The 115,343-nt window shown below is 43.8% G+C and carries 100 protein-coding genes, 8 tRNA genes, 1 pseudogene and 1 riboswitch (2 of these 110 only partly in view); of the genes and pseudogenes, 13 read left to right on the top strand and 96 right to left on the bottom strand.

Annotated elements, in window-relative coordinates:
• The 5 genes from ACZ449_RS06980 to ACZ449_RS06960 form a co-directional block, all read right to left on the bottom strand.
• On the bottom strand, window positions 1-909 hold the 5' portion of the coding sequence (locus tag ACZ449_RS06980; protein ID WP_464260318.1) for an HD family phosphohydrolase. The gene continues 1,272 nt to the left of window position 1, outside the view; 909 of the gene's 2,181 nt are visible here — the first part of the coding sequence; it begins with the start codon at window positions 907-909; its stop codon lies off the left edge, out of view.
• Between the two features lie 56 nt (window positions 910-965).
• Window positions 966-1,928 (bottom strand): PhoH family protein, encoded by a 963-nt coding sequence (locus tag ACZ449_RS06975; protein ID WP_464261829.1) that lies wholly within the window; start codon window positions 1,926-1,928, stop codon window positions 966-968.
• Between the two features lie 18 nt (window positions 1,929-1,946).
• Window positions 1,947-3,161: a sporulation protein YqfD gene (gene yqfD, locus ACZ449_RS06970; protein WP_464260317.1), complete on the bottom strand. Its 1,215-nt coding sequence runs from the start codon at window positions 3,159-3,161 to the stop codon at window positions 1,947-1,949.
• A complete protein-coding gene (yqfC, locus tag ACZ449_RS06965) occupies window positions 3,151-3,426 on the bottom strand; it encodes a sporulation protein YqfC (RefSeq protein ID WP_464260316.1) in 276 nt (91 codons plus the stop codon). The genes yqfD and yqfC overlap by 11 nt, the downstream gene beginning before the upstream one ends.
• An 84-nt stretch (window positions 3,427-3,510) precedes the next feature.
• Complete coding sequence (locus tag ACZ449_RS06960; protein WP_464260315.1) at window positions 3,511-5,082, bottom strand: ATP-binding protein; 1,572 nt, start codon at window positions 5,080-5,082, stop codon at window positions 3,511-3,513.
• 1,062 nt (window positions 5,083-6,144) lie between these two features.
• Here ACZ449_RS06960 and ACZ449_RS06955 point away from each other — a divergent pair.
• The 3 genes from ACZ449_RS06955 (at window position 6,145) to ACZ449_RS06945 (ending at window position 9,541) form a co-directional block, all read left to right on the top strand.
• Window positions 6,145-7,623: a right-handed parallel beta-helix repeat-containing protein gene (locus ACZ449_RS06955; RefSeq protein ID WP_464260314.1), complete on the top strand. Its 1,479-nt coding sequence runs from the start codon at window positions 6,145-6,147 to the stop codon at window positions 7,621-7,623.
• An 878-nt stretch (window positions 7,624-8,501) separates the two neighbouring features.
• Window positions 8,502-9,206: a FadR/GntR family transcriptional regulator gene (locus tag ACZ449_RS06950; RefSeq protein ID WP_464260313.1), complete on the top strand. Its 705-nt coding sequence runs from the start codon at window positions 8,502-8,504 to the stop codon at window positions 9,204-9,206.
• A gap of 137 nt (window positions 9,207-9,343) precedes the next feature.
• Entirely contained in the window at window positions 9,344-9,541 is a 198-nt protein-coding gene (locus ACZ449_RS06945) for a TSUP family transporter (RefSeq protein WP_464260312.1), read from the top strand.
• Window positions 9,542-9,703: 162 nt separating this feature from the next.
• On the opposite strand, the gene ACZ449_RS06940 is transcribed toward ACZ449_RS06945, so the two are convergent.
• Window positions 9,704-9,934 (bottom strand): group II intron maturase-specific domain-containing protein, encoded by a 231-nt coding sequence (locus ACZ449_RS06940; protein ID WP_464260311.1) that lies wholly within the window; start codon window positions 9,932-9,934, stop codon window positions 9,704-9,706.
• A 107-nt stretch (window positions 9,935-10,041) separates the two neighbouring features.
• Window positions 10,042-10,617 (bottom strand): reverse transcriptase domain-containing protein, encoded by a 576-nt coding sequence (locus tag ACZ449_RS06935; protein ID WP_464260310.1) that lies wholly within the window; start codon window positions 10,615-10,617, stop codon window positions 10,042-10,044.
• Window positions 10,618-11,363: 746 nt separating this feature from the next.
• On the opposite strand from ACZ449_RS06935, the gene ACZ449_RS06930 reads away from it, so the two are divergent.
• Window positions 11,364-11,687, top strand: coding sequence for a hypothetical protein (locus tag ACZ449_RS06930; RefSeq protein WP_464260309.1), 324 nt, complete (start codon window positions 11,364-11,366; stop codon window positions 11,685-11,687).
• Window positions 11,688-12,282: 595 nt separating this feature from the next.
• On the opposite strand, the gene ACZ449_RS06925 is transcribed toward ACZ449_RS06930, so the two are convergent.
• From ACZ449_RS06925 to gpr, 21 genes are all read right to left on the bottom strand, one after another.
• Window positions 12,283-12,525: a hypothetical protein gene (locus ACZ449_RS06925; protein WP_464260308.1), complete on the bottom strand. Its 243-nt coding sequence runs from the start codon at window positions 12,523-12,525 to the stop codon at window positions 12,283-12,285.
• A 435-nt stretch (window positions 12,526-12,960) separates the two neighbouring features.
• Window positions 12,961-13,554: a hypothetical protein gene (locus ACZ449_RS06920; protein WP_464260307.1), complete on the bottom strand. Its 594-nt coding sequence runs from the start codon at window positions 13,552-13,554 to the stop codon at window positions 12,961-12,963.
• A gap of 681 nt (window positions 13,555-14,235) precedes the next feature.
• Window positions 14,236-14,622, bottom strand: a complete 387-nt coding sequence (locus ACZ449_RS06915; RefSeq protein WP_464260306.1) for a hypothetical protein — start codon at window positions 14,620-14,622, stop codon at window positions 14,236-14,238.
• A gap of 8 nt (window positions 14,623-14,630) precedes the next feature.
• Window positions 14,631-15,647, bottom strand: coding sequence for a flotillin-like protein FloA (gene floA / locus ACZ449_RS06910; protein WP_464261828.1), 1,017 nt, complete (start codon window positions 15,645-15,647; stop codon window positions 14,631-14,633).
• 14 nt (window positions 15,648-15,661) lie between these two features.
• On the bottom strand, window positions 15,662-16,969 hold the full coding sequence (locus tag ACZ449_RS06905; RefSeq protein ID WP_464260305.1) for an NfeD family protein: 1,308 nt from the start codon (window positions 16,967-16,969) through the stop codon (window positions 15,662-15,664).
• A gap of 690 nt (window positions 16,970-17,659) precedes the next feature.
• The gene (locus ACZ449_RS06900; protein WP_464260304.1) at window positions 17,660-18,109 is read right to left on the bottom strand and encodes a GatB/YqeY domain-containing protein; all 450 of its coding nucleotides are present in this window, start codon (window positions 18,107-18,109) and stop codon (window positions 17,660-17,662) included.
• A gap of 19 nt (window positions 18,110-18,128) precedes the next feature.
• A complete protein-coding gene (gene rpsU / locus ACZ449_RS06895) occupies window positions 18,129-18,305 on the bottom strand; it encodes a 30S ribosomal protein S21 (protein ID WP_021167731.1) in 177 nt (58 codons plus the stop codon).
• Window positions 18,306-18,401: 96 nt separating this feature from the next.
• Entirely contained in the window at window positions 18,402-18,749 is a 348-nt protein-coding gene (locus ACZ449_RS06890; protein WP_464260303.1) for a histidine triad nucleotide-binding protein, read from the bottom strand.
• An 89-nt stretch (window positions 18,750-18,838) separates the two neighbouring features.
• Entirely contained in the window at window positions 18,839-20,170 is a 1,332-nt protein-coding gene (mtaB, locus tag ACZ449_RS06885) for a tRNA (N(6)-L-threonylcarbamoyladenosine(37)-C(2))-methylthiotransferase MtaB (RefSeq protein ID WP_464260302.1), read from the bottom strand.
• 2 nt (window positions 20,171-20,172) lie between these two features.
• A complete protein-coding gene (locus ACZ449_RS06880; RefSeq protein ID WP_464260301.1) occupies window positions 20,173-20,910 on the bottom strand; it encodes a 16S rRNA (uracil(1498)-N(3))-methyltransferase in 738 nt (245 codons plus the stop codon).
• Between the two features lie 7 nt (window positions 20,911-20,917).
• Window positions 20,918-21,856 (bottom strand): 50S ribosomal protein L11 methyltransferase, encoded by a 939-nt coding sequence (gene prmA, locus ACZ449_RS06875; protein WP_464260300.1) that lies wholly within the window; start codon window positions 21,854-21,856, stop codon window positions 20,918-20,920.
• 35 nt (window positions 21,857-21,891) lie between these two features.
• Complete coding sequence (dnaJ, locus tag ACZ449_RS06870) at window positions 21,892-23,040, bottom strand: molecular chaperone DnaJ (RefSeq protein WP_464260299.1); 1,149 nt, start codon at window positions 23,038-23,040, stop codon at window positions 21,892-21,894.
• A gap of 20 nt (window positions 23,041-23,060) precedes the next feature.
• On the bottom strand, window positions 23,061-24,905 hold the full coding sequence (gene dnaK, locus ACZ449_RS06865; protein WP_464260298.1) for a molecular chaperone DnaK: 1,845 nt from the start codon (window positions 24,903-24,905) through the stop codon (window positions 23,061-23,063).
• A 35-nt stretch (window positions 24,906-24,940) separates the two neighbouring features.
• Window positions 24,941-25,507 carry a nucleotide exchange factor GrpE gene (gene grpE, locus ACZ449_RS06860; RefSeq protein ID WP_464260297.1) on the bottom strand — a complete coding sequence of 189 codons (567 nt, stop codon included), beginning with the start codon at window positions 25,505-25,507 and terminating at the stop codon, window positions 24,941-24,943.
• Window positions 25,508-25,524: 17 nt separating this feature from the next.
• Window positions 25,525-27,108, bottom strand: coding sequence for a TCP-1/cpn60 chaperonin family protein (locus ACZ449_RS06855; RefSeq protein ID WP_464260296.1), 1,584 nt, complete (start codon window positions 27,106-27,108; stop codon window positions 25,525-25,527).
• Between the two features lie 14 nt (window positions 27,109-27,122).
• Window positions 27,123-28,157, bottom strand: coding sequence for a heat-inducible transcriptional repressor HrcA (gene hrcA / locus ACZ449_RS06850; protein WP_464261827.1), 1,035 nt, complete (start codon window positions 28,155-28,157; stop codon window positions 27,123-27,125).
• Window positions 28,158-28,258: 101 nt separating this feature from the next.
• Window positions 28,259-29,398, bottom strand: a complete 1,140-nt coding sequence (gene hemW, locus ACZ449_RS06845; protein ID WP_464260295.1) for a radical SAM family heme chaperone HemW — start codon at window positions 29,396-29,398, stop codon at window positions 28,259-28,261.
• 13 nt (window positions 29,399-29,411) lie between these two features.
• On the bottom strand, window positions 29,412-31,208 hold the full coding sequence (gene lepA, locus ACZ449_RS06840; RefSeq protein WP_464260294.1) for a translation elongation factor 4: 1,797 nt from the start codon (window positions 31,206-31,208) through the stop codon (window positions 29,412-29,414).
• Between the two features lie 85 nt (window positions 31,209-31,293).
• A complete protein-coding gene (locus tag ACZ449_RS06835; RefSeq protein ID WP_464260293.1) occupies window positions 31,294-31,749 on the bottom strand; it encodes a hypothetical protein in 456 nt (151 codons plus the stop codon).
• Window positions 31,703-32,815 (bottom strand): stage II sporulation protein P, encoded by a 1,113-nt coding sequence (gene spoIIP, locus ACZ449_RS06830; protein WP_464260292.1) that lies wholly within the window; start codon window positions 32,813-32,815, stop codon window positions 31,703-31,705. Before spoIIP ends, ACZ449_RS06835 begins: the two co-directional genes overlap by 47 nt.
• Window positions 32,816-32,914: 99 nt before the next feature.
• A complete protein-coding gene (gpr, locus tag ACZ449_RS06825) occupies window positions 32,915-33,886 on the bottom strand; it encodes a GPR endopeptidase (protein ID WP_464260291.1) in 972 nt (323 codons plus the stop codon).
• A gap of 154 nt (window positions 33,887-34,040) precedes the next feature.
• Here gpr and rpsT point away from each other — a divergent pair, with 154 nt between their 5' ends.
• A complete protein-coding gene (rpsT, locus tag ACZ449_RS06820; RefSeq protein ID WP_464260290.1) occupies window positions 34,041-34,310 on the top strand; it encodes a 30S ribosomal protein S20 in 270 nt (89 codons plus the stop codon).
• Window positions 34,311-34,387: 77 nt separating this feature from the next.
• On the opposite strand, the gene holA is transcribed toward rpsT, so the two are convergent.
• The 3 genes from holA to ACZ449_RS06805 are packed head-to-tail and all read right to left on the bottom strand — an operon-like array spanning window position 34,388 to window position 38,437.
• Entirely contained in the window at window positions 34,388-35,428 is a 1,041-nt protein-coding gene (gene holA, locus ACZ449_RS06815; RefSeq protein WP_464260289.1) for a DNA polymerase III subunit delta, read from the bottom strand.
• Between the two features lie 19 nt (window positions 35,429-35,447).
• Window positions 35,448-37,829, bottom strand: a complete 2,382-nt coding sequence (locus ACZ449_RS06810) for a DNA internalization-related competence protein ComEC/Rec2 (protein ID WP_464260288.1) — start codon at window positions 37,827-37,829, stop codon at window positions 35,448-35,450.
• A gap of 2 nt (window positions 37,830-37,831) precedes the next feature.
• Window positions 37,832-38,437: a helix-hairpin-helix domain-containing protein gene (locus ACZ449_RS06805; protein ID WP_464260287.1), complete on the bottom strand. Its 606-nt coding sequence runs from the start codon at window positions 38,435-38,437 to the stop codon at window positions 37,832-37,834.
• Between the two features lie 259 nt (window positions 38,438-38,696).
• On the opposite strand from ACZ449_RS06805, the gene ACZ449_RS06800 reads away from it, so the two are divergent.
• Both ACZ449_RS06800 and ACZ449_RS06795 read left to right on the top strand, forming a co-directional pair.
• On the top strand, window positions 38,697-40,112 hold the full coding sequence (locus tag ACZ449_RS06800) for a sodium:solute symporter family protein (protein ID WP_464260286.1): 1,416 nt from the start codon (window positions 38,697-38,699) through the stop codon (window positions 40,110-40,112).
• A gap of 14 nt (window positions 40,113-40,126) precedes the next feature.
• Window positions 40,127-40,552 carry a HutP family protein gene (locus ACZ449_RS06795; RefSeq protein WP_464260285.1) on the top strand — a complete coding sequence of 142 codons (426 nt, stop codon included), beginning with the start codon at window positions 40,127-40,129 and terminating at the stop codon, window positions 40,550-40,552.
• A gap of 58 nt (window positions 40,553-40,610) precedes the next feature.
• Here the strand turns inward: ACZ449_RS06795 and ACZ449_RS06790 are convergent, their stop codons facing one another.
• The 38 genes from ACZ449_RS06790 to ACZ449_RS06605 all read right to left on the bottom strand — a co-directional run bounded on the left by ACZ449_RS06790 (window position 40,611) and on the right by ACZ449_RS06605 (window position 81,707).
• On the bottom strand, window positions 40,611-41,843 hold the full coding sequence (locus ACZ449_RS06790) for a phenylacetate--CoA ligase family protein (RefSeq protein ID WP_464260284.1): 1,233 nt from the start codon (window positions 41,841-41,843) through the stop codon (window positions 40,611-40,613).
• 21 nt (window positions 41,844-41,864) lie between these two features.
• Entirely contained in the window at window positions 41,865-42,455 is a 591-nt protein-coding gene (locus tag ACZ449_RS06785) for an indolepyruvate oxidoreductase subunit beta (RefSeq protein ID WP_464260283.1), read from the bottom strand.
• A complete protein-coding gene (iorA, locus tag ACZ449_RS06780) occupies window positions 42,455-44,248 on the bottom strand; it encodes an indolepyruvate ferredoxin oxidoreductase subunit alpha (protein ID WP_464260282.1) in 1,794 nt (597 codons plus the stop codon). The genes ACZ449_RS06785 and iorA overlap by 1 nt, the downstream gene beginning before the upstream one ends.
• Before the next feature lie 408 nt (window positions 44,249-44,656).
• Complete coding sequence (locus ACZ449_RS06775; protein ID WP_464260281.1) at window positions 44,657-45,121, bottom strand: nuclear transport factor 2 family protein; 465 nt, start codon at window positions 45,119-45,121, stop codon at window positions 44,657-44,659.
• A 155-nt stretch (window positions 45,122-45,276) separates the two neighbouring features.
• On the bottom strand, window positions 45,277-46,137 hold the full coding sequence (locus tag ACZ449_RS06770; RefSeq protein WP_464260280.1) for a methylenetetrahydrofolate reductase: 861 nt from the start codon (window positions 46,135-46,137) through the stop codon (window positions 45,277-45,279).
• Window positions 46,138-46,391: 254 nt separating this feature from the next.
• Window positions 46,392-47,450, bottom strand: coding sequence for a hypothetical protein (locus tag ACZ449_RS06765; protein ID WP_464260279.1), 1,059 nt, complete (start codon window positions 47,448-47,450; stop codon window positions 46,392-46,394).
• A 141-nt stretch (window positions 47,451-47,591) separates the two neighbouring features.
• Entirely contained in the window at window positions 47,592-48,230 is a 639-nt protein-coding gene (cobC, locus tag ACZ449_RS06760; protein ID WP_464260278.1) for an alpha-ribazole phosphatase, read from the bottom strand.
• Entirely contained in the window at window positions 48,231-49,568 is a 1,338-nt protein-coding gene (locus ACZ449_RS06755) for a DVU_1553 family AMP-dependent CoA ligase (RefSeq protein ID WP_464260277.1), read from the bottom strand.
• Window positions 49,565-51,004 (bottom strand): radical SAM (seleno)protein TrsS, encoded by a 1,440-nt coding sequence (trsS, locus tag ACZ449_RS06750; RefSeq protein ID WP_464260276.1) that lies wholly within the window; start codon window positions 51,002-51,004, stop codon window positions 49,565-49,567. The genes ACZ449_RS06755 and trsS overlap by 4 nt, the downstream gene beginning before the upstream one ends.
• Window positions 50,970-51,287, bottom strand: a complete 318-nt coding sequence (locus ACZ449_RS06745; protein WP_464260275.1) for a hypothetical protein — start codon at window positions 51,285-51,287, stop codon at window positions 50,970-50,972. The genes trsS and ACZ449_RS06745 overlap by 35 nt, the downstream gene beginning before the upstream one ends.
• A complete protein-coding gene (locus tag ACZ449_RS06740; RefSeq protein WP_464260274.1) occupies window positions 51,274-52,407 on the bottom strand; it encodes an aminotransferase class V-fold PLP-dependent enzyme in 1,134 nt (377 codons plus the stop codon). The genes ACZ449_RS06745 and ACZ449_RS06740 overlap by 14 nt, the downstream gene beginning before the upstream one ends.
• Before the next feature lie 11 nt (window positions 52,408-52,418).
• Complete coding sequence (locus ACZ449_RS06735; RefSeq protein ID WP_464260273.1) at window positions 52,419-53,540, bottom strand: DVU_1551 family NTP transferase; 1,122 nt, start codon at window positions 53,538-53,540, stop codon at window positions 52,419-52,421.
• Window positions 53,522-54,580, bottom strand: a complete 1,059-nt coding sequence (locus ACZ449_RS06730) for an XdhC family aldehyde oxidoreductase maturation factor (RefSeq protein WP_464260272.1) — start codon at window positions 54,578-54,580, stop codon at window positions 53,522-53,524. Before ACZ449_RS06730 ends, ACZ449_RS06735 begins: the two co-directional genes overlap by 19 nt.
• A gap of 133 nt (window positions 54,581-54,713) precedes the next feature.
• On the bottom strand, window positions 54,714-55,163 hold the full coding sequence (locus ACZ449_RS06725) for a DVU_1555 family C-GCAxxG-C-C protein (RefSeq protein ID WP_464260271.1): 450 nt from the start codon (window positions 55,161-55,163) through the stop codon (window positions 54,714-54,716).
• Window positions 55,164-55,238: 75 nt separating this feature from the next.
• Window positions 55,239-55,550, bottom strand: coding sequence for an XdhC family protein (locus tag ACZ449_RS06720; RefSeq protein WP_464260270.1), 312 nt, complete (start codon window positions 55,548-55,550; stop codon window positions 55,239-55,241).
• Entirely contained in the window at window positions 55,550-56,314 is a 765-nt protein-coding gene (locus tag ACZ449_RS06715) for an XdhC family protein (protein ID WP_464260269.1), read from the bottom strand. The genes ACZ449_RS06720 and ACZ449_RS06715 overlap by 1 nt, the downstream gene beginning before the upstream one ends.
• Window positions 56,314-56,580 (bottom strand): hypothetical protein, encoded by a 267-nt coding sequence (locus ACZ449_RS06710; protein ID WP_464260268.1) that lies wholly within the window; start codon window positions 56,578-56,580, stop codon window positions 56,314-56,316. Before ACZ449_RS06710 ends, ACZ449_RS06715 begins: the two co-directional genes overlap by 1 nt.
• Before the next feature lie 201 nt (window positions 56,581-56,781).
• Window positions 56,782-57,396 carry a DVU_1556 family methyltransferase gene (gene trsM / locus ACZ449_RS06705; protein ID WP_464260267.1) on the bottom strand — a complete coding sequence of 205 codons (615 nt, stop codon included), beginning with the start codon at window positions 57,394-57,396 and terminating at the stop codon, window positions 56,782-56,784.
• Window positions 57,393-57,602, bottom strand: coding sequence for a DVU_1557 family redox protein (locus tag ACZ449_RS06700; RefSeq protein ID WP_464260266.1), 210 nt, complete (start codon window positions 57,600-57,602; stop codon window positions 57,393-57,395). The genes trsM and ACZ449_RS06700 overlap by 4 nt, the downstream gene beginning before the upstream one ends.
• 10 nt (window positions 57,603-57,612) lie before the next feature.
• Window positions 57,613-59,934 (bottom strand): pyridine nucleotide-disulfide oxidoreductase/dicluster-binding protein, encoded by a 2,322-nt coding sequence (locus tag ACZ449_RS06695; protein ID WP_464260265.1) that lies wholly within the window; start codon window positions 59,932-59,934, stop codon window positions 57,613-57,615.
• Window positions 59,935-60,044: 110 nt separating this feature from the next.
• Complete coding sequence (locus ACZ449_RS06690) at window positions 60,045-62,786, bottom strand: molybdopterin-dependent aldehyde oxidoreductase (protein WP_464260264.1); 2,742 nt, start codon at window positions 62,784-62,786, stop codon at window positions 60,045-60,047.
• Window positions 62,787-62,870: 84 nt separating this feature from the next.
• Window positions 62,871-63,896: a molybdopterin-binding protein gene (locus ACZ449_RS06685; RefSeq protein WP_464260263.1), complete on the bottom strand. Its 1,026-nt coding sequence runs from the start codon at window positions 63,894-63,896 to the stop codon at window positions 62,871-62,873.
• A gap of 317 nt (window positions 63,897-64,213) precedes the next feature.
• Window positions 64,214-66,253 (bottom strand): sigma-54-dependent Fis family transcriptional regulator, encoded by a 2,040-nt coding sequence (locus ACZ449_RS06680; protein ID WP_464260262.1) that lies wholly within the window; start codon window positions 66,251-66,253, stop codon window positions 64,214-64,216.
• A gap of 90 nt (window positions 66,254-66,343) precedes the next feature.
• Window positions 66,344-66,458: riboswitch (molybdenum cofactor riboswitch) on the bottom strand.
• Window positions 66,459-66,579: 121 nt separating this feature from the next.
• On the bottom strand, window positions 66,580-67,149 hold the full coding sequence (locus ACZ449_RS06675; RefSeq protein ID WP_464260261.1) for a beta-class carbonic anhydrase: 570 nt from the start codon (window positions 67,147-67,149) through the stop codon (window positions 66,580-66,582).
• 40 nt (window positions 67,150-67,189) lie between these two features.
• Window positions 67,190-68,269, bottom strand: a complete 1,080-nt coding sequence (rsgA, locus tag ACZ449_RS06670; protein ID WP_464260260.1) for a ribosome small subunit-dependent GTPase A — start codon at window positions 68,267-68,269, stop codon at window positions 67,190-67,192.
• Window positions 68,270-68,494: 225 nt separating this feature from the next.
• Window positions 68,495-69,280, bottom strand: a complete 786-nt coding sequence (locus ACZ449_RS06665; protein WP_464260259.1) for an aspartate dehydrogenase domain-containing protein — start codon at window positions 69,278-69,280, stop codon at window positions 68,495-68,497.
• A 50-nt stretch (window positions 69,281-69,330) separates the two neighbouring features.
• On the bottom strand, window positions 69,331-70,428 hold the full coding sequence (locus ACZ449_RS06660; RefSeq protein ID WP_464260258.1) for a GGDEF domain-containing protein: 1,098 nt from the start codon (window positions 70,426-70,428) through the stop codon (window positions 69,331-69,333).
• Between the two features lie 234 nt (window positions 70,429-70,662).
• Window positions 70,663-72,021 carry a branched-chain amino acid transport system II carrier protein gene (brnQ, locus tag ACZ449_RS06655; protein WP_464260257.1) on the bottom strand — a complete coding sequence of 453 codons (1,359 nt, stop codon included), beginning with the start codon at window positions 72,019-72,021 and terminating at the stop codon, window positions 70,663-70,665.
• 72 nt (window positions 72,022-72,093) lie between these two features.
• Window positions 72,094-72,903 carry a QueT transporter family protein gene (locus ACZ449_RS06650; protein ID WP_464260256.1) on the bottom strand — a complete coding sequence of 270 codons (810 nt, stop codon included), beginning with the start codon at window positions 72,901-72,903 and terminating at the stop codon, window positions 72,094-72,096.
• A 39-nt stretch (window positions 72,904-72,942) separates the two neighbouring features.
• Entirely contained in the window at window positions 72,943-73,701 is a 759-nt protein-coding gene (locus tag ACZ449_RS06645) for an energy-coupling factor transporter transmembrane component T family protein (RefSeq protein ID WP_464260255.1), read from the bottom strand.
• A 3-nt stretch (window positions 73,702-73,704) separates the two neighbouring features.
• On the bottom strand, window positions 73,705-75,444 hold the full coding sequence (locus tag ACZ449_RS06640) for an ABC transporter ATP-binding protein (RefSeq protein WP_464260254.1): 1,740 nt from the start codon (window positions 75,442-75,444) through the stop codon (window positions 73,705-73,707).
• Window positions 75,445-75,725: 281 nt separating this feature from the next.
• On the bottom strand, window positions 75,726-76,187 hold the full coding sequence (locus ACZ449_RS06635) for a GyrI-like domain-containing protein (protein WP_464260253.1): 462 nt from the start codon (window positions 76,185-76,187) through the stop codon (window positions 75,726-75,728).
• Window positions 76,188-76,223: 36 nt separating this feature from the next.
• Window positions 76,224-76,511 carry a hypothetical protein gene (locus ACZ449_RS06630; protein WP_464260252.1) on the bottom strand — a complete coding sequence of 96 codons (288 nt, stop codon included), beginning with the start codon at window positions 76,509-76,511 and terminating at the stop codon, window positions 76,224-76,226.
• 58 nt (window positions 76,512-76,569) lie between these two features.
• Complete coding sequence (locus tag ACZ449_RS06625) at window positions 76,570-77,481, bottom strand: helix-turn-helix transcriptional regulator (protein WP_464260251.1); 912 nt, start codon at window positions 77,479-77,481, stop codon at window positions 76,570-76,572.
• 297 nt (window positions 77,482-77,778) lie between these two features.
• Window positions 77,779-78,726, bottom strand: a complete 948-nt coding sequence (locus ACZ449_RS06620) for a bifunctional metallophosphatase/5'-nucleotidase (protein WP_464260250.1) — start codon at window positions 78,724-78,726, stop codon at window positions 77,779-77,781.
• 23 nt (window positions 78,727-78,749) lie between these two features.
• Window positions 78,750-80,312, bottom strand: a complete 1,563-nt coding sequence (locus tag ACZ449_RS06615) for a choice-of-anchor I family protein (RefSeq protein ID WP_464260249.1) — start codon at window positions 80,310-80,312, stop codon at window positions 78,750-78,752.
• Between the two features lie 261 nt (window positions 80,313-80,573).
• Window positions 80,574-81,242 (bottom strand): DJ-1/PfpI family protein, encoded by a 669-nt coding sequence (locus tag ACZ449_RS06610; RefSeq protein ID WP_464260248.1) that lies wholly within the window; start codon window positions 81,240-81,242, stop codon window positions 80,574-80,576.
• A gap of 42 nt (window positions 81,243-81,284) precedes the next feature.
• Entirely contained in the window at window positions 81,285-81,707 is a 423-nt protein-coding gene (locus tag ACZ449_RS06605; RefSeq protein ID WP_464260247.1) for a DUF3795 domain-containing protein, read from the bottom strand.
• A 732-nt stretch (window positions 81,708-82,439) separates the two neighbouring features.
• Here ACZ449_RS06605 and ACZ449_RS06600 point away from each other — a divergent pair.
• Window positions 82,440-84,260 carry a serine hydrolase domain-containing protein gene (locus ACZ449_RS06600; RefSeq protein WP_464260246.1) on the top strand — a complete coding sequence of 607 codons (1,821 nt, stop codon included), beginning with the start codon at window positions 82,440-82,442 and terminating at the stop codon, window positions 84,258-84,260.
• 644 nt (window positions 84,261-84,904) lie between these two features.
• Here ACZ449_RS06600 and ACZ449_RS06595 read toward each other — a convergent pair.
• Window positions 84,905-85,055, bottom strand: a pseudogene (locus ACZ449_RS06595) (Tn3 family transposase); the annotation flags it as partial.
• A 138-nt stretch (window positions 85,056-85,193) separates the two neighbouring features.
• Between ACZ449_RS06595 and ACZ449_RS06590 the strand changes: the two are divergent.
• Window positions 85,194-85,829 (top strand): hypothetical protein, encoded by a 636-nt coding sequence (locus ACZ449_RS06590; protein WP_464260245.1) that lies wholly within the window; start codon window positions 85,194-85,196, stop codon window positions 85,827-85,829.
• A 411-nt stretch (window positions 85,830-86,240) separates the two neighbouring features.
• Here ACZ449_RS06590 and ACZ449_RS06585 read toward each other — a convergent pair whose 3' ends face one another.
• From ACZ449_RS06585 to ACZ449_RS06515, 15 genes are all read right to left on the bottom strand, one after another.
• A complete protein-coding gene (locus tag ACZ449_RS06585) occupies window positions 86,241-86,621 on the bottom strand; it encodes a type II toxin-antitoxin system death-on-curing family toxin (protein ID WP_464260244.1) in 381 nt (126 codons plus the stop codon).
• Window positions 86,618-86,791: a DUF2281 domain-containing protein gene (locus ACZ449_RS06580; protein WP_464260243.1), complete on the bottom strand. Its 174-nt coding sequence runs from the start codon at window positions 86,789-86,791 to the stop codon at window positions 86,618-86,620. Before ACZ449_RS06580 ends, ACZ449_RS06585 begins: the two co-directional genes overlap by 4 nt.
• Before the next feature lie 292 nt (window positions 86,792-87,083).
• Window positions 87,084-87,266 (bottom strand): hypothetical protein, encoded by a 183-nt coding sequence (locus ACZ449_RS06575; RefSeq protein ID WP_464260242.1) that lies wholly within the window; start codon window positions 87,264-87,266, stop codon window positions 87,084-87,086.
• Between the two features lie 35 nt (window positions 87,267-87,301).
• On the bottom strand, window positions 87,302-87,472 hold the full coding sequence (locus tag ACZ449_RS06570) for a hypothetical protein (RefSeq protein WP_464260241.1): 171 nt from the start codon (window positions 87,470-87,472) through the stop codon (window positions 87,302-87,304).
• An 825-nt stretch (window positions 87,473-88,297) separates the two neighbouring features.
• Window positions 88,298-89,749, bottom strand: coding sequence for an ATP-binding protein (locus ACZ449_RS06565; protein ID WP_464260240.1), 1,452 nt, complete (start codon window positions 89,747-89,749; stop codon window positions 88,298-88,300).
• Window positions 89,750-89,953: 204 nt separating this feature from the next.
• The gene (locus tag ACZ449_RS06560) at window positions 89,954-92,812 is read right to left on the bottom strand and encodes an ATP-binding protein (protein ID WP_464260239.1); all 2,859 of its coding nucleotides are present in this window, start codon (window positions 92,810-92,812) and stop codon (window positions 89,954-89,956) included.
• 11 nt (window positions 92,813-92,823) lie between these two features.
• Window positions 92,824-95,703, bottom strand: coding sequence for a DUF1156 domain-containing protein (locus ACZ449_RS06555; protein ID WP_464260238.1), 2,880 nt, complete (start codon window positions 95,701-95,703; stop codon window positions 92,824-92,826).
• Between the two features lie 12 nt (window positions 95,704-95,715).
• Window positions 95,716-99,231, bottom strand: coding sequence for a helicase-related protein (locus ACZ449_RS06550; protein ID WP_464260237.1), 3,516 nt, complete (start codon window positions 99,229-99,231; stop codon window positions 95,716-95,718).
• Window positions 99,232-99,968: 737 nt separating this feature from the next.
• Window positions 99,969-100,057 (bottom strand) — tRNA-Leu (locus ACZ449_RS06545).
• Between the two features lie 46 nt (window positions 100,058-100,103).
• Window positions 100,104-100,178 (bottom strand) — tRNA-Cys (locus ACZ449_RS06540).
• A 7-nt stretch (window positions 100,179-100,185) separates the two neighbouring features.
• Window positions 100,186-100,260 (bottom strand) — tRNA-Gly (locus tag ACZ449_RS06535).
• A gap of 5 nt (window positions 100,261-100,265) precedes the next feature.
• Window positions 100,266-100,341 (bottom strand) — tRNA-Phe (locus tag ACZ449_RS06530).
• Window positions 100,342-100,483: 142 nt separating this feature from the next.
• Window positions 100,484-100,560, bottom strand: a tRNA-Asp gene (locus ACZ449_RS06525).
• Between the two features lie 141 nt (window positions 100,561-100,701).
• Window positions 100,702-101,073, bottom strand: a complete 372-nt coding sequence (locus ACZ449_RS06520; protein WP_464260236.1) for a response regulator — start codon at window positions 101,071-101,073, stop codon at window positions 100,702-100,704.
• Between the two features lie 33 nt (window positions 101,074-101,106).
• Window positions 101,107-101,766, bottom strand: coding sequence for a hypothetical protein (locus ACZ449_RS06515; RefSeq protein ID WP_464260235.1), 660 nt, complete (start codon window positions 101,764-101,766; stop codon window positions 101,107-101,109).
• 143 nt (window positions 101,767-101,909) lie between these two features.
• Between ACZ449_RS06515 and ACZ449_RS06510 the strand changes: the two genes are divergently transcribed.
• The 3 genes from ACZ449_RS06510 to ACZ449_RS06500 are packed head-to-tail and all read left to right on the top strand — an operon-like array spanning window position 101,910 to window position 104,589.
• A complete protein-coding gene (locus tag ACZ449_RS06510; RefSeq protein WP_464260234.1) occupies window positions 101,910-102,986 on the top strand; it encodes an ABC transporter substrate-binding protein in 1,077 nt (358 codons plus the stop codon).
• A 31-nt stretch (window positions 102,987-103,017) separates the two neighbouring features.
• Entirely contained in the window at window positions 103,018-103,764 is a 747-nt protein-coding gene (locus ACZ449_RS06505; RefSeq protein ID WP_464260233.1) for an ABC transporter permease, read from the top strand.
• Window positions 103,765-103,788: 24 nt separating this feature from the next.
• Complete coding sequence (locus ACZ449_RS06500; protein ID WP_464260232.1) at window positions 103,789-104,589, top strand: ABC transporter ATP-binding protein; 801 nt, start codon at window positions 103,789-103,791, stop codon at window positions 104,587-104,589.
• A gap of 82 nt (window positions 104,590-104,671) precedes the next feature.
• On the opposite strand, the gene ACZ449_RS06495 is transcribed toward ACZ449_RS06500, so the two are convergent.
• From ACZ449_RS06495 to ACZ449_RS06470, 6 genes are all read right to left on the bottom strand, one after another.
• On the bottom strand, window positions 104,672-104,836 hold the full coding sequence (locus ACZ449_RS06495) for a Spo0E family sporulation regulatory protein-aspartic acid phosphatase (RefSeq protein WP_464260231.1): 165 nt from the start codon (window positions 104,834-104,836) through the stop codon (window positions 104,672-104,674).
• Between the two features lie 240 nt (window positions 104,837-105,076).
• Window positions 105,077-105,152, bottom strand: a tRNA-Trp gene (locus ACZ449_RS06490).
• Between the two features lie 3 nt (window positions 105,153-105,155).
• A tRNA-Gly gene (locus ACZ449_RS06485) sits at window positions 105,156-105,230 on the bottom strand.
• A gap of 79 nt (window positions 105,231-105,309) precedes the next feature.
• Window positions 105,310-105,385, bottom strand: a tRNA-Asp gene (locus ACZ449_RS06480).
• A gap of 192 nt (window positions 105,386-105,577) precedes the next feature.
• On the bottom strand, window positions 105,578-107,479 hold the full coding sequence (locus tag ACZ449_RS06475; RefSeq protein WP_464260230.1) for a sigma 54-interacting transcriptional regulator: 1,902 nt from the start codon (window positions 107,477-107,479) through the stop codon (window positions 105,578-105,580).
• A 275-nt stretch (window positions 107,480-107,754) separates the two neighbouring features.
• Window positions 107,755-108,810, bottom strand: coding sequence for a 2,3-butanediol dehydrogenase (locus ACZ449_RS06470; protein ID WP_464260229.1), 1,056 nt, complete (start codon window positions 108,808-108,810; stop codon window positions 107,755-107,757).
• A 523-nt stretch (window positions 108,811-109,333) separates the two neighbouring features.
• On the opposite strand from ACZ449_RS06470, the gene ACZ449_RS06465 reads away from it, so the two are divergent.
• Window positions 109,334-110,428, top strand: a complete 1,095-nt coding sequence (locus ACZ449_RS06465; RefSeq protein WP_464260228.1) for a hypothetical protein — start codon at window positions 109,334-109,336, stop codon at window positions 110,426-110,428.
• Between the two features lie 153 nt (window positions 110,429-110,581).
• On the opposite strand, the gene ACZ449_RS06460 is transcribed toward ACZ449_RS06465, so the two are convergent.
• The 5 genes in view from ACZ449_RS06460 to ACZ449_RS06440 are tightly spaced (at most 46 nt apart) and all read right to left on the bottom strand, a layout consistent with a single transcriptional unit that may run on beyond the window.
• Window positions 110,582-111,142 carry a DUF116 domain-containing protein gene (locus ACZ449_RS06460; protein ID WP_464261826.1) on the bottom strand — a complete coding sequence of 187 codons (561 nt, stop codon included), beginning with the start codon at window positions 111,140-111,142 and terminating at the stop codon, window positions 110,582-110,584.
• A 46-nt stretch (window positions 111,143-111,188) separates the two neighbouring features.
• Window positions 111,189-112,076, bottom strand: a complete 888-nt coding sequence (locus tag ACZ449_RS06455; protein WP_464260227.1) for a radical SAM protein — start codon at window positions 112,074-112,076, stop codon at window positions 111,189-111,191.
• The gene (locus tag ACZ449_RS06450) at window positions 112,069-113,142 is read right to left on the bottom strand and encodes a radical SAM protein (RefSeq protein WP_464260226.1); all 1,074 of its coding nucleotides are present in this window, start codon (window positions 113,140-113,142) and stop codon (window positions 112,069-112,071) included. Before ACZ449_RS06450 ends, ACZ449_RS06455 begins: the two co-directional genes overlap by 8 nt.
• 42 nt (window positions 113,143-113,184) lie before the next feature.
• A complete protein-coding gene (locus ACZ449_RS06445) occupies window positions 113,185-114,261 on the bottom strand; it encodes a geranylgeranyl reductase family protein (RefSeq protein ID WP_464260225.1) in 1,077 nt (358 codons plus the stop codon).
• Window positions 114,236-115,343, bottom strand: the 3' portion of a protein-coding gene (locus tag ACZ449_RS06440; protein WP_464260224.1) for a lipoate--protein ligase. It continues 23 nt past the right edge of the window; the window shows 1,108 of its 1,131 coding nt (coding positions 24-1,131); the start codon falls outside the window, past its right edge — the gene reads right to left on this strand; the stop codon is at window positions 114,236-114,238. The genes ACZ449_RS06445 and ACZ449_RS06440 overlap by 26 nt, the downstream gene beginning before the upstream one ends.

The following is a 115,343-nucleotide window of genomic DNA, read 5'->3' as shown; positions in this document are numbered from 1 at the left end:
ATTATTATAAATAGGGTAGGCAAACCTATATAAATAGCCTAAGGAAAGCCCCATTAATAACAGCACAAACAAAGTAAGACCGAGCATCCTTACTTCATTGAAATTTCCAGCATATAATCCTAATTCTTCCATAACATGAATCTGTTCAGTAGTTACAATGTCACCACGTCGTACCAATATCTGCCCTTTTTTTACAGTTTCACGTACAGATTCAATATTAGCCAGTGCCGATTGCTTGCGTTTGTCTGTTTCACGAACATTAAGAATAAAATTAGGTCTAATAAGTGTTTGGGCAATACCAGCGACAACGGCTTCTGTATTCTTCCCAAGACCTAATTCTTCTGCTTCAAGCACTACCTGCTTTCTGGCAATATCAAAGTCATCTTCTCTGATGCCGCGTTGTAAATATTTACGTAATATTGATTTAGTATAATCCTCTGTTTTTAATGAGCCAGCCTCATCCAAATTCAGCAACTCGTCCACAACAGTACTAGACAATGTAACCGGTAACTCACGGCTAAGTTTTTCTTTTTTTTGTTCATTTGTCAGTGTTTTGTCTAACTGAAGGGTTTGTGCTGTGCGGAAAATCGTTTTTACATCTTCCTCAGCTTTTGCCATAACAGCAATATCCATATCATAGACATTAGCCACACTGGCCATTACTTCCATCTCAAGCTTCTTGGTTTTAACATTGTCAATATACGATACTGTTCTCGGTGCAATTACATCCCGATCACTAACCTGGCCAATCTGCAGCGATATTTTTTCTGGAATAAAATCAGCTGATAAACAAAGCATATATAAGGCAAAGAAAACAAAAAATACTACAGTTCGACGTACCAATGAGTGGGCTTGTAGATTGGCGGGCTGCGTAAATAAATCTCGCAACTTGCTATTAACCGATATCATCTTTTCTTTCACCTCATACCACTACTCAACGTTTAGCAAAACTACCACAGCTAACGTTATTGCGTTTGATCATATTGTGCATAAGCCTTGATGATACGGCTGACGATTTCATGTCGTACTACATCACTTTCGTTTAAAGTAAGTAGCGCAATACCAGGTACTTCTGCCAGCACAGTTTGGGCCTGCTTAAGTCCTGATTTAACGCCTTTTGGCAAATCAATTTGTGTTATGTCGCCGGTTATTACCATCTTTGAACCAAAGCCGATTCTTGTTAGAAACATCTTCATCTGTTCGGCTGTCGTGTTTTGGGCTTCATCCAAGATGATAAATGAATCCTCAAGTGTTCGTCCCCGCATATAAGCTAATGGTGCTACTTCAATAATATTTTTGGACATATACTTTTGTACCGTGTCTGTACCCATAATATCATACATAGCATCATACAAAGGCCGTAAATAAGGATCAACCTTCTCCTGCAAATCACCGGGTAAAAAACCAAGTTTCTCACCGGCTTCCACTGCCGGACGGGTCAAAATGATTTTTTCTACTTGTTTATTTTTTAAGGAAAATGCTGCCATAGCAACCGCAAGATAAGTTTTCCCTGTTCCTGCCGGTCCTATTCCAAAGGTAATATGATTGCGGCGAATGGCCTCCAAATATTGGCTTTGCCCAAGGGTTTTAGGCTTAATATGACGGCCTTTGGCTGTAACCAAAACAGTGTCGGCAAACATTTGATGGAGAAACTCTGCCTGACCGTCACGAATCATCTGAATGCTATACCGGACATCATGGCTTGTTACCGGATTGCCTTCCCGGTACAAATAACTAAGCTCATTAAACAAACGAGTAAGCTGCTCAACTTCACCGGTTTCCCCATCTAACATCAATTCTGTTCCTCGTGCTGTCATTCTACTAGAAAAATGCTGACTAATTAGTCCTAAATGTTCGTCATTTTTTCCTAAAACAGCGATAGCTTCCTTAGTGTCTCCAAAGTTAATTCGGTTCTCCAAATAAACAATGCCCCCTACTACAATAATTCATTGGGAAATATTTATAGTTTGCCCAATATCTTCAATTGTTTCCACATTCACTTTTACCCTAACTATGTTCTCTGCCGGAGTTTTTACTACTTCATAATTATGTACTACTATTTGGGCTGTTTCAGGGATATTACTTTGCACTGCCTGGAGGGCTTTGTTATAAGCCTCATTGCGTGCTTGCTCAATTGATTTTTCTATATGGGTAGAGTTAATTTCACGGTATATTGTAATAGTTGATTCGACAGCAAGCTGTCTATTCCTCCATAGCGGCCATTGTTTATAGATAATCTCAGTTTCAAATTCTTCATAGGACTGCTCTGGTATCTCATTAAACGCTACCTCATGGCTACCAAGTTTCATAATTACCGCCATTTGCTGATTACCGGTACGGGTAATTGTCGTTTGCTTCAACTCGGTTTCAGCATAGCCTTCATACCACACCCGAGCTTTGATTATGCCTTGGGCACGGATGGGTTCTGGCGGTATGTTATTTATTAGTGGCTGACCTTCAACGCCAATCTGCACAGGTTCTAGAGCAAACCCTTTTATAAGCAAATCACCTTTTTTCACGGTGTTACCATTTTTTACTGCCGCCTGACCAGCTAGAACAATAATTTCAGAAATTACACCATCTTTGCAGGCGACAAGATGCGCCGGAGCTTTATCCTCTTGCTTCGGCATGGTTTTTTCGACAACTTCGATAACGGCCCTTGTTCCGGTAAAGTTAATTCCTACCCAAGCTACTTCCGGAATTTGTAATGCTATTTCCCGTTCGATCGCTTTGCTATTAATACCATTTTTTATGCTGCCTGGTCGCAAACCATATTGCTCGGCAACATAGCGTATTCCTTGGTCAGGCACATTTTTAAGACCGGTAATTTCAACAAACCAAATGTAAGAAGATAGGGTATAGAGCAAAGCAAAAAATAAAATAACGCCAACCATTAGCGTCTTGCGCCGTTTAGCGCGTTTAACAACAAACGGCAGCCCACGCTGAGCTAATACTTTTACTTTGGTATGACTAGCTATAACCAATGGACGAATTCGAAAAAAATCATCTAACCTAATCCAGGCAATCAAATCTTCATCAATTTTAGTGATACCCCATAGTAATATTTGTTCAATAATGCAAAGATTAATAAAACGTTCAGGCATAGAACCGCTAATGCGGATTTTCACTGCACCGCGCAGGTACTTCGCATTATATATCATAATTAACCTTTTGCACCACACCTTCAACCAGAATTTGCTCAGCTTGGAGATTTCCCAGGGTTAATTTTTCACCATAAATAAACAATTCTCCCTGGCTGAGTTTTATCCGAACAAGCGAAGGGGTGTATTCAATAATTCCTTTGTGGTTTTCAACTAATAGCTGCTTATTGCCTAACATCGTTATGCGTGGTAAATCCATAACTATATCTTGTGGTATTTCCAAAAAACCAGCCAATGATTGTAATTTCCCTTTTCTGCGTAGCATGCAAAATCCCCCCTCATATACTAATGTATGCCTCGTAATAGGCTAATTAGTACGTGAAAAGGGGATTTTCAGTAAATCATCCTTTCAAATTGCCAATATTGGCTGCGTGAAAGTACTAGCTGCAAATGAATTAGGAGTAATACCATAGCTGCGAGTTAAATACTCCTCAAATTTGTGAACTTTTACCGGAGCAGCAAAGCGCATATAATTTGTTGCTATAATCATTTCGCCGCAATCCAGATTCTTAATTTCATTGCGCTGCTGTAATATATCTTTGCGACACATAGACTCTAGTTTACCCCGATCTGCTTTGGAAGCCAACCCCAATATAAATAAGGTATTCAGCTGGGACAACACTTTATCTGCTAGTAAACGGGGTTGTTGGTCTACAACACATAACCCAATATTAAATTTTCTAGCTTCGCTGACTAATCTAGCAAATACATTTTGGGTGCTTTGCTCTTTTTTACCTAGGAAGCGATGGGCTTCTTCAAGCACAATTAAGATCGGCTTAGCTTTCAAACGAGCAACTTCCGATTTATTGGCATAATGCAGCAGCAGTTTTTTGGACAACAAAGTTGACAACGCCTGTTCACCGATAGGTGAGATATTTTTAAGTTCAATCAATACCACCTTACCCTGCTCCAAATCCTGCAGCATTTGCCCAATAGCAGTAATTGCTCCAACATCATTTGCTTCTTCACTAATATTCAACTCTTGCTCTAGGTTCCAGCAAACACTTTTAATCTTACTTATGGTACGAGATTGAAATTTTTGACCAGTACAACCGGCTATCTCTTCAATAATATCTTCGGCATCATATTTCAAAATATAATCCATCCAGCGATCCTGCCAAACAGAAGACAGCTTATAGATGGCATCAAGCTGAGGCTCACTAAATGTTGCACAAGCGGTAATGTCCTCTGGATCAATCTCATTATAGTTTAGCATAAGCTTATGCACATTTTTTCGTTCAGGTTCAGGGTTAGTATTATAAACCACCAATCGCTCGTTGACTTTAGGATGAAGTGACAAATCACGGTAATACTCGTTGTGAACATCAAAAATAAGCAAACCATAGTTGTTGCTGTCAATAATTGAACTAGAAAGTACCTTTACCAGATTACTTTTTCCTGAGCCTGTTGTACCAAAAATACCAATATGCTCGGTAATGGCTTTGGAACCAAATATACCAACAGGTAACTTAAGCACTTCCCGGCCACTTTTTAAATAACCAATTTCAAGATCACCCTTCATTTCATTAAGCAACGCAGTGTCATCGGCAGCTAAACCGCGAACCTCACAAAAGAAATCAGGACAAGTTTTGGGGTTAAATATCTGTCCCTCAGCATCAACATAACAAAGCTGTTCAGCAATACCAATTTTTACAGTATGGTTACCGCCCAAGTAAAAATCAAGCTCTTCTTGGTTAGCCACCTGACCATTTTCATCAAGTTTGCTCATTAAATAGCTAACACCATTCATACCTGACCAGCGTGATTTAATCTTAAAGTCATAGGCCCGAATATAAAACCGGTCATGGTTTTTACCTTCAACAACCAATATATTGCCAAAATCAACATCTTGGTTAGGAGCAACGACAAATTCCATATAGGTGCCTTTTGCATAAGTAAGGCGGCCTTTATACTCTGACATATTGTTTTGCCCCCTTAATCTATTATAATTTGCTTGCAATTTTAGTGTGTACGAAAAGCAAAAAATAAAACAGGGGATTATTTCACATAATATTATTTACCAGAAGTTGTGATTTTTGACAAAAACAGCAACGATTTTATATCTCTTACTTGTTTTTAGGTATAGAAAAGAGGCTTCGTGAGTGTTCACGAAGCTTTGTTATTACTGGGGTGAAATAATGGGCGGAGCGACACGATTTGAACATGCGGCCTTTACCACCCCAAGGTAGCTACTCAGCTTTTTTACCAATTTTTGCGGCTTAGACGATCCTTAATCAAGATAGCGTATAACCTAGATTATATGGGTTTCAACAGAAGAAACAGGGGACAGGACTTTGTTTCGCAAAACACGTTCCCTGTCCCCCTGTTTCTGAATATTGCGAAAAACAAAAGGAGCATCGGAAGAACGAAATCGCTCACGCGATGGTTTATTTACAGTTCATCTCAGATAAGATACTATTATAATAAACATAAATAAATTACCGAAATATCATGTCGAAATAAATCGAAATAGAACGAAAAAGATTGATTTTCCATAGCTGGGCAGCCCGCGACTTCATTCTTCTGAGGCAATCAAAAATTTTGCGCGTAGATAGTTTTGTGGCTTAACTGGCAGCTGGGAGCTTTTAGTTGAGCCTTTTTGCGCGCAAAACTTCCGATTGAGCCCTTCGAGAACCGTCCCGGTGCTGCGATGCAAGTTAAACTTTATGACATTGGTCTGCCATCCCTTCGTCTAACCCAAGAATAACGAGCAAGCGTACTTTTAAGCCCTTGAGCCTTCCAAGAGGAGGTGTCAAGGGCATTGTTCATATTCCGGGAAATTGGTCCCCATTGGGTGCACCTTATTCGTTGCCAACTACCACTCCGTTTCTAGGGGAATAAGTTAACTTGTGGAATATGAGGTACATTTTCTAGTTATCTGAATATCATATAGTAAAGAACTTATGTTGTTTACCGGGTGAGACGTGGTGAGGTAAACATGTTACGCATTGTCAGATAAAGTATATGTATGAGGAGGAACCTTATGTCAGACACTCACGATATTTCTAACAGGCTAGGCATCAAAGATGCATTGAAAAAAATAGCAAAGGATAATCTGACCTATGACAAAGACGGCAGGGCATGTCATCCGCATGATCCATATGATCTATGCATACTCTGTCCTCCAGGACCAGAGGGACCAGAGGGACCAGAGGGACCACAAGGACCTCGAGGTCGAGAAGGCCCTCGAGGTCCTCGAGGTCGGCAAGGACCCCAGGGACTGCAGGGAATTCCAGGACCTATGGGACCTCCGGGGCCTTCGGGAACGATGGTTTTATCAGGCGTGGGAGCGCCAACATGCGCTATAGGTCAAACAGGAGACCTCTATGTCGATGTGGCTAGCGGACAACTATATTTTAAAACTACTCAACCCGTTCCCCCGCTTGTCAGACCAATCCCGCTGCCAACAGGCACTACTAGGCTTGTAGGTGCTGGTCAACCCGCTCCCTATGATACAATTCAAGGCGCTATTAGCGCCGGAACTACAGTAAATGGTGATAGACTATTACTTGTTGATCCAACTTATACAATAACTACAACTATCAATGTAACCAAATCACTGACTATAGAAGGCCAAGGTATGGCGGCTACTACAGTGATAACTACCTCAATAGCACCCTCGCCATTTTATATGTTCAACGTTACAGTATCTGATGTTATTTTTAGAAATATGAAGATTGTTCAAGACTATGTTCGATCCGTCGGTCAGACAGATACGGCAATTGTATTTAATAATTTGGCGGCTACAGGCATCTATATCGACAGTTGTGAAATCTCAACAAATGAATTTGGCCTAGGTCTTAAAGTCACCGAGTTTCAGATAACCAACTGTAACTTCACCTACGCCCCGAATGCTTCAGCTGGTAACAACTATGTTTGCATACTAATACAATCCACATCCGGCAACAGCATAATATCCAACAATACCTTTGTGCCTGGTTCAGGGAATTCAAATTGTTTTTTTATACGAATTACAAATATTTCATCACCCCCACCCGGCACTCTTCAGGGCAAATTGTTAGTAAACAACAATACTCAATTGGCCTCTCTATTTACCGTGCGGCACTTGTTAGCCATTGAAGAATTCATTGGTTCAAATTTTGAACTATATATCAACAACAATACGACAATTAGTGAGGGAAATGTCCCTGTACTGCTATTCCCCGGCACTAATTTCGCGTTAAATATATTCAAATTTATCGAAGTCATTGGCAACAGCGTGCAAAACACGGCAGGAAAAGGTCTGATCGGAATCGACCATTTTCCGCCTCCACCAACAGTAGCTGCCGGTACCACAGATATTTTCAGTTCCGGTAATACGGTTGTCAACCCGTCCTTTACTGCACCAGGATGGGCAAGTGCAACCGATCCCGCCAGCATTATTGTAGGCTATAATACGGCAACAGTAGCACCGGCGCCGCAACTGCCATTGGCGAGTTGTTATTGGCTGCCATTAGTGTGACATCAGGGGCTACGGTCTGTTAAATCGAGTAGGAGGTAGATAATTAATTTATCTACCTCCCTCTCACACCACCGAAAGGTGCCACGGAGACGGGGTTGCCGACAACATATTCATACTTTTCAAACAACATTCCTATTAATAGTCGTAGTCTTTTTAGTCATCAAATTGATTTTAGTTGGATGTGTAACGAAAAACGATAGGCATGAATGTGCCTGTCCTTGAAAGCTTTAGCTAGCTGTTGTCAATAACCCCGTCCCCTGACACCCTTTCAAATCAATAACAGTTCCATAACGGAAAGCACGGTATTCCGATTATTCGAACTAATGCGTATTTGTTGCTGCTTGACAGCTCTGTTTATTTTTTGTGCAATGCTATGATATATCATATAATGATTAGAGGTGGTAAATTTCTGTTAAATCCATCTCCGAGGTGCCACGGGGAGAGGTGCCACGGGGACGAGAGGTGCCACGGGGACGGGGTTGCCGACAACATATTCATACTTTTCAAACAACATTCCTATTAATAGTCGTAGTCTTTTTAGTCATCAAATTGATTTTAGTTGGATGTGTAACGGAAAACGATAGGCATGAATGTGCCTGTCCTTGAAAGCTTTAGCTAGCTGTTGTCAATAACCCCGTCCCCTGACACCCCATCCCCTGACACCCCATATAGCCAAATCTAAGTTCCAACGTTCTTCCAAGATATTCTCACCCCAAGTAGAATTTTCCTGGTAGCTTATTATTGTAAAACCATGATCTTTATAAATGTGTCTGGCTGTTTTAAGGGAACTGATTGTTTCAAGAAAAACGTGTTTATAGCTTTTTTCTTGACAGGTATTAAAATAAAAGAATATTATTAAACCAGTTAGGAGGGATTAAATGAAACAGGAAACAGGGTTACGTACAATTAAACGAAGGCAGTTGGTTGATGAAGTTATTAACCAGCTTGAAGAGCTAATCGCTTTTGGTGATTATAAAATTGGCACCAAAATTCCTACGGAGCCTGAGCTTATGGCCAAGTTAGGCGTCAGCCGCACTACTATACGTGAGGCCGTTCGTGTATTGTCTAATACGGGACTCCTCGAAGTTCGGCAAGGTGATGGGACATACGTCCGGGCGTATTCAACGGAAGTAGAACCTTTTGAACGGCGTCTTCGGCGTGCTAATATTTTGGAAGTATACGAAGCCAGGCAACTGTTAGAAGCCGAGCTTGCTAAACTAGCGGCTATACGGAGGACAGAGGAAGATTTAATTGTCATGAAAGAGAGTCTTAAGAAGCGAATTGCGGCACAAGAGTCTCTGAATATGGAAGACTACGTAGAAAGTGACATAGCATTCCATAAGGCAATTGCAGTTGCCAGTAAAAATAGTGTTCTGGCTGATTTATATTTAGGTTTTTCTAATGTAGTCCGAGGTGGGGTAAATAGCTTTGCACAAGCTATGACCCCTTCAGGTTGTGAAAGGATATTGGATAGTCACCAAAGACTTTTACAAGCTATAGAGGATCAGAATATTGAAGAAGCCAGAAAGTGGGCTGTTGAAACCCTGGACAAAATTATAAACCAGCTAAAGGTAACACAATAAAATTGGTATAATGGTCTCCTTTTAATAATAGAAGGAGATTAAATTACCCATTAAAACATCGTATGATATTATGAATATTATACGATGGAAAATATTATTTAGACATTTTTAAGGATTATTTTGGAGGAGGTATGTTTATGCAAATTGGAGTAAAAGCAATACTTATTGGGTTAACCGGGGGAGTAACTGGCGGCTTGGTAGATATTGACGGAGAAATAATTATGGTTTCTTGCATGGTTTATTTTTTGAAGTTTAAACAGCATGCCGCCCATGCTACCTCATTAGCAGCGATGATGCCATTGGCAATAATAAGCGCAGCGGTATACAATTCATAGGGGGAAAACAAGGGGGTAAGTAACCCGGAGGAGTTCCACCCCCCGGCTCTCTCAGAACCGTACTTGAACCTCTCGACTCATACGGCTCCCATCATCTAATCGTTGGAGTAATTCCCATTTGCCGATGAATAAAGAGTCTAGGTTCACACTGCACTATTTTTGCTAACCAGTTTGTGCTTGCTTTTGGCGACCATTAACTCGTTTGTATTTCTTGGCGACCCATCTGATTAAGTACTGGTTTAATTTCCGCAGTATTGGATGCATGGCAGACTTGTAAAAACTACCATAGTAGTTTACCCAGCCTCTAATTACCGGATTTACTACTTTGGCTATATCTGCAAGCTCTTCATCTGTTTTCCGGTGAAGTTTCCACCCTCGCATCGTCTGATGCATTGCTTTGCTTGCTTTCCTGCTGACTGCTGGTAAAAAGTTTAGAAACCGCTCTCCCTCTCTTGTTTGAGCACTTCTTGGCCGAAAGCTGTATCCTAGAAAGTCGAATGTTATTTCCTGATGATTTCCTGTACGTTTATTGTCTTTGCAGTAAATAATCTTCGTCTTATCTGGATGAAGTTCAAGTCCACATTCTCTGAACCGCAATCCGTATGCTTCTTTACAGCACGCATGAGCAGTTCATGGTCTATCGTATCAAATAGTGCTTTGATATCATATTCCAACACCCAATCGTATTTCCAGCATCTTTGTCTGGTTATAGCTATTGCATCTAAGGCCGATTTTTCTGGCTTGTAGCCATACGAATCTTGACAAAAGTATGGTTCTACCATGGGTTCAAAATATATTTTTACGACCATTTGGACTATTCTATCGGTTACGGTTGGTATCCCTAGCATTCTTGTCCCGCCACTCTTTTTCGGTATTTCTACCGCTTTGACTGGCGGCGGAAAGTAACTTCCCGAGGACATCCTGTTCCAGAGTTTGTACAGGTTATCTTTCAGCTTTTCTTCAAATACTTCGATAGTTTGACCATCGATGCCAGCCGACCCATTATTCGTCTTTACCTTTTCATATGCCAGTTTTACTACTTCTTGGGGAATTCCAAATGATTTTGTTTTGTCCATTAGTTCCTCCCTCTTTTGGTTGACCAATTTAGGGGTGCCACGGGGACGGGGTTACCGACAACCTATTCATACTTTTCAAACAACATTCCTATTAATAGTCGTAGTCTTTTAGTCATCCAATTGATTTTAGTTGGATGTGTAACGAAAAAGGATAGGCATAAATGTGCCTATCCTTGAAAGCTTTAGCTAGCTGTTGTCAATAACCCGTCGTCTGACACCCCTTTTCAAGAACTGTCCGTTCGTTTACACTTCTGCTATTGCCTAATTTCTTGAAAAAGGCTATAATCTGAATTAGGTGGAAATTAAAAAGTCGCCGTGACCTGAAAGTGTTCCAGCACTTCCAGGCACGCGCAAAGGTGAACAGCACCTACACGTAACAGTCAGACTGTCCACGACGACATGTCTATTATACAATGGGGTTCCTCTGAAAACAAGCAGCGGAGCCCGTGTAATGGATGTTGCCGAATGGATGCGGACTGTGTGTGCGACTTAACGCAGCAAATGATCTATCTATCCTCAATACAAAATTGTCAGCGGAAGGGTAAGTATTTGATTACATAGTTGATCGCCTTTCTGTTGCATGCCGGATATATCCCGGCTTATTATTGGCATTGGGGATTTTAACAAACGATGAAGCAAAGCGCATGTGTAGGATAAAAACCTCGCATGCGCTTTTTAATTTCCCCCTGTAAAAAGCTGACGGCAGCACGGGTAGCGTCTATGCCGCAGCCTGAGGGGGTATAGATATGTTAAAAAGGAGTTTAAACCAGGCGTTTGATCAGTACGTTACTGACCGAGTGGATACGATCCTCAGCATAGCCGGAATCACTGACGGAAAATACAGCAAAACCGCGAAAGAAGCTCAGACTGTCCTAGAACAGCTGCTGAAAATGGCGAAAGGACTGGAAGCACAACACCCGGAGCTGCTTCGTATGGTCATGGATTTTGAGGCCGCCACTGCCGTTGAAGCCGGGTTTGCAGCAGAAATTACCTACAAGGAGGGGTTGCGGGATATCTCCTATATCCGTCAAGAGTTTATGTCTTTTCTTCAAAAATCTCCCTGTCAATAACAAACGTGACAGACTGCCAAAATGTGAACTCCGTACATCTAGTTACAGGCAATATTACTGAATGAATGCTTCCTTTTGGAGGGTGCCACGGGGACGGGGTTGCCGACAACCTATTCAGGAGGGTGCCACGGGGACGGGGTTGCCGACAACCTATTCATACTTTTCAAACAACATTTCTATTAATAGTCGTAGTCTTTTTAGTCATCAAATTGATTTTAGTTGGATATGTAACGAAAAACGATAGGCATAAATGTGCCTGTCCTGGAAAGCTTTAGCTAACTGTTGTCAATAACCCCGTCCCCTGACACCCCCTGCGCCCTTTTTTCTTGCACATAGGAGATGTTTTCATAGTAAAGTAACAAAAGGTCTAGGCCCCAAGCCTCCAAAAGCTGAAAAGCCAGGCGATATTCCTAAAATCCGTAAACTCGCTACGCTCAGACAGTACGGATTTTTTTACGGAATACCGCCCGGCTTTTCTCCTGCGGAACGCTTTTTCCGGCAAAGGCCGGGGGGACGGGAGTTACGAAGGGTGACGGCCGCCTGGAAGACAGTTGGGAACGTTCCCTTTTTGTCACAGGGAGAACGGAAAATAGTTTTAAGTTTTTCTCTCTACATTAAGGAAAACGTAAGTGCCAATCATATCACTATCATCATTAAACTTCGGTTCGGTAGTAGCTTCTACTATTGTGTATTCTTTATTAGCAATTGAAATAGTAGAACCCTTAAGTGCTTGAATTTCGTCATGGTCAGGTAAAGCTAGCGACATATCCACCTCATTAAGTAGCGTTACTCCAGTATCATTATCAATAACAATGGTAGACGTAGGTATAGATTCCATATAAGAGCATCTCCCTTGCAAATTTTTCGGAGGCTACTCTGTTATTGTGCGGCTATAACAATGTCTATATGTAATCGAAAGATTTCCAGTAAACAACCCCTCTCACCTGTCGTGATAATTTTTGTTTAATGAGTAAAGCAAACAATTCTTGCATGAACGCGAATGAAGACCCTAAAGCGTGCTTCTTGGTTTTAGTTTCAATCTTCCGCTGGAAATACTCATAAATTACCGAGTTAATATGGAAGCCTTTAAATTCCTTCCGAACAGACGTAGTGACGGCAATATAGAGCGCATGCCGAACAAGACACGGGAAATCAGAGAACGGTGGTCTGTCTTGCAAACTTTTCACAGTCTCATTATTTACAGACACAACCACCGTCCCTTCGTCTACCAGCATCCGTGTCACCAAGTGCAAACTAGGTCATTATAGTAAAATTACCGCTTGCGGCTTAAAAACCGGTACATCGCCTTTAGATTATAATATCCCTTTCCCTCGCTTTTACTTAAACGCAACGCAAACTGCTTTAGATCTCGTATTCTTTGCCTGACACACTGTATTATATCTTTAGCATACTGGTAGGCGCGCATTTGTCTAAGTTTGTTAACTACCCAGTTTTTTATTGCAACTACTTTTCCGTACCCTGCGGCAAACCAACTCAGAGTCAATAAAGCAGGTAATGCTACCTTAGCATACCATACCGTAAAGGCCGCCCCACATAACTCTCCGGTAACAAGCAAAGGGCCACCATATATACGTCCTTGGCTAATCCAATACAGCGAAAGAAATTTAATGCTTGAAAATAAGACTAATTTTACGGAATAAATAGCAAACAACATATAAGGATTGCGCTTATGCAGAAACCCCTCTACTCTCTGCAAAACTTTCCAATTAGAAATATGTTCTACAATTGGTTTAACTACATTTTCAAAAAATTCTTCTAGCAAAATATATATAGCCACGAAAAAAATAATTGGTGATGTAATTAAAGACCTTATCCGGCGTTTAAGTCCATTCTCTTTGAAGTTCATTTCATACATTCCCCTTAAAATAGTAACCCACTAAATAGACATATTCATAAAAAAAGGTAAAACTCCTGCCAAATCGTCTGTTTAATGAAAGAACAACAAAGGACTTTTCTTTTCCGTCAACTTTCTTGATAAAAAAAGTCCCTGTTGACTTCACCAATATTATTTACCAGTAGGTGAATTTTGATAAAAAACTACTCGACTGACTCTCTCCATTATGCACCAATACAGTATTTCTTACCCTACCCGCTAGCGGCTTGCATATTACCTATCTAATTCATTAAAAAAAGAGCCCGAAGGCTCAATTAGAGATGACATTTTTTGCGGGAACGAGAACGTTTCTTGTTTTGCGGGTTCGAGCAAAGCTCGATGATCATTTTGTATATTCCTAAAATAGATGCAACTATGGTTATTATGTCTTTAAAAATGATAAATCCCACAATACTCACCCCCCTTATTAATATGAGTCCATAGGGTGACTATGAGGCAACCATACTTTACTTAATTACAGTTTACTATTTTTACCAGTAAATGTAAATATATTCTTATCATCTTATTCTTACATTTACTGATAAAAAAGCCTCCCTGTTATAAGGTTTATTGTAAACCCAAAAAAGTAAAAGCCTATAACCTAGTAATTCCAATCGGTTATAGGCTTTAATTTAGTCTACTTTTACCAGCAGGTTATTTGGGGCGCTGCCAAATAGGACGGTAGGCACGCGGCGGCTGAAGTATTTCCGAAAAAATCAAGCCATTTTCCACCATCTGTGGTGAAAGCTTGCCTTGCCATGGTGAAACTGCCTCTGTTATGTGTGGTACATGTACTGGGGCAGGCATCGCCATCGCTGGTTTCGGAGAAGTATGCCAGCTTTTCGGAGCTTCCATGCTAACATTCGTTATTGGTGTAGATGCAGGCTTACTAATTATATCCACGGGCTGCCTACCCGGCGGTTGGGGCACTTTATCTGGTACATCAGGATATTCATACTCTTTGGGATTTTTTCGCCGTTTTAATAACTCAGGTACAAGATACAATACCAGTAGTAACAGCAACGGAATTAAGTTTTCCATAGCTTCACCTACCTATTTTTAGGTTCATCTGTCTTTGACTCGGCCGTGGTTTCTATCGGGCCAGCTTTCGAGATGGTTTCACGCATTTGCGTATCTGCCAGCACATTGTTCATATTATAGTAGTCCATCACGCCAAGGCGTCCCTCTTTTAGGGCTATAGCAAGCGCTTTCGGTACATCGGCTTGCGCCTCTACTACTTTAGCCTGCATTTCCTGCGTAAAGGCCCGCATTTCCTGTTCCTGGGCTACTGCCATAGCGCGGCGTTCTTCAGCTTTCGCTTGCGCAATCCGCTTTTCGGCTTCCGCCTGGTCGGTCATAAGTTCTGCGCCAATATTACGGCCAACATCAACGTCAGCAATATCAATCGAGAGAATTTCAAACGCAGTGCCGGAATCCAACCCTTTGCTCAGTACAGTACGCGAAATATAATCAGGGTTAGCCAATACATCTCGATGGTCGTCAGTCGAGCCAACGGTAGTAATAATACCTTCACCAACACGGGCTATAATTGTAGCTTCGCCCGCGCCACCAACCAAACGGTCAAGGTTCGCCCTTACAGTAACCCGTGCTTTTACTTTGAGCTCAATACCATTTTTCGCAACCGCTGACACAAGCGGAGTTTCAATAACTTTGGGGTTAACACTCATTTGAACAGCCTCAAGCACGTTACGTCCAGCTAAGTCAATGGCTGCGGAACGTGCAAACGGCAACGGAATTTCAGCACGATGAGCGGCAATTAGAGCATCGATTACCTTATCAACATCACCGCCTGCCAAATAATGGGCTTCAAGCTGATTAACGTTTACATCAAGACCAGCTTTGTTAGCCTTAATCAGAGGAAGCACAATTGAACTTGGCGGCACTCGTCTGAGCCGCATACCGACAAGAGTAAAAATACCTACATTGACTCCGGCCGCTAAAGCCGAGATCCACAAACCGAGGGGTACAAAATGAAGAAATAGGCTAATAGCCACAATCACTAGCACTACAATAAAAGCACTACCTAATAAAGCTGACAAATATATTACCTCCCTTATATTTATAAATCGACAGGTCGTACAACAATGCGATTGCCGGTTATATTCACCACCTTAACTAATTTATTGGGTTCAACAAACTGACCCTCAGAGACTACATCCAATTGAGTACCATCAATGATCATGATTCCGGCAGGACGCAGCCCGGTAGGGGTTATACCTGTCTTAGCAAGATATATACTGTAATCAAGACTGCTGCTAAAACCAGCACTCTTAGTCTCACTGTCATTTAAAATGAACCTTGACCACAATTTGCTGGAAGGCAGCCTCCTTACCAGTACTAAAAATATGATGGTAGCAGCCAGTAAGCTAATAGCTAACAGGTTAATCGCAGCCTCATTTGCCCCTAATGTCAAAAATAAGCTGGCAAAGATAGCAATAATGCCACTAATACCAAATATACCTACGCCTGGTGTATAGAGTTCAAATACTACCAGCAAAATGCCGCCTAAAAATAGCAGGATTTCTAACCAGCCAGCAATACCGGTAATCCACTGACTGCCAAAAAATAGTGCGGCCGCTAGCACACCAATAAGGGCCGCCACCCCTAACCCCGCGGTTTTGATTTCTGTCAGCACCGCCAAAAATATAATTGACATTAAAAATGATTTAACTGTCGGGTCAGCCAGCCATCCTACTGCCTTTTCCTGCCAGCCTAATGTATATTCTAGTACTGGGCTATCACCAAACCCAAATTGCGTTAGCACCGCAGCACGATCAGGGGCCACGACATCTGCAAAACCGACCTTAGTTGCCTGATAATCAGTAAGTGCCAATATTTGGCCTGGTTCGGCGTAACCGGGGAAGCCTAATGATTTATCTACCATGGCTTCAGCCACCCGGGGATTACGGCCAGTTTTATTCGCTGTTGCTGCAAATTCCGCTTTTAAGGCAGCCACTGTTTTCTCGGTAGTAGGTATTGGTTCTGCTGCACCAATACTACCGCCAGGCGCTATCGCGATATGCTTATGTGAAATAGCAATAAGTGCCCCTGCTGACCAAGCCCGGTTTTTTATATAGCAAATGGTAGGCACTGATGCGCTTGTAATCATATCCCGAATGCTAACAGCCGAATCCACCAAACCGCCGAAAGTATCAATTTCCACCAAAATTGCTTGCGCCTGTTTACTCTCAGCATCAGCCATAGCCTTGTGAATCAGAGCGGCCTGTCCGCCATTTATCTCACCTTTAATCGATATGCAAATTACTGGACCGCTCGCAGCAGCTATTGCCGGCCTGTCCGCAACAAACAGGGACAACAACGCTGCCAATAATACAAATAAGATTTTATATACACCAGTATACCGCATAGATTCACCTCAACCCTGTATTCATTTGCCTTACTAGTTTATTCGCCAGTAAATGCCATCATTCCTGTTTTTTACTTAAAATACTTCATTTGTCGAAAGTTTGAATATTTTTACTTTTTATTATTCCCTTGACATGTCGATTAATGCATGTTATTGTCATACTATAGTTTAAGTGAAGTTTTCGTGTCGCTTTACGCAATATTCAACCTCTATCATTTACAATTTATAAACACAGCTTATATGCAGCACTTTTGACACTACTTTTGTACTAGCTTATATCACTAATTGCAGCATTGTCCTACTAGCTTACAACCACTGTTTATACTACTATCGCTAAACCTATTGTACTACCATTCGCACCATCTTTTATAGTCTTGTCACACTAGTTTACTAACCACTCTTTATACTACTCATGCCGAACTATACTACTACTATTCGTACTACTAATCACAACACTATTACAGCAATAACATAAACTTATTGCTTCACTAACTAAAAAATAAGACAAGCTCTGCTTGTCTTATTTTTTTATCGTTTTAAAAACTCTTGCAGATTGGTAGTGTGTTGTCAATGCATCACCCAACCTGCAAAAGCCTTTACTGCGGAATATAGAAATACAGTCAAACTATGAATAAATCACCATAAAACTAAAATCCGGCGCTATTCACGCCGGATTAAAATTAGTTCTACTTATTTTAAGAACTCGCGCACAATGGTGTTTACCATTTTACCATCAGCACGCCCTTTTACGTTTGGCATCAGTACAGCCATAACCTTGCCCATATCTTTGGCACTCGCAGCTTGAGACTCTTTAACAGCTTCTGCCACAAGCACACGTAGTTCTTGCTCGGTTAATTGTTGAGGAAGGTACTGCATCAGAATGTCGATTTCTCGTTCAAGGTTCTCGACCAAATCAGGGCGATTTCCTTTTTTAAACTCTTCCATCGAATCCCGGCGCATTTTGACTTCTTTAGCCAGTACATCTAGAACCTCCTCTTCAGAAAGTTCTCTTTTTTTGTCAATCTCTACATACTTGATATTAGCACGAACCATGCGAATAACAGAAAGCCGTAGTTTTCCGGCTTCTTTCTCCTTCATAGCCAGCTTCATATCTTCGTTTAGTCTGTCTTTAAGAGACATGAAATTACTCCCTCCGAAACTAGTTAAACTTGCGTTTACGTGCTGCTTCGGATTTTTTCTTGCGTTTTACGCTCGGTTTTTCATAATGCTCGCGTTTTCTAACTTCTGCAAGCACCCCGGCTTTTTGGCAAGTGCGCTTGAACCGGCGGAGTGCGCTGTCAAGCGTTTCATTTTTGCCTACTTTTACTTCAGACATCTGATCTCCCTCCCTCCACTAGAACCATTACGAGGAAGTGTACTTGAATAACATACACCTAACTATTATACACTAGAGCACTTAATATTGTCAATATTAACCTGGCGGCCAAGTCATAAATTTACCGCCCAATACGTGGAAATGAAGGTGATACACGGTTTGCCCACCGTTATCTTTGGTATTGATAACGATGCGAAAGCCATCCTCCGCTAACCCCGCAATGGTTGCTATCTTGGGAATGGTCGCCATAATATGCCCAAGTAACGCCGTATCTTCAGGAGTCGCCTCAAGAATATTGTCAATATGCTTCTTAGGTATGACCAACAAATGTACCGGTGCCGCAGGTTTTATATCTGGAAAAGCAATCAGATATTCATCCTCATATATAGCATTTACCGGAATAGTTTTCGTTGCAATTTTACAAAATATACAGTCCTGCTGCATGGGCATTCCCTCCGCAGTAGATAGTAATATACACTTACTATCTAAATTATTCTGCTTAAATATACAAATTCCTGCCGGAAATATGGTATTCAAGAAAAATATTCCCTTATTTGGCCCCAAAGTCCATCTTGATAAAACTTTTCCAGCGTAACAGCAGCAATTCTTCCAATATTTTCCTGTTTACCAGTTGCATATATGCGTGCATAGTTGCCTGTTAAACCTGAGATAATCCCATCACCCTCAACTGTATCAAACAATACATCCAGGGTTTTACCCAAAAATAACTGGTAAAATTCTTTACTCTGCTGGTCAGCAAGCTGCTGCAAACGGTGCACACGACTTTTTTTATCAGCTTCTGGCACCTGCTCTGCAAATTCAGCAGCCGGCGTACCAGTGCGCCGTGAATAGGGAAATACATGAATTTTTGCAAAACCCAATGTTGCAGTAAAAGCCAGGGTACTTTCAAACAGTTCGTCTGTTTCACCAGGAAACCCGACAATGATGTCTGTTGTAATGGCAAGCCCCGGTACATGGGCTTTTATATTAGTAATTAACTCCCGGTACTGCGCAGTAGTATAATGCCGGTTCATAGCCCGCAAAATCCGGTCATTACCTGACTGTAAGGGTAAATGCAGATGTGGGCAAAGACGTTTATCATTTTGCAGTAAAGAAATTAATCTATCGGAAAGCTCTATCGATTCAAGCGAACCCAGTCTAAGGCGCATAAGTCCCTGTCCACCAGCCGCTAACACGGTCTCGACAGCCTCAACTAGCGTGATTTCTGTTCCATTATGCAATAAATCGCGGCCAAAAGCGCCTAAGTGAATTCCGGTAAGCACAATCTCGTTAAACCCTGCCGCTACCAGTTTTTCAGTCTCAGCAGCAATACTAGCAAGCGGCCGGGAACGTAGTGGGCCACGAGCATAGGGAATAATACAATAAGTGCAAAAATTAGTACAGCCTTCCTGGATTTTCAGAAAAGCCCTTTTTCGCCCAGGCATCGAGAATAGTGGTATATCTTCAAATTCTTGGGCATGCATGATATCAGCGACAACATTATATTGAACAGTACGGTTATTAGCAACAGCCGCTTCCACCAATTCAACAATCCGCGCCCGATCCTGGGTGCCGACAATAACATCAACTCCGGGAATTTGCGCGACTTGATCCGGTGAAACCTGCGAATAGCAACCAGCAGCAGCAATAATGGCCTTTGGATTTTGTCTACTCGCCCGCCTAATAAGCTGGCGGGATTTTTTCTCGCCCAGATTGGTAACTGAACAGGTATTAATGACATAGACATCGGCCTGTTGATCGAAGGCCACTACCGCGTACCCATGCGCCTTAAACAGGCCTTCCATAACCTCGGTTTCAAACTGATTTACCTTACACCCCAGCGTTGTAAACGCTACTTGTGGCATAGTCAGCCCCCCAAATCGCCGCATTCATACAGCACCGCTGTTAATGCCGCTAAAGCGGCTGTTTCGGTACGCATAATCCGTGGTCCCATGGTAACAATTCTTACGCCATGTTGCTGGCATAATTCAACTTCAGCAGAGCTAAAGCCGCCTTCCGGACCAATAAACAGTACATACTTCTGCTTACTGCACTCAGCAAGTGCCTGTCTTAGGCCTTGCGCAGCTTGTCCTTCATACAACATGATTTTATTGGCTGAGGCAAATTCGTTATTTTCCAGCACCTGCGTCAGACCGGTTACCGGACATACTTGCGGAATATAGCTCCGACCACATTGTTTGGCTGCTTCCCTGGCTATCTTCTGCCAACGCGCAACCTTATCTACCTGTTTAGCAGCATCATAGCGGACTACCGAGTGAGCAGTAACAACCGGGATTATGCCATACACCCCAAGTTCTACTGCTTTTTGGATAATAAAATCCATCTTTTCGCCTTTAGCTAAGCTCTGCACTAACCAGATGGCAATGGGTGGCTCAGTTGTGTCTTCAATAAGTTCAAGCAATCTAAGTTCGATGGCCTCCGGACTTACCGCTGTTATTCCGGCCTTACCTGATTTGCCGTCCTGACCAGCAACTAAAATAGTAGTGCCAACAGCTAATCTAAGCACAGAAGCTATGTGACGGGCATCCGTATTGGCAATAACCATATGCTCGCTAAGCGGTGCATCAATAAAGAAACGACGCATAACGGCGCTACTGGCTGACGCTGTTAGCTACAATGGCTACCCAGCCGCCTTCTTCAATCACTTTATCAATAATAAACTCGTTCTCAATAAGCGCTTGGGTAACATCACTTAAACGCTCACTAATAATACCGCTGGCAATGAATACTCCGGTATCAGCCAGCCGGGTCCGAACATCAGGCAGCATTTTTATAATTATATCAGCAATAATATTGGCAACAATCACATCTGCCTTGCCAGACACGCCTGTCAAAAGATCGCCTTGCGTAATCGTAACCGTTTCTGTAACCTTGTTAAAGGTAATGTTTTCGGTTGCAACCCGTACTGCCACTGGATCAAGATCAATGGCATGAACAAGATTTGCACCCAGCTTAGCTGCCGCTACTGCCAAAATACCGGAACCTGTACCTACATCAAAGACGGTATATCCTGGTTTGATCACATCCTCCAATGCGCGAATACACATTACAGTGGTATGATGTGTTCCCGTACCAAAAGCCATCCCTGGATCAAGTTCGATAATAATATCATCTTCAACTGGTAAATATTCTTCCCATGACGGTTTAATGACAATATGTTCACTCACCCGTACTGGATGAAAATACTCTTTCCAGGAAGAAGCCCAATCTTCCTCCTGTACTTCCCGGCAATTTATACAGCCACGCCCTTTGTCAAGATTATGTTCTTGCAGCTGGTTGATGCGTTCTTTAAACACGCGCAGTTTTTCATCTAAAAACTCGTCAACAGGTAAATAGGCCTTAATAGTCACAACTTCAGTTTCCAGTTCCTCGGGGATGTCGCAGTAATCCCAACTTCCTGAGCTCCGGTAAGTATTAATCAATTCAGGATCTTCTATTACTACCCCGCTTGCCCCTAGGTCATGGAAGATTTCTGCTACTGCGTCTGTAGCTTCATGGGAGGTTTGAATGCTGATCTCAGACCATTTCATGCGCCATCGCCCCTTAAACTTCAATTAGTAAACAATTACATAACACCAAAAACGTCTTTAAACTTTTTGAAAAAACCTTTTTCTTCTGCGGTAGGCTCAACACCGCCAGCGTTAGCAAACTCCTGCAAAATTTCTTTTTGCCGTTTGTTTAATTTTTTAGGTGTTATGATCTTAACACGTACATGTTGGTCACCACGTCCGTGACCTCGTAAATGAGGAATGCCTTTATCTTTGATGCGAAATACGGTGCCACTTTGTGTACCTTCAGGAACTTTAAGCTGGACTTTACCATCAAGGGTAGGTACTTCGATCTCATCACCCAACGTTGCCTGCACAAAATTAATTGGTACTTCACACACAATATCATTGCCTTCACGTGCAAACAGTTTATGCTGTTTTACAAAAAGATAAACATACAGATCCCCGGGCGGACCACCACGTTGCCCGGCTTCTCCTTCATGTGTCACTCTAAGACGGGAACCGTTATCCACACCGGCCGGGATTTTAATTTTAATTTTGCGATTGACTCGCACTTTTCCCCGTCCATGACATTCTTTGCAAGGCGTTTTTATAATTTTACCTGTGCCTTGACAGCGATCACAGGCCTTAACATTAACCATACGACCAAAAGGAGTATTTTGCGTTACCTGAACCTGACCTGTACCCCGGCAATCCGGACAAGTTTCCGGATGTGTTCCCGGTGCAGAACCTGAACCTTGGCAAGCACTGCAATCTTCGGTACGAGGTACTTGAATTTCCGTCTCCAACCCAAAAGCAGCATCTTCAAATTTTATTTCCATGTCATAGCGTAAATCAGCCCCACGCTCCGGTCCTGTATTGCGACCGCCACCAAACCCGAAACCAGACTGCCCGCCAAAAAACATATCAAATATATCAGAAAAACCACCTGCACCCGCACCGCCGCCAAACCCACCAGCGCCACCGCCATTAGCAGCATCAAACGCAGCATGACCAAATTGGTCATACTGCGCCCGACGCTCGGTATTAGATAGAATTTCGTAAGCTTCGTTAACTTCTTTGAACTTTTCTTCAGCTTCCTTGGGGGCCTCACGGTTAACGTCAGGATGGTACTTGCGGGCCAATTTACGGTACGCCTTCTTCAATTCATCTTCAGACGCTGTTTTGGCTACACCCAGCACTTCATAATAGTCTCGCTTACTCACTTCACACCATCCCAGCTATTTTATTTCTTATCTTCGTCCACCACTTTATACTCAGCATCAACTACTTTATCATCCTTAGGAGCTGCACCCTCAGGACCTTCTGGACCGCCTGGTTGTGCACCTTCGGCTTGCGCATTGGCCTGATACATAGCAGTTGATAATTCATAGAGCGGCTTGGTAAGAGCTTCGGTATCAGCTTTGATAACTTCAATATCACTGCCTTTTAAAGATTCTTTCAGTTTGTCAGCTGCTTGCTGAACTTTTTCAATCAGCTCTTTATCTGCTTTCTCACCAAACTCTTTAATGGTTTTTTCCGCATTATATACCAGGGAGTCAGCATTGTTGCGTACTTCTATTTCGTCTTTACGTTTTTTATCTTCGGCTGCATTAGCTTCAGCCTCTTTAACCATTTTTTCCACTTCATCCTTATCCAGACCGCCGGAAGAAGTAATGGTAATCTTCTGTTCTTTACCTGTTCCTAAATCTTTAGCAGATACATGAACAATACCGTTGGCATCAATGTCAAAGCTAACTTCGATACGCGGCACGCCCCGGGGAGCAGGCGGAATACCAGAGAGCTCAAAACGTCCCAGTGTTTTGTTATAGGAAGCCATTTCCCGTTCGCCTTGGAGAACATGAATATCAACAGACGGTTGGTTATCAGCAGCAGTCGAGAAGGTCTGGCTCTTAGAAGTCGGAATGGTGGTATTACGATCAATAATTTTGGTAAATACCCCGCCCAGAGTTTCAATACCCAATGACAGCGGTGTAACATCTAAGAGAAGTACATCTTTTACTTCGCCGACAAGTACACCGGCTTGGATTGCTGCGCCAACAGCTACGCACTCATCCGGGTTAACCCCTTTATGTGGTTCCTTGCCTAACGACTTTTTAATGGCTTCTTGAACAGCCGGAATACGAGTAGAACCACCAACAAGAATAACTTTATCAATATCTTTAGCTGATAATCCAGCATCACTTAATGCTTGACGGGTTGGTCCCATGGTTGATTCAACAAGATCAGCTGTTAATTCATCAAATTTAGCACGAGACAGGTTAAGATCAAGATGTTTCGGGCCAGTTTGGTCAGCTGTAATGAACGGTAGATTAACGTTGGTTGTAAGTACCCCTGACAATTCGATTTTAGCTTTTTCAGCGGCTTCGCGTAGACGCTGCATCGCCATGCGGTCACTGGCTAAATCAATACCCTGTTCTTTTTTGTATTCAGTTACCAGCCAATTTACTACACGCTCATCAAAATCATCACCACCAAGGCGGTTATTACCGCTGGTAGCCTTAACCTCAAATACACCATCACCTAACTCCAAAATAGACACGTCAAATGTGCCGCCGCCTAAGTCAAATACCAAAACGGTATGATCATTGCTTTTATCCATACCATAAGCCAAGGCTGCTGCTGTTGGCTCGTTAATAATGCGCAGCACTTCAAGACCAGCAATCGCGCCCGCATCCTTTGTAGCTTGGCGTTGGCTATCAGTAAAGTACGCAGGTACAGTAATTACTGCCTGGGTTACTGATTCACCAAGATAGGCTTCAGCGTCAGCCTTAAGTTTTTGCAAAATCATTGCTGAAATTTCCTGGGGAGTATGGTCTTTGCCCTCAATATTCACCTTATATGTTGTACCCATATGGCGTTTGATAGAGCTGACAGTACCATCAGGGTTAGATACTGCCTGACGTTTAGCAATCTGCCCAATAAGGCGTTCACCATTTTTTGAAAAACCTACAACGGAAGGGGTAATACGGCTTCCTTCCGGGTTTGGAATAACAACAGGTTCGCCGCCTTCCATTACAGCCACACATGAATTTGTAGTACCAAGGTCAATACCAATTACTTTTGCCATTATCGAATTCCTCCTTAAGTAACAATACTTGTTAGTTAGTTTCCTACTACTTTTACCATACTAGGACGGACTACCCGCCCATTGACTTTGTAACCTTTTTGCAATTCTTCGACCACCATGCCATCAGGCTGGGTATCATCTTCAACCTTCATAACAGCTTCATGCTGAGTTGGGTCAAAAACAGTACCGACAGCATTGACAGGCTCTACACCCAATTGTGACAGAGCGTTTTGCAATTGTTTGAAGATCATTTGCACTCCTGTTACCAGAGTATCAACATCGGTAGCCTTACTGGTTGTTGCTCGTTCAAAGTTATCTACTACAGGCAACAGCTCGCAAACAATTCGTTCAGCTACTACGGCTGATAATTCTTCTTTTTCCTGCCGGGTTCGCCGCCGGAAATTATCAAAATCGGCCTGTAGGCGTTTATATCTGTCAGTCATTTCATCAAGCAGGCGACCTTTTTCATCCAGTGCAGTCATAAACTCATTTACATCCTCAGGCACAAAACAAATTTCAGGATTGTCTTCAACTGCTGTTTCGTTGGGAGCACTTTCCTGTTCTGCCGCAAGTTGCTCTTGCTTTTTTTCTTTTTCGTTCACTAACTTTCACCTCCAAGTTAAAAATCAGGCATACTACTATCGGTGCCGCCTGCCTTCTGGGCATTGGCACCTTCTTCTTTTTTCTTAATAATTGTATCAATACGTAAAATAGCGACAGCTACTTCGCCAGCAGCTTTGATGGCGTGAAGCTTGACGGGAACAGGATCAATTACGCCTCGTTCCAGCATATCAACTACTTCACCAGTATCGCAATCAATACCCAGCGAATCTGAATTTTGTGCCACTTGCATAGTCATGATCTCTTCTACTTTTTCCAGAGGATTAAAGCCGGCATTCTCGACAATTTGTGATAAAGGCTGTTTCAGGGCATTAGCTACACAGTCAAGGCCATAAGCAGCCATTCCTTTGAGATTCTCCCGATGTTTGCCGACTTCGCGCGCCATAGCAATTTCGATAGAGCCACCGCCAGGCACATAGCCACCTTTTACAGCCGCCTGTACACTTGACGCCGCATCTTTAGCAATACGCTCACGTTCTCCTACCACCTCTTCTGTAGCTGCGCCGACCAAAATAGTAGCCATAGGTTTGCCCTTACCACCAATGACGCGCACTTGTTCAAGTTTTTCATCCTGATATACTTTTTCTGCAGTACCCAGGTACTTACCAATATCGCCAAGTTCTTTTTTAAGACCTGTGCGTTTAATCATACGTGCTCCTGTGTGGTCGGCCACCCGCCGCAAATCTTTAGAGGATACACGTTCAATAACCATTATATTAGCATCTGTAAGTATTTCTTCAGCAGCACTATGTACGCCCCGGTCCACCATGACTATGCTAATGCCCAGGTCGACAATTTTCTGTACATTTTTCTTAAACTCATCCTGCAAATCGATATAGCGTTTAAAACCGGTTTCGGTACTTAGTGCCTCATCTTCAATTTCTTCAGGTTCAAGTGCATCATCAATAAGCAGTAATTTTGCAGCTAGTATTTCTTCCGGCATTTCTTGTGACATACGTTCTTGATCAACAATAACGCCCATAAATACTTCGTTGTCAGCACCCGCTTCTGCTGTGATAATTTCAGATAACTTAAAATTGTATTCATTAAGTTTTTCTACACCAATCAGCTTAGCTGCTTTTACAACCAAATCGGCGATATCCTCATGCTCCCGCCCGGCAATCATGGCAATACTCCGGAGAATAGGATCTTCAACCTCAGTAATAGTACGTGAGCGCTCACGTACACCAGCTAAAATTTTGGCAATACCATATTTTACGCCTTCAATCACTCTAGCTACCGGCACGCCGCGCATGACTTGATTTACACCCTCTGACACTAGGCTGCCAGCCATAATCGTGGTTGTAGTCGTACCATCACCGACTTCTGCCTGTTGCGCTTTTGCCGTATTAATAAGCATTTTTGCGGCCGGATGATTAACATCCATTTTATCTAATATCGTAACACCATCATTGGTAATAATGACTTCTCCAAAACGGTCAACTAGCATAGTATCAAGCCCTTTAGGACCAATAGTGCCTTCTACAGCAGCAGTTATTGCCCGTACAGCATTGGCATTTGTTAGCAGGGCGGCCAAACGCTCATCAACATCAGCACCACTGCCAGCTTGCTTCAAATTCATGTGATTCCTCCCATCTATAACACTTTATACTGTTTCAAAATTTCACCTAAATGACGTTGCATAAACTTAAGTACCGACATGGTTTTACCATATTCCATTCTCGTCGGTCCAAGCACGGCTACTGTCCCTACCACTTGACCATCAATACGGTAGGTAGCCTGAACAACACTACAATCATGAATGCCAGAATATTTATTCTCCTGACCAATTGTAACAATCACACCATCACTATTGGACATGTGGAGAATATCACACAAAAGCCGGTCTTCTTCAAGCATTGTTAATAGGCCTTTGATTTTATCAACGTCCCTAAATTCTGGTTGATTTAGCATTTGCGTAGTGCCGCCAAGATACACCTTCTCATTTTTGTCAACAGTGAGAACTTGTCGTAACAACGCAATCGCGCGCTCATAAACTTGCGGATCAGGCAAAATATCATTTTGGATATCTTTCAGCACAGGCGTGGTGATTCGATCAATCGCCAAACCTCCGAGGTGAGAATTTATAGCGTTGGCCACGCGACCCAAATCCTCATGACTAAGTCCCTCAGGTATTGCAATGATTTTATTTTCTATCAGACCTGTATCTGTGACGATAACAACAATGGAACGTCGCTCATCAAGCGGCAAAAACTGAATGTATTTAAAGGTACATTGCTGCGATACTTGCGGCGCCAATACCATAGAAACATTCCTGGTCATGCGGGACAGAATTTTTACAGTTTCTTGAAAAACTTCTTCAATCCGGCGTGCTTTGGTATGGTACCAATTATCAATGATAGCAATGTCTCTATCGGAAATCTGAGGTGGCGCCAGTAAGCAATCAACATAAAAGCGGTAGCCTTTAACAGACGGTATTCTTCCAGAAGAAGTGTGGGGTTGTTCAAGATATCCCAAAAGTTCCAAATCTGCCATTTCATTGCGGACAGTGGCCGGACTAATGCCTAAATCATATTTACGGGCAATTGTCCGCGAACCGACCGGTTCGGCAGTAGATATATAATCATCGATAATAGCCTGCAGAATTTGACGCTTTCTTTCATCTAATATCAGCTCCACCTCCTCTTGTTAGCACTCACATCAGTCGAGTGCTAATACCTACTAAAAAAATACCACTCCTTGGGATTAATGTCAAGATGGTAAACGTGTATTTAGTCAGGTAAAAACGAACGAAATACAATATTACCAAATTTCATCCCATGCTCAGTCAACCATATCTGTTGCTTATCTGTTGCTACTAGCTGCTGCCGGTGGAGATTATCCCACACTTTACCAAAATGACCAAAAAAGTCAGTATTAAAATATTGGCCAAACTCTGCAATTCCCATTCCTTGTGTTGTTCGTAAGGCTAAAAAAATATATTCAGCCATCGACTCATTTTTTGTAAGGTTTTCTTGCATGGCAACAGGTGAACTGCCTGTTGCCATAGCCTTACTATATTCCTCAATTCCGGTTACCTGGCTTATCCGTCTACCCTGTAAGAAAGAATGGGCTGCACAACCAAGACCCAGATACGGCTGGTACTGCCAATATTTCAGGTTATGCCGACACTCTTGCCCCGGGCGGGCGAAGTTAGAAATTTCATAGCGTAATAAACCCTGTTTTGGTAAGAAATCCGCCATGCAATCATACATAGCTTCTTCTTCCGCCTCATCTGGTAAATTGATTTTGCCCTGATCATACGCAGTCGCTAAAGGAGTACCTTCTTCCAGCTTGAGGCCATAGACTGAAATATGACTGGTATTCAAGGCTGCTGCCTGCTCAAGTTCACAGGCAAAACCATCACTAGTTTGCCCTGGCAGGCCGTACATCAAATCAATGCTTATATTTGTAAAGCCAGCCGTGTGAGCATATTCAATGGCAGTAAGGCTATCCACTGTTCGATGAATCCGCCCCAGGCTAGTTAACAATGTATCATTAAAGGATTGAACACCAAAACTCAGTCTATTTATACCCATAGACTTTACTGCAATCAATTGATCTTTGGTAACAGTACCTGGATTGGCCTCCATACTAATTTCCGCCCCGGCTTGAATAGCAAAGTTTGCCATAAGACCTTTAAGTATTTTTTCCAAAAGAGGCACAGGCAGTACACTGGGTGTGCCTCCACCAATATAGACTGTGTCAACAGGTGGTTTACAAAGCATACCGCCCTGATCAACAATCTGCTGACACAAGGCGGTAGTATAGGAATCAAACAAATGTTCAGATCGAGCATACGAAGAAAAATCACAATACAAACATTTTTGCTGGCAAAACGGAATATGCACATATAAACCAAGCTTACTCATATCAAACTCTACCTTAGTCCATCTTTAAAATTGCCATAAAGGCTTCCTGGGGAACTTCTACACTACCCACTTGTTTCATGCGTTTTTTACCCTCTTTTTGCTTTTCCAGTAGCTTCCGTTTACGGGTAATATCGCCTCCATAACATTTGGCAAGTACATCCTTACGCATGGCTCTTACTGTCTCGCGGGCAATTACCTTGCTGCCAATGGCAGCCTGAATGGGAATCTCAAACATTTGCCGGGGAATAATCCCTTTAAGCTTTTCGGCAAGCTGCCGACCACGATGAGTAGCCCGATCCCTGTGGACAATAACACTCAGGGCATCAACAGGATCGCCGTTAAGTAAGATGTCCAGTTTAACAAGCTCTGAGGTCTGATAACCACATAATTCGTAATCTAGCGAAGCATAACCACGGGTCGATGATTTCAGCTTGTCAAAGTAATCATAAATAATCTCACTAAGTGGCAAATGGTATGTCAACGTAACTCGGTTGGTATCTAGATATTTCATATCTTTAAACTCGCCGCGTTTTTCTTGCGAGAGCTCCATAACTGCACCTACATAATCATTAGGAACAATGATGGTTGCTTTTACATACGGTTCTTCTACATAGTCAATTTCTTGCGTTGTCGGTAATTTTGACGGGTTTTCAATCTCGATAACTTGGCCATCGGTTTTAAATACACGATAAATTACACTTGGTGCAGTAGTAATTAGGGTTAGGTTGTATTCGCGTTCCAGGCGTTCTTGAACAACATCCATATGGAGAAGTCCCAGAAAACCGCAGCGAAAACCAAAGCCCAGGGCAATGGACGTCTCTGGTTCAAAGACCAGCGAGGCATCATTTAACTGGAGCTTCTCTAAGGCGTCGCGCAAATTTTCATAGTCAGTGCTGTCTACCGGGTAAAGCCCGCAATACACCATCGGCGTAATCTTGCGGTAGCCAGGCAGCGGTTTAGCTACAGGGCGTTCGGCTCCAGTAATAGTATCGCCTACCCTGATATCTATTACATTTTTTACACTAGCAGCAACAAACCCGACCTGACCTGGCCCCAATAGGTCCACATTAACCAAATACGGCCTGAAAACCCCAACTTCTGCGACCTCAACAATCTTGTTTGTGGCCATCATTTTAATCTTCATGCCTGGCTTAATAGTGCCATTCATAACCCGTACATAAGCGATTACACCCTTATAGGAATCAAAATGAGAATCAAAAATCAGAGCACTTAAAGGCTCATCATCCTTGCCTGCAGGCGGGGGAACCTTTCTGACAATCGCTTCAAGAATTTCTTCAATACCAATACCAGACTTAGCACTAGCTAAGACGGCATCAGAGGTATCTAAACCAATCACTTCTTCGATTTCAGTTTTCACTCGCTCTGGTTCGGCACTTGGCAAATCAATTTTATTGATAACAGGAATAATCTCAAGATCATGTTCAAGTGCTAAATAAACATTAGCAAGCGTCTGTGCTTCAATCCCCTGCGCTGCATCAACGACTAACAGCGCACCTTCACAAGCAGCCAGACTTCGGGAAACTTCATAAGTAAAATCAACATGCCCTGGAGTATCAATAAGATTAAGCATATATATTTCGCCGTCTTTTGCTGTATAAGCTAGTTGCACAGCCTGGGCTTTGATTGTAATGCCGCGTTCCCGTTCAAGATCCATATGATCTAATACTTGTTCTTCCATCTCACGGGCAGAGAGAGCTCCTGTATACTCCAACAATCGGTCTGCAAGGGTTGATTTGCCATGGTCGATGTGAGCTATAATTGAAAAATTACGAATATGTCCTGTATCCATTAAGCTGGGGCTCCTCCCTGGTATAATAAAGCGTTTTTACATACTTCTATAAATTATACCATTAGCCACCTGCAAACTGCAAGTTTTACCGATATTCGCGGATATACTTATCTATTTGCTCTACCGCCTGCATAGTCTTTAGTTTTAGTATTCGCACAGCAGCTTCAACATAAGGCTTACCTTGCTGCCAATATTCGCCGGCAGCTTTTTTGGCCGTAAACGCTTCATTAACAAATTGTTGATGCCAGAGGGCAAGCCAATACCCCATTTGCGAATTCTCAAAATCTATTTTACTAGGAATCGGGGGTACATAGTTAGCAACGGTTGCTATCACAGCACTTTCTAACCCAGCTTGCGCCGGACACTGTGTCAGCGTTGCCATCTGGTGTTCAACAATCCCTACACCAATGGTGATAATTGTTAGCAGTATAAACAAGCCGCGGATAATCAACTTCGTATCCTTGCCGCCGCCCGTTGGAACATGGCAATCCTCCTTACTGCAATTGCTGGTTTTCCGCAAGTATTTCGACCAATATGCCACCCAGTAACTCCATGCTCCGGATGGCTTCTTCCTTGCTGCTCTCCTGCGAACCTACCTCAAGTAAAAGCGCGCGGGGATGAAGATGTTGATTATATCGCCATTCCACAAGTTGAATGCCACGACATAAACCAGGATATTTTTCGTTGAGCTTAGCCTCAATTAATTTAGCAAAAGCGTGATTTTCTTGCCAATGGGGCTGTGGTAAATCCTCCTGGCCAGTAGCTACCACAATAGTGATTTTGGCTACCGGGTTGCCATTTATGATAGCCGTCACATTTTCGTGTTTTTCAGCATCACGATGAATATCAAAAATCATTTGCAGCGAAGGGTTTTCACTTAACATTTTTTGAGCCGTAACTTCTGCGGGGCCATATGCTTTCATAAAGCTGGGATGATCATGAATAACAGTACTGTGTAGAGCCCTAACACCCGCCTTTTCCAATTGACTGGCTAACGCTGCTCCCACTTCTACGATATCACCACGCTGACCGCTCGGTCGATGTGCAACCCCAGAATTGGGAATAAACGACTCTGCCGTATGGGTATGATAGATTCCTACTAAGGGCTTATCTTTACTTGCCACATTTTTGGATTCAAATTGAGGGAAATTTGGCAGAGTCGCTGCACTGACAATGGGCGTGCCTGACTTCTTAAAAGCCAACATAAATGGAATTTCATGTGAAACTAAGGAGCGCACATCGCTAAAATCAATATTTGCCAATAACGATACTAAACGACGACTAATAGTATCATTAGCCAGCTCAGGCGTTATTTTTACCGCACTTTGCGGACGAGATACCTCAAGCAGTCCTGGAACGCCTAAAAATAACACCTGTTTTCCCTTGGGCAACAAGGTCGGTAGATATTGACCGTAATAAACTGGCCCGTTCACAGGAACATCACTTGTTGCACTATTCATATACGTACTAAAGACTAACCCTGTTGATATTACAATCATGAAACTAACCAATGATTTATTTAAAATTTTAGACGTGTCATAAACTCGCAAGAAATTGGACCAAAAACTAGTGACATTACTTTTTTTTCGTGCTTTTCTTGTTACCATTGCTGCCTCCGCCAGATTATCCTATTGAAAATTTTGTTTACATACAATCTATATGCCTGGCAGCAAAACGATAGTACACTTATTATCGGACTAGCTATATTAATGTAAATACATATGAATATTCTCATAATCGATATTCGGATGCATGGCTTGATTGATGCCACCGGCTACGACAGCGGCAATATCCTCAATAAGTCGGTCAACCTCCTTTGGTGTTACCATGAGGTCTCCAAGCATTTCTGGCAGCACTTGCCGAACTATAGTCTGACGATCCTGATCAGACAAATTCGCCATACTTTTAAAATAACGGCCAAAAGCAGCATGTTCTTGCAAAGTATTAATCGTATCCATAGCAATTGTAGAGGCGTGAACAACGGTTGGCACACCAATAGCGACAACAGGTACTCCTAGTGAAGCTTGCGTAAGACCAAACCGTTTGTTTCCTACACCAGAACCCGGATGAATACCCGTATTGGCCAATTGAACTGTGGTAATTACCCGGTGACTTGATGCTGCTGCTAGCGCATCAATAGCAAGTACCAAACTTGGTTTGATTTTGCTAACAATTCCCTGAATAATCTCACCTGTCTCCATACCAGTTATCCCCAGGACACCTGGAGAAATTGCACATACTGAACGCACCCCATCTTTTAGTTCCGGAGACAGCATCTCTTGCAGATGACGAGTTACAACAATTTTATGTGCCGCCCGCGGTCCTAAAGCATCAGGAGTAACATTCCAGTTGCCAAGCCCCACAATCAAAACAGTAGCATTGCGCGGCAACTTGATCATGCTTACCAGTTCTTTAGCCAAAAAATTCATTATTTTCTGTTGCAGCGGGGTATTCTTGTAGCGTAATCCAGGTGCTTCAATGGTAATATATTTACCTTGCATTTTCCCCATCATGCGTTCTGCTTCTGGTGTAGTAATATTTACACGAGTTATGATAGCATCTTCATCTTCACTGGTTTCAATCAAAACACCAGGAATGTCTTCGCGAACCTTTTTAGTAAGCATTTCACGCGCTTCTAAGGCTAAGTCGGTCCGTACTGCATCAATGATTTGATCCATACATTTTCTCTCCTTTGTCCCCAATATGCCTTAGACCTATCTTTTCCGAAAAAAAAGGCACCTATACGAAGCTATTTGTCTGGCATTTTGCTTGCTTTTTCCTTGTGGTCATGCTAGAATGTTTTAGTAATATATACATAAGGAGGTGAAATACTTGCCAAATATTAAATCATCTGAGCGTAGCGTAAAAACTGACGCTGAACTGCGTGCCCGCAACTATTCGGTAAGATCAGCGATTAAAACTTCTACCCGTAAGGTGGAGGAAGCAGTGAATACAGGTAAAGCAGATGAGGCCAAGAACCTCCTGATTAATGCCGTAAGCGTTATTGACAAAGCAGCCGCCAAGGGCGTTATTCATAAAAATGCCGCTGCCCGTAAGAAGTCCCGCTTGGCTCGTAAAGCCAATGCCGCTCAACAAGCTTAATACTTAATAAGTAAAACCCTGTTCACTTTTGCTAGTGAACAGGGTTTTCGTTTATACGAACGACAGTATTACTTTCATTATCCGCACAACTCTATTATTATTTTTTCCAATACCACTGGCCCACTCCGACTTGTTTTTAAATCCCTATCAGCTGCTGCCAGACTAAGTAAAGCGGCTTTCAGTTTGCCTTCATTAAAGCTACGGCTTTGTTTGACAAGCTTTTCACCAATAAAGCCAGGAACTTTGAAAAAATCAGCCACTTCATGACTGCCGCAACCCTTATGGATTAACTCTTTAGCCTGCCAAAGTTGTCTGACTTGCCGAGCTAAGAGCGCCAATATCCGTATCGGGTGTTCACCTGCTGCCAATTGCTCACGCAGTAACGCCAGGGCCTGAGGCGTTTGTCTTTGGCTTAATGCTTCCACCATGGCAAACACCGATACTTCTGGCACCGCTGATAAAATTTGCAGTAAGTCCTGCTGCGTAACTCGCGACTTGCCAATTGTATATAAAATTACTTTTTCTAACTCATTATTTACAAAATCAAGTGAAACCTGTGGCATCATACTGACAGCCGCCAACAAATGCTCCTGCGCATCAGGAGCCATTTTTATTGTAAGCTCTGCAAGCCGTTCGGTCAGCCAGCTTCTCAATTCTTTCCCCTTTAACGGCGCCGCTTCCAACACCACACCGTTTTTTTCCAAGGCTTTAAAAATTTTGCGCCGTTTGTCAGGTTTATCTGGTGTAATAAATACAACATGACTATAAACCGGCATGTTACCAAACAATGCAATTAACCGTTCAGTGGCAGCATCTGTTTTATCTTGAACCTCGCCGCCACTTGCTTTGCGGCCAGCAGAAAATAGTCCTGTATTCCGAACAATAATTAGGTTCTTTTCACCAAGGAACGGTATTGTTTCAATTGTATTAATAAGTTCTTCCCGCGGCGGATCAGACTCAAAAACAATAAGATTCATATCCCTGTCTTCTACGGGCACGACACTGGTAATAAGCGCCTGCTCAACCTGGCGCAGGTAATACATTTCCTCACCATACAGAAGATAGCTGGAAGCAATTTTATTCTGCTTGATAGCAGCAAGCACTGCTTTATAATCCAAATATTTCACCACATTCTAATTATTTTACATAAGTATCAACTTGAATATTATTGCCGTCAGAGGTAAAAACTATGGCTCCCTGCAAATCTGTGCGATAAACTATCGTTTTCTTTTCACTCAGTCGTTGTAACGTTTCCGGGTGGGGGTGCCCAAACCGGTTACCATAGCCAGCAGTAATCACCGCAAATCGGGGGGCAGCTGCCTGAAGAAAAGGTTCAGTCGTGGATGTTCTTGAGCCATGATGCCCTACCTTTAATACAGTACATGGTGCCAGACTTTTTGTCAAAAGTGCAGCCTCTCCTTGCGCTTCCAAATCGCCGGTAATTAAAAAGCTATGCGTCCCATAGCTTACCCGAACTACACTAGACACTTCATTCCCACCAGCTATGCGACGACTGCTTTCAGCCTCACCCACAGCCTGCTCAATACTAACGCTCACTTTATCAAGTGTAAAGCTTTGACCCGTATAAGTAGGAATAACCGCTGCCGGTCGGGAACGAAGCAACGCCGTGACTGCCTGTGAAGGCTGCTCTTGCGGCAGCAGCACGTTAGCAACCTTGATAGCATTAGCAACCCCGGCTGCCCCACCCGCATGGTCCTGATGTCCATGGGTCAAAATCAGATAATCAATCGTTCTCACGCCGTAATGCTTAAGATAGGGAGCAACGACCCTCTCCCCAATATCGAAACTTGATTCTCCCAACGTTCCGCCAGTATCAACCAGAATCGACCTGCCGTGGGGGGTAATTATCAAGGTGGCGTCCCCCTGCCCCACATCAATAAAATGTACTGCCAACGGTTTTGGATACCAGGCATATACTACCACTGAAATAGCAAGCAGTACTGCTGTCAAAACACACTGGCGCGGCCATTGCGCAACAAGTTGTTTCGGCTCAGGCACTCCAAACGGCCGCCAACCATAAACCCAGGCTAACACTAAATAATAAAAGGCACTGCCTGGTATCCCAACAGCAGGTAAATACACAGAGCTATAAGGCACTGCTGCTAATAGTTCTGTAAGCAGCATAACAAGACCTAGTAAGAGACTGCCACTCACAAAGATCACCTTGCCCACAATGGGAACCACTGTATAAACAATGACTCCTGTGAGACCAAGAAGTATCACCAGCTCAATAACAGGCAAAACAATAATATTAGCAACAAACGAGATCAGCGAAAAAGTATTGAAATACCAGGCTATTACAGGCAATACGCCAAGCTGCGCGGAAAGCGTCACAGCTAACGGGCCTGCCAGCCAAGAAGGAAATCGTGATAGATACGCCAGTGTCTGCTGATACAAAACGACCAGACCGGCGGTAGCGCCAAAGGATAATTGAAAACTGATATCAAATACCAATAACGGCTGATAAACAAGCATAGCTAATGCAGTAATAGCCAAGGCTGCTGGTGCATAGGTATCCCGTCCAAGAACTACCGCCAGCAAGCTGATAAGACCCATAAGAGCGGAACGTATGACTGGTGGCGTCAGCCCGCTCATGCCAGCATATAGAATAACTACCACAGCCGCTAAGGTTATCGTAAATAAGGAACCCCAGCACAGTCGTTTACCAAGCCAGGTTATCAAACCAACTACAAGCGCAATATGTGCACCTGATACTGATAAAATATGGATTAATCCTGTTGCTGCAAAATCACTGATAACGTCCTTATTTATCCCCTGATAGCCGCCAAATAGCACAGCTGTCAAAATAGCAGCATCGTTTACCGGCATTACTTGTTGCAATCCGGTAATCATTCTGTCACGCCAGTCGGCAAGAACTACCTGCCAGGAATACCCCTTGTAAGCAGTAAGCACCTGCAGCATTTGCGCTTGTCCATTCATGCGGGCCGTGATGCCCTGCCGCTTCAGAGCGGCAGTCATATCAATCTGACCGGGATTATTGTAGCCATGCAGTTCCAACAGCTTTCCAGTAATGGTTACTTTGTCACCATAGGCTGCCAATTTACTCTGTTCTGCTTGCTGTTGGAGGTTTATCCTGATTTTTCCATCAACAGTAACCGTCGCTTGTGTTCCTTCCGGTTTAACTTTTTCAGCATGGAGGATATAACGTATCCGCTTTTTTTGTCCGTCAATAGTAGTTACCTCAGGAACAGCAGCAATCGTGCCCACCACATTGACAGACTGCCCTACATACTGATCAATATCATCAGCCTTTATAATAACAGCCTGGCCATAACAAAGCATCCCAGCTACAAAAAACAAGCTGATAACCGACCAAAAACTCTGCTGATAATTACGAATAACCCGCCATAATGAGGTTAGCAGCAATACACTAGCCAAGAGAGCAAGAACAGAAAGCTGCCAGCTAAATACTGCGGCATACCAAATGCCGGCAGCAAAAGCAGCACAGGCAAATAAAATGATATTGTTTAGTTCCATGACTATAGGGATATCTTATCTTTAAATTGATTGTATTTGGCTTCACCAATTCCAGGCACTTTTTTGAGGTCCTCAAGGTTGCTAAATAACCCATTGGCTGAACGATATTGAGCAATACGTTCAGCCAATGCCGGCCCAATACCTGGCAGCTTATCAAGTTCAGCCGTAGAAGCTGTATTAATATTAATTTTGTCATTATAAGTACTGGTGGACGCGCCTGAATTGGGATTGGGATTGCCATTGGCAGTCGAACTAACAGTATAAGGAACATTGACTTGCATCTCATCTTTCAAATGCACTGCCAAGTTAATTTTGGTAGTATCGGCGCCAAGCGCAAACCCGCCTGCTAATGTAACCGCATCAACAATCCGACTGCCTGGAGGAAGTCTATATACCCCCGGTTTATTCACTCCACCGCTGACATAAACAACAACCTCACTGTCTGCAGCATGACTGGCAGTAGTGCTGGCAGCTGGTAAATTTTCTAGAGCAGGTGCGACTGCCACCGATTCATCAGGTTCTTTTTGCCAAAAACCATGGAAACTATACGCCAATATTCCGCATGCCAGCAATACCACAATAATAAGCTTTTTCTGCAGAATCCCCATAAGTTATACCTCACCTTATGCTTTTGACAGTATTATTTCAACACATTACTGCAAAATCCTGCCAGATTCGTACTATATGTAAGCTATTTTACAGATATGACCATTGACATTTTTTGCCTAATTGTTTACCATAAAAATTGTAGTATTGCTGTATTGGCTCGGTAGTGTAGGATGGCAGGATTGTAATAGCCCAGAAAGTGAGTGAGTCGTGGTTTAACCGGCCAATAACTAGTTAATGTGTAGAAAGGTAGGATGGAACATGTCCATACAATTTTCAATCGTAGTTCTGTATATTATTATGCTTTTTGCTATTAGTCTCTACGCCAAACGTAAGGCTGCCGGCGGCAGTGTAAACTTTTTATTTGGCGGTAGAAAGATGAACACCCTATTAGTTGCTGCCAATGTCACTGGCTTAGCAGTCGGAGCTGCCTCGACCATCGGTGTTGCAGAAAATGCCTTCACAGCAGGTATCGCTGCTGGCTGGTACAATGGCGCCTGGTCAGCAGGTGCCTTGGTAATGGGTGTACTAGCTGCTGGTAAATATCGCGAAATGAACTGTACTACTATTCCTGAATTATTTGAGCGGTATTATGATAAAAAAGGCCGCGTCATTAGTGTCATTGGTTTAATCACCATCCAATTAGTCATAACCTCCATGCAATACCTAGCTGGAGGTGCAATTTTATCTTCTTTACTGCCTGAAGTATTTTCATTCACCGGCGGTATGATTACCAGCGCCATTGTTTTCATTGGCATCACTTTGATCGGCGGACTATGGTCTTCTGGCCTGTCAAATGTTGTCAGCGTTGTTCTGATCTATATTGGTATCATTACTGGCACCATTCTGATAGTAACCCAACAGGGTGGTTTACCGACCATAGCGGCCCAATTACCCCCTGGCACCGATTGGTTTGGCCCGCTTGGCGGTCTCGGACTAGCTACCGTTGTTGCCTGGTTTGCCGTTATGATTACTCAGTCAATAACTGCGCAAGGCCCTGTACAAATTGCTTGCGGCGCAGCAAGTGCGAAAGCCGCCAAACACGGTTTTATCTGGGGTGCAATCTTAATTTTCCCGATCGGGTTCCTCTGCGCCGTTATGGGACTTGCCGCCAAGGTGGCGATGCCTAATGTCCAGGCAACCTTGGCTATGCCTAAGATCATTATGGGGCTTGATCCCATAATCTCAGGCACCACACTTGCCGCCTTGTGGGCAGCCGATGTATCAACAGCCTGCACACTGCTGCTTGGTGCCGGCACCCTGTTTTCCCAAGACATCTATAAACGCTTTATCAACCCCGCAGTTACGGAAAGTAAGTATGTCATAATTAATCGCATAACCATTTTAGGCCTAGGAATTCTTACGCTCTGGCTGGCCTTTAATGCAGTGGGAATTTTAAAAACCTTATTACTTGGTTTAAGCTTAACAACAGCCTTTACACTCGTATTTCTCTTTACCCTGTTCGCACCAGGTTTATGCCGCCGAAGTTCCGCTTTTTATACAACCCTTGCCGGCATCTTGGCTTTGCTGGCTTGGCAGTTCATCCCGGCAGTACGCATATTTGCCCAACCTATCTATTTAGAGTGGTCAGTCTGTTTGCTAACCTTCCTGACAGTGGCAATCTTTGATACGCGAAAAATCACTGCTGAGCAACCCATAACTATTACGAACGAATAACAGGAGGGCACTTAATGAATGATGATGTAACCAGCATTGATGTCGGGCGAGCTGCCTTACGCATGGCTATTAGTGACAACAGACAAGATGAACAAACGATCCGCCAGTTGCTCGCCAAACAAGACATGCAGGCAATCGCCGTAGATTTTGGTGGCGAATTTATCCCCTCAGTGAAAAAAATTATTGAAAGGGCTGTTGTAGCTGCCCAGCGTCAAAATTTAGTACCTTCCAATCATATCGGCGAAGGTGCTGTTGCCGGCGCTGTGCATAACGCCTTAGAGCAAATTGCCACTAAAGCAGTAGGCCTTAATGTGGGCGGTAAAATTGGCATCGCACGTTATGGCGAACATCTTTGCGTAGCTGTTTATTTTGGGGTTGGCGTATTAAACCTCAATGAAGTTGCTGTAGGACTTTCTCATCGATCATTACCAGTAGAATAGCTAAGTAACAAAAACAGGGTACCGGTTAGCCGGCACCCTGTTTTTGTATATGCATCTATCAATATCGATTATCAATAACTCTGGCTGTTTTCTTCTCACTGCGGGGCAACTGCCCAATACTGAGCGCCTGAGCATTAATTGTTAAACCCACTTTAGTTTTAAAATACTTTTTCACGCGCAGTTCCAGGCTAGTGGCATCAAAGCCCTCTTGCTGCTCAAACCGTAGCAGCATAGCATCCTTACCTTCTTCGCGGTCTATGACAATCTGGTATTCACTGCTAATGCCTTCAATATGTTTTAAAACATCTTCCACTTGACCAGGATAGATGTTTACTCCCTTAACCTTAACCATATCATCAGTTCTGCCCAGAATTAAGTCATGGCGCGGATGGGGCAAACCGCAGGAACATTCTCCTGTCAGCATCCGGGTAATATCTCTTGTCCGGTAACGAAGTAGCGGTGCCCCCTCTTTAGTCAAGGTGGTGATAACCAATTCTCCAAACTCTCCGTCAGCAACAGGCTTACCTGTTTGGGGATCGATAACCTCAAATAACAGATAGTCATCCCAATAATGCAGACCATTACAGGCACTACAGCTGATAGAAATTCCCGGTCCATATATTTCAGTAAGTCCATAAATATCATATAACTCAACACCTAGTTCCTCACGTATTCTAATACGCATTTTGTCGCCCCAGCGTTCAGAACCAAGAATTGCTTTTTTTAGTTTGATATGTTCTTTCAGGCCGCGTTTGTGAATCTCCTCTGCCAATAATAGCGCATAGGAGGAAGTCGCGGCAATTACTGTTGACTGTAAATCCATCATCATCTGTAGTTGTTTTTCAGTATTTCCTGGCCCCATCGGAATCGCCATAGCCCCTAATCGTTCAACACCGGCCTGAAAGCCAATACCAGCTGTCCACAAACCATAGCCTGGCGTAATTTGCACCCGGTCTTTGGCTGTCAAACCAGCGACGCTCATACAACGGTGCATCATCTCAGCCCAAACAGCAACATCTTGGGCAGTATAGGGAATAATTATCGGTTTTCCTGTTGTTCCCGATGAGGAGTGGATTCTGACAATCTCTTCATCAGGAGCGGCTTGGATATTAAGCGGATAGGCCTCCCGTAACTCCTCTTTGGTGGTAAACGGGAGTTGGGCAATATCTGCCGGGGTCTGAATATCTTCTACATCAAAGCCAGCAGCTTTAAATTTATTTTGGTAAAAAGGACTTTTTTGCTGCACCCGCTGCAGCAGGGCCTTTAACTTGGTAAATTGTTCTGCGTTCATTACTCAGCACTCCCTCATTTATTACAAATATTGCTGGAAGTTGTAGCCAATTTCCAGTGCCTTCTTATTTAGTTCTAAAAATTTCGCTGGTAGATTTTCACTAATTGTCTGTAAAACTCCTTCCCGTGAAAAAGGTATCAACTCCTGCTTGATAGCAACACCCAACATGATAACATTTAGTACCTTAGTAGTACCGGCTGCAGCGCACAGTTTCTGTCCATCGACAAATACCACCTGCTGGCCTGTGCTTTGTAGATAATGAATCATGTCAGCTACCTGATAGCTGATGCCCCCCAAGGAGGACGTCACCGGTATAATTGGTCTGGTATTGACTAATAATTGCCCGCCCGGTTTCAAAAAACCAATATTGCGGAGAGCTTCCGCTGGTTCAAAACCGATAATCAAATCAGCCATACCCTGGGGAATAGCTGGCGAGCAGTTTTTATCACCAATTCGCACATGACTAACTACACACCCCCCCCGCTGAGCCATACCAATGGTCTCAGAAGTTCGGGCAAAACAGTGCTTGCTAATCGCTGTCTGGGCAATTATTTTCGAAGCAAGCACTGTTCCCTGTCCGCCAACGCCTGCTAATAAACAATCTATTCTCATCAGTCTAACCCTCCAATTGCCTGCACCGGACATATCTGTCCGCAAAGCTGACAGCCATAACATAAATGCGGATTAATTGTTACCTTATCATCGGCTGCACTCATGGCCGGACAGCCAATCTCCTTAATACATTTTTTGCAGCCAATACAGGTTTCTTTAATTTCCTGAACCGCATTGGGCTTGACGATAGCAATACAAGGTGATTCAAAAATCACAACAGATACGCCCTTATGATTTACGGCCGCGGTTACTGTTTCAGCCGCCTGAGCTAAATTAAGCGGATTGGCCTTGGTTACAAATGTTACACCACAGCCTTTCAGTACATTTTCAATACTGATTTTTTCCGAGATATTCCCCATCATGGTTTTTCCTGTGCCAGGATGAGGCTGATGACCGGTCATGGCTGTTGTACTGTTATCAAGAATAATTACCGTAATATCAGTCTCATTGTAAACGGCATTAATAATTCCGGGAATACCAGTATGGAAAAAGGTTGAATCGCCAATAAACGCAATTTGTTTCCGATCAGGTTCAGCCAACTGCAGCCCTTGGGCTATGGTAATTCCAGCCCCCATGCATAGACAAGTATCTACCATATCCAGCGGCTGGGCATTGCCTAACGTATAACAGCCTATATCTCCGGTAAACACGGCCTTGTGTCCGGCCTTCTTCATGGCCTGCTTTACACTGTAAAAGGAGGCCCTATGCGGACACCCGGCACATAATACCGGCGGCCGTACTGGCAGCGGTGGCAATTCAGTTTGCTCAGATAATGCCGTCTGCTCCTGCCCAAGAAATTTACTGATGGCTGCTGCCACAATTTCATAGCTATGTTTACCAGCTACCGGCATATCCTTGGTCAGCTTGCCTAGTATCTGTATCGCTAGACCCAGCTTGCCACATAATCTAAGCAGATTCTCCTCAACCACCGGATCTAATTCTTCAACCACCAGAACTTGCTCTAACCCTTGCAGAAATTGAAGTACTAGCTTGTCAGGAAACGGATGCGGAGTTGCCAGCTTGAGCACCTTAACAGGAGTGTTACTAGTTGCTAGTGCTTCAGTTACATAAGTAAAAGAAACACCACAGCCAACAATGCCCAAGGTGCCTTGGCCACTAATGTGGTTATAGGGCGAAACAGAAAAATCCTGACTAATTTTAGCTTCATTGGCATCAATTTTTATATGATTTTGATAAGACAAGCGTGGGAATATTACCCACTTAGGGTCTTTGATAAAGCCTGCTATTTTGTTGAAATACCGTTCATCCTCAGTTTCAACACTGGCGCAAGCGTGGCAAACCTGGGTAGTTGGTCTAAATAGTACCGGCGTATTGTATTTCTCTGACAAAGCAAATGCCTCGCCAATCATGGTATATGCTTCCTCAGGCGTAGCCGGATCGAAAACCGGCAGATGTGCATAGCGGGCGAAATGCCTGGTATCTTGCTCAGTTTGTGAAGATATTGGGCCAGGATCATCGGCAACCAAGACTACCATGCCGCCCTTTACGCCGATATAAGCCAAGCTCATCAACGGATCGCTAGCAACATTAAGACCTACCTGTTTCATCGTAACCAATGTCCGAGCCCCGGTATAAGCCGCCCCGGCGGCTACCTCCAAGGCCACTTTTTCATTTACCGACCATTCTACATATATATCATTACTGCGGTTCTTCGCAATAGTTTCCAGCACCTCAGTCGAAGGTGTCCCCGGATAGCCACAAACAACATTGACACCAGCCCTAATAGCACCAAGTGCGATTGCTTCATTACCCATAAGAAGTTTAGTCTTCATGTGTTCTCCTCCATCTTTTTCTGGACAAATAAAAAAACATCTATCCTTTAAACAAGGACAGATGTCTAACCTGCGGTACCACCTTGGTTGCCAAACATCGCGTTTGACCGCCTCATAAGAATGCCATCACATTCTTGGCTCGATAACGTGAGCATACGTTCAAAGCTACTCAGTTCTAAAACTTTTCACTCCACCCTCAAGGGTCCATTTGTTCAGTCCGCATTTCTGCCAAGTTCCCAGCACCCTTGGCTCTCTGTAAGCGCGTGAATGATTTAATCTCCCTATCATCAGTTTACAATATTGTATTGCAACCTAAGCTTACTATATAGTAATTTAACCATACTGCACTCTTCTTGTCAATATATAATTGGAAGAAGCGCCCCATTCTGGAGCGCTTCCTCCCTTGTATTAAATACCTTTAAGTAACTGCGCTAATACTTGATACTTGGCCTCGCGGAAAATCTGATCATAGTCAACAATGTACCATTCTCCATTGATTTTTTCAAGTCCTACTGGTTTAAATACAAGATTAAGTGAATTTTGTTCTGTTTGCATAGTAGCTAGGGCTGCAGCATAATTACCTTGCTGCGCCACAATCTTAACTGAGAGTAAATTAGCGTTTTTAATAGTAGCACTGCTCTGCCCAGTCACAAACTTTAGTACTGTTTGCGTATCCCCAACAGATGTTGGCGACACATATAACGCAGCCTCATTCATGTGACTGCTTTTGGCAGCCTCAAAGAAATTCTGGATTACCGCTTCGGGTGATAGATTAGCCTGACGCGTAAGATTAGAATCATTACCGCCGCCACAGCCTGCTGTAAGCAGCAAAGCCATCATAAGTACTGCAACTGTAAGAAATTTGTTTTTCATGATTAGTTTACATTCGTCCTTTCTGTCCGATATTATGGTAACAGGATACGGTTACATTATATCATATTGCGGCTGCCTTTTTACCTGGGAAATATGACCACCAGTAAATACAATGAGCGCCAACCTAATTGGTTGGCGCTCATTGTATTTTAGTTCTATCGCTGGCTTTGCAGCTCCCTGGTAAAAGTAATCAATTTATTTGTTACAGCCACATCACCCATCCCCATTATGTGTAGTCCATCTATTTGCTGATAAATCTGACTGATAAACTCACAGGCTACCTCAAAACCGGTTTTTCCCTGCTGCATTTCAGCAAGTATATTTGCGGGGATAGTTATCCCAGCCACATTCTTATTGACAAATTCAGCCATTTTAAGGCTTTTCAATGGCATAAGCCCTAATAATATTGGTTTTCCAAGAGTTTTGGCTTTAGCTAAAAAACGCAGTGTTTGTTCAACATCATAAACCGGCTGCGTTTGGAAAAAGTCCGCACCGGCATTCGCCTTTTTCACCATATTAGACATTTCCGCATCCAGATTGACGGCTCCCGGCGTGGCCGTAGCGGCTACACTAAACTGGGTTTGCCCTTGAAACACTTCTCCGTTCGCATCTTTGCCCTGATTAAAGCCTTTAATTAACTCAATTAATCTCGCTGAATTGTAATCATAGACTGCCGTTGACTGATACGGGCCATGCTGCGGGCCATCGCCGGTTGTTGGCAATATGTAACGAATACCTAGCGCATGTGCTCCCAATAGATCAGCCTGCGTTCCCAGCAAACTACGATCTCGACAGGTAAAATGGGGAATAGTCTCCATACCTGTCGCCCTGTTAATAACCGCTGCTGCCATTACGGAATTCATGCGTAGTCTCGCATTGGGACAATCATGAATATTGAGAGCGTCCAAACCGGAATACTCTTTGACCTTGGCAATACTTGTTTCAATATCAGTACCATTTATACCGCCTAATTCAGTTGTATAAACAAAAGACTTACCTAATTTATCTTTTAGCACCGTATATACCCTCCCAAGAATGTTTTTTATCCAGATGGAAAGTATACCTTTCCCTGGATTGAACGACTAAGGCTTCTGCTGACGTCCTAAAGGACTTGGCACAAGCCAAGTCTTATCTGATAGTATTCCATGAAAAAGTTTTATTCCCTTTTATTTCTTCCATCTAAATTTCCATCAGGTTTTGCGACAAAAAAAGGAAGCTTCCGGCCTGAATTACCAAGCGGAAGCTTCCTTTTTTTTGACGAGTTCACTAGCTATTGTTGGTCGTTTTGTGGATGATTTTTCATGGGAATCTTACCGTTGATCATATCGCTGACGCGATTTTCCATAGTAGCTTTTATTTGCTTAGCTTTATCTGCCGGAATTCTGCCTTCTTTTACATCTTGATCAATATGTTGTGCCATATCTTCCAGCATCAAATCTTTAAGACTCTGTTCGCTAACACCATGCTCGTTCGCAATTGTCAGTAAAGATTTTCCTGATCTCATCTCTGTTTTCAGAGTTTCTCCATCCATGTTAAGTAGACTTAATAATTTTTCATTATGGAACAGATTGTGACCCATAGGCCCATGCCCATGCATGGGCGCCCTGCCATTAATAATGTCTGCTACATGCTTTTCCATATTGGCTTTCATTTGTTCTGCTTGATCCTCCTGGATACGGCCTGCTTTTACCGCCTCGTTGATCCGCTCAGTCATTTGTTGGGTCATCAAAGCCGTAAGTTCTTGTTCGGAAACATCATGCTCCTTCGCAATTGTCAGCAAGGATTTCCCTGCTTTCATTTCAGTTTTGAAACTTTCATCATCCATCTTTAACAAGTCCAACAGCTTGGCATGGTCAAAAGGAGCCGGCCTCATAGGTCCAAATCCATGCATCGGAGCTTTGCCATGAATCATATCTGCTACCCGTTGATCAATATCAGCTCTCATTTGCGTTGCCTTAGCATCAGACAGCCTACCTGATTTTACAGCCCTGTCTATATGTACAGATAGTTGTTTAACCATAAAATCTGTGAGTTTCTGTTCTGATATACCTTGTTCTTTGGCAATGACCGCTAATGTTTTGCCATCTTTTATATTGGCATCAAAGGTTTGAGCATCGACTTTTAGGAACTTCAGTAAGGCTTGCTTGTCCTCATGAAAACCTTTCATCCCATGTCTTTTAGCAAAATCACCTTTTTCAGATTGAGTCTGTTGCAATTTGCCTGTTGAATTATCTTGCTTATCTGCAGTAGTGGCAGCCATCACAACTCCAGTTGCAGTAACCATTGTTGCCACACTGATTGCTAATAACCACATTCTTTTTTTATTCATTTTTTTACCATCCTTTTCTTTTCATTTAGCCCTGGAGGCTATAGTTGTATTATGAACTCCAATTTTTTGAATAACTTTTGAAAATATTAGAAAAAGCGCAGGACTGATAAAAAAACGCAAAAAAAAGAACCCGGATGGATTTTAGTTCGCTGAATACATCCGGGTGCCTGGAAGACCATTCAACAGTTTAACACGGTATTTACCACTATCTCCTACCAATATATTTGTACAGCCATAGTCTTGTGTGATGCGAAAAAGATTTTCCATAGGCATACCAAGAACATGGCACAACAATAGTCTATTAATTCCGGCGTGTCCAACAATAAGAATATTGCCTTGGGTAGCATTCACGATCTCCGTGAATGCAGCAAGAATCCTTGACTGGCATTCCGCGAAACTCTCAGCGCCGGGAATACGATAACTGGCAATATTCTTCCCCCGTTTAGCATACTCTGTGGGATGGGCCGCTGCTATTTCCCGGAAGGTTTTTCCCTCCCAGTCACCCATGCTGATTTCCCGCAGTTCGCGCTTACTTGTCAGCTCGATATTTAATTGCTCTGTAATAATTCTGGCTGTATCAACCGAACGTATCAGATCACTGCAAAAGACGGCCGTAAGCTCTTGCCTTGCGAATTCAGCTTGCAACAATTGGGCCTGATGCACTCCCTCAGCAGCTAAGGGAATATCAATATGACCAATATAGCAGCGCTCCTGTTTTTCCATGACTATCTTACCATGGCGAAGCAGATAAATCCGTCGTTCCTGCCTGTTACCTGACACTTACGCATCCTCCCTTGGTCCAACTACGCTAATACTCCGCTTACCAGGAGGTAGTGACAAATCACAAGCAATTGCTGCTTCAAGCACAATACTTCGTTCTTGTTCAGCCTGCTGGATAACTGGTAATTGTCTAACTGCCTGTAATACTACCGCTTCATCCAGTATTCTCTCCTGAGATAACACCTCTACAACAAGCTTTACCTTACTAGGCTGGCCGCTGAAAACGGTAGCTGTAAAATTGATAACCTCAGGCAGAGGCAACAGTACTTCATCAAAATCAGCCATAGTAATCATACCGGCTTGTCCCAGTCTTACCCTTCCATCCTTCCGGCAGCGAACGCGTTCCAAACAGCGCAATATACTGCCGCAGGGACATAGCTCAGGAATAAACCGCGAAATATCACCTGTGCGGTAGCGAATCAGCGGCATGCCTTGCCTTGTCAGAGTAGTAAATACGACCTCGCCATACTCTCCGTCTGGAAGCACACGGGTAGAATCAGGATCAATAATTTCGAAGTATAAATCAGCTTCCCGTAAATGATGTCCGGTATGGGCACTGCATTCCATGCCGCCACCTAAGCCCATTTCGGTCATGCCATAATGATCGTATATTTCACAATTCCAGATGCGCCTTAGTTCGTTCACGACGGCAGCAGGTACATAATCAGTACTTAATAAGCCGCATCTTGGCGCCCAGCTACTCTTGCCCCATTTTTCCCAATAACGGGCCATTGCCAGAACTTGTACCGGAATACCAACAAGACTTGTTGCCTGTTCCTGACACATTTTCCGGACAGCATCTGCGGTGTTTTGCACAAGGCCGTAAGCAACAGGCACTACCCCAATAGCAAGCAATCCTTTTAGTAACAGATCACCTACACTACCGGGGCGCTCGCCAGGCAGCAAAATCAGCGTTTTGTCACCTGGCCCCACTAAGGTAGACATACCACAACCAAAATGATCAATCGTCAATTGCTGATCAAACTTACTGAAATAAACCCGCTTGGGATTCCCGGTAGTACCTGAGGTAGCAAGAGTCACCACCCGGTTGATTTCGCTTTGGGAACCACATACCATCTCAATGGCATGCTCAGTCACATCAGCCGCTGTAGTAAAGGGATAGTCGGCAAGGTCTTCCAGGCATGTAAGGGATGCTAATTTTTGATCGGCCAGACGCCGCCGGTAAAAAGGACTCAGACTCTGCACCCTTGTTATTGTGTCCTTTAACCGGGCTAGTTGGTAGCTAGATAGTTGTGCCTGGGTCAGCTGCCCGCCTGCTGCCCCTATTTTCCCCGCTACCAACGCTTCTAACGGTGTTATCTCCACTCTAGCTGTCATTGTCCCCTCCGATATAAAGCCTGCCCTTGCCGGTTAGTAAGATTATAGGCGCAAAAAGGAATCAGTTTATTATCAGGTCCCACCACATGAATAAAACACTGTTTTAGCCGGTCTAAATCCAAGGTCCAGGCATCCTGAAATGCCATTCCTGATACAGCCAGCTTATAGGTACTTACTCGTTCCAAAAATTCATCAAGGCTGTCTACATTGCCCATACCGGCTTGCGGTTTGGGTTGCTCTTTACACTGAATACCTGCTTCTGAGTGAGCTGACGACCATTGCCTGGCAACAAACTGTCTGGCACGTTTCGCCCCGTCGGCGATAGGTTTACTCTGACAGCAGCAAGCACTCGTATTTTCTTGTACCAAAGGCTTTAGATGTCCTCCAGGCATTAGGACAAAGTTACCATGAAAAGAGCAATGGGAATGTTCACCACCTGGCGGCCTAAAATGCGCTATTTTCATTTGCCCAGCTGTCTGTTTCTCAATTTCCCGCAGAACTTGGGGAATAGTAATCCTGTCAGTGTCTTTCGGTTCTTCCGGGTATCTGCCAAAATAGCTTACCGGCTGAAAGTGGACGCCCCGTACAGCAGGCATCTTGCTTATGGCAAAGTTCAGAATATCGCCAATCTGACTGTCATTTACCCCTGGTACCAAAGTAGGCACAAGCACAATCCCAATTTCATGGGCGGCACAAACCTCAATGGCTTTTTTCTTGACATCAAGTAATGCTTTCCCACGCAATTTGACGTAGACATCGTCGCTCATTCCATCAAATTGCAAAAAAACACAGTTTAGACCTGCCGCTTTCAGCCTGCTAACATACTGCTCATCAGTTGCCAGCCGCAGGCCATTAGTATTAACCTGAAAAAAAACCAAGCCTAATTTTTTTCCCAAGGCAATGATTTCTGGTAAATCATCACGGACAGTCGGCTCACCGCCTGATAATTGAATATTATAGGGACCGCCGCTGTTCATGAGCATCCGGTACCACCCCTCAATAACTTCAAGTCCTGGCTCGTCCTTAGCCGCCGACGAAGTGGCGGCAAAACAGACAGGACAGTGTAAATTACATTGATTTGTCACTTCCAGCAGCACACAACAAGTCTGCTGACGATGCTCCGGACATAAACCGCAGTCAAACGGACAACCCTGACTGACTTCGGTTGCGCACACCACCGGCGAAGTTGGTATTTTAGCATTAGCCCAGCCTAAATAGCTAGGCTCTCCCTCCCAAATACAAACTTGGTACTCGCCATGCTCTGGGCAATGCTTCCGCAAAAACACCTGATTGCCCTTTGCCACCCGTTCTGCCGGAATCCGCTGCAAACATTCGGGGCAAACACTTTGTGTTGTAGAAAGTACAAGCTCTTTTATTTTCTCAATATCATCCATCGCCAAGCTATCTCTCCCTGCCACCAGTCTGTTGTTGTTCAAGCAAATCTTCTAAAACTATCTCAAAGTTAGCCTTGCTCTCCTGCGGGTTACTCGCCGGAAAGTTTACTCTAATCACCGTGTCCGAAATGACGCCTTTGATGGTTGTACCATCTGATAACTCAACTTGAAAACAAGGCCGTGGGAAATTTCTGTGATATTTAATTGAACTACTGTCAGCAAAACCTTCAATAAATTCTTCCTTGACTTTTATTGTCAGTCGATACTCGTATATATGGGCACCACTAAAACAATTCTCGACCTTCTTACATTCATACTGTTGCATGTACTATTGCATCGATTGCGCTAATGCAGTAATCAATGTCCTTGTCGGTAGTAAACCGTGACAAACTAAACCGGATCGTACCCGTAGGAGATGTGCCCAAATAGGTATGAATCAGTGGCGCGCAATGGAGACCGGTGCGACAAACTATCCCGAAACTTTTGTGCAAGACTTCGCCCACGTCTTCTAGCGCCCACGTCTTTAGAGTAAAGGAAACGACCGGAGTTCGGGGTGGTTCAACAATAATAACGTCAGCTCCCACATTAACCAGTCCTGCTACCAACCGCTCGGTCTTAGTGGGTAGCGAGCAGTCATCAATACTGTTTTTTGCACTCCAAGTCAGCGCCGTTGATAATCCGGCAACGGCGGGGTCATTAGGTGTACCGGCTTCAAAACGGGTAGGCATAGTTAGTGGCATCTCATCAAGATCACTTTGGACCCCTGTTCCGCCTACCCATACAGGTTCCAGTTCCAGTTCCGGGGCCACATATAAGCCTCCCGTGCCTGGCGGACCTAACAGATATTTATGGCCGGTAAAGGCTACCAAATCAATTCCCCACACTTCCGGTAATACAGGCACAATCCCTAGACTCTGCGACGCATCCATAATCGAAATTGCTCCTGATTGTTTAGCCAGCCTGGCAAGCAATGCTGCATCATTTACCGCTCCAGTAACATTGGAAGCATGCGTAAAAACAGCCAATTGTGGCCTATACTTTGTTAATGCACTTTCCCATTCCCCCGGATTAATCCGCCCCTGTTTATCAACGGGAAGGATATGAACAACTACACCCTTGGTTTTAGACAGGTAATGCAATGGGCGTAATACTGAATTATGTTCTGCAGCCGTAGTCACCACAGCTGCCCCCGGACGCCAGTGAACACCATGTAAAGCAATATTTAAGGCATGGGTAGCATTGGCCCCCAAAACAATTTGGCGGGGATCTTTTACTTGCAGCAAATCAGCCAATAAATTTCGGCATTCTCCTGGAATATCCTGCCCGGAAAATCCAGAACGTCCGGCATGATATGGCACTCCACTAACATAGGATGCCACCGTTCCACCCACTTGCGGTGCCTTTGGCCAGGAAGTCGCAGCATTATTTACATATACCGGCATCATAACCTCGCCCCCTATTGTAATACCATTTCTTCTAAACTACCCCTTCCCACTAGACCTGTTACCCTATCTCTGATAACTTCTGCCGTCCGCTGTCTGTGCAAAACTGCAGCTATTATTTCAGGATTACCGGAAAACTTTTCCAGCGGTAAGCTAAATCGCTCGCTTAGGGACACCAGCCTGTCACCTTGTACTAACTTATCGGCAAGAAATACCACGGCTACTTCATCCATTACCTGCTCTGGTGTCAATTCCAAATCCATATGAGACGCTATAATACCTGCTAAAGCGGAAAACCCTTTACTTTTTATCAAGCGTTCTCCACGCTTGGGATGATTCGGCTTCCCCTTAGCAAGGTCATGCAGCATCCCCCCGGCGACCACCAACTCAATATTGAGCTGTAAACCGGAGCCATTAAGCAACTCAGCTAACTGGCGACCTACCTTAGCGACAGTCTGCCCATGACGCGCTACCTTATCACCAACCTGGTGTTTACGTAATAAGGCAAGACATTCGTCATAGGTGGGTATCTGCCGCTGGGCATAAAACTTGGTTAGCCGCTCATAGTCCTCCCTGATATCAATATCCATTATCACACCCTGGTCGGCAACTGCCACTTCCGCGCTGTCAGCAGCAAACTGTTCTAAAATAGCGCGAAGTCCGCCAACACCATCACCGCTAAGAATAGCAGGAAAACACTTGGCGCTGATCAGTGGCGGATGGCCGCGGCGGCCATTAAAAACCGGGTATACTACGGCTGCTCCTGTCTGGCGATATGTTTTCATCAGGTCCTTAATACTACTTCTTCGTATCAGCGGGGTATCGCCAGGCAGCAGCATGAATGCCTCGGCTTCCCCGGCAAATTGGCTAAGCCCGGTAACCACAGAAGAAAACATACCTGCTGCATAATTGGGGTTTTCAATAATACTGACTGGCAAACGCTCTAACACCGGAACTAATTCAGCCGCCCGATGGCCAACTATCACCCGGATATCGGTTACCCCGCCAAGCAATAAACTATCTACCGCCGATTCAATTACTGTTTTTTCCCCCAAGGGCAGCAGCGGCTTGAATGTTCCCATGCGTGAAGAATAGCCTGCAGCTACAATTAAACCAACTAGCCCTGAGCTGCACATTTTTCCCGCTCCGCCCTGGCCTTTATCAACTCAGCTGCAATGCTTACCGCTATTTCTTCCGGAGTCTCAGCATAAATATCAATGCCAATCGGCGAATAGACCCGCTGCAGGTTGGCCGAGTTGACACCTTTTTCTTGTAACGACTTAAATAAATTATCCCGTTTCTTTTTACTGCCAATCATCCCAATATAGCCCGCATTCGTCTGGAGTGCTTGTTCTAACACAGTCTGGTCGTGCAGATGTCCTCTAGTCACAATAACCAAATAACTATCTTGGTCGATAGCAAGTTCTGGCATACACTCGAAATGTTCTACAACCATAACTTCGGACTGTGGAAATCGTTCCCGGTTGGCAAAAGCCGGTCGATCGTCAATGACTACTGTGACAAACCCTACCATATCTGTTAATTTAGCAATCTGCTGGGAAACATGACCTGCCCCAAATAAGTATACGACACCAGTCGTGCGAATAGGCTCAACAATAAAACTTCGGTCCTCATGCGCATCAGCATGGATGGAAATTTTAGCCGGACCAGAAGACATTTTTTCCAAAAATGCTGGTTCACCTTGAAAATTACCGATAATTGTACCATCCTTTTTAACAAGGCATTGTTGTCTTGTTTGAGCAGCCACCGTTTGGGCGGTCACTTCGGTCATCAGCCAGGCCTTCTGTGCCTTATCCATTGTGGTAAGGATGGCCTCATAAATCAGACGATTATCGTCATTGGCCGCATCCAGATAATCGAGCAGAATTTCGCCTGTCCCGCCACAGATCATGCCTAAGCCGGCCGCATCTGATCCTGTCAAATCAAAAGGTTGTATTACCGATTGACGTTTTGCCTGAACCGTTTTTGCTAATTCAATTGTTTCAGCTTCTACCCGTCCACCGCCAACTGTACCAATAATAGAGCCGTCTGCACAAATAATCATCTTGGCCCCGGCCGAGCGAGGCGCTGATCCGGCGCTGTGGAAGATGGTAGCCAAAACAACGTTTTCACCAGCTGAAAGCAGCTGAACTAGTTTCTTGTATAACTTTTTCACGCACACCCTCCCTCCTTGCTTTTCCTATATCAATATACAACGAGTTAAAGACTATTGCAGGTAGGTGGTGTGTTGGCAATACATCACCTACCTGCGACTGCAAACTTCTTTAGTTCGGAGTATATATGTAGGCTTAATAGTCAATTCGCCCTGAAAGGTCATATCCGTTGGCTGCTAAAATCTCCTCAACCTTACCAAGAGTATTTTGCACAAGCTGCGGACACCGCGCCATCCGATTCATCGGGTTATTTTCCAGGATATCATTACAGGCAGTGCCGTTATATTGAGAACTTGCTTCCTGCTCAAACCACTCTACAAGTGCCCGGACCATGTCATTAAGACGGCTGTCTTCCATTTCTTCGGCTGTCCCCTTCCCAGCATAGAGACCTATCAAACAAGCCCCACCGGTTAAGGCGCCGCAGGTTCTACCAGAAAAGCCCATTCCCCCGATCAACCCAGACATGGCTCGCACTAGATCAGGGTTCTCTTTACCTTGGACCTCCAGCCCGATAATAAGTAAGATTTGGCTACAGTAAAAACCAGCTTGTGCTAACTCAAGCATCTTTAAAAATACGTCTGTCATGTTCGCCACCTTCCTTTCGCTCAATACACCACCCGCCTGCGCCTGTAGATTTTTTTTTGCTTCCTATCTTTGTCATTATAGGATCTGGATAAAAACCTCCATAATTCCGCCGCAGACCATCCCTTCATCGGCCGCCACATCATTTAGCATTCGTACCGTATGTAATTGAGATCGTTTTTCATCAAGCGCAGTTAACGCCTGCCGCCTAACCTCCGCTTCCCCACAGCCACCACCAATAGTACCAAAAGACCTGCCATCAGGAAAAATTAACATATTACTGCCTGCCTTGCGGGGAGTTGAGCCGCGCGTTTCCACAATAGTGACAAGCGCCGCCGTTTCGCCGTTACTTTGACATTCACAGATATGTTCTACTAATGTCCGATCCATTAGAAAGCCTCCTTATGCCCACTCAGTGGGCGACCAGACCCACCCCGAAAAACCGCTACCACTTCAGAGGCAATACTCAGCGCAATTTCTGCTGGCGTTGCTGCTTTAATATCAAGACCAATTGGGGCATAAAGCTGTCTTTCAATATCAGCTGGCCCGCCTTCTGCCTTCACTAACTCAATAATTTCTTTGATACGCTTTTTGCTGCCAATCATCCCCAGATACCGTGCATTTCTGCTCATAGTAGCGCGCAGACAATCCAAATCATAGCGATGACCACGAGTTACAATAATAACAGCCGTACCGCTGTCTATTGTCAGGTTGTTCATAGCTAGCTGAAAATTATTGCAAATTACTTGGTGAGCACCAGGAAATCTGGTTCTATTGGCAAATTCTGGCCGATCATCAATAACTGTCACTTCAAAATCGATTGCGGTAAGCATTTGTACCAACGGCTGGCTGATATGTCCGCCACCAAATACGATAGCACAACGCTTTTTGACCACTCTATCCCAAAAAATTCGATAAGTGTTACCTTGCTGATCTTCCACTGAAATAGTTACTGGCTTAGTCCACCCTGTGGTCTGCACTATACCCAATATTTTATCAATAACAACTGGCTCTAACTGTCCCTCTACTTTTCCATCATAAACAATGAGCATCTGCCCCACCCTATTATCAGAGTGCGGGGTACAGTCAATCACAGTTATAATATCTACCACACCCCCGCTATCGATTGCCGACAGCAGCATAGGAAATATCATCAGGACTCCTCCCTTGAGTCACAATGGCCATGTTCTGGGCCTTTACCCAGCAAATCATTAATTTTGGTAAGCGCTACTTCCGACAAAAAGTTGATTTGCGACGGCTTGCCATCTAATGTTTCTCCAAACAATACTACGCCGTTATCTGTTTCCAAATATCGTAAGGGAAAGTTCCGGCGAAACAGTTTACCAGAAATCTTGTCAGTAACTTCAATAGTAACCCAGTCGGCCTCAATTTTATCAAGAAAATCATTTTTTTCCTTCATGATCCATGCCACCACACCTTCTTATTTTCCCGTTGGAACGATCAAGCGCGGCCCCATATTACATTCAGGACATTTTCGGCCCGCATGGCTATCTTCACAATTTTTGCAATAATAGGTAAAGCACCTACAGCATTGATACAAGGGGGCATTATTCGTTAGTTCACTATTACAACGAGGACATGTTTTTTCGTCCAAAGTATTTCATCCTTCCATTTGCCTTTTTTCAGCCACTAGTAAAAAATATCCCAATTTTGTCTTGGGAATGGATACACATTGCCACAGTTCTTCCATTGATCCGTATTTCATAATATAGCAGGCAATAAACTCCCGCAAAAATGCAGACTGATCTTCCCAAACAACGATAGAAAAGCCGTTTTTTTCCAGCATTGTTTTTAGTTGGTTTCTATTTAAATATCCAGCCGTACTATCGGAAATCGGTAAATAAATATCTGTTATCGCCAGTTTCCCCCCTGGTACAAGAATACGGCTAATTTCAGTTAAAACGGTACCTGTATCCTGCATAACCGACAGACTGCATTCGGTTATTACTCCGTCAAATGAAACATCGACGAACGGCAGGCTTTCGCCTGCTGCTTGGATAAACTGCAAATAGGGCAAGTGTTTCCTACCCTGCTCCAGCCGCTCCTTAGATACATCGACTCCTACTGACTGTAACCCACAAGTCTCCTGCAAATACTCCATAGTTACTCCGGTGCCGCAACCGACATCAAGTACTTTTGCACCAGGTATAAATGCACAGTACTCAACAACCCGCTTGGTTAATGTCAGCCCGCCCGGATGTTGGTGAAGCATCATTTATCCTCCAATGCTGCTTCTACCTTTTTCATTTTGCCATTAGCTAATTCCTCAGGAACATAAACTAAGCCACACTGCGAACATCTATACAGCTCAACCGGAAAGCTGCTGCCAAGATACGACAACTCTACCTTTCCAAGTGTCAGCTTAATGCCACATGTAACACAAACAATATCTAATGGTTTTTCTTCTATCAGTTTGCTCATGTTTCCTCCATTATCCTTCAATTTCTATTCTGTGACAATAAGCATTTTGAACGACAAATCCATCTGCCTGCGGCAAATACTCTACCCAATAGGTCACACTGGCTGGCTTAAAATATGCTATATAATGGCCGCTCCTAGCGTCCTTGAGTTTACTGCCAGAACTTTCCGCATGGGCAATAACATTAGTAACATCATCAACAAGAATCCGCCTATCCTCCATCAGTTGCAATACATCTGCAGGAATAGTGACCTTGACCTCAGCTTGCGGCTGTGCCACTTCTTCACCCCAAACTTCTCTTACTAATGTTTGTTTCAATTTAGCGCGGTTTTCCTGACGCTTTGAATAACCAGGCCCTGCTTGCGCAGCCAGATTTTCCTGGCCACCACCCAAAATCAAATCAAGGAGATGATAGGTACGTTTTCCTTGACTGGTAAAATTATCCCGGCACATGCTACAGTACGCGAGATAGTCTAATTCACTTTCATTAATTCGTCTATCTATAACTTTATGTGCAATCTCCTGGTTGGCATAAAGCATTAAACCTCCATAACCGCAACATACTGTAGTTTCACGGCTTAAAGGCAACTCTTCAATTTGATATCCCAGTCTACCCAAAAGGTTTCTTACACTGGTCTGAATCTCAGCATCATACCTTGTGGTACAGCTGTCATGTATCGCCAATTTTTGCGGTGTCTTGGCTAACTGGGTGCTGCCTTCTGGCAGACCGATACGTTCCAGCAATGTCCATAAGTTTTCCACCGGCATGTCAGGTGAATCATTTTTAAATAGGCTCAAACAGGTAGGACAAGCCGTAATAATCTTGGGACTTCCCAAACTACGCCAGTTGCTTTCCAGATTATTCCTTGTCTCCCGAAACACTGCCTCCTGTCCTGCCCAACTGGCCGGTGCTCCACAACAACCTAATAGTAACCCGACACCACCGTCCAGCTTTTCACGTAAAAAACTGTACATCTGTTGCACATACTGAGGTGATGAGGCTGCTAACTGGCAACCGGGATAAAATACCCACTCACTTGATGAGCTGCCAGGCTGATTTCTAGTCAGAGCACATGCTTCGCTATTGCTAAATTGCATATCCCTTAAAGCAAAATCGTGGGTCGACGGAGGCATTTTCCCCTTCTCTACCATTATTTTTCTTGCTTCATGGCAGATTTCGCCCATATTCAAATTTCCCGGACAAATCTGTTCGCACAGACCACATAAACTACAAGAGTTAATCATGTTATTAGCATGGTGGATTCCCATAACAATGGACAAGTTATTGTATACCTCGCGTGCATACCGTTTGGGGTACCCCCGATAATGTGCAAGATACTCGCAGGCTTTCACGCATTCCTGGCACTCACATAACAAACAACGATTAGCTTCCTGAACAGCTTCGGTTTTACTGTAACCGCTGTCAGAATCGCCAGCGATTACCATGGGTTCAGGTTTTATCCCTTTTATGTTGGTATAGAGGGCAGTCTCATAAAGTCCCTCTTTCTCCCTATTAGCAGTAAGGGATGCATTTTGAAACAGCCGGTCAATCGAGATCGCGGCGGTTTTACCATCAGCTATTGAAGCAATCGGCGATGGATGTCCGTATTCACGGCGATGACTGCCACCGACGAACACCTTGCTGTTGTTTGTTGCTAACGATATCAAATCAACCTTGATTTTGCCATCTGACGCTAACTCCAAACCTAAATCTGAATTGTCAGTTAGTTGAAAACCTGTAGCTAGATAGATCGCATCATACGCCGCGCTCAAACTGTCTAAAGCATTAATAGCTGTATTATAGCGAATCTCTATAGGAAATTTGGCGATAATCTCAAAATCATTATGAATCAATTGTCGTGGAAGCTTGTTTTCCGCGATATCCCAGATACTTCCTCCCAATCGGTCTGTAGCTTCAAATACAGTCACTTTGTACCCTTTACGGCTAAGCTCCAATGCTGCGGTCAAGCCGCTCAACCCGGCACCAACAATAGCTACCTTCTGGGTTTTAGCCTTCGGTAATAGTAACTTGGGAGCAGTATTGTTGTTATCAACACAAATTTGTTCTAAACCCTTGATAAAAATAGATTCATCAATTTCATTACGTTTACAGGTTTGCCGACAGGGTTGATTACAAATTCTGCTAATAATTCCGGGAAAAGGGACCATTCTGTTAAACAAGGCAAATCCTGTCGCGTAATCTTCTTTCTGTACAGCTTTAGCCATACCCCGGGCATCAACATGAACTGGACACCCAGCAGTACAAGCTGGTGGATTTTCCTGAATACATTTTGATTCCCGCTCACGCAATAATTTTTGATTCATTTGATCCATTTGAAACACCCTCTTCCTGGTATAGAAATCCTAAAACGACCGGAAAGCGATACGCTTTCCAGTCTAGTTTTAGAATTCTACATTTTCTATATTCGCTTATTTACCGCTAATTACTTTTTAGCAGCGAGTGCGTCCAGGCCTGCTTTGATTTTTTCCGGCAATGCAGGTACTGAGTAAATGCGTACACCGCAGGCATTATAAATGGCGTTAAGAATAGCCGGATGTGGAGCCGTGAGCGGCCCTTCACCTACGCCAGCAGCACCATATGGTCCATGCTCACGCGGGGAAATATTGTAGATGATTTCCATATCATCCGGAATATCCTTAATAAACGGAAGACCGCAACCAACAAGGCTGGTATGCTTTTTGAGGTCGTCAAAGTCTTCAGTAAGAGCAAGACCAATACCTTGAGCCAAACCGCCGTAGACTTGACCGTCGCAGGTTGTTTTATTGGTAAGTGTTCCGATATCCTGAACAGTTACAAACCGAACTACGGTCGCTTTACCAGTCTTCATATCGACTTCAACTTCAGGCATAAAGAGTGCATACATGTAAATGGCGAACGGGTTGCCTTGCATGGTCTCAAGATCGCAGTCACTGCACATGGATGCCGTCCATGAACCATTATAATGGAGCGGAATTTTTTCAGCTACCATTTCGTCGTAAGTCCGGAACGTGCCGTCAGGTTTACGCATAGCATTGACCAGCATTTCACTGGCAACCCTGGTGGCGTTACCAGTCATAACGTTTTGACGGCTGCCGCCGGACGGACCGCTGGCTGGTGTGAAAGCCATATCATTCATGACAAGCTTAATTTGATCAGGGGTAATCCCCATCTGACGGAAAGTTTCATGAGAATGTGTCAAAGTAGCAAGGTCAGCACCTTGACCATGATCCTGCCAGGAGTTACCGACAGTTATTGTGCCGTCCGGATTAAGTTCTGTCCAAGCTTGCGAACTGTCCGCACCATCCAGACCGCAACCATATATTCCAAGTGATAAGCCTACGCCGCGTTTCTTTTCAGGCGTTGAAAGTTCTTTACAACGTTTCTTGGCCTCTTCCCAGTGGGGACGGAGTTTGTCAAGCATTTCCGGCAGACAGAATACTTCTGGTACCTGGCCGGTCGGCGTGGTAGCACCAGGGCGATATACATTCTTATAGCGCAATTCCAATGGATCCATACCGAGTTTTTCGGCCAGCTCATCAATACAGATTTCTGATGACAAGAAGGCTTTAGGCGAGCCGTAGGCGCGGAAAGCAGATCCCCAGCCATGGTTGGTGCATACACACTTGCCTTTACCGCGGATTTTCGGAATATCGTAACCAGCACCGGTAAACTGCCCTTGCCGTATGCAGTTCAGGTCACCGAATTCACTGTACGGACCATGATCCAGCCACCAATTGGTATCCATTGCCAAAATTTTCCCTGTCTTATCAGCAGCAAGTTTCGTTTTAACAAGTGCAGGTGAACGCTTGCCTGTATAGGTAATTTGCTGGAACATGTTGAAGATAAGGGAAACAGGCTTACCATCGCAAGCAAGACAGGCAACGCCCAGCAAAGCTTCATTAGTTGGACTAAATTTATAACCAAAAGTAGCACCTGTCGGGTTGGCTACAAGGCGGCATTTCTCCGGTTCAATACCAATACCGGCGACAATCATTGCATGGTGCAAGTGTAATGCGATACTCTTAGAATGAATAGTCAGACGGCCTTCTTCATCAATATAGGCGCTGCCGCAGTCAGGCTCAAGCGGAAGATGCGGCTGACGGCTGCAGTAAGTTTCAACTTCTGCAATGACAACATCGGCGCTATCCATAACGGGCTTAGTGTCTTCGCCTTTTACCACACCAGTCTCAAAGTAAACATTAGGGGTTCCGGGATGAATTTCAATGGCATCAGGTGCCATTGCGGCAGGAGCACTCATGTATGCCGGCAATACTTCAAGATCAACCTTTACCGCTTTAGCTGCAGCTTGGGCATGTTCTTCCGTATCTGCGGCAACTATGGCAATAGCGTCGCCAAACTGGAATACTTTCTCATCGCAAAGAATGGGGCGATCCCAGCCATCACCTTTATTAGTCGGGAAAGTGATCAGACCGGAAATTCGGTTTTTGCCTTTTACGTCTTTATGGGTAATTACTTTATATACACCAGGCATTTTCTCAGCTGCTGAGGTGTCAATGCCTTTAATATTCGCATGAGATACTTCTGCTTGAACAAGAGCTAACCGCAAAGTTCCTGTAGGCATTTGCAGCGAAACATCGGCGCCAAAATCCCAAGTGCCGGTAACTTTCTGCAAGGCAGACGGACGAATATAAGTTGTGCCGTAAATTTTGTTGCCGACAGGTTTGAAAATCAGTTCTTCTTTGCGCATTTCCCCGCGGAGAATACTAGCAGCTGCCATAACAGCATCAACTAGAGGTTTGTAACCTGTGCAACGGCAGGCATTGCGGTGTTTTTGGAACCATGCGCGAATATCTTCTCTAGTGGGGCTGGGATTCTCATCAAGCAATACTTTCGCTGACAAAATAAATCCCGGACTGCAGAAACCGCATTGAGCGCAGCCATAGGCCATCCAGGCAACTTGCAGCGGATGGAGGTTAGTAGGTGTAGCCAATCCTTCAATGGTTGTAATATTGGCTTCATCAGGAACCTTTTTCATCTTCGTGACGCAAGACCGTATTACTCGGCCATCCATAATAATTGAACAAGTCCCGCATTGACCTTGATTACAGCCAACCTTGCAACCAGTCAACAGCAGTTGTTCCCGGAGCACACTAGCCAAACTAGCTTCCAGATCAACAATTAGCGTTCTGGGCAAACCATTGATAATCAGAATTTTCTTTTGCATCTGCTCTCTCGTCTCCTTTATTATTCAATAATCTATATTTCAGGGGATTTCTTCATCCCCGAAATACGCATAATCTTACCATGATTAGCTGCCTTTGCCAAAGCCACATTCCGGGTAACGACAATCTTCACATACTAGACATAACCCACCATGCCCCAGTCTGGTAATATCTTTGCGTGATAGTTCTTCACCAGCTAACAGGCGGGGAACTACCAGGTCAAACACCGTACTCTTGTGATACATGACACAGCCTGGTAAGCCAAGAACCGGAACTTTTCCTAAATACGCCAGCATAAACATCGCGCCCGGCAGTGTAGGCGCCCCATAAATAACAATCTGTCCTCCTGCGGCCCTGATGCCCGAAGGTGTTACATCATCTGGATCGACAGACATACCACCGGTAGTCACAATCATATCGGCACCTTCGGCAAGCAAACCATGAATAGCTTTAGCAATCATAGAAATATCATCAGGTACAAATACCTGCCGCAGAATCGAACTTCCCAAATATTCAAACTTATCCGCCAATACTGGTCCGAAACAATCCTTGATCCGGCCATGATATACTTCACTACCGGTAGTGACAACACCCACCTTACAGGCTTGCAAAGGTTTGACCTCCACCACCGGATAGTAATCAATCCCAATTTGTTCAATTTGTTGAAGTTTCTCGGCCTCAATCACCAACGGAATAATTTTGCAGCCTGTAACCTTTTTCCCCGCATCCACCATCTGATTCGTGTGTAAGGTAGCTGCGGCCACTTGATCAATATCGTTGATCCTTTCCAATGCTTCTGTATTTATTTTTAGCAAGCCAAGAGTATTTGCTCTTATTTCGACCTTACCTTCTGAAGCCTCATCTAAGTGTAGACCTTGCCCTGCTATGGCCTTAGCAAATCTGGTTGCTGCATCATTCTCATGAATAGTTTGCGCATTTACTTCCCAGACATAAATATTTTCCTTGCCAATATCCAGCAACCTCGGGATATCTTCTTTGCAGATAACATGTCCTTTCCTAAAAGCTTTGCCTTTGCGTTTTCCCGGAATAATTTCAGTGACATCATGACAGAGAACCATACCTTCTGCCTGATATACAGAAACTGCTCTCATTGATTGCCCTCCTTAGCTGATTCTCATCTACATACAACGTGTTAAATATTTTTGCAGGTAGGTGGTGCGTTGGCAATGTATCACCTACCTGCGCCTGCAAACTTCTTTACTGCGGAATATATACCTATGTAATTTCTTGCAATACTAAATATTTGTAATATATAACTGCAAGATTTATACCAACTATAAATACCTCCCAAAAAATTAAGAATCAGTAGGGTTTCACCCTGCTGATTCTCTAAAATTCTGCTACATGTACCTCAATATGTTCACAAGTGTCACTTAAAACTGTCACATAAAAGTGACAGTTTTATCCACTATTTATATATTTCGTACTGTTTCATTTTTCTGTACAAGGTATTTCGCGAAACTCCCATGCTTCGCGCTGTCAGACTAACATTTCCTCTATGGGTAAAAAGCATCTCAAGAATTTCCTGTCGTTCATGTTCCTCTAGCATAAAACGCCGCCCCTCTCTCCCACAAAAGGATTCTGCAGCGTAATGGATTGAAGAAGTCTGTTTCTCGGTATCGGTAACAGCTGCTTGCAAATTACATATTTCTTTCGGCAAATTCTCTAGATTTACTATTTGCCCTTCTGTCAGACTGGCAATCCGTTCTACCACATTCTGAAGTTCACGCACATTCCCCGGCCAATCGTAATGCACAATTCGGTCAACCACTTCTGTAGTAACTACGAAATTTCGACCATGTTTGTCTAGCTTTTCCAAAAAGTAATTAAATAATGCGATTATATCCTCTGAACGTTCTCGCAGCGGCGGTATTGTAATAGATATAACATCTAATCGATAATACAAATCTTTGCGAAACGTCCCTTTTTCGACTTCTTTCAATAAGTTTTTGTTGGTAGCGCAAATCACTCTTACATCAACAGGAATTACCTTATCACAGCCAATTCTATTTACTTTTCTCTCCTGTAATACCCGCAAGAGCGCTACCTGCTGCTCTAATGGCATATCGCCGATTTCATCCAAAAATAACGTTCCCTCACAGGCGAGTTCGAATTTACCTGGCTTGCCCCCGCGTTTAGCCCCGGTAAAGGCACCATCGGCATAGCCGAATAGTTCACTGCCAATAAGTTCCCGAGGTATGGCTCCGCAGTTTACCGCGATAAAAGGCCCGGCATTACGCTCACTCCGATTATGGATAGCCTGGGCAAATATCTCTTTGCCTGTACCACTTTCGCCTTGAAGCAGCACGCTGGATATTGAGGTCGCAGCAAGAGAGGCTATCCTGACGGCTTCCAGAATGGCTTTACTTTCGCCAATAATATCACTAAACTGCAAGGTCCCATAGTTTCCATTAAAACGATTCACCAAATTTTGAATTCGTTTAATGGGCCGCAGAATAATAACGCCGCCTGTCACAATTCCCTGTTCATCGGTAACAGGCTCCCCTGAAGCCCAAAATTGACTGACTTCACCATTAATATCCAGCAAGACTTCAGTATCTGGACAGGATTCTTTGCACATTAGCATCCTTCGAACAAAAGTATTTTTAGTCCCTAAAATACTTTCCACCTGAACTCCGCGGGTATCCTCAGACTTATTTATACCAAAACCAAGTATTTTTTTGGCAACAGGGTTCAGTTCGCTAATAACTCCATTATTGTCCACCATAATTACGCCATCAGACATCGTATTGAAAATATTCGTCAACCGGTTATTAATTACACTTAGTTCCTTATTTTTCTTGCGAATCCCCAACTGCGCCATAATTGCTTCCGCTGCCGCCATAACCATCCCCAGTGTATGCAGATGCGCAGCAGTCGATTTGCCGGAAACATCTAAAATTCCTAGCACGTTTCCCCACTCATCAAGTATCGGGGCTGCCGAACAGGTCAGACAGTGATGTTTGCGGCAGTAATGTTCAGATCCTGAAACCTGAATCGGCTTCCCTGTAACCAATGTTGTACCAATGGCGTTAGTACCAGCCTCAGCTTCACTCCAACTTGCTCCTTGAAAAAAGCTCACAGTCATTGGATTCGTCAGGGTATCCTTATCGCCAAAAATTTCCATAACATAGCCACGCACATCAGTTAGTGCCACAACAAATCCAGAGCCTGCAACAATTTGATACAAGTTATCCATAAATGGCTTAGCAATAGTAATAAGGTCCTTATTTTTCCGCAACATAACCTGCAGACTAGCAGTTTCCAATCGGTGATGAATTGCTTCATCATTGGGATTAACCTTGGCTTGGCGACACCTTACCCATGAGTCCAAAATTTCTGGTCTAACCGAGTACTTATAACTTTTGTCAGCACTTTTTAGAGTGGCTGTAAATTTTAGCCACCCGGCCCAAGTACCATCAACTGTGTTCTCGGCATACATAGCCATAAGTTCATCCTCCTGTACTCATTTTTCAAAATACCATTTCCCGAAAAAAACAAAAAACAGAGCACGCCAAAAGGACGAGCGCTCTGTCTCAATAACTAGCACTGACTCCTTTCCGCACCGGGAGGCTTATCGGTTTCCCAATAAACCCGTTGACCTGATGGTCTTAGTTTCCTTTAGCCCACCAAATTCGGAGTTACTGAATATTCAGTTCAGTTTATAGTATTCGGTATTTATGACGAAACTCCTGCACATCAAGTAAATAGGTTTGAATATACTGGAAATCCCTTTACCTAATTTCAAAAAAGACCACTACGCTAACTCACCCATTATACATGCTGGTAGCCGTCCACGATAACCTCAAGTTGTCCTGTATGCGGATTAAATATCAAGCCGTGAATAGGTACATCCTTAGGGATAAGTGGATTATTACGGATTTTTCTAACTACTTCTTCTATATTATCTACCGGATGATGAAAGTGATCTATCCAATTTATTAACTCTGCTTCTATCATTTTGATGGCATCTGGTGAAATTCCACGTGCTAACATCTTTTGAATAAGACTGTCAGCTGTTGTATGAGCTAATCCACAGTCAAAATGCCCAATCACCATTACTTCTTTTACACCCAGCTCGAAGATACTTACAATTAAGCTGCGAATCGTAGCTTCAAACGGACCAGTCACCGAATTCCCGGCATTTTTTATCACTTTTGCTTCGCCACGTTTGATGCCCATTGCTGGCTCTAAAAAATCTACTAATCTTGTATCCATACAAGTAAAAATCGCTAAATGCCGATTAGGCAATTTATTATTCTCGGGATAATCTTGAATAGCTCCTTCCACTAAATATTCCATGAAATTACTATTAGCTGCTAGTACTTGTTCTAAAATATTCATAACGAATCTCCTGTTATACTATCTGGTTTACTGCAAATAACTATCGGCGTTTGTTCTTCTCTTTTATTGATCGGTTTGCTTCTTTCATCCCGCCAAGACTTCCAAACATCCGTTTGACCTTTGCTTGTTCAAGCTGGCGTGAGTTCATTCCCTGATAGGTCAACTCGGCCTGGAGTTTTTGGTAGCTTATGAGGCGTTCGATCAATAGGGTACCGGTTTCAATAGCAGTTTTTATCGCACAACCAGGCTCATTCTGATGGCTGCAGTCGTCAAAACGGCAGTTTTGCGCCAATTGTTCGATATCGGCAAAGGCTTTAGACAAATCGGCAGTTTCTAGCTGCAATTCACGCATACCAGGAGTGTCGATCACTACACCGCCTATTGGAAGCACGATCAGTTGCCGGTGTGTTGTTGCATGGCGTCCTTTATCATATTGATCGATTTCTTTGGTTACAAATACTTCGGTGCCTGCCAAGCGGTTGATTAACGTCGATTTGCCAACGCCTGACGAGCCGATAAATGCCACCGTTTTACCAACGTCAATATATTTCGTAATCTCAACATAGCCTTCCTCACTCAGGCTAGACGTTACAAGTATATCGACGCCTGGGGCAATCGGACGCAATTCAGACAGTTTTTCAGATAAATTAGAGCAAAGGTCTGCTTTGGTAAGTATGATCACGGGGATAGCCATACTATCCCACGCGATAGCCAGATAGCGTTCCAACCGCCGCAGATTAAAATCATTATTTAGTGACATGCAAATAAAGATCGTGTCAATGTTGGCGGCTATAAGCTGACGTTCCTGCGCTGTTCCGGCCGCCTTGCGCTCAAGCATGCTTGAGCGCTGCAGAATCACATTAATGATAACATGACCAGCAGTGTCGCAAATACGGTCAACCATAACCCAATCTCCAACCGTAGGATAATCGCTCTTATCTTTCACGGTAAAGACGAGCTTACCTGAAACCTCAGCCGTCATTTCACCCTCTTCAGTAATGACTTTATATAAATGTTTGTGTTGAACTGACACTCGTGCTATGTATAACCCAGCATAAAGTCTTGATTCTTGTTCCAATAATTCGGTCAGTCCAATTGTATATAAATTAGTTTTACTCATGTTATTTGTCCCCCCATCGGTTATCTCAAATTAAAAATCAGTAAGGAGGGCAAAAAGGCAGTTGTTATCCTGCAAGCACCTCCCCATTTGATACCGACTCCGCAATATATGCTTTAACCATAATATCCAACTCCTTTCCTTGTATTTTTAGTATAGCACAACAGCCGTAAAATCATAGGACCGGCATGACAATTATCGTACGACAACTAAATTTTTAAACATTACCTAAAATACAATCGGCGCTACGGCATTTTGCAAAACTTCAATGACGCTCCAGGCGGCAATTGCGCTGGTACGGGAATAGATGTTGAGCTCGGTGCGTACTTCCTCACCTTGGATTTCAATCTTGTATTCATCGCCTTTGAAACCCGGTACGGCGGTGATATTCATGGTTGTATTTCCCGGACCAGCGCTGGCAAGAGCGGTCGCGATTGCCACATTTACTTTGGTTGGCAGGATGGCGATTGCTTCCTTGGTTGTCCCGCTGAATACCTGCTGCGGCGACATGATATCCATTAATTCATCAGTGAACAACGGTGTATTTTTAAGCGAAGCCGGCGCTTTCTGCGAGCTAATGGAAGCTGTAATCGGGCTCATCAACGCAGCGGTACGCAGTACATCAAAGCCACCTACGGCACCACTGGCAATGTATACACGTCGCTGGTTCTGAGCGGCGGTATTTTTTATGCATTCGTAGAATTCCCTGTCTGCAAAGGCGCCGATTGACAGCACAACGATATTTGAGCCACCGTTCAATATTGTTTCACTATATTCCTGTATGGCTTTTACCGATGCAGCTTCAGCTGTGTAATCTGGCTTCATCGCCATAAGTTCAGCAATATCGGCACAGGCCTTGCAGTTGTGGCGCTTGGCAAATGCATTTGCATGATCGTAGTCTCTTCCCATAACTGCAATAAGTTCATATTCTGGCAGATAACCGTCTCTCAAGGCATTAGCTACAATTTCATTAAGATAGCCACAACCAATAAGTGCTAGTCTAATTTTCCCCATGGTATGCATGTACCTCATTTCAAGTTGTTGGATTATATATCTTAAAATTACTACAAAACCGCCGTTACTAACTTCTTTTTTTCTTTCTGTTCATACATAAGCTTATCACAAAGTTGAATAGCCTCCTGTATATCATTATAGTTATTGTTATATATGGTTATGCCATAACTAAATTCAATACGATATGACAGGTTGCCGCTTTCGTTATATGCATTGATTTTATCAATTAGTATTTTTATATATGTTTCTACTACTTCTCTATCATTCTCGTTGAGCAAGACAATAAACTCATCACCGCCCATACGGAAAACTCCGTTTCCTGCGAAAACAGCTTCTAACTGCCGCGAAAATAACTGCAATGCTTTATCGCCCTCATGATGTCCTAACATATCATTAATGCTTTTAAAATCGTCCAGATCAATATTTACCACTGCTACAACAATATTACGTTTTCTACGCAAATTTGTAAGATATTCATCATAAGCTATGCGGTTACCCAATCCTGTTAATGGATCAAGCTTGATCTGTCTATACACAATAAAAATATAGTTAAATATAACAGCAATCGCTACACTATTCCAAATCGTTAAATATATTAAATAGTACAACTGAATGCTAGACAGCACCGCGGGAAATGTTGTAAGCAAACTGAAACTTACTAGTTCTTCTCTAGTAAGTTTCTTGCGGCTATCATATAGCAATAGAAGGTTTACTGTGTAATAAAAATAGCTTATTAATGGTGAAACAAAAAACAGTGGTCCCCGTACATAAATATTCTCATTGCTTATACTAAAAATCCAATTAAACTGGCAGCTACCTAATGATAGAATACTATGTATAACAAACGGTACACTTAGCCAAAGCACCATACTTATATTTATTTTTTTGTATTGGTGCGTTATTTTATATACATACAGTGCCACACATATTGGTACCAACGGTGTCAACACAAAACCTAATGTATCTACCAACTTATGTGCATTAATAAAACTAATGTAATTACTAGAATTAAGCACTACACTGAAAATTTCTAATACCAAAATTACTATTGTTAAAAACAGCAATACCCAAAACGACCTCAGTGCTTGCTTCTTTTCTTCAAAAAAAAGATAAGCATGTACAGCAATACTAGACAATACTAGTACCATAAAAATATTCATTTGAATCATATGCAAAGTGTTAATTGCTCAGCACACCCTTCAATAACTCTAGTAATATCTAATAAAAGCAGTATATAAGCAAAATAGTCATAGATTACTTTACTAGTAATCTATGACTATTTTCTTCATCAAAAACAATATATCCTGCATGAGTCTTACAAATCTTAACAAAAACTCTCTTGGGTGTGTACATAGAGATATAATAATTTCATTAAGGCTACTCTAACATGATCTTGCTGGATTTTTTTGAAAGACCACAATCAGCCAGCCCAAAGATAGCCCAACAAGCATCGGTAGTACCCAACCCATTCCAATAGCAAACAGTGGTAAAAAAATATGATACAATGCCAACAAGTTTTGAATGAAGGACTCATTCTTAATAAGTTCTGGCAGTGCATTAAGAGCATCGCCTACACTGGCAAACAATGTACACATCGTTGTTAATACATATACAATCTGACGACACTTAAACAGTGGCGATAAGAATGCCAAGATGATCAAGGTAATTGCTAATGGATATAGAAACATTAATACGGGGATCGATAAAGAAATAATCTGTGTCAGCCCAACATTGGCAATCACGCACGACATGATCGTAAATACAGCCACATACGCTCTATAGCTAAGTGAATTGGGGAATAATTTGCGAAATGTTTCTGAGCAAGCAGTGATTAAACCAATCGCTGTTTTTAAACAGGCAAGTGTTACGATAATCGCCAATAAAAAGCTGCCTGCTGAACCAAAATAATAATTTGCAATTTGCGCTAAGGCAATCCCGCCATTTGCGGATAGCTCATATTGAGCAACACTAGTTGCTCCGATATAAGCCAAGCAGCTGTAAATAATTCCCATTAAAAGAATACTTACGATACCTGCTTTCACCGTACCGATGGCAATATTCCGCGGAGTTTGCACCCCTAAATCCTTAATTGTCTGAACAACGATAATACCAAAAGCCAGCGAAGCTAATGCATCCATCGTATTATAGCCTTCGGTGAAGCCTTTAAAAAACGGTTCTGTAACATAGGCACCATGAATCTCTGCACTTGCAATAATCCCCATTGGGCTTAAAAAACTTATAATAACCAAAAAAGCTAAAAACACTAAAAATAGCGGATTTAAAATTTTTCCAACCCAAATTAGAATTTTATTTGGCTTTAACGAAAAAGTAAATGCAATAAGAAAAAACAGAACCGTAAAAACAGCTAAGCCTAGAGACTGATATTCGGTAGCAATATAAGGAGCTACCCCAATTTCATAAGAAACATTCCCTGTCCTCGGTAACGCAAAAAAAGGGCCAATCGTTAAATACAATAAAATGGTCATAAAATAGGCATAGAGGGGATGAATCCGGCTAGACAAGCCAAATAACCCATCACTTTGGGAAATGCCAATTGCCACCACGCCTAAAAAAGGCAGACCAATCCCGGTAATGAGAAACCCCAGCGTAGCAATAAAAACATTGCCGCCAGCTTCTTGTCCCATATGTACAGGAAAAATTAAATTCCCGGCACCAAAAAACAACCCAAATAGCATGGAGCCAATTAATACATACGATGATAATGTCAAGCGTTTATCCATAAAGACCTCCATTGCGCCGCTACCGCTGCGACAAATAGTAATAAAGAACGGCGTAAAGACTCTTTTAAAACATTATTTCTGCATAAACCCACCGATAACAGTAAGCGCCACACCGATACCCGCAAGAAGCGCCACTCCAGCATTACCCACCTGTCCCTGAGCGAAGCCGCTTGCAAATACTGCTTGCCCACTCAAACCAAGGGCAGCAATCAGACCAACCGTAAATCCTCCGACAATACCAACGACCATCAACAACGCTCCTACTTTTGCCATTGCTGATTTTTTATCAAGATACTCTTCTTCAACAATATCTGTCCACAATAAATCCCACTTTTTTATACGCGGATATAAAATCAGCATCAACGGAATTCCTAAAACTATGGATGGTATCGAGTTGTTCACACTAATAATTGTTGCCAACGCAGCAAAAGGAACCAACTGTAATACCTCACATCCCCAGGCAATAATCAACGCACACGACATAGAACTCATTATTGCTATCACAACAAAATTAATGAGTTTTTTTGTATTGTTAAGCAGTAATGGATCTTCATCCTTTTCATCGACCATCCCCAGCTTGCTCCATAATTTGTAAGGAACATAGGCAGAGAAAAAATTACCAATAAAGCCAAATACGCTGCCAACTCCCAGCGTACCAAAAAAATCGCCAATCAAGTTGCCAATCGCCGCACCCCAGGCCCCAGCCGGTCCAAATAACAGTCCCAGCACAACAGGGAACGCATTAGCCGGACGAACTTCAGTAAAACCGGGGATCAGCACCAATGCCTTGAACGGGATAAGCAATGCAGCAAAGATGGCGGCGCTCAACGCCACCAGAACCACCATTTTTGTATACTTCCACATGCCAAATACTTCTTTCATGTTTTTCCTCCTCACAAACCACTAACCGTTCCTTCACCCTCACCAACCAGCCACTAGCTCAAGATACAGGCTGCCTAGCAACAGCAAACTTATCACCGTTAATAAAAATAAATCCACTGGCTTAAATGCGATCTGTAAATAACTGCTCCGCTGGCTACTATAACCAAAGCCTTTAGATTCTAACGCCATTGCAAACACATTGGTTCCCCGAATAACCGAAATAAAAACCGGTATCAACAACGGAAGATATTTTTTTATTCTTGTTACCAGATTACCAGAATCTAAATCTAACCCTCTGGATCGTTGGGCCTGACTAATGATATAGGTCGTACCAACAATCATCGGTACCAGTCGGATGGCAGTAGAAAAGGCAAAAGCTACCCGATATGGGATTTTTAGCTTTTGCAAACCCATTGATATTTCTTCTATCTTGGTAGAACTCAGAAATATCATCCCGGCAATAATCATTACATCCAGTTTTATGCCTGTCGCTACGCCATACAATAAGCCTTCCTGCGTAAGCGGACCAATAAATATTGTAACACCTTTTCCGAAAATAGACCAAATAACCACTGAAAAAAGATTGATCATAATCAAAATTATTTTTATACGTTTCAGATTCGAAAGCACTTTCCCCGATAAACCATAGGCAATAACCAACAAAGTAACACCGAGCAATACTGGAATAGCCTTAAACATCAGCACAACTGCAAAAGTTGCAAACATGACAATAAGCTTGGTGCGTGGATCTAAACGATGCATATATGTATTTTTATCTAAATATAAAAACATTTCCATCTGCTATTCGCCTGCCTCTATTGTGCAAGATAGCAGCTCATCTACTGACAGCAACGTTTTACCAATCCGATTGGACAAACTGACGATAGAAGGCACCTTTAAATAGGATTTAACCAACTCTGCTTCATCGCCAAAAACATTTCTCGTCCTGCCATACCTTGTCAGCTTACCATCCCGGATTACAGCCACTTTATGCGCATATTCAGCAACTACCCACATGGTATGAGTAACCAGGATAATCGTGTGGCCACTCTCATTCAATCGTTTAATCAGTTGCATCATTTTATACTGTTCCTTAAAATCCAAACCGGTTGTCGGCTCGTCTAAAATAATTATTTTGGGTTGAGCCGATAGCACTGAGGCAACAGCAATTCTTTGCCGTTCTCCTTTTGTGAGGGAGAACGGGTCTTCCTGCTCATAGCCTTCTAGATCCACCGCTTTTAATGCCTCTTTAACCAAACGATCAATTTCTGCTGTGGTAAAACCACGCAGCTTCGGGCTAAAAGCTACTTCATCATACACCGTATCGGAAAATATCTGGTGATCGGGATTTTGAAAGACATAGCCGACTTCCTTGCCGATATCAAAAATAGTGCTGCGACAAGTATCTTTACCATTAACCAGCACCGTCCCGCTACTTGGCAGCAATAAACCGTTAAAATGTTTTACCAGCGTTGTTTTGCCACAGCCATTATGGCCAATTATTGCAACAAACTCGCCTTCTTTAATTTCCAGATCTATGCCTTTTATCGCCAGTTTACTTGTTGTGTATTGATGTTCAAGCTCTTTGACTGTTAAAATGCAGTTGCCATATTTTTTCTCCCTAGCTATATCTACTTCAAGTAAAGCCGCATACTTATCTTCATCAATCCTGAACTTGCCTGCGGTAAAAGCAGACATACCTTCTTCCGGTGTAAGGGGCAGAACTTCTTTAGTCAGCCCTAATTTACTAAAATACAGTGGTATCTGTAACGGCATAATGCCTAAGGAATGAAAGAAGTCAACTGCACGCAATAGTTCGGCAGGTTTACCGTCTGCCACTATGCTGCCTTTCTCCATTATGATTATACGATCAGCCTGCAAGGCCTCTTCGGTCTCATGTTCAATAATCAACACAGTGAATTGCTTACTATTATGCAGTTCCCTGGCAATTTTAAAAATTCCTAATTTTCCCAATGGATCAAGATCGGTTGTCGGTTCATCCATACACATAATCTGAGGCTGAATGGCTAGTACTGATCCGATGGCCAACCGCTGTTTTTCCCCACCAGACAAAGTGGCTGGTTGCCTTTCTTCCAGCCCCGAAAGGTTTACTGTCTGAATGATAGCAGCAATGATTTTATCCATTGCCTCTCTATTTACATTAAAATTTTCTGGTCCAAATACAATTTCCAATTTAGTATTGGTGGAAAAAAGCTGTGATTCAAAATCCTGAAATACCAGCCCAATGTCTTTGGCCATTGAGCCGACTTTTTCTTTCGCCGGATTACGACCTAAAATGTCAACCTGGCCGCTGTAGGTACCTTTGATAAAATTGGGAACCAGACCATTAAGGCAATTAGCCAAAGTGGACTTTCCTGCACCGCTTGGTCCCATAATAATCACGAACTCTCCAGTTTCAACCTCAAGATTAATGTCATTCAATGCCTTATCGTCCTTTTGGGTTTTGTACTGAAATGACAAATTTCGAATGGAAATGGCCTTAGACAAATTCTGAGGCGTGAAGTCTGTCTGTTGCATCATCAACTGCAACTCCTCCTTGTATGTAATCACACCTCCGCGCTCCGGGGTATAACTGTCAATTATTTCGGTTAGTTCTATTTGCATTTCCTGCTGTTTAAAATGACACCATTTGATGTGATTTCTATAAAACAGCAAAAAATCCTGCCGCTTTTACCGCCACGCAGTACTTTAAGAGTTAACATTAGATGAAAAAGAAACTACTACAAAGATATGCAGTAGTTTCCTTGAGTTGTTAATTACAAAGGGTTTCACCTTGAGGGTCCAATATAATGATCTTACCCTTATTTACTAATGACCGGCATGACAATCTTCGTCAGCAGCTCGTTCTCTGGAACCTCCTGCGGAGAATTGAAGTAGTATTCATAACAAACGCCGGTCGAAGCATAGCCTTTTTCCTCGATCCATTTCGCCATCTCGTTATAGGGTTGCTCCATGCCGCTGTAGGGGCCTTTGTACATACTGGAAACCACCTTGCTTGCAGGAATTTCGCGAACCATTATGTCGTCTTTTTCTGGCAGCAGTCTGGCAACAGGAAAACCCATCTCAACGTCAAGGTTTTGCATATCCAAGTTATAGTAGGCAGTAAACGGAGCAAATACGGGTTGCTCACCAAGTTCCTGCAAATAGGACATAATCTTCATGTAGCTTTCGCCAATAACCTGGGGAAGCAATTCCAGCTTGGTGGTGGTTCTGATTGATACTACTGGTTGAACTTTTTCTTCGCTTAGCTCAATTGTTAACATTATTCATTCTCTCCTTCACAATCATGCATCTGATACTTAAGCGTGTGTAGTCTTTAGTTTAGCTACTCTGTCGTCAATTGATTTTTGATGCTCTTCATCACTTAATTCTGGGTCTTTCAGACTAAACCAGATTTCACAGGGTAATTTTGCGCAATCACCGCAATTCTTATAACTGTTATCCGCTACACACTGGTAAACCGGGCACACATCGACATTAATATACTTTGTCCAAAACACCCGGCCTTGCATAGCTTCGCATCCACCAGTACATTCATTGCCGCGGTGTTTGCACCCATCACAACTGGCTCCACAAACACATACCATTTTTCTATCAGCTCCTTCCATAATCTGATAATAACACAGCGAATAAGACAACTGTATGTCATATATAAGAAGGATCTTCGTACATTTTTAAGGTTTCTTTCATTCGTTTGATGAGAATATCCCTGACATGGGGCGGCTCCATCACCTCGACAAAATGGCCGTAAGACAGAAGATAGCCATACAGCCATTCGTTTTCAGGAAAGGCGACCTCGACTTCTATCATTCCATTGTCCTTTTTGACAATATGGGTATCGTCAAAATCATCATAGAGCCGACTAAGTACCTTGTCGCAAAACTTTAATTTCAAAAATATCATCGGAGGCGCTTTTTCTTTTTCCCAGTCCTGTAGCAACTTCGGAGTGAAGGACTCAGTTGTTGACACAACGTTCTTTATCCGTGATATTCGAAACAGGCGCTGACTGTTTCGTTTGCGGCAATAGGCAACCAGATACCATGAGCTGCCTTTATAAAATAATTTAAGAGGCTCGACTGCGCGGCTGCCTCGGTCACCCTTCGCATTAACGTACTCGAAAGTAATGACTTGTCTGTTGACGATGGCATGTTTAATATCATTGAACTTATTTCGCTCATTGGGGCTGCTTCCCCAATAGAAAAAATCGACATCAACCCAGTCGTTAGCCTGCGTATTTTTAAAAACAGCTTCCATTTTATCCAGTATCTTGTCAATCTCAGGATATTGGGTGGATTGGAGCGACTTTAAGGCCAGCATGATACTGCCGCTTTCTTGGTCGGACAGCAGCATTTTATTCAGTGTGTAATTTTCCAAGAGCGAGATACCGCCGCCATTGCCTTTGCTCATATAAATGGGGATACCGGCGGTGGATAATGCCTCAACATCCCGGTAAATGGTCCGGGTAGAGACGCCGAAGCGCTCCGCTAATTCACGGGCAGTCAGTGTACCACGACTAAGCAAAAGAGTAGTAATTTCCAACAATCTGGCTATTTTCATTTCCATCACCTACCATAGTTATAGCATATACCGACGGAATGTGCATAGAAAATACCAAAGCCGGCAACAGGATCTGCCGGCTTTACACATAATATCAGTTTTTAGTTAAGACCAGCTCATGCAGCCGGCCTTTTTTAGTCTACCAGAATTTATAACGAAATTCTGTTGACATAAGAACGACTAAGGCTTCTGCCGACGTCCTGAGGGACTTGCACAAGCCAAGTCTTTTCTTATGACAACTCTTACTAGCTCGCAGTTTAAAAGATTCAAGGGCTTGCAGGGCCGGGCAGTTGTTTTTTAGGCAGCCACTCTGTTAGCCTTGCTCAAAAATCGGTCTACAATTTTCTTTATTTCTGTATCCATAGGCACCTTGTCATTTATAGGATACAGCATTCCCTTATGCGACTTCAAAACCCACTTCCCATCCTTGTTTTCATAAGTTAAGTCCAATCTGCCGAGAAAGATGTTATCCTCTCCCCCTGCTTGGGTGATGGGGATTCCCCCTGAGCGATATATAGGCTGAGGAATGACAAAATGATCATCAGCGCCGATTATAAAGGAAATACCGCTATCTGCAAGGTCTTTATCAATCTGTAAATCTCCCGCAAGTCCCGCGTGTGACAGTACTATTTGAATATCTGATGCCTTACGCACCTCGGGAATAAGTGTTTTCACCGTAGTAAAGGCATCTTCCACAATTTTATTAGAAGCTTGTGGGTACTTCTTGACTTTATTTGAAGTTACCCCTAAAATACCTATTTTCATGTCTGCTACCTGTTTGACTACATAAGGCTGTACACCTGGCAAATATTCGCCATCTTGCGTCCTGACATTGGCACAAAGAGTCGGAAAGTTTGCCTGATTTATTAAATTATATAGTTTCTCGTCAGTTACAGCCTGATCGGGATGAGCTTTAAACTCATTATTTCCGAGTTCCCAGACATCATACTTTAGTGCGTTTAGTACAGCCATCTCCAATTCTCCGTAAAAGACCTTATGATATGGACCACGAATAGAAAGATCGCCACCATCGATAAGTAATACATTTTTCTTTTCGGCCCGTATCTGTTTTATGATAGATGCTTTTCTTGCCAAGGCATATGGTTCATAATCGTGGAAATCGTTTGTATGAATTATTGTCAGATTGAATACGTGCGGCTGACTTGGCCCAGCAAATACACCTACTGGAATTATTAAAGATATAACAATTGCAACAGTAACAAGATAGGCTATTTTTTTGCACATGCTCTGCTACCTCCTTATTTTTTTCATCTGGCTTGTTGCATTTCAAAGATAGCAACCGTGCCACTAACTTCATTAGCAGCTAAAAGTAGCGACTTACCTGTCGGACTCTTGGCAGCAGTTACAAAACATAGGCCTTCTGGCGAAACATCGCCGGCAATTTTATTACTGAAATCACGCGTATTACTATACTCAACAAAATAAGCATTGGCAGGATCTGTAATGTTATAAGCCATTACACCGCCAATTCGTTCCAAGCCAACAAAGGCATACACCTGATCTCCAATAATGCCGACCTTTACATCCTCAGGTTCTGGACCTTTTTTACCACTGCGACTGTCTATAAATGTATCCTTATTGGAAGCATTAAAATACTTGGGATACCTTTCAGCTGTTATGGTTTCGAAGTCACTGCCACTATCAAATACCAGCTTCATAGTATCTGCCTGCCAAATCGAGAAAGACCGCGCACCAAAAGTATAACTTTTATCGGCTGCCAACCCTTCCTGTTCCGAGTTATTTAAGACATCTACTTTTTGCCCGTCAATTACGGTTGTAGCAATATTGCTGTAAGAACCCCATTCTCTACCATCACCTTCGTTCGGCGTTAAAATGTAGGTTTTACCTTTGCTTTCATATATGGCAATACCGTCAGGCATATAGATTCCGTACACATTCTGCGCTTTTATGTCGATTTTCTTATCTTTTACTAAATCAATTGCATTCTTCTCTAAACTATGGTCTTTAAAGCCAAGCCCTTTTAGGGTAATAAAATTCTTGTTTTTTATATCTAACACCGCTATCGAATTTGCTTCCTGCAAACTGATATATGCTTTTTTGCTATCTGCACTTATCGCAATATATTCTGGCTCTAAATCCAGTGCCGGAGCAACCCTTTTTTTTAAAAGAACCTTATCACTGATCAACTGTTCGCGTTTTGCATCGAAGCTTTCAAAACCAACTATAGCCGCAGTTGCTTTTTCTATGCCTTTTTGTAAATCAATTATAGTTACCGAGCCTTTGGGATCTACCGTTCCAGGTTCGTAACCCAGCCTCGGTTCTCCCTCATCAGCAGTTAGAATATAATTGCCGTCAGGCGTAAAGGTAACCATATCCGGTTGAACGCCAGTAGCAATGTATCTGATAAGTTTTCCATTATAATCCAAAATCACTACTGCCCCAGGTTTTGTGTAGTCTGTCTCCTGCACTGCGAGCGCAATTATTTTTTTCTTGGTATTTACATCAACGCTGGTGATATCGCCAAATGTAAAGCCCGGTATTGTTTTACTAATGTCAATTCTATCGGTAGCTACATCAAAAGCGGTAGTACCATCAGAATTCAATTTTACGATGTCAACCGTTTTAGTAGCACCATTTACTATGTACATCTTTTTATTATCTGAATTGAATTTTACTATTTCTGCCACTCCACCATCAGGATTGGAAAAACCAGTAGCATAGCTAGATAAATGTTTTAGCGCAATCTCCTGATTGCCACCATTACTATTCCCGGCAAATACGGTAGTACCTATTGATGAAACCAGGTACAAAAGTGATGCCGCCAAAAATGTCCATGCCTTCGTTTTCAAAAATCTTCCTCCTTGTATAATCCTCTTTACATTATTATACATTTCAGAAGAAGAAGTTTGGTTATGAAGAGTTTAAGTTTTCGTTAAGATATCATCTGTGAAGCGGAGAAAAGTGTCAATAGGACGGGATTAGAAGCAAAATAAGTCCCTTTGCTCTCTAGTACTTACCATTATCAGCGACATAAAACAACAAGGATGACGAAAAGAAACTTGCCAGTGTCGTAAACATCCGCGTCATGTACTGAAAAGTAACTATATATACTATTGGAAATTTGGCAATTGGCTAAATGAATTCTTTGGACATTTGAACATTTGGTACCATTCTTCTATTTGAGATTCAGGATAAATTTTCAGGAGCTCAATAATGAGACGAGCAAACTCAACCGAGCCTCCACCGCTAGCCGTTATTATATTACCATCGCGAACTGCAAAATCAACAACATAATCAGATTCATTACAATAGTCTGGTACAAATTGATCTAGAAAGCCAGGGGCATTGCTTGTATGTCTAATGCTTCTTAAAAGCCCGGCTCGAGCCATCGTTATTGTAGCTCCGCAAATTGCTGCTATTGGCACCCCTTGTTTATGAAAGTCAATTAACATACTTTCAAGAATCTCAATATAATTAAAGTACTTCCTAAATTCAGGTTTTTTCTTTTGCCACATTTCGCCACCTGGTAATAGTAACAACAGTGTGTTATCGTGACTAATCTCAGATAAAGTTATATCTGGCGTTACCTTTAAGCCACCCATAGTAGTAATTGACTCTTTTGAAAAACCAACACTGACAACAGCGAGTTGCCCCCGTCGTCTTAATTCACAAAGAGCAATAGCCGGTTCCCAATCGGCCATGCCATCAAATACAAGGACATAAATATATTTTTCGATATGCACATCTGTTGATCTTTCCTCATTTATAAACGTAGTCATACCGTACAGGACTCCTCTTTTTTAGCTTTTTCCGAATAAATACTAATCATTTAATTTAATTTTGCCCTTGAAATAAGACTCTTTGACCTTGTGGGCCTTTTCCTTTGCCCATTTTTCTAGCCCCATTTTTTTAATTAGACAAGAATTAAACACTTTTGTATTGTGCGGTCTTTGGTCAGCTTGGTCGGCGTAAGGGTGCAAATAGTCACATGGAAAGTCGATGCAATCGTAACAAAAGTTTATCCCTTTTCGCTTAATACATTGATAGATATAACAAGGTGCATTTCGTCCAATGGCAGCGATTACTCCAGATACGTTGCGGCAGCCGTGGCACACGGCTTTTTCTGCTGGAACATTAAGTCGCATACCAATAGCTTCTCTCAAATTGTCATCAGTGTTTGCCAGATAAATGGGGCAATTAAAACAGTCTAATCCGCAGGGCGCAGTCATGTTTTGATAGTCCATACATTACCATCCTTTAATCACTTATTTGATTTTCTACAATCAGCAATAATCGGAAAAAGAACTTTTAGATCTATCATACATTGTGTTGTATTAATTATAGAGTTAATATTATAGTAAAGGAAGTAGTTACATTATTTGTAGCTACTTTACCAGGAGAAACCATGGAGAAATGTTGTATGACTGATAAAGGCATTAATTTAAAAGATATATTTGGCGAATTAATTAAATGGAGTAATAATTGCTTAAAATAGTACTCATTCAATATTAACCTCCATTTGGCCGCTACCGCGGACAACAGAAATAGTAATGAAAAAATGATGTGCAGCTTTCACCACTTTGTTAAAATTATTTTGAGGGAAGATACGGTAAGGTGAGTCTAGACTGCTCCTCTCATCATATGTCACCTGCTTTAAAGAAAAGAGAAGCTATCCATAACTTGGCTTGGATAGCTTCTCTTCAGTATTGACATCACTATTAACTTCTCAAACTCCTTTGTTGGCTGAACGATGGTTTTCTAAATCCATTCTTGTCATAAAAATGCCTTGCCTTACTATTTTCTTTTAGTATCCACAACACGGACTGCAGAAAAGCAAAATAATCAGTTTGTAATACCACAAAAATGGTATATTATAGAAATGGACGTCGTCTGTATTATATATCAGTTCTCAAACACGTTATCGATACGTCAACCCATTCCACTGCCAAAATATAACGAATAGGAAGTGAATGTTGATGAAAAAAATAATACGAGCGCTGTTTTGTGTGTTGGCAGTAAGCCTGGCCATCTGGATGCCAAGCTTAGCTGCAGCGGAAGACGTTGCCGACCAATCGCAGGCACAAAAAACAACTATCTGTGGAGACTACGCAGGAACCCTCGACTCCCTGCACATAAAGCTTCATCTGAAGGTCGATGCAGCAGGCACAGTGACAGGCACTCTCGACAGCATCGATCAAGGTGCGATCGGTCTTCCTTGTTCCGACTTTCATCTCGACGGACAATCCATTACCTTCGCCATACCCGCCGTCTATGGGATGTGGAAGGGCATCATCACAGCCGACGGACTAACTGGAACATGGGACCAGGGAACACCACAGCCCCTGAACTTCGTTCGCGACACTTTTATTCCTGCCGCCAAACCCACCCCCGTCGATGGCATCTGGTTAGGGGCTTTGCAGGATAACGGCGCTACACTGCGCATCCAGATACACGTGAAGAGCGATAGCGCAGGGCACGAGTTGTGCACCCTTGACAGCTTGGATCAGCACGCAATGGGTTTCGAATGCGCCAATGTTCTCTTTTCGGGTGACGATTTCTCCTTCGATGTTCCAGTGGTTCTTGGACACTGGAGCGGTAAACTCTCCGCTGACGGAAAGGCCTTGATTGGCACATGGAACCAGGGCAGCCCTTTGTCGTTGAACTTTACACGCCAGGCGGTCGAACTAACCGCTGCTCCCATTCCTTCGCCCACCTTCGATCCTGCTTTGCCCCCCGTAGCGGTAGCCAACCTTCAATCGGTTCTCGACAAGGACATCGCTGAAGCTCTCAAGTCCGGGTGGCTTAGCCCCACAACCGGCGCAGGCGTCACCATCGCAGTTGTTGAACACGGGGTTCGCCGTATATTCAGTTATGGCACCGCCAAGCCTGACTCGATTTTCGAAATCGGCTCCATCACAAAGACATTCACCGGGCTTATCCTTTCGCAGCTAGTTGAGCAGGGCAAAGTTACGCTCGATGAACCTGTCCGCGAGCTATTGCCGTTCGTAACTGTTGCCAAACCAGCAGGCGATGAAATCACCCTTCTTGATCTCGCCACTCAGCAATCTGGTCTTCCAAGAATGCCGGATAACTTTAAACCTGCCGATTTAGCCAACCCTTATGTCTATCATCCGGTCAATCTCTATGAGTTTCTGGCCAAACGAGGTGTTGCCAAACCAACCACCTCCGGCTTCCTTTACAGCAACCTCGGTTTTGGTCTTCTCGGCCAAGCCCTCGCCGTCCATTCCGGTCTCACTTATCCCGCCCTTCTAAAAGAGGAAATCGTCGATCCACTCGGTCTCAAAGACACAACTGTTTCCCTTACCCCCGAGCAATTAATTCGCTTCATCCCCGGCCACAGCGAAGATCATCGTCCGGCACACGCCTGGAATATGGACGCTTTGGCTGGAGCAGGAGCCATCCGATCCACGGCAGGGGATATGCTTACCTACCTTGAGGCCAATCTCCATCCTGCGGCCTTCAAGCCTATTGCCAAATCCACCGCGTCTGCCACACTCTCCGTCGCGCTCACTCAGCAGCATGAACTGCGCGCTGACTCCTTTCCTGGAACACGCATCGCACTTGCCTGGTTCTACGAAATTGAATCTGGAAACTACTGGCACAACGGTGCAACTGGTGGCTACAGTTCCTATGCTTTCTTCAATCCCAAAGGCGACTACGCCGCCGTGGTATTGCTTAATACTTCTATCGGAAGCACTGGAAGTTTTGCAGACCGATTGGGCCAACACATTAGCCAGAGATTGGCTGGCAAGCCTGCAATCTCCCTCACCAAATGAGCAATCGAGCCTAACCTTTGGCTTTTAAGAAGGAAAGAGATGTTTTTATTTGGTTTGAGTAAGGTGATTTTCAGGGGAGTGTACTTCTGTAGGTCAAGACATGGACGCGATACGGTTCAAGCTTCTGGCACACCTCCATCCTCCCAGACTTCATCAGCTGGCGGTATGTCTGGCTACGGCAGCAAATTAGAGACACTCAGGGACGTCGTCCCCTTATGTCATTCCCTGAACACAGGACTGTTTTTAATAACTTCGACTAACTCAGGATAATCACTGTTTAAGCGTTCGAGTTTATCAAAAAGAAGCCATGTATCTGGTGGATTTTCCTTAAAATTGTTAAGAATATCTTCATAAATATAACCAATAGGCACATAGGCACAGAATTAGAATTAAATTCGTTGCTTTTATTCACTTAAAACCCTCCATTTCTTATTACCTGTGCACCCTGTCGCGCATGACCGGGAGTGCTACCAGTTCGACAGCACATTACTATTTAGCGCGAATTAAAGCGATTACCCCGTCTTTCCTCAATCCGGCTGTAAGAGTTACTATCTCAACTCCACCAGGTAATGTTTGAACCATATTGAAATCATTGATAGTCCTGCCAATTAAAGCATCGATGGCCGGAAAATTTTTTCGATTCTGCGGAACGAACAGGCGCTTATCCGCCAAATCACGAATGCGCGGTGCAAACCGGAAACCGAGTAAATGCATCAAGGCAAAAACATGATCGGTAAAGCCTGCCGTATCGGTGTAGTGTTCCTTGATTCGTAAATCTGACTCATACTTCAATATGACACGCCAATTATCAGCAATGTTTTTTCCGTATGTTTATGTATAACCGCCATGTATATGCTTTTCTTGACTGTTTCTTGGAATAAAACTGTATATTGCAGGCAAGCTATATATGATATTTTCGTTTTGGGGGTACAGATGGTAACTAATGACCAAATTCGTCAAGCATCTGAGCACTTGAATAACCTAATATTTACCCAGTGGGTTACAGATCATTTTCTTTCGCCTACATGGTTTGTCCAAGTACTCCTGTTACTTATTTCTTACGCTTTGTTCTTCTATTTTTTAGACAGGAAGCGATTTACCGAGATACTACTCTTCGGTTCGTTAGTTGCTATGGCTTTCACAGTTTATGACTCAATAGGTGAGCAGTTGGGTCTATGGGAATACCTAAAAATGGTGCTGCCTTTCACACCTAACATCTTTTTAGGTGACGTCACCCTTATGCCTCTATATGCTATGCTGGTATATCAATACACTTTTTCATGGAAAAAATATTTACAGTGGAGTGTAGTGTGGGCGGGGTTATTTGTTTTTGTAATTTATGATTTTTTATTTGATCGTCTGGATATTTTTCATTACCTACCTTCAATCGCAAAGTATCTTGACTTTAGCTTATTTTTGTTAGTTGCGATTATTGCCCGTGGCATCATGGTGGTTCTTTTAAGAACGGAGGTAAAACAAGGAAAAGAGGCTTCCTGGGCTTCTTTGTCTAACCTTATAGCGCAGCCTGCAATGAAACAACAAAAAGGAACTAATGATGATGATCGCTAACCCTACGGGGCTAAATATATTTCTATGAATTGAGGTTTACTTCCGGAACTGTCGCAGAGACAGTTCTTTTGACATAATTAGGAGTAGTACCAGCAAGCGTGTCATGTACTGATAAGAAAGGGACAAGAGGAACAGGGCACAGGATTCTTGTCCCTCATAAGCAACGCTCACCTTCAATACAAGAAAAGAAAGTAGCGGGCTAAGGAGTAATACCCCTTCCTGCTTTGGCGTGCGGGTGCGGCCGAAACAGTATAAGTCGGCTTTCAGTGCCTGAAGACCGGCGGCAATCAGCTGGCCGGAAGTACTATGCGATAGTGAGGCACTACTTAACGGGTGGTTTATTGTGGAGCGCAAAATTCACGCACTCCACTGGCTAAAGCCATTAAGTAAAATAGACAGCCATATGGCCGTCTATTTTTTATGGTCTTCTATCCAACCCTGTATATCGTTTTCAGTAGCCGAGGCATCTGCAAGTGACAGACCCAACGTAATAAGTTCTTGTTGCGTATAGGACAAGTGGTAGCCGTTGATCCTAAGCAGCAATAGCATGGCAATTATTCCCACTCGCTTATTGCCGTCAATAAATCCATGGTTACTTACCAGGCTGTAGGTAACAGCCGCAATCTTTGATTCCACTGTAGAATACAGGTCTTGTCCATCAAAAGTGGCTAAGGCGCGGTTTACCGCGCTTTCAATTAAACCAGCGTCACGAATGCCATGACTACCACCGGTTTGTTCTATCAGTTTCTTATGCAGTAGGATGATATCCGGAACAGTCAGCAGGCGCATCATTTAGCTAACTCCAGCAGCGCCTCTTTATTTTCACTTATAATATCATCCATGATTGTGGCCAATTCGTTTTGTTGTTTGCTATTAAGAAATTCAACAAAATCAATCACTTGATGTTGTTTATCTTCGGGCAATTTTTTAAAATCCTTTAATAGCTTTTCTGCTAGGGTCATGATGCCACCTCCTATATGTATATTATACCCAATAAAACAGTTTAGGAAAAGGAGCAACCCAAAAACACACCCTCATAAGCAACGCTCATCTTCAATACAAGAAAAGAAAGTAGGCAGGGAAACCTACTCGCTTAAGGAGTAATACCCCTGCTTCTAGCTTGCGGGTGCGGCCGAAATAGTATAAATCGGCTTCCAGTGCCTGAAGACCGGCAGCAATCAGCTGGCCGGAAGTACTAGTGATAGTGAGGCACTACTTAGCTAATTTCTTAAAGTCCTATAACAGTTTCAGACTTTATTCGGGTTTCGTGTAAACGTTCAAACCTACTTTAATTTCCTCAGTTCCCGGCACAGCTTGATTACCTTCACTACTTGCAATAATGATTGATTTGCCGCTACTCGACTTTCCAAAGCGCTTGGATAGATCTACTGTAATTATCAACTTATCACCTTCAACTTGCATTTCCATATTTTTCATTTGATTATCCCTCCTATGAAACATTCCTATTGGTTCTAAAAGACACCTCGGTAAATTTTTCTTTGACTTTTCCCCGGATTGGCCTTCTTGAATTCTTCAATCATTTGATCGATATCTTTCTTCTTTATATCAGTGTGCACAGCCTCGTTGCCAATCGCAGGCGTACTCTCTGGTGTACTTTGGGGCGTACCTTGCAAATCTTTCATAATAACCTCCATTTCGCCGCTATCGCAAACGACACAAATAGTAATGAAAAATGGTATACGATTTCAACCGAGGAGGGACAAGGGGACAGGAGCCTTGTCCCTTGTAAGCAACGCTCATCTTAAATACAAGAAAAGAAAGTAGGCGGGCTAAGGAGTAATACCCCTTCCTGCTTTGGCTTGCGGGTGCGGCCGAAATAGTATAAATCGGCTTCCAGTGCCTGAAGACCGGCGGCAATCATCTGGCCGGAAGTACTACGCGATAGTGAGGCACTACTTAGCTATTCCGTAAAGTCCTATAACAGTTTATCTGCTAATGTCACTACTTACACTACCAAGGTATATTCCTTATATCATACCCAATGTAGCAAACATTGGATATCGTTTTTAGTTAGAAGCAAAATGAACGGCCTTTTGCTTCTACAGACCGTCATCGTCAATATCGCCGCCGTGAGTGTAAAAATTACGTCATGGCCTTTGACAGCAAGCAGGCTGCCTACCTGAAAGGCGATGGATGATGATAAGTTAATGTCGCCTCGGTAAAACCGGCGGCGCAGGCGCCTTGTTCCGTGGGGCCGCTGTGGCCGGGGGGCAATGCAGATTCGCATGGTGTCACCTCTTCATAGTTTTAATTCTATGGTAAATGACAAGCTATGCGTCTGCAAGAGAAAGAGGTTTGGAGTTACGAAACTATCCATCAAAGTACTTTTCTTTTTTAAATCACATAATCATCACATAAAGAGAGCTTGAAAACACCGGATTCACAAGAGAAGTACTCAAAAATAAGCTTCTTCAATCACATAACCATCACATAAAACGTTTTTCAGCCTAAGCCCACATCGGAATATACTTTGCATATTTTTTTGATTTACTAGTAGCATCATAGTCCTTAACCAGTCCAGCAGTAACCGTATCTGCAATAATCCTAGATACTGTGGCATAATTTCTTTCTTCAATCTTGAAACGTTCGCGTAATGATTGATTTGTCATTGCGTCGGACGATACATACTTTAAGCAACAATGCTGATAACACGCACGGATTTTATCTTCCTTATCCATCTGTCTCAATGTTTTATAAGCATATAAGATGACTCGTAAGAAATTGTCTCCCTCAATAAAGTTTGGTGCTGGCAATTGATATAGTTCAACAGAATCTATCACTTTATCAATACCGCTCCCTCGCTCTTCGCAGACATTAATCCGTCGCATAAAGCTAGCTAGTTTCTCATTTCTGGATTGTGGACTATGATCAATAAATCGTAACGTACTAATAATTGGTTTGCCTGGGTTACTTATTTCAATACGGTCTTTGAATATTTCAACCATTGGACCGGTTCCAGATTCGGTAAAATCCTGGTGAATGATAGCATTGGCTACCAATTCGCGAATAGCAAGTTCTGGATACATTTTTACTTCTTTCCGGAATGTTCGGCCAATCTCCTCATTGGTTGGGAGTTGGTCATTTATATAATTAATAAGTCCCTCAAAACCCACGGCATACCCGTTTCCGCCAACATGCTCTTTAATTGTTTTTAATCGGTTCTTACCTTTATAAATAATTACACGGACTGCCTTACGCTGTAACTTTTCAAAATCTCTTAACTGCCGGGCAAATAAAATTGCTCCCATATTAGTAATATGATACTCCCCTTTTTCATGGACTATCATGTTTTCTTCTGCCAGTTTTTCAAGGATACCGTTCTTATTGGCTGGCAGATTAAGATTTAGCAAATTAAAGAAGCTAGGGTATTCAAACAATCTTAGTATTTCATCCTCACTCACATTTATCTTAGCCAGCCCTAGCTCAAAAGCAATTTGACTAGTCTTAAGCCATATCTTGCGGGCCTTTTCCGGAAAATCAGCAAGTTTTTTCTTATAAGACCCTATCCTGATATATTCCACGCCTCGAAAAGCGACAGGTATATGCGCGGTAGCATCAATTTCAAAGACAACAACATTATGCTCATGGTATTCAAACTCATGTATTGTGAAGTCAATATGCGGCTTAAGCTGGGTAGCAAGCCAATTTTCTATTTCCTGCTGACCTATTTTTTCTTGTCGCGGACGAAAAGCGGTCCCTTTAACAGCATGAGTGACATCTTCAATACCGAACACAAGATAGGCACTGCCCTTATCATGAAGGCACGCACCATTTGATAATGCTGATAAATATTCGCCAATTTGTTGAGGATCAGCATTATTCTCTTTAAATTCTACCCATTCCGTCTCTTTAGGTAACAGCCGCAACTCATCTAAGATCCGGCTCAGACGTTCTTGCATTTGAAGCCCCCCAGCTATGTAAATCTCAGTATTTGGTTACTCACACTTTAGAAGGGACGTGGGGTCAGGTACGTCGTCCCTTTTCCAGCTTTCTTTCCTAAATCCACAACATACTGCCACTAATAGATTGATACCTTTGTCAGCACTATTTCTGCATCTTATAAATTTTGTTGCCCTTATGGTTGCCTATCTTCTCAATCCAAGTCACTCATCAAACTCTGCTGTCTTAAATTTCAAGACATTACAGTTCTCTTTCACCACGCGCTGCAGCGAATCGTCAAAATTGGCATCAGCTTCAACCTCAATCTCAATAGCGATCTTGACATGTACGCCTGGTTTAGCCGTAAAGTTACTGATGACTTCATCCACTAAATCATTAAACTGTAACTTGACACGAACTGGATCCAGCTCAATGCTGCCGTAAAAATGTTTCTTAGCTGTCGGATTAGACGGTGGCACCGGTTGTCCTGGCGTAGCTGGCGGTACATGGCCGCCAGTAATAGTAATTCCACCTTCTGGCGGAACCTCTCTCACCCCACCACGCCCCGGTTCTGGCTGAAACGCAGTTTGCTGCTCTGCCCGCTTTTTCTCCTCAAATATAGCAGCACTCGGCTCAACCAACAGGAGTGAATTGTCCATAAATATTCCCGTGCGACTACCGAAGGTAAAGCCCAGATATTTGTCGCCCTCTTTGCCTTGTGCCAAGCCAAAGAAATCTCGGCTCGTTGAACCGGCTTCGATGGCTAACTGATACACTGTGTCATCTTTGAGACGCGGCATGTATAAATAAGCGCAACTCTTCTGCCACACATCGGTCGCTCCGGCATCGGGTGCGTCCTTCCAAAACCAGTCTTGCAGTAATTTGGCCAGATGAACGGGCGCCCACTCGGTAATAAGAACTTCATTTTCCTTTAACACTCGTAATACTTCAGCCGCCATATTAGACGCGCTGGCATTGATGGAGAAATGCTCCCAACGAATTTCCGAGACTCCCCTACCGGGAATTGCCTCTTGCATGGGGGACAAAATCCATTTATAGGCTTCTTGAACCATACGCACTAGAGCTTTACTTGCTCCATCAAGACTCTGGTTGGCTTGCTTGAGTTGAAACTGATCTAGATTAAGCCGCATATCCCGACTATCATCAACAATCGATTTCCAAGCAAGCATCGAGCGAACTTGATCTTTGAGCCTGCTTACCACATCATAGTCAGCCGCCAAAAACAGTAAGCGGTTTTGCTTTTGCCTGGGCTGGTCACCCCTGAATCGTAAAATCTCCAAAGCCCGGTCTGTCGCCAGTGCCGGTGTGCTGTGGCTATAGGCTGCCGCTGGTGGTAGCACCACCAACCTGAGATGCTCATCATCTGCAATGTCACTACTGACAGTAAAGACATGAACAGAATTAAACATACTACCGCCCAAGCTGCGTCGCAACCGGTCGCGAATTTCAGGAATTACTTCTTCTTTATCATTAAAACGACGCTTGCGTTCCTCCATCTCTCGACGAAGGTTGGGCTTGGTATCAAACCAGAAGCGATTGTTTGCATGGTTGATGTAATGCAACCGATCTTCCAACCGACGCACGGCATCTTTGAAAAGACCTACCGTCTGTCCCGGCTGGGCTACCCCTAAGAGCAGTCGTTCCTGTTCCAAACCTCGTACCATTTGGTTAGATGAGCTAGGAGCACTCCCCAGGAAAACCGTACGCGCTGCGCGGCGACAGGCTTGCACACTACCAAAGCGAGTATCATGGTTTTCAATGGCTGTAGTCTCGGCGCGGTCGCCATCGATGTCGCGTTCCAATACCGGGTCCCAGCCGGCAGGTAGATAATATATGGCCTCGTTGCGAGCGTCAGCATCATACAGCGGCAAACTGCCTGGCAGAATCAGCAAGTCTTGGTTATTATCTTTCCATAACCGATGGATTACCTTAGCCATTAGCTTGAGTACGCCCCGGGTACGCTGGAAATTATCCAAAGAAGACCAATCCTCATAGAGCCGATCGAACACCTCAGGATGAATAGGATAAGCACTAAGTAACCGGTCATAATAGCGACTTTCCTGGGTTTCTCGGGGAAAGTCCTGCCCGTTTTCCAAATAGTAGTCGGCAAAACTCCGGCAGACTTGTTCGGCCTCCTGTCTATCTATGATATCGGCAAACAACCGCCGCCGCACAATCTCAAAGGCTTCTTCAGTAGCCACCGGTTTCCACAATGCATGAACCCGGCCAAATACTTTTTCCAGGCTTTCCTTGGCAAGAACGCCTTCCATACGATCCAGGGCTTTTTGGCCGCGAACACTGCCAGCTTCAGACTGTTTGGATTCTGTCAGCGATGCAAGTAGGATAGCCCGTGGTACAGCTTTGAGCGCCTGAGTAAGATTTTGAATAAAAGTCAGGTTTGATTCGAAAGTCCCGCCCGGATAACTGCGTCCTTCCTCAAACTGGCGCACATAAGCCGCCAACTCATCCGCCAGGATAACCACCGGTTCGCGTGAAGAGAGAAGCTGTTCAAGCAATTCCGAATCAGGAGCTGTACCGTTCATATCACTGGCCTCTATCTGCCGATAAGCTTCTAAGCCCCCAATCTGCCAGGCAAGTTCTCCCCACAAAGTCCGCACTGTCACGCCGTCACGTAGCTTAGGCTGGCTCGGGGCAAACCGTGTGCCGTCCAGCACGACAATACTAGCCTGGGGCAACTCTGTTACCCCTGCCATATCGAGGATGGGCGGAATACCAGCTAACTCGCTAGCTGCCACATTTCCTTTCGCCAAATGATAAACTGCCAACATGGTGTGGGTTTTACCACCACCAAATGACGTCTGCAACTGAATAACTGGGTCACCGCCCAGTCCGGATAAACGACGTACCACAGAATCCAGTAGTAGCTTCATGCCTTCAGTGATAAAGGTGCGCTGATAAAATAGCGCCGCATTCTGATACTCTGCCGTCGCTGTCCCTTCATGTACCCGCGAGAGATCGGCTGCAAATTCGGCTTGCTGAAAAGTCCCTTTTAACACATCTTCATGGGGAATGGCGATTTCACGCCATGGTTTGAGGCTCATGGAGCCACCTCCTACATGTCGAGTTCCGTTTGTGTGCCAACATGGCCCACTTTATAGGACTCCTGTTCAATACCCTGCCAGGAGTTGATAAATTCGTTATAGGCTCGGGCTTCTTCGGCCCAACCTTTTAGTTCGCAGAGATTATAGAGTCGATAAGACAACGCCCTTGCTGGTTCGGCCACAGCAGGCATGGCGGACAACAGTTGTCCTGCCGCAGCTTCGCCTTCATGATTTAGCGCCCGGATAAGCTGGTGTAGCCCTTCCCATATTGGAGTGTGCGTATCCTTGCGGGGCGACCAGTCACTGGGTAACTCCGCCCATCGCAGCAGACGGAACTTACCACCACTGCTTTCAGCCACACCGGCATGTTGCAGACTGTTAACACTAGTGCCCTTGGATTTGGAGAGCACTTCGGCTACACCGTACTGTCCTTCACCCCAACCTGAGTCTTCAAACCAACTCAAGCAAAACTGAGTTTCCTGCTCAAAGTCACCCTGAGCTAAGAATCGACTAATAAGGTTGTAAGCAGACCCCACTGACATAGGTCTGCCATCTGCCTCCAACACAGCAGCATAGCAGCTGAAAATAGCCATACCTGGACCAATGATGGCTTGAGACAGATCCACGGGCGCCACTGGCGAGTTTATGCCTCCACGAGTCATCTCATCTAAGGCTTCAGGGAGCACAGCATTAAGTTCTCTTATGAAGTCGCGACGTGAAATAGTTGCATCAGTGTCCCGTTTTCGACAGACAAGAACGATGCTGGAAGCAAGGGCGTTGGTGCCATTTCCAACAACTCGGCCCTCTTTTTCGGTACGCAATGGCCACGTCCCAGTTATAGCAAATCCGGCTTGTAATACCGCTTCTAAAAATGTTTCCCATCCAGTGCTAAAGATGCCTACATCGTTCTTAGTGCTTGATTGTTTAAAGGCGTAATAAATCGCCACTGGAAAGGCCGGGTGAGATTGTTCAGCTAATCCGTGAATTGCCCGGGTCATGCCATTAAGAAAAAAAGTCTCTGCTTGTTCTTTTCCGCCATGTCGATAGGCAGTGGCAACTAATTCTTCGGCCTTGGGTACTGCCAATGTGGCATATAGACTGGGGAACACAGTTTTTAACGATTTACGCAGCCAGGTATAAAAAAAGTCTGAAAGATCAGCATAGCCGATATTGTCATAATACGGTGGGTCGGTAGATACTACTTTATTATTCGATAAAGTTTGAGCTGTGGCATCTGCCTGCAATGATTTTCCAGGTATACCTACTCCTAGTACAGAAAAACCTTTTATCTGACGTTCAAACAAATTATTGAAACTTCCCGACGAATTACAAAAAGGATTACTTTCAGCATAATCCCAGACCATAGGAATAGCTTGTCGTGCGAAAACACTCCTCATTTGTGCATTAGTTGAATTCCATCCGCAAATGGACGAAGAATGATTAGCAACTTGGTTCACTAGAAGCGACAAATACACTCCCACAGCTTCTGAATACGCTCTTGCCCCCAAGCCACCTTCATCTAAGCCCATTCCGCCGTCGGCCACGCCAGAGGCAATAGCGTCAACGTACGCTTTCGATATAGATTCTTGCACAAGATCAGAAAACGTGGACAAGACTACTAATTGCCGCGGAGTAAAAAGATCACCCCATTCTTTTAGTCCGTAAGGAACACATGTACCTCCTGTTAATCTTGCTGGTACTTCTCCCACCGGTTTCCAATGTGGTTGAGCTTGTTCAGCTATGCTTTCCATCTCCATTGTAGGCGAAATATATATCCTACCACTAGGTCCTTCCGCAACAATCGCCATTAGCCTAGCACTCATTCGCTTAGCTTGACCTTCCGCTTTAATATAATCACCTGAGATTGTAGCGTCCGACAATAGGCAATGAAAATTTGCACCGTGCCCACTTGCCTTAGTACCGTTATTCGCATTTACAGGAGGTATTCCAAGCCTTACGCAAAAGTTATAGCCATTCTCTGTAACTACTGGCTCCACATAAGCCTCTTTGCCCACTTTACTAGAGAGAACAAAGCTAGAAACCAGCGGCACATCCACATGAGAATAAGCTGGATTCGGACTTTTTACCGTTCGAGCCCAAAGCCAAGCAATTACTGTTAGCTTTTCGCCTCTTAACAGCTTCAAGTCCGGCCGTTCTATTGCCATTTCTTTAGTAATCTCCACTTTCGGATACAAATGCCCGATTCGTTTCTCGGCCTCAGTTCGCATCCAAATACCATACCGGCGCACATCTTCAGCCAGTCCTTTCGCTCCAGACCAATCTTCCATAAAAGAAGATTGTTTTTCCCCTGACGTGATAGGTCCAACAGGTGCTCGCCCCGCGAACTTGGGCGGAATCTCAATCATGGCCTTATTAATAGTCACCGCCACCGGGTTAAGGTCAGAGGCCCAAGCTTCCAATCCCAGACGCTGCGCTTCCAACGGTAGCGACCCACCACCAGCGAAAGGGTCATGAAAGGCAGGTATCTTGTCTGGGTTGAACAATTCCTCAGCCTGGGGATGGTTTCTATTCAGTTGGCAGGTTTCACGCCAGGATTTCAAAATCTCCTCGCGAGCTTCCTGTAGCACTTCTTCGTTATTGGTATTTTCCCAAAGCACTAAGCGTTCCAGAATGCCAAAGAGCCGTTCGCGTTCCAGGGTGGCCTTTTCTTTGTTGACGCCCCGGCCTAAGTGCCGCTCATAGCCTGGATCATTGACCATCTGAGCAAAGATAACGGCACGGGCTGCCGCTAAGGGGCGACGTGCCCACCAGAGATGTAATGTGCTGGGATGACCGTGACGGATGGATTTTTCCCTTGCCGCCGCCGCGTTGATAGCGTCTAGCGGCAAAGCCACTTCAATTAGTTTTTTTGGTGTTTTGATGTCTACCATGTTTTCTCCGCCTTATCTTGGTCGTTTTGCTCGAGCCAGTAGTTGCCCAAGGTCTAAATTCTTACTTGTTTCGGCCCAATCGGGCTCTTGTCTAAAGGGCTCTCGTATGTAGTAAGGACCTTCTAGCTGCTCACCCTCCACCAAAACAATGGCAAGAATAAACTTTTCTTGTTGGTTCAAACCATAGAGAATTTCGTTACGGGTAACTGTGATGGTCGTACTGCCCTTGACACGTCCTTTGACTTCGATATGCCGGGCTGGTGGAAGTTTACCATCAACTGCTTGGGGAATGCTAGTAACATCCCAACCGCATTTCTCCGTTGAGACGTCATATACCTCATGCCCCAAAGCTCGTTCAGCCGCCATAACAGCTTGCATAGCCACGATTTCCACCCGCCGGCGAGCATCGGCATCAGCTGACCAACCTGGTTGCCCTTTGCGTTGAATCAAAAGACCCGCAGGTATCACTAGTGCACCGCCCACAATAACTGGCGTGGCTGAAACCACATGACGCATACCTTCCAACTCGGCAGTCCGGGTTTGCAGGCGGGCGCTCATGTCGTCTACCGTTCGCAGTGCATTTTCGTAATTGATCAGTGGCTGCTTACCAGCTGCCACACCTTCTTTTAATTTAATAGCGCGGTCCTGCCAGTAATTGATTTCTTTCATCAAGCGCTCATGTACTGCGGTCAGTATCTTGTTTACTCGCCCTTCACGGTGAGTCTTTACTTCAATAAAATGTTCGGGTACCAGTTGGCTTGAGGCATAATGCAGGGCTAATTGCTCAAAATTTTGGGTTAACCACGGCGCATTAAACACATCCTGCACCAGTAGCAAGTCTTTCGGATCGAAAGTCTCCAAGTCTAGGTGTGGTGCCCAACCGGCGTTAATGGCTTTGCCATCAGGGTCGATCTCTATGAACTGCATCCGCCGGGAAACCACTTGACTGGGGTCAGTACCTTCTTTTACTGAGTGGTCGATGATAAACAACATTTTTGGTGTCAGGCCCATATCGGCAGGGTCCACTAATAAAGCCCCTTGTTTCAGTTTATTGCGGTGCTGTTCCAATACAATGTCGGTAACCGCTTGCATAAGCGGATGAGCCGGATGGACAAAACTAGCCATAGGTGCACCAATACGGTCTAACATGCGGACATATTGTTTTTCAAAACAGACTCGTTCGTAGCGACGCAGCACTGGATTGGCGTTCTTACGGTCACGTCCGGAAATCTGCCGGTCCCGCTCGCGGATGATGGCTGGTACATGGGTAATTTCAAAACGCCCGGGTTCCCTCTGTCTGAGGCCCCCACCAAGCTGCTCAAAAGCCTTTTGGAAGAAAGCACGAATAAAATAAGGTTGTAGTTTGCGCGCTTCGGCTTTTTCCATTTCCTCTTTAATTGCATAGAGGCGACGTTCATCCATCACCTCTTCGCAGAGTGCGTTGCGTTTGATAATATCTTCTAGGTGTGCTGTGTCAAGCGCTCCATCCACTTTTCTCAGCAGGTTGGCCCGAACTTCCGGGTCATCACCATAGCGTATGGCTTCGATGAGCAAATCTTTAAGGCTCTTTTCCTCAAAGATTTCGCCCAGAATATCAAAAACCCGCCCTCCCAGGGCTTGCCGCTCATTTTCCAATTTTTCTAAGAGGCGCTGAAATACGTCACCTTCGCGAGTTTCTGCCGCCACTATGTTCCACAGATGACATACCTCAGTCTGTCCAATCCTGTGAATCCGGCCAAAGCGCTGCTCCAGCCGGTTTGGGTTCCAGGGAAGATCGTAATTAACCATAAGATTGGCGTTTTGCAGATTAACACCTTCGCCCGCAGCATCGGTGGCAATGAGCACCCTCAGTTTAGAGTCATTGCGGAACATTTCCTGCACCTTGCGCCGTTGCTCACGGGCAACGCCACCATGTATTACATCTACCGCCTCATCACTGCCTAAAAGACCGCGAATTTTGACAGTTAGGTAGTTTAGTGTATCTTTATGCTCGGTGAACAGGATAAGTTTGCGCTGCCGCCCGTCAGCATCCCGCATCTCCGGCGTATTTTGCAAGAGGTTGGACAGTTCCTCCCATTTGCGGTCTTGGTCGGAATGAACCACTTGACGGGCTTGTTCCTCCAGTTCTTTTAGGATGAGGATTTCTGCCTCTAGCTCTTGAATAGTCTGGGCCGCAGTAGCCTGATCTACTACCTTTTCTTCGAAACTCTCATAGTCCTCTGCAGATAAAGCGTCCGCGGCTTCCCAAACATCGTCAGTGCTGCCGTTGGGCGCGATGTTTTCGGCGAGAATTTGGCCACGTTGACGTAGTTTTTCCTCTTCCACCCGCCGTGACAGCTTTTCCCTGCGGCGTTTAAGTGATTGGTAAATGGCTTCCGGGCTGGAAGCCAAGCGACGTTGCAACGAGGTCAGCGCAAAGCCGACAGTACCTTTGCGACTACCGTCTTCGAGGCGATCGGCCTTATTCATTTCTTCTTTTACATAGTCTGTTACTGAATAGTAGAGCGCCGCTTCAGCATCAGATAATTTATAGTTTACTGTGTTGGCCCGCCGTTCGGGAAAGAGTGGTGTTCCATCAAACTTTCGTAGGTCTTCCTTTATCATACGACGCATCAGGTCGCTTACGTCTACTTTGTGCGCACCATCGCGGAATTTGCCATAGAAACGATCAGAATCCAGCAGGGAAAGGAACAGTTGAAACTCTTCTTCCTTGCCATTATGGGGGGTTGCTGTCATGAGCAAGAAATGCCGGGTGATTGAGCCTAGCAGTTCTCCCAGCAGGAAGCGTTTGGTCTTGCTGATTTTTTTACCAGAGTAGCTGGCAGATAGTTTGTGCGCTTCATCGACCACCACCAAATCCCAATGGCTGAGCCGCAGTTTTTCCTGCAATTCTTCGCTACGTGAGAGCTGATCTACCCTCGCAACCATAAGATCAATGTCTTCAAAAGGATTACCACTCCGCAACTCACCCACTTGCTCACGCGAAAAAATAGTAAATGAAAGTCCGAATTTCTCATACATTTCATCCTGCCACTGTTCCACCAAGCTGCCAGGAGCCACGATAAGCACCCGACGGGCATCTGCTCGCATCAAAAGTTCCCGGATAAAAAGACCTGCCATAATGGTTTTACCGGCACCAGGGTCATCAGCCAGCACAAATCGCAGTGGTTGGCGCGGCAACATAGATTCATAAACTGCTGTAATCTGATGGGGCAACGGTTCAACATTGGAAGTGTGTACGGCCATCATAGGGTCAAATAAATGCGCCAAGTTAATTCGATAAGCTTCGGTGACCAGTTTAAACTCAGCCCCTGGCGCATCAAATGCCCAAGGACGACCGGCTTCAGCCAAAGACAAATTGGCCTCATCAGTACGGAATAACATCCGTTCTAATAGGCGCCCATCCGGTGTTTTATAATACACAGTAATAGCATTATCACCGACTGCCTCGGTCGTAACCACACGGACAACTTCCCCAGGTTCAACACCTGCAATCGCTGCATTTTTCTTTATATCTTCCAGTTTCATTGCGACTTACCCCATCCTGATTCTACAATGTCGAAATATTCATTTTTCGGTTTAACATGGCTTTACGTTACAAAAATTTCGTTACGTTAGCCTTTATTTCCTTCAATTCTGCGTTAATTTATTCACTTCAACTATTATTCCCATATTTCTACAACATTTCTATAGTATATTAGTAAATCCTTTTTGTATTACCAAATTAAAACAATTTGTTTTCTTGGTGCCTATAAAGCTGTTGCTATCGATAATTACCACTCAATACAATCATATCCTGAAGCAATCGCTCATCGCCCCACATCCAACGGACCACCGTTCCTCCCCAGGGGCCGCTATCGCTGGAACCGTAGTCCTGCCAACTGCCTATTCAAAGTCTGGGCAGAGCAGCAGGGGAATCAGCTAACACTCCCATCCCTGCCGACCTTCCTCGCAGCCTACGCCACAATGCAGCCAGCGCAGCGAAACGCCACCGCTGCACAGACTGCCAGCAGCTCCGACCCCGCTCGCTCCAGGGGTTACCGGGGCGCCCGAAGCTATGCGGCTGCAACCGGCCGCCGATTGAATGGGCGCTCAAAGGCTATCGCCTTTCGCTCAGGGCGGTCATCCAATAAGGCCTCCTTGTGCAACCACGACAGCCAGAAAGGCCCTCTTACCCAAAAAACGGGGTAACAAAATGTTGTCAAGACCCACGAGACTTTGAACATGAAAAAGACTCCGCAATGACTGCGAAGTCTTATAGATATTGGTGCCGAGGACCGGAATCGAACCGGTACGGGTATTTCTACCCGCGGGATTTTAAGTCCCGTGCGTCTGCCAGTTCCGCCACCCCGGCATGGTATGATATATAGAAAGCCACTCATGCGGCTTCTTTATTTATTTGGAGGCGACACCCAGATTTGAACTGGGGAATAGAGGTTTTGCAGACCTCTGCCTTACCACTTGGCTATGTCGCCACTAAAATGGAGCGGAAAACGAGATTCGAACTCGCGACCCTCGCCTTGGCAAGGCGATGCTCTACCGCTGAGCTACTTCCGCTTAAATGGTGCCTCAGGACAGAATCGAACTGTCGACACGAGGATTTTCAGTCCTCTGCTCTACCGACTGAGCTACCGAGGCATATGCAGCTGTCTATAAACGCCCATCTTCGTTGTTGCTCCTGCGATCCGTTGCTCAACGTGCTCTCGTGTACGCCTCCGCTACGGTTCTCGTCGCGCCTAGCATATGGACATTTCTAGCCACCCGCAGGGGCTAAGGTAAATGGCGACCCTGAACGGATTTGAACCGTCGATCTCCGCCGTGACAGGGCGGCATGTTAGACCGCTACACCACAGGGCCGCGTGCAATCGCAATACTTAGTATATATGAGCCTTCGAATAAAGTCAATACTACAAAAATTCTCTTGACCTCGAAAGCAGTGCGACGGAATTTATTATATCCTACTATAGCAAAAGCGTCAAGTGTTTTTCTCAAACACATTCACTCAGTAAGCTCAGTAAGTACCTTCTTAACGGTTTCTTGCACTTGTTCAGGATCAAAGGGCTTAATGACAAAGCCAGATGCCCCGGCTTTGAGTGCATCTGAAATAATACTCTTCTGCCCAATGGCAGTTACCATGACAATACGCGCTAACGGGTCCTCTTCGTGAATATGCTTCACCGCCTGGATTCCGTCCATAACTGGCATTGTAATATCCATGGTTACCAAATCTGGTTTAAACTGACGATAGAGCTGCACTGCTTGTTTGCCATCACCGGCTTCCGCAACAATCTCATGTCCCATACCTATTAAGAGGTTTTTTACCATCATCCGCATGAACGCAGAATCATCACATACTAGAACTCTTGACATTGAAATCACTCCCCACTGCTACTCCACCTATTACTATAATTTCAACCTTACATTTTCAAGTGTCGGAATCAAATTATCATTTAACTTTGTCTCAAGATCAGGCAATGTCCTTGAATCAAAAGCAGTTATCATGATCGGCACCCGTTTCAGCCGAATTTCGCCAAAAAATTCATCCCGAAAAATATTATAGTTTATTGTCAAATTACTCTCGGCCGCAAAGTCACTATAATCCATTATAACATAAGAACCGTTCAATGCTTTAATCGGTTTTTCCGGACTGATAAAAAGCGTAAAACCGGCTATCTGTGCTGGCAGTTTGGCACTATACGGCCATTCTAGAACCTTCTTGCTAGTAATTTGCGTACATACAGAACTAGGATCAAAAATCGCTAATTGCCGCAGTGTTTTTTCCATACGTTCTGTCAAAACTTTTTCAAAGGCTGCCAAGTCCGGTGTGAAAAAAGTTATGTCACAAAATTCCGTTAAGCCAATGACAATACGAATCAGAAAATCTTTTGTCGCTTCATCATACAAACCAGTAAAACTCCGGCGGGCTTGTTGATTATTGTAGGTAAAAATACGATATTGCGAACCGCAAGTCATTAATTCGTTAATTAAAGTAAACCCAAAAATCTCTTGGGGGAATTTTTTTAAAAACTCCCATTCTGCCACTTGCTCAATAATTTTTTCCATACTTTGGCCCTCCGATTCCTCTATACCTATATTCGTGAGCATACACAAAAAACCTGCTAACAAAGTAACCAAAAACTAAGTTCAGAATACTATGAAGTAACTTCTTGGTAAGAGCAAACCGTCAGTAATAGGGAGGGAAAATCATGGTAAGACGTTGGGGAGGATTAGTGGCAATCCTACTTGTAATCTCGTTACTCCTTACTGCCTGCAGTCAGGCACCGGCCACACAAGTAGCTCCGGCTAAGGGTCCGGCCTGGGCTCCTGGGCTCACAGCACTGCCACAGGAAACAGTTATCAAGGTTGGTATGAAACAAGTTATTTCTGATGCTGGAATTCTTATTGGTATGGCCAAAGGCTATTACCAGGATGTCGGCATTAAAATTGAACCAATCCAATTTAATACCGGCCAGGAAATGATTAATCAACTAGCCGCAGGCCAGTTGGATGTAGGCGCCACAGTCACGGCCTCTGGGCTATTAAACGCTATGTCCCGTGACATACCTGTTAAAATTGTTGCCGATAAAGGAATTAATGTACCCGGACAAGGCTATTACCGCCTGGTTATACGAAAAGACCTAGCCACTAGTGTTAAAGACTTTGCTGACTTGCGCGGCAAAAAAATTGCAGTTGTTGGTACAGCCTCACTTGATGAAATATGTCTGGCCAGAGTATTAGCTAAGGGTGGTTTGACAACTAAGGATATTGATATGCAAGTCATCCGGGCCTTTCCCGATATGCTTGTATCGCTTGGTAACAAAAGCATTGATGCTGCTATGGTCATCGAACCTTTTGTAACGCAAGGCATAGTCAAAGGGATTGTTGACCCTTGGAAAGACCCGTCTGAATATGACCCTGATGCGCAAATTGCCCTATTAGTCTACGGCACAAGCATGACTACCCGGCCTGATGTCGCCAACCGCTTTATGACTGCCTATGTAAAAGCCATGCGCGACTACAATGACGCCTTCTTCAAAAATAAGAACAAAGCCGAAGTCATCGAGATACTGTGTAAGCAGTCGGTAATCAAAGACCCTGCTTTATATGAAAAAATGTTTCCCACAGGCTTAAATCCTGATGGTTACCTACGGATGAACGGCATAGCTGCTGACTTAGCCTGGTACAAGGAAAATAACTTACTCAAATCGGAAATCACACTAGAAGAAGCTGTCGATAACCGCTATGTAGACTTTGCTGTAAAAACCTTGGGAAACTATCAATAACCCTATGTCAACCATCAGGAGTTGGTAAATAATGAAAACAGCTATTTCTATCCTATCGCCGTTGACGCTGCTACTGCTTTGGGAAGCAGCCGCCTATATAGGTTTTGTTGACACTCGCTTGCTCTCTAGCCCTTCGCTCATTTTACAGTCGTTTTTCCCATTGCTTCTATCCGGAGACCTTGTCTACAACACCTGGGTAAGTGTTTTACGAGTTATCGCGGGCTTTGTCGCCGGTTCTATTCCGGCTATCCTACTTGGCATGAGTATGGGCCTTTCTCCTTTTGTCCGCTCTGCTATCGAACCCATGATCGCAGCTACTTATCCTATTCCCAAGCTAGCCCTTATGCCGCTCATTCTCCTCATCTTTGGCCTCGGGGAAACCTCCAAAATATTTACCATTGCCATCGGCGTGTTTTATCTTGTGGTGATTAATACGATGGCCGGGGTTTTAAACATTGACAAAATCTATCTGGAAGTGGCCCAAAACTTTGGTGCCAGCCGTAAAGACTTCTATCTCACAGTAGCCTTACCGGGAGCCCTGCCGATGATTTTTGCCGGACTAAAGTTAGGAATGGGTATGGCACTCATCCTGATTGTCGCCGCCGAGATGTCAGCAGCCAAGGCTGGTGTAGGCTGGATGATCTGGCGCTCCTATGACATGTTTGATATTGAGCAGATGTTTGTGGCGCTGATTACGCTTTCCGTACTTGGTTATATCTTTGCCCTTGCGCTTGACTTTCTGGAACGCCTGGTGCTTCCATGGAAACAACCCAGCTAAGGGAACACTAAAGGAGGTGCAGTCATGCCTTACGACAGCGCCAGCATTATTTTACGTCATCTTGGCAAGGCCTTTGTTACTGCCCGTGGTCAGGTTACCGCTCTGACTGACATCAATATTTCTATTGGTGATGGCGAATTTTTTTCTATTGTCGGTCCCAGCGGTTGTGGCAAAACTACCCTGCTGCGCATTCTCGCTGGCCTGGATGTAGCCTCAAGTGGTACTACTAGTATCAAAGTTACAACAGATAATCGACCAGTAAACTCTATGGTATTTCAGGAACAATCTATCTTTCCCTGGCTAACCGTTATCGATAATGTCGCCTATGGCCTAAAACTGCGAGGTATTTCTAAAAAAGAACGGTATCAAATTGCCGAGAAATATATTCGCATGATTGGCCTGACTAAGTTTACCAAAACCTATCCGCATCAGCTTTCCGGCGGTATGAAACAACGGGTAAGTGTCGCCCGCGCCTTTGCCAATGACCCCGAAATTTTACTAATGGATGAGCCCTTCGGTGCCCTTGATGAGCAAAACAGAATCCTTTTACAGCAAGAACTGCTACGGATTTGGGAGGTAAGCAAGAAAACCACTGTTTTCATAACCCACAGCATTGATGAGGCTCTCTGCCTCAGTGACCGCATCTTAATTATGACGGCACATCCTGGCACCGTGAAGTCAATTGTAACGGTAGACCTGCCCCGCCCCCGCGATATTGCCGCTATCAGAACTACTATGCGATATAACGAGTTATTCCAGTCGATTTGGTTGACATTACGGGAAGAAGTATTGAAGGTGAAAGACCGGGAATTGGCTGACAACTAACATACAAAACACTGAGATTAACTTCTCAGTGTTTTTGTGCAGCAGGGGCTTCCATATTATAACAAAAGAGCCTTTCGGCTCTTTATATACTCTTGCACAATTTCATATATAAACTAATTTGCATATCTAGCAGTTGACTTGCTTTAAGCACTTTCGGATGGGATACCCCAAAAACAAGGGCATGATTATGCATTTTAGAGCGCAGTTTTTCAATCCTTTTACAAATTGACACTAACCTTCTATTCATACATTCCCCTCCTGATCTTAATTTTCAAAGAACTATTCCATATTTTACATATTCAACGCAATATTGTAAATCCCTCTTAAGAAAGAAAGATTCTTTTTAAAAATTAAATTTTCCTATTTTATGGGAATTAAAGGCAACTGCAAGCATTCCTGTGGGCGTAAACCTACATCCAACCGCATAAATTTCGTAAAATAAAAAAGACTACAAAGGATATAAACCCTTGTAGTCTCTACATTTATGTGGCAGGGGCAGAAGGACTTGAACCCTCAACCAATGGTTTTGGAGACCACTACTCTACCAATTGAGCTATACCCCTAGATGGAGCGGAAAACGAGATTCGAACTCGCGACCCTCGCCTTGGCAAGGCGATGCTCTACCGCTGAGCTACTTCCGCATATTCGACTTTCGACCTTAGATGTTCGATTTTCGTCTTACTTATCGAATGTCGTATATCGAACGTCGAAGGTCAAGAATGGCGACCCAGATCGGATTTGAACCGACGACCTCCGCCGTGACAGGGCGGCATTCTAACCGCTAAACTACTGGGCCGTGTTATTTACTATCTCCCTGACGAGTTTTAATATTACCATGCTTTTGACATAATATCAATAGTTTTTTAATGGAATTCCTATATTTTTTTAGTATAGCTCTATTATTATCTATATTTGGGTCGAAATGCTACGGTAAAGCCCTGCTATCTGGAAATTAATCAAACTCCGGAAGATATGGCGCAAACTCCTGCTAATGAAAAATATTATACTGATGCATTTTCCGGTAAATAGTGCTACGGGCAACGCCCATTATCTTAGCAACATAACTAACATTCCCTTTGGATTTAAAAAGTAGGTCAATTATCTGCTGTCTTTCTTGCTCACTTAGATTGTGCTTCATTTTTACTGGCTCACGAAAATTAACTGGTTTTGCTGTGGTGGAAGTCGGAATACTTATGCCTTTATTATCGATAATAAGCTCTGGTAAATGCTCCAGCCGAATTATATCACCTTCAATTACGTTTATTGCCCTTTCTGCAATATTTTGTAATTCACGAACATTGCCTGGCCAGTCATATTGTTCGAGCAACAGGTATACTTCAGCATCAACTTTAATAGTCCGTCCCAATTCATTTGCCATTTTCGTAAGGATGGAATTAAAAATAAGCAGTATATCCTCCCGTCGTTCCCGTAACGGCGGAATTTGGATAGAAATAACATTTAACCGGTAATATAGGTCTTGGCGAAAATTACCCTGTTCGACCTCATGCGCTAAGTTTTTATTAGTAGCGCAAATGATTCGTAAATCAATTGGGATAAGCTTATTATCACCTATTCTAGTTAGTTTGCGTTCTTGTAGTACTCTGAGTAAAGTGACTTGCAGCTCCAGAGGCATGTCCCCTATCTCGTCGAGGAAGAGGGTCCCACCTGACGCAAATTCGAATTTTCCCGGTCTCCCGCCACGTTTTGCTCCGGTAAAAGCGCCATCCGCATAGCCGAATAATTCGCTCCCGATCAATTCTCTGGGGATAGCGCCACAGTTAACAGCTACAAAGGGACCTTTTCGCCGTGCACTCTGATTATGAATTGCTTGCGCAAAAACCTCTTTTCCTGTACCACTTTCCCCTTCGATAAGCACGTTAGACATACAACTAGCAGCTTGGGAGGCCGTTTGAATAGTCTTCAAGATTGCCGAACTTTGCCCGATAATGTCACTAAGTCGGAAAGCAGCCTGAGCACCGCTTAAGCGGTTAATTAGATTATGCACCTTTTTTATGGAGCGCAGTAAAATAACTCCCCCTGCTAACATTCCCTGATCATCAAAGATTGGCCGACCAGAGGACATGCAGTGCAGTCGTCCTAAACTTGCATCAATAAAAATTTCAATATCATTATAAGCTTCCTGACGCTCAAAAACACCTTCAACAAAGGATGCCTCGCTGCCAGCTAATTCTTTTACAGACTTATTGAGCAGAGCCGAACCTGGCTTACCGAAAATTTCTTCAACTACCAGATTTACTTGCCTGATAATTCCTTTATCATCAATTATTATGACCCCATCTGACATAGTATTGAAAATGTTATCCATGCGGTTATAAGCCAATACTATTTCCCGGTTCTTTTCCCGTATTTTCAAAGTCTGGTAAGCATACTTTGATATCGTATTAGCTACAGAAAAAAGAACATTAGCTGCTGCCTGAATCTTTTCTTCTTGAATAACTGGGATTTTTTTAATTTCAGTTATATATTTATCCGGGTTCACGCCGATTTCGTTAGCAATTTTTAGGCATTGTTCTTCATTAGGAGCTGCCGTCAAGATTTGTCCCCCAAATATTGCGCCAATTGAGATTCCATCCAATATAATAGGAGCGACAAAATCAATCAAACCAGCGTGACAATGGTACACAGCAGGCCTTCCCGTACGGATTGCTTCTGCTATCCCCATCATATCAATCTCCTGACAGCGCCTTCGCCCAACCTGGGTCGACCTCATGATATTTGTACAGAACTCACAAAAATGGCTTGGGCGGGTTATCGCATTACCGTCATTATCCTCAGTTAAGCTGCCCATACCGACACTTAAGGCAAAGTTATCTTGAAATTCCTGGAGAAAGGACAAATCAATAAGTTCAGTCAATCTTACTGTAGTCATTGTTACTGTTCACTCCCCCTCGATAGCCATTTCGCCCCGCGGCCTGAAGCAATTTTCTACTATAATTTTACCACTTTACATAGAACTTTGCTGAAGATAATAATTCCAGCAGACAAATGCCTTACAGTTCGGGGCTTTGAACTGTAAGGCATTTATCTTAGTACGCGAGTCAAGACTCCCGACTCTACAGGCGGCGTTAATTCAGGTGGAGTAGACTCTCCACCTGAATCCCCAATGTTTCAGCTATGCTGAAACGAGTTCACTCAATCCGGGTGTTAGTAAGGTCTAACTATAATCTTAATATTCTGTTCTTTCCGGTTTACCAGTTCCTCAAAACCCTTTTCAATAATATCGTCAATACTTATCTTACCGGTAATCATCGGCTCAACATTTATTCTGCCATCTGATATAAGTTGGATAGCAGGAGCAAACTCGCCATAATATCCCAAACAGCCTTTTACATCTTTTTCAGTGAAGGACAACGCATTAAAATTCAAAGCAGTTTCTCTTTCATAAATACCTACAATAACTACCTTACCAGCTGATCGTGCGCATTCAATGGCAGTAGGGGTTGCTTTATCACTGCCTACACAGTCAAGCACAACATCGGCGCCACCATGGGTAAGTTCCTTGACTTTAGCCACTACGTCAATTTGCGTAGGATCCAGAACTTCATTGGCACCTACCTGTAGAGCAAGCTCTTTCCGGGCCTTGGCTACTTCGATACAATAAATTTGGCAGGCACCAGCGGCCTTTGCGGCCATAATAGCCCCCATGCCAATAGTCCCTGCACCAACAACAACTACAGTTTCACCGATCATGACCGGTGCGCGGCGCACGGCGTGAATGGCTACAGCTAGCGGTTCAACCAGAGCGGCTGTTTCATAAGACATTTCATTGGGGATTTTATACATTGTATACGCAGGAACATTTACATACTCGGCAAAAGCACCATCAGTCATTAGTCCGGTAAAAGCAAGTTTCTCGCATAGGCTGTATCGATTCTCTTTGCAGCGCGGGCATTCCCAACATACTTGACAAGCATCAGGAGCAACCCTATCACCGACTTTAACATTCGTAACGCCAGGACCGATCTCTACTACTTGCCCGGAAAATTCATGACCAAGAACTATCGGTGCTGTGTCTCCAGTCAAGGCATGCGGTTTATCTACTGGAATGAAAATTGGGCCAGCCAAATATTCGTGTAGATCTGAGCCACAAATCCCACACCACTCTACCTTAACTTTGACCCAACCTTCTTTGGGGCTTGGCGGTTCTGGAATATCCATAACCCGAACATCTTTTTTGGCATACCATACTGCTGCTTTCATCGAAAAGATCCCCCTTTATTATTAAACGCTATCACCACACCATTATTTATTGCAAAAAGCATGCCAATATTTTGAATTATCGTACGATTTAAACAAGTCTGCGAAATTGAAGCATTTTGTTTAGATTGGAAAAGCAACGCTACAACCTGGCTTGTAGCAAAGTGTTTCGATAATTTGCAAAGTGTCTTCATGCAAACCCATAATCAATACTACACATTGCAACATTTCATCCTAAAACCAATATTCATGGAACAGCTTAAAAGGCCACAGCACCACAACATCCTGCCTTTGGTATAAACCAGAGCACTAACCAGCCTCCTAACAGAAAATTCAACGGGTTTAAGGTTTGGAAATTACTGGCATGGTACTTGCATTAAAGTCACAGGTAAGGTTTTTTGTCTAATAATTCAGACATTAAATTTAGAAAAAAGGAGGGATACTTATGACAACTACATCCTTGTTTGCTAAGTAGAAGCCCTGTTGCCGATGACGAGAATAGTAAATCCAAAAGGAGGTCACTCGGGTGGAGGAAAAAAAGAGTTCATTTGAACTAGGAACTTTTACTTATGGAATAAGCAATACGATCATAATCCTGGTTTTAAGTTTAGCCATATGGTTTTTGTGGGGACTTGATATCGAAACACTGTTTCCCGGAATGTTCGGAGCCTATTTGTTTTGGGCGGTACTATGTATTGTATTTTTAGGATTTTGCGGTGAATCATGGCCGTTCACCAAATTGCCGCAGCCACAGGCTGGAATATTGGCCCTTCTTGTCACGCTGATCTTAGATGTTATTATTGTAAATACCCTAAGTGGCTACGGCAGCGTAATTCCGACCTTCAGCACTGCACCAGGCGGTACCGGCTGGACTGCTATAGCGATGATTGTTTTATTTGGCTTTTACGGTTACGGCGTACAGTCTAATAATATGGATCACTGGCCGTGGAAAGATATCGGTATCAAACAACCCTATGTAGGAATAATTGAGATTTTTGTCGGTACCTTTATTACCGGAGTACTTTACTTTCTGCTGATGTATCCAACTCTGGCGGCTTATGCAAGCAAAATTCAGCCACTCCTTCCTTTACCTACTGTTGTTGGCTGGTTTTACTCGGTTGTAGTGTTTTGGTTGACTTCCGCTCTACTATGGGAAAACTGGCCCTGGACAATATTCAGTTCGCGGGCTGCTAAAGCAATTGCCTCATTGTTCGGTAACTTTTTGGGCGGTACTATTGTATTTTACTTCTTTATGTACCTATTGCAATTTTTTTTAATTCCGGTAGATGCTCAAAAAGCTTTGGGCGATGGTATTACACTGTGGCCGGCACAATTAGGAGTATGCATAGCGGGAGTAGAGCTTGCCATGCTCTTATGCTTCCAAAGCTGGCCGACAGCCGGCAGTTTGTCTACCAGGTTAATAATTCGAACCATTATCGCCTTCGCGGTAGGTATACTAGTTTTTTATATCTACACCAGATGGTTTGGCTTTGTACTGCAAGAAGCACCAGTCACCAAGAGCTTTGGCGGCAATCCGTTACTATTTATGGACTTATTTAACTGTGTATTGTTAATATACACAGTGTATTTCGCCAGCTGGCCTTTGAAATTACAAAAATAATCTCTATTCCACTGAATAAGGGGCTGTGCTGAAATTATAACTTCAGCATAGCCCCTGCTTGCTCTCCACACTTATATTATACTTTATAATTCATTTGCCAAATTGTAGAGCTGCTCGGTCAAACTAGTTATTTCTTCAATACTGGCAGTTACGCTAGGGGTAAAGAAGAGTTTTTATGCCACTTACTACTCGCCGTATAAATTCATGTTTTAGTCGGATCTGATTTTCAAACTTACCTTTGTAAGCTTTTTTATCTGTTCCAGCTTCATAGCATGTAGAATTATCCACATTAATAAGTATTCCGGGCAAGCCAATTCGTTCAAAATCCTGACAATGTTTGGTCCAAAAACGTTCACAACAGGTGCCGAAAAAAACCTTACTGCCGATCTTTTTTAACATTTTTAACTTTTCTTCCAGCATTTCATAGTTCTGGATCGTAATCGGCTCCATGCCATATTCCTCTGCAAGTGTAAATGCCTCACCAATATCGCATTGTCCGCAGCGTCCACACCCCTCTGTATAACGAAACTTGCAGTCCACTTTTTTCGCGCAGTACGGCAGCAACAGGGGAATGACTGCTTGCTGAAAAAGATCTGGTAAGGTTATCTCTGAAACTCCGTCGTTACACCAATTCCCTACAACAGTAATATCCTTCATCTCTTCCGGATGGATACCAATCTCCATCAGCTGCGTCCTAAGCCTATGATCCTGCATCACTAAAATCTCCTCCTGCTACAAGTTCATACCAATATAAGCTAAACTAATCAGCGACAATGCCGCAACACGTTTCCAAATAGTTGATATCATAGCCCAGTGACTGCACGTAATCAACAGTTTCACGTGTGGGATACGCAATCGCGTTAAGTCCGGCGTCCACTGCCAAGCGTTCTATTGTGCGGGAATACAGGCCTGGGGGACGTGCACAGCCTAATGCTATTGGCGTGTTAGGTAACAGCCGCCTGGCAGTAGTAAATATCTCCGCTACTGCCGCTGCTGGCGGCGGTACAACCTCGCTCATGGGCGTACTCTGCAGGGGATTTAGGATTACCAGCACCAAACTTGCAGCCCCTTCTGCTGCCACCATCTGTAAGGCTTGATATTCACCGCGAATTTGGCCAAAATGAAGTCCAATGACAATATGGGGCGAGACTTTCAGGCCTGCCTGCCGCGCTATCCGTAAGCTGTTATGATAGTCTTTTGGTGTACGCTGCAAATGATAAACATCGCGAATCGTATCACCATCCCCAATTAAATCAAGGGCTACCCGTGTTATGTTTGCTTGTGCTAACAATTCAGCTGTTTCAGTCGTCAATAACCCCGGATGAACTACTACTGAGAGGCCCATAGCAGTCATTTCTTTTAACGCGCCGACAAATGGCAGTAACGGTACACTGCCGTCACTGCCGGCACCGCCGCTAACTAGCACGCCACGACAACCGCGGTTACGCAAATCCGCAGCCAAGCTAATCAGTAATTCCGGCTCGGTCACTGATAACATGTTTTTTAATAGTCGCCCCTGGCAGTGTTCACAGTTGCATTGACACTGGGTTCCGGTAATACTAATATTAACAAACGAATGGGCGCTATTTTCGAATAAACCATTGTCATAATGCCGTGAACCTGGAGCATAAAAAGCGATTTTAGTCATGCCAAATCTGTCCTTTAACCATATTCATATCCTGTTTTTCTGGCAGAAAAGGATAATTACGCAAATTAGGACCAGGACGCTCATTACCGTACGGACGGTTGCAGGCTACACAACCTTCCCGGTTAGGACAACCAGATGTCATAAACGGTTTCCCCTGGGCCAGGTCGTCCCCCAGTAACTCCTCCAGTGGCTGACCAAAGTCCACAATTTTACCTTTGGAATCAAATTTGAATTCACCAAGCGTTACCTGTTTGTTGTTAAATAGGTATGCCGCTAATTGGATACGCCGATACTGACCATAAGACGGCGGCTTGTGGTTACTGAGTGAACTACCTGGTTCGGGACAAAAGGAAAATAGATGCACCTGAGCACCCTTAGCACTAGCTTGACTGATGGTCTCGACCATGGCCTGCTCAGTTTCTCCCAAACCGACAATCAAATGTACACTGACATGATCTCGCCCAAATACCCTGACAGCTTGTTTTACTGCCGCCCAGTAGGTTTCCCAACGATGTGGTCCACCTACGGCTGGTCCGCGCACAGCTGCAAATAGTGCCGGTGTAGCAGCATCAATGGCTACGCCTACACAATCTGCGCCTGCCGTCTTTAACTCCTGAAAAAACATCCCGGCATCAGATACTACTGTCGGCGACACTAGCACACTGATTGGTAAGTTTGATGCGCTGCTAAGCCTCCTGACAATACTCACGCAGTCGCTCGGTGCCTGGGGATGGGTAATCATTGATATACAAATGCGGCCTAACCGTTGCACTTTAGCCGCTATTTCCTGCTGTGGCTTGACTAAAATATCAATAATAGTAGACAATTTATACACTGGCCATTTCACTCTAATAAAGGTATTTTCGTCTGGCTCTGCCTTGCGTTCCCTAGCTAAACCACAGTAACTGCAATTTGCCCGGCAGCCGTCCTGATAGGTCATAAGTAAATTTAAACTTCCCGGATAGGCATTACGATAAAAACTTCCCGGTTCCAATCCTAGCGCCATCGCGCCAGCCAAACTTGTCTGTACAAAATCCGGACTTTCCTGTTTTTCGATAGGTTCCATGACCGGCCTCCTCTATAACTCAATGTAGACTACAACCTGTTGCTACTGCGAGTAATATTCGGGAAAAGCAATCCAGCTACGCCGGATTAGTGCCGCGAATTCTGCATTATTGCCTGTCCACTCTTGATTGCGATTAGCAAGTCGATCACAAGCAATGGCAAATTGTTGCCCATATTCAGCCTGCATTGCCGCCGTATAGCTTTTCGCCAACTGCTCAATACCCTGTGCAGTAGCTTCTATAACTGCTGTTGCCGCGAGTTGTCCACTAACCACGGCATTCATAATCCCGCCGCCGGTAATCGGATGCGTGCAGCCAGCCGCATCACCAGCTACCAGCATGTGCCTGTTAGCTAAACATGGTACTAAACCGCCTGACGGTATTAGTCCTCCGGTTGTTGCTGCCCCAGTTATAGCCTGCACTATCTGTCTTGTGACAAGTGTACGGCAAAAATCTGTCAGCAATTCTTTTAACCGTCCTGTATGTGATGTATGGACAGCCAAGCCGACATTGGCTGTTGACCCTTTAGAAAACACCCAGGCATAGCCGCCATACCAAGCTGGATCAAAGTAAACCTCAGCATAATTCAGCGGTTTAACCAAAGTCAGTTCCTGTTGCAACGCGATGCAGGTTTCCGCTTGTTTATTACCTAACTGCTTACTAATCAGCGAACGGGGGCCATCACAGCCAAGGATAAACTTTCCCGTAACCTCCTGCTGTTCGCCGCCGCACAAGAGTGTTACTACTGAGCCGTTGACATGTACAGCACGCACTCCGGTCATAAGGTTTGCCCCGGCAGTTACCGCTGCATCAGCCAACTGTTTATCCCACCGGCTGCGATGCAGTACATAGCCAGGAGCTCGCACCACACTGGCTGCTTCACCATTAATATATGTTTTAATCCCATTTAACGACTGCGCCACATCTATGGACCGCAGGCCAGTGTATTTAGTAATCATCTGCGGAACAAATTCCGCACATTGCACATGATCACCAACACTTTGCCGCTGCTCTGCTATGAGCACCTGTAACCCAGTCTGGGCCAGTCGCCTGGCTGCAGTGCTACCGGCAGGGCCAGCTCCAATAACTATAACGTCATAGTGTTCGCTTATTTTTTTCATGGTTAACCTCTGTGGTCTTTGCTTTTGCCTGCTCTATCGCCAGCAAAATAGCATTGATAAAGTGTTCGGCAGCAATACCAGGAATTTCCACCTGATTATTAGCAAAGAAGCTATTAATTGTGGCAATGATATGCTGTTCATCAATTGGCGAATTTTTCAATGTTGTTTCCAGGTCATTAATGGCTCTTGCCGGATAAGCAAAAAAATCACCACTAATAATTAGATATTTGATCACTCTGATACCTGCATCCAGTCGCATTTGAATCCGTATGAGACCACCTGGAGCTTTATAATTGGCAATGCAGTCAATCGTATTGATAAATGTACTATCTTTGCCGTAAATCCAGTCATTGCTCTGAAAATACGGCAAGTACTCATTCAGCAATTCGGTCTCCTCGGTTATAAGTTCTCCCGGACAAAAATCATACCCCAATGCTTCTCTAAGGCCGGTCAAAATTGCCGACTTTATTTTACTATGCTCTGGCACATAGCCAATTTGTTCCGTAATGGAAGTCACCCGTTCCCGCATTGACGTGACCGCCTTATCACTCAGTTTTTCCAAGGGAAACTGCAAAACCCGTAACATTTCGTCAATATCAAAATCAACCAATATACTGCACTGAAAGACGAAGGAATCTGCTAGTTCGGTACCACCAGTACCTGCAATTTTACGTCCGCCTATTTCAATATCATTTACTGGCCTATAGGCCGCAGCCAGCCCGAGGGTCTTTAGCCCCAGAGCCATTGCCTCACATAACAACTTATACATACTTTCTATCTTACGGGGAATCCCTGGAGTATTTTTAGCGGCATAGATCTCCCAACCTAATTCCATCGGTCCCCAATATAAACTGCCACCACCGGTAATGCGGCGGTTGATATCAATACCTTGCTGCTGACAATATGGTACATTTACTTCCAGGAACGTGTTTTGATGCAATCCAACCAGGACACAAGGCTTAAACTGCAAAAACCGCATTGTGTTGGGAATCAATCCCTGACTATGGGCGTTCATTATGACCTTATCCAAAGCCATATGCTCGGCAGCAGTACGTGGTGCAGAATCGAGCACTCTAAACACG

It is taken from the genome of Desulfosporomusa polytropa, from assembly GCF_055380075.1.
The sequence above is the reverse complement of the archived record's forward strand: the minus strand, read 5'-3'. Positions and strand labels throughout refer to the sequence as shown.

What these genes read in the sequence shown, in the direction of transcription:
- yqfD (WP_464260317.1), bottom strand. Translation starts at nt 3,161, where the DNA reads ATGATATATAATGCGAAGTACCTGCGCGGTGCAGTGAAAATCCGCATT.
- yqfC (WP_464260316.1), bottom strand. Translation starts at nt 3,426, where the DNA reads ATGCTACGCAGAAAAGGGAAATTACAATCATTGGCTGGTTTTTTGGAA.
- ACZ449_RS06960 (WP_464260315.1), bottom strand. Translation starts at nt 5,082, where the DNA reads ATGTCAGAGTATAAAGGCCGCCTTACTTATGCAAAAGGCACCTATATG.
- ACZ449_RS06955 (WP_464260314.1), top strand. Translation starts at nt 6,145, where the DNA reads ATGTCAGACACTCACGATATTTCTAACAGGCTAGGCATCAAAGATGCA.
- ACZ449_RS06950 (WP_464260313.1), top strand. Translation starts at nt 8,502, where the DNA reads ATGAAACAGGAAACAGGGTTACGTACAATTAAACGAAGGCAGTTGGTT.
- ACZ449_RS06945 (WP_464260312.1), top strand. Translation starts at nt 9,344, where the DNA reads ATGCAAATTGGAGTAAAAGCAATACTTATTGGGTTAACCGGGGGAGTA.
- ACZ449_RS06940 (WP_464260311.1), bottom strand. Translation starts at nt 9,934, where the DNA reads ATGCATCAGACGATGCGAGGGTGGAAACTTCACCGGAAAACAGATGAA.
- ACZ449_RS06935 (WP_464260310.1), bottom strand. Translation starts at nt 10,617, where the DNA reads ATGGACAAAACAAAATCATTTGGAATTCCCCAAGAAGTAGTAAAACTG.
- ACZ449_RS06930 (WP_464260309.1), top strand. Translation starts at nt 11,364, where the DNA reads ATGTTAAAAAGGAGTTTAAACCAGGCGTTTGATCAGTACGTTACTGAC.
- ACZ449_RS06925 (WP_464260308.1), bottom strand. Translation starts at nt 12,525, where the DNA reads ATGGAATCTATACCTACGTCTACCATTGTTATTGATAATGATACTGGA.
- ACZ449_RS06920 (WP_464260307.1), bottom strand. Translation starts at nt 13,554, where the DNA reads ATGAACTTCAAAGAGAATGGACTTAAACGCCGGATAAGGTCTTTAATT.
- ACZ449_RS06915 (WP_464260306.1), bottom strand. Translation starts at nt 14,622, where the DNA reads ATGGAAAACTTAATTCCGTTGCTGTTACTACTGGTATTGTATCTTGTA.
- ACZ449_RS06905 (WP_464260305.1), bottom strand. Translation starts at nt 16,969, where the DNA reads ATGCGGTATACTGGTGTATATAAAATCTTATTTGTATTATTGGCAGCG.
- ACZ449_RS06900 (WP_464260304.1), bottom strand. Translation starts at nt 18,109, where the DNA reads ATGTCTCTTAAAGACAGACTAAACGAAGATATGAAGCTGGCTATGAAG.
- rpsU (WP_021167731.1), bottom strand. Translation starts at nt 18,305, where the DNA reads ATGTCTGAAGTAAAAGTAGGCAAAAATGAAACGCTTGACAGCGCACTC.
- ACZ449_RS06890 (WP_464260303.1), bottom strand. Translation starts at nt 18,749, where the DNA reads ATGCAGCAGGACTGTATATTTTGTAAAATTGCAACGAAAACTATTCCG.
- mtaB (WP_464260302.1), bottom strand. Translation starts at nt 20,170, where the DNA reads ATGCCACAAGTAGCGTTTACAACGCTGGGGTGTAAGGTAAATCAGTTT.
- ACZ449_RS06880 (WP_464260301.1), bottom strand. Translation starts at nt 20,910, where the DNA reads ATGCGTCGTTTCTTTATTGATGCACCGCTTAGCGAGCATATGGTTATT.
- prmA (WP_464260300.1), bottom strand. Translation starts at nt 21,856, where the DNA reads ATGAAATGGTCTGAGATCAGCATTCAAACCTCCCATGAAGCTACAGAC.
- dnaK (WP_464260298.1), bottom strand. Translation starts at nt 24,905, where the DNA reads ATGGCAAAAGTAATTGGTATTGACCTTGGTACTACAAATTCATGTGTG.
- ACZ449_RS06855 (WP_464260296.1), bottom strand. Translation starts at nt 27,108, where the DNA reads ATGAATTTGAAGCAAGCTGGCAGTGGTGCTGATGTTGATGAGCGTTTG.
- hemW (WP_464260295.1), bottom strand. Translation starts at nt 29,398, where the DNA reads ATGAGTAAGCTTGGTTTATATGTGCATATTCCGTTTTGCCAGCAAAAA.
- lepA (WP_464260294.1), bottom strand. Translation starts at nt 31,208, where the DNA reads ATGGATACAGGACATATTCGTAATTTTTCAATTATAGCTCACATCGAC.
- spoIIP (WP_464260292.1), bottom strand. Translation starts at nt 32,815, where the DNA reads ATGGTAACAAGAAAAGCACGAAAAAAAAGTAATGTCACTAGTTTTTGG.
- gpr (WP_464260291.1), bottom strand. Translation starts at nt 33,886, where the DNA reads ATGGATCAAATCATTGATGCAGTACGGACCGACTTAGCCTTAGAAGCG.
- ACZ449_RS06810 (WP_464260288.1), bottom strand. Translation starts at nt 37,829, where the DNA reads ATGGAACTAAACAATATCATTTTATTTGCCTGTGCTGCTTTTGCTGCC.
- ACZ449_RS06805 (WP_464260287.1), bottom strand. Translation starts at nt 38,437, where the DNA reads ATGGGGATTCTGCAGAAAAAGCTTATTATTGTGGTATTGCTGGCATGC.
- ACZ449_RS06800 (WP_464260286.1), top strand. Translation starts at nt 38,697, where the DNA reads ATGTCCATACAATTTTCAATCGTAGTTCTGTATATTATTATGCTTTTT.
- ACZ449_RS06795 (WP_464260285.1), top strand. Translation starts at nt 40,127, where the DNA reads ATGAATGATGATGTAACCAGCATTGATGTCGGGCGAGCTGCCTTACGC.
- ACZ449_RS06790 (WP_464260284.1), bottom strand. Translation starts at nt 41,843, where the DNA reads ATGAACGCAGAACAATTTACCAAGTTAAAGGCCCTGCTGCAGCGGGTG.
- ACZ449_RS06785 (WP_464260283.1), bottom strand. Translation starts at nt 42,455, where the DNA reads ATGAGAATAGATTGTTTATTAGCAGGCGTTGGCGGACAGGGAACAGTG.
- iorA (WP_464260282.1), bottom strand. Translation starts at nt 44,248, where the DNA reads ATGAAGACTAAACTTCTTATGGGTAATGAAGCAATCGCACTTGGTGCT.
- ACZ449_RS06775 (WP_464260281.1), bottom strand. Translation starts at nt 45,121, where the DNA reads ATGAAAAACAAATTTCTTACAGTTGCAGTACTTATGATGGCTTTGCTG.
- ACZ449_RS06765 (WP_464260279.1), bottom strand. Translation starts at nt 47,450, where the DNA reads ATGAATAAAAAAAGAATGTGGTTATTAGCAATCAGTGTGGCAACAATG.
- ACZ449_RS06755 (WP_464260277.1), bottom strand. Translation starts at nt 49,568, where the DNA reads ATGACAGCTAGAGTGGAGATAACACCGTTAGAAGCGTTGGTAGCGGGG.
- ACZ449_RS06745 (WP_464260275.1), bottom strand. Translation starts at nt 51,287, where the DNA reads ATGCAACAGTATGAATGTAAGAAGGTCGAGAATTGTTTTAGTGGTGCC.
- ACZ449_RS06740 (WP_464260274.1), bottom strand. Translation starts at nt 52,407, where the DNA reads ATGATGCCGGTATATGTAAATAATGCTGCGACTTCCTGGCCAAAGGCA.
- ACZ449_RS06735 (WP_464260273.1), bottom strand. Translation starts at nt 53,540, where the DNA reads ATGTGCAGCTCAGGGCTAGTTGGTTTAATTGTAGCTGCAGGCTATTCT.
- ACZ449_RS06725 (WP_464260271.1), bottom strand. Translation starts at nt 55,163, where the DNA reads ATGACAGACGTATTTTTAAAGATGCTTGAGTTAGCACAAGCTGGTTTT.
- ACZ449_RS06720 (WP_464260270.1), bottom strand. Translation starts at nt 55,550, where the DNA reads ATGGATCGGACATTAGTAGAACATATCTGTGAATGTCAAAGTAACGGC.
- ACZ449_RS06715 (WP_464260269.1), bottom strand. Translation starts at nt 56,314, where the DNA reads ATGATATTTCCTATGCTGCTGTCGGCAATCGATAGCGGGGGTGTGGTA.
- ACZ449_RS06710 (WP_464260268.1), bottom strand. Translation starts at nt 56,580, where the DNA reads ATGAAGGAAAAAAATGATTTTCTTGATAAAATTGAGGCCGACTGGGTT.
- trsM (WP_464260267.1), bottom strand. Translation starts at nt 57,396, where the DNA reads ATGATGCTTCACCAACATCCGGGCGGGCTGACATTAACCAAGCGGGTT.
- ACZ449_RS06700 (WP_464260266.1), bottom strand. Translation starts at nt 57,602, where the DNA reads ATGAGCAAACTGATAGAAGAAAAACCATTAGATATTGTTTGTGTTACA.
- ACZ449_RS06695 (WP_464260265.1), bottom strand. Translation starts at nt 59,934, where the DNA reads ATGGATCAAATGAATCAAAAATTATTGCGTGAGCGGGAATCAAAATGT.
- ACZ449_RS06690 (WP_464260264.1), bottom strand. Translation starts at nt 62,786, where the DNA reads ATGCAAAAGAAAATTCTGATTATCAATGGTTTGCCCAGAACGCTAATT.
- ACZ449_RS06685 (WP_464260263.1), bottom strand. Translation starts at nt 63,896, where the DNA reads ATGAGAGCAGTTTCTGTATATCAGGCAGAAGGTATGGTTCTCTGTCAT.
- ACZ449_RS06680 (WP_464260262.1), bottom strand. Translation starts at nt 66,253, where the DNA reads ATGGCTATGTATGCCGAGAACACAGTTGATGGTACTTGGGCCGGGTGG.
- ACZ449_RS06675 (WP_464260261.1), bottom strand. Translation starts at nt 67,149, where the DNA reads ATGAATATTTTAGAACAAGTACTAGCAGCTAATAGTAATTTCATGGAA.
- rsgA (WP_464260260.1), bottom strand. Translation starts at nt 68,269, where the DNA reads ATGAGTAAAACTAATTTATATACAATTGGACTGACCGAATTATTGGAA.
- ACZ449_RS06665 (WP_464260259.1), bottom strand. Translation starts at nt 69,280, where the DNA reads ATGGGGAAAATTAGACTAGCACTTATTGGTTGTGGCTATCTTAATGAA.
- ACZ449_RS06660 (WP_464260258.1), bottom strand. Translation starts at nt 70,428, where the DNA reads ATGGTACTAGTATTGTCTAGTATTGCTGTACATGCTTATCTTTTTTTT.
- brnQ (WP_464260257.1), bottom strand. Translation starts at nt 72,021, where the DNA reads ATGGATAAACGCTTGACATTATCATCGTATGTATTAATTGGCTCCATG.
- ACZ449_RS06650 (WP_464260256.1), bottom strand. Translation starts at nt 72,903, where the DNA reads ATGAAAGAAGTATTTGGCATGTGGAAGTATACAAAAATGGTGGTTCTG.
- ACZ449_RS06645 (WP_464260255.1), bottom strand. Translation starts at nt 73,701, where the DNA reads ATGGAAATGTTTTTATATTTAGATAAAAATACATATATGCATCGTTTA.
- ACZ449_RS06640 (WP_464260254.1), bottom strand. Translation starts at nt 75,444, where the DNA reads ATGATGCAACAGACAGACTTCACGCCTCAGAATTTGTCTAAGGCCATT.
- ACZ449_RS06635 (WP_464260253.1), bottom strand. Translation starts at nt 76,187, where the DNA reads ATGTTAACAATTGAGCTAAGCGAAGAAAAAGTTCAACCAGTAGTATCA.
- ACZ449_RS06630 (WP_464260252.1), bottom strand. Translation starts at nt 76,511, where the DNA reads ATGGTATGTGTTTGTGGAGCCAGTTGTGATGGGTGCAAACACCGCGGC.
- ACZ449_RS06625 (WP_464260251.1), bottom strand. Translation starts at nt 77,481, where the DNA reads ATGAAAATAGCCAGATTGTTGGAAATTACTACTCTTTTGCTTAGTCGT.
- ACZ449_RS06620 (WP_464260250.1), bottom strand. Translation starts at nt 78,726, where the DNA reads ATGTGCAAAAAAATAGCCTATCTTGTTACTGTTGCAATTGTTATATCT.
- ACZ449_RS06610 (WP_464260248.1), bottom strand. Translation starts at nt 81,242, where the DNA reads ATGACTACGTTTATAAATGAGGAAAGATCAACAGATGTGCATATCGAA.
- ACZ449_RS06605 (WP_464260247.1), bottom strand. Translation starts at nt 81,707, where the DNA reads ATGGACTATCAAAACATGACTGCGCCCTGCGGATTAGACTGTTTTAAT.
- ACZ449_RS06600 (WP_464260246.1), top strand. Translation starts at nt 82,440, where the DNA reads ATGAAAAAAATAATACGAGCGCTGTTTTGTGTGTTGGCAGTAAGCCTG.
- ACZ449_RS06590 (WP_464260245.1), top strand. Translation starts at nt 85,194, where the DNA reads ATGGTAACTAATGACCAAATTCGTCAAGCATCTGAGCACTTGAATAAC.
- ACZ449_RS06585 (WP_464260244.1), bottom strand. Translation starts at nt 86,621, where the DNA reads ATGATGCGCCTGCTGACTGTTCCGGATATCATCCTACTGCATAAGAAA.
- ACZ449_RS06580 (WP_464260243.1), bottom strand. Translation starts at nt 86,791, where the DNA reads ATGACCCTAGCAGAAAAGCTATTAAAGGATTTTAAAAAATTGCCCGAA.
- ACZ449_RS06575 (WP_464260242.1), bottom strand. Translation starts at nt 87,266, where the DNA reads ATGAAAAATATGGAAATGCAAGTTGAAGGTGATAAGTTGATAATTACA.
- ACZ449_RS06570 (WP_464260241.1), bottom strand. Translation starts at nt 87,472, where the DNA reads ATGAAAGATTTGCAAGGTACGCCCCAAAGTACACCAGAGAGTACGCCT.
- ACZ449_RS06565 (WP_464260240.1), bottom strand. Translation starts at nt 89,749, where the DNA reads ATGCAAGAACGTCTGAGCCGGATCTTAGATGAGTTGCGGCTGTTACCT.
- ACZ449_RS06560 (WP_464260239.1), bottom strand. Translation starts at nt 92,812, where the DNA reads ATGAGCCTCAAACCATGGCGTGAAATCGCCATTCCCCATGAAGATGTG.
- ACZ449_RS06555 (WP_464260238.1), bottom strand. Translation starts at nt 95,703, where the DNA reads ATGGTAGACATCAAAACACCAAAAAAACTAATTGAAGTGGCTTTGCCG.
- ACZ449_RS06550 (WP_464260237.1), bottom strand. Translation starts at nt 99,231, where the DNA reads ATGAAACTGGAAGATATAAAGAAAAATGCAGCGATTGCAGGTGTTGAA.
- ACZ449_RS06520 (WP_464260236.1), bottom strand. Translation starts at nt 101,073, where the DNA reads ATGTCAAGAGTTCTAGTATGTGATGATTCTGCGTTCATGCGGATGATG.
- ACZ449_RS06515 (WP_464260235.1), bottom strand. Translation starts at nt 101,766, where the DNA reads ATGGAAAAAATTATTGAGCAAGTGGCAGAATGGGAGTTTTTAAAAAAA.
- ACZ449_RS06510 (WP_464260234.1), top strand. Translation starts at nt 101,910, where the DNA reads ATGGTAAGACGTTGGGGAGGATTAGTGGCAATCCTACTTGTAATCTCG.
- ACZ449_RS06505 (WP_464260233.1), top strand. Translation starts at nt 103,018, where the DNA reads ATGAAAACAGCTATTTCTATCCTATCGCCGTTGACGCTGCTACTGCTT.
- ACZ449_RS06500 (WP_464260232.1), top strand. Translation starts at nt 103,789, where the DNA reads ATGCCTTACGACAGCGCCAGCATTATTTTACGTCATCTTGGCAAGGCC.
- ACZ449_RS06495 (WP_464260231.1), bottom strand. Translation starts at nt 104,836, where the DNA reads ATGAATAGAAGGTTAGTGTCAATTTGTAAAAGGATTGAAAAACTGCGC.
- ACZ449_RS06475 (WP_464260230.1), bottom strand. Translation starts at nt 107,479, where the DNA reads ATGACTACAGTAAGATTGACTGAACTTATTGATTTGTCCTTTCTCCAG.
- ACZ449_RS06470 (WP_464260229.1), bottom strand. Translation starts at nt 108,810, where the DNA reads ATGAAAGCAGCAGTATGGTATGCCAAAAAAGATGTTCGGGTTATGGAT.
- ACZ449_RS06460 (WP_464261826.1), bottom strand. Translation starts at nt 111,142, where the DNA reads ATGCAGGATCATAGGCTTAGGACGCAGCTGATGGAGATTGGTATCCAT.
- ACZ449_RS06455 (WP_464260227.1), bottom strand. Translation starts at nt 112,076, where the DNA reads ATGACTAAAATCGCTTTTTATGCTCCAGGTTCACGGCATTATGACAAT.
- ACZ449_RS06450 (WP_464260226.1), bottom strand. Translation starts at nt 113,142, where the DNA reads ATGGAACCTATCGAAAAACAGGAAAGTCCGGATTTTGTACAGACAAGT.
- ACZ449_RS06445 (WP_464260225.1), bottom strand. Translation starts at nt 114,261, where the DNA reads ATGAAAAAAATAAGCGAACACTATGACGTTATAGTTATTGGAGCTGGC.